Below are 110753 nucleotides of genomic sequence, written 5' to 3' on the forward strand. Positions count from 1 at the left end.
CGCTGCCGGGCGGCCTCTGCCGTGCCTGCACGGGCGCCGGCCCCACCGCGCACGATCTCCTGCCTCCCGCGCGCGTCCACGACCACGTGGACCAGCTGAGGGCGGCCCTGCGGTCGTAAGAAGCGCGTCTCCCTGACCCGGTGGTCTTCGCTCTGGAGACCGAGAAGCTCAAGGAGTTCGCCGACTGAGTGGGCGATAGGGTCGCACACATGTCCCGTCGTATCCCGCTGCCTCCGCCTCCGCCGCCTGCCGAGATACGGGCCTGGCCCGACCGCGAGTCGCTGCTCGCGGACCGGGCGAAAGCGATGACGGAGCTGCACCGGCGGAGCATCGACCCGAAGCGGCTGGTGCTGTTGTGGCTGACGGCGGCGGGGTTCGCGGTCGGTTGGGTCTTCTTCGAGACGTTGCTGCGGGTGGTCGCCGAGGATCCGGACCTGTTCAGCGTCCTGTTCGGCGCGATCGCCGGTCTCCTCGGTGTCGGGTGCATGATCCCGACCGGTCTCGTGGTCGGCTTCGGAATCGCCCGCGATGCGGAGATCCGCCAACGGCTCTGGCAGTGGACCGCGTTGGAGTGGGACCCGGTCAGGGACACTCGGTTCGGCTCACCCGTGCTGAGCCTGGTGTGGTTCATTCCGTCGTTCCTGTTGTGCGCGTCCGGCCTGTGGCTCTCCTTCGCCGTGCCCGCCGGCGCGAAGCCGGGCGAGGACACTCCGAACGATGTCGCGCTGCTGATGGGGCTCGGCTTCATCATGTGGCTGACCGGCCTGATCGGCGCCGCCAAAGCGGTGAGCCACTACCGCTGGGCGGTCCGGCTGGTGGCCGCAGGCTCGGCCGTCGGGACGCGTCAGCAGTACGCGACGCCCCAGGGCGGCGCGCACCGCTGACGGACCTACGCCATGTCGCGGGCGTCGGCGGCGGACGGCTGTGACCGTCTCAGTCGACGTCCTGGCCGTCGACGAGCCAGGCCGTGCCCGTGGCGGGGTGCTAGCAGCAGCCGCCATGGAGAGGCCGGACACTTCTCTGGGATCAACCGTGATGGTGGCTCCTCATGTGGGCGTGGCAGAGATCGGCAATGACCTTCAGCGTGGCCGGTGTCACGCTCTTGTCGAACGACAGGAACGCCTCCTTGAAGTGCTCGGACCGGGCACAGAGTTGGAGGGCCGTGACGGCTTGTGTGAGCAGGGGGACGACCTCCTCGTCGCAGAACGGGTGCTCGCCGTCGATGCGGGCCTGGAAGGCGGCCTCGAACGAGTCGTACTCACCGTCGTAGGCCCAGGTGTCCAGGCTCCGCAGCAGCGGGAACCGCGCCTCGGCCTCCCATCTGGCCAACGGCACCTCCGCGTGGTCCGGGGGCTGTTCGCGGTCCGCGACCCGCAGCAGCATCGCAAGCTCGGTCATGAAGACGGGCACGGTCTTGGGCGCCGCGGCGGCGGTCCACGCCTGGCGGGCGTACAGAGGGCAGGCGGCGAATCCCGAGTCGGTGAAGGTGGCCGCCATGTGGTCGAGCTGGGACGCGAGGGGCTGCATCGGCGCACGCCAGTGGGCGTCCCAGTACTCGGTGCGCAGGACGCGCCTCAGCCGCAGGACCTGCCACTCGATCGGGTCGGTGTCATGGGCGGCGAGACCGACCAGATGGAAGAGAGGACCGCTGGTGAAAATGCCTTCGGGATGCAGTGCCACGGTCGTCCCTCAGACCGGGTCGAACGACCAGAAGAGGCCGAGCTCCGTGTCGGAAACGACGATGAGACCGTAGTCGGCCGTGTACTGCGTCAGGGAGGACCAGCTGAAGGAGCGACCGGCGGCGTCCGTGGCCGTGTTCCTCTCGACGCGGTCCAGGTTGGTGTAACACTCGAACGGCTCCTGGTAGCGGACCAGCAGCGTGCGCGCGTCCTCGAAGAGGCGTTCCTGCTCTTCGGGAAAGCCCGGCGCGTTGCGCAACTGGCACCAGTCGTCCGTCAGCGCGACGAGCAGCGGTGCTGCTGTCCCGGGCTCGAACTGGTGCAGCGAGCTGTTCAGCGACTCCACCGTGGGATGGTCGAACGGGAAAGCCCGTCCGTGCCTTGCCCTCTCTTCGGCGTTGTCCCTGTCCCGGTCGAGCACGGCCCAGCCGCGTGGATCGGTGACGTCCCGGTTCATGACGGCCAGGGCGTCGAGGCGCCAGTCGGCGTGTGCTCTGGGACCGGTGGCCACGAGGGAGTACTTGTCGTCGAACAGCCTGAGTGCTGCTGCCTCCCAGGCGGCACGCGTCACGCCCGTCGTCACCGCTGACGGAGCCGTAGGGCCTGGTCGGCGAGCCGGGTCAGGTCAGGTCCGGACGTGTCGAGGTCCGCGTTGTCCGCCATCATCTCCCCTTCGCGCAGCTTTCGGAATGCTGACAACAGCCCCTGACAGCCGGGGCGTTGCGAGGGAGAGCGTGACCTCGGCTACGCCGGGTGCCCCACCAGCATCGTCGGGGCTCCCGCCACCCTCGTCAGGAACACCGTCGCCGCGTTCGGCCCGTGCGGCTTCACCTTGCGGCGCAGTTCCTCAGGCTCCACCGCGGAGCCGCGCTTCTTGACCGTCAGGTGCCCGACCTCGCGCTCCCGCAGCAGGGCCTTCAGCTTCTTCAGGTTGAAGTGGAGTTGGTCCGTGATCTCATATGCGTTCGCATAGGGCGTCGGGCGCAGCTCGTCCGAGGTGATGTACGCGATCGTCTCGTCGATCAGCCCGCCGTCCAGCGTCTCGGCGATCTCGGCGACCAGGTGGGCGCGGATGGCTGCGCCGTCCGGCTCGTACAGATAGCGGCCCACCTCGCGGACCCCGGGATTCGGCAGGTTCCGGCCGGTCAGCGCGTGCGGGCCCGGCAGGAGTGTCGCCCGTACCGTGCCCGGGGCCGTACCGAACCAGAGCACCGCCTCCTTCACGTCGCCGCCGTCCGAGATCCACTCCGCCTCCGCCTGGTCCGGGACGATCTCGTGCGGGATGCCGGGGGCGATCTTGAGGGCGGCGTGCGGGCGGGTGCGGGCGGCACCGATCGCCCAGGACAGGGACGGGGAGTACGCCTCCGGGTCGAAGATCCGGCCCCGGCCGCCGCGCCGGGCCGGGTCCACGAACACGGCGTCGTACGCGGCCGTGTCGATCTCCGTGACATCGGCGCAGCGGACGTCGATCAGGTCCGCGAGGCCCAGCTCCTCGGCGTTCGCGCGGGCTACGGCGGCGGTCAGCGGGTCCCGGTCGACGGCGAGGACCGAGATGCCCGCGCGGGCGAGGGCGAGCGCGTCACCGCCGATGCCGCTGCACAGGTCCGCGACGCTGCGCACTCCGAGGGCGGCGAAGCGTCCGGCGCGGTAGTCGGCGACCGAGCGTCGGGTGGACTGCTCGACGCCGTTCGGGGTGAAGAACATGCGGCGGGCGTCCTCGGCGCCGAATTTGGCCACAGCGCGCTGCCGCAGCCGGGCCTGCCCGAGCGCCGCCGAGACCAGGTCGGCCGGGTGCTCGCGGCGCAGCCGGGTGGCGACGGCCAGCTCCTGGGCGGGGTCGTAGGAGTCCAGGCCGGCCAGCAGCGCCCGGCCCTCCTCGGTGCGGAGGGCGGCGAAGGCGGCCAGATCGGCGGCGGGCGGATCAAGGTCGTTCACCGGGCCATTGTGGGCCAGGCGGGGGATGGTGCGCCCGTGGTGGCGGTGTCGGCCGGGTGCGCGGGCGTTGCGCTGACAGGATGCGACGCCATGCAGCTAGTACGACAAAAGGTAAAAGTAAAAGCATTTCGGGGTCGCGCGGTTCTGGCCGCGCTGCTTGTCGCCGCCGTCGGCTCCGGCTGTGCGGCAGAGGGCACAGGGAAGCAGGCGGATGCCGGTGCCTCGCGGCCCGCTGCGCCCGCTGCCGGGCAGCAGGACGGACAGCGAGCGGAGAAGGGGCCCCGGGAGGGGGCGCGGAAGGAGGCTGAGAAGGAGTCCCGGGAGGGGGCTGAGAAGGGTGCCCGGAAGGAGGCTGGGAAGGGTGCCCGGAAGGAGGCCCGGGAGGATGTCGCACGGCCGGGTGAACCCGGTGCGGCCGGGGCGCTCGCCTCGTACGTGCAGAAGGTCAAGCGCCGGCAGAAGGCCCGTGCCGCAGCCGCCAGGAAGTGGGGGCTGGAGCGCGCCCCGCTCGCCGCGCCCGCGCCGCCCGACGTCAAGCCCAAGATCACCACCCGCAAGGGATTCGAGGTCGACGGTGGCATGGAAGGCCTGCCGCCCGTCTTCACCACCGTCCCCACCGAGGACAAGGTCGTCTTCCTGACGATCGACGACGGTGCCGAGAAGGACCCCGAGCTGATCAAGATGATGACCGAACTGCAGATTCCGTACAGCGCCTTCCTCAGCGACTACGTGATCCAGGGCGACTACGGCTACTTCAAGAAGATGCAGGACACCGGGGTCTCCCTGCACAACCACACGCTCACCCACCCTTATCTGCCCGGGCTCTCCTACAAGAAGCAGCAGCGGGAGATCTGCGGCCAGCAGGACAAGCTCGAGGAGCGGTACGGCACGCTGCCCCGGCTGTTCCGTCCGCCGTACGGCAATTACAACGAGAACACCTTGCGTGCCGCCAAGTCCTGCGGGATCAAGGCCGTGCCGCTGTGGGCGGCGGAGGCCTTCCCCGATCACATGGAATGGCGTGAGTGGGACCGGGACCTGCACCCCGGCGACATCATCCTCACGCACTTCCGGGGCAAGGCGGAGTGGAAGGCGGCCATGCCCGACCTGATCCGGCGGGTCATGAAGACGGTGACCGCGAGGGGCTACGCAGTGGCGAAGCTCGAGGACTACGTCTGAGCCGGGGGCACCGGCCGGCTGCGCCATGCGGGGGTGGTCGGTGGCGGCTCAGGGAGACCCGGCCGCGTCCGGAACCGGGGCGCCTGCTGCGGCGTTGTCCGCATCGAGACCCGATCGACGCGGGCGACCACATTGGCACTCCGCTTGACCGAGTGCTAACCGCGGTCATAGTCTCGGCTCTGGCACTCCCCACCGGAGAGTGCCAACACAGCGACGGGCAGGTCCGGCACCCGCGACGACGGATCGACCTGGTCGCCACCTCAGACAGTCAAACCCCGTGAGATCTCCGAAGGGGGAGGTCGGATCGTGACGACCACCAGCTCCAAGGTTGCCATCAAGCCGCTCGAGGACCGCATTGTGGTCCAGCCGCTCGACGCCGAGCAGACCACGGCCTCTGGCCTGGTCATTCCGGACACGGCCAAGGAGAAGCCCCAGGAGGGCGTCGTCCTGGCCGTGGGCCCGGGCCGTTTCGAGAACGGCGAGCGCCTGCCGCTCGACGTCAAGACCGGCGACATCGTGCTGTACAGCAAGTACGGCGGCACCGAAGTGAAGTACAGCGGCGAGGAGTACCTCGTCCTCTCGGCCCGCGACGTGCTCGCGATCGTCGAGAAGTAAGCGAGGGTCTGGGGGCATCCAGCCCCCAGAAGGCTCCGCACCCAGATCGGCTTTGAGCTGCGCCCCTGGTCACCCCGCTGATTGCCGGGCGGCGAGGGGCGCAGTTCTTTGAGAGGACTTGAGAAGCTCCCATGGCGAAGATCCTGAAATTCGACGAGGACGCCCGTCGCGCCCTCGAGCGCGGCGTCAACAAGCTTGCCGACACGGTCAAGGTGACGATCGGCCCCCGCGGCCGCAACGTCGTCATCGACAAGAAGTTCGGCGCTCCCACCATCACCAACGACGGTGTCACGATCGCCCGTGAGGTCGAGGTCGAGGACCCGTACGAGAACCTCGGCGCCCAGCTGGTGAAGGAGGTGGCGACCAAGACCAACGACATCGCGGGTGACGGTACGACCACCGCCACCGTGCTGGCCCAGGCCCTGGTCCGCGAGGGTCTGCGCAACGTCGCCGCCGGCGCCTCCCCGGCCGCCCTGAAGAAGGGCATCGACGCCGCGGTCAAGGCCGTCTCCGACGAGCTGATCGCCACCGCGCGTCCGATCGAGGAGAAGTCCGACATCGCCGCCGTCGCCGCGCTGTCCGCCCAGGACCAGCAGGTCGGCGAGCTCATCGCCGAGGCGATGGACAAGGTCGGCAAGGACGGTGTCATCACCGTCGAGGAGTCCAACACCTTCGGGCTGGAGCTGGACTTCACCGAGGGCATGGCCTTCGACAAGGGCTACCTGTCCCCGTACATGGTGACCGACCAGGAGCGTATGGAGGCCGTCCTCGACGACCCGTACATCCTGATCAACCAGGGCAAGATCTCCTCGATCCAGGACCTGCTGCCGCTGCTGGAGAAGGTCATCCAGGCCGGCAGCTCCAAGCCGCTGCTGATCATCGCCGAGGACGTCGAGGGCGAGGCGCTCTCCACCCTGGTCGTCAACAAGATCCGCGGCACCTTCAACGCGGTGGCCGTCAAGGCCCCCGGCTTCGGTGACCGCCGCAAGGCGATGCTCGGTGACATGGCCACCCTCACCGGTGCCACGGTCATTGCGGAGGAGGTCGGCCTCAAGCTCGACCAGGCCGGTCTGGACGTGCTGGGCACCGCCCGCCGCGTGACGATCACCAAGGACGACACCACCATCGTCGACGGTGGCGGCAAGTCCGAGGACGTCACGGGCCGCATCAACCAGATCAAGGCCGAGATCGAGTCCACCGACTCCGACTGGGACCGCGAGAAGCTCCAGGAGCGCCTCGCGAAGCTGGCCGGCGGCGTGTGCGTGATCAAGGTCGGCGCCGCCACCGAGGTGGAGCTGAAGGAGAAGAAGCACCGTCTGGAGGACGCCATCTCCGCGACCCGCGCCGCGGTCGAGGAGGGCATCGTCTCCGGTGGTGGCTCCGCGCTCGTCCACGCCGTGAAGGTGCTCGAGGGCAACCTCGGCAAGACCGGCGACGAGGCCACCGGTGTCGCGGTCGTCCGCCGCGCCGCCGTCGAGCCGCTGCGCTGGATCGCCGAGAACGCCGGTCTCGAGGGCTACGTCATCACCGCGAAGGTGGCGGAGCTGGAGGCCGGTCAGGGCTTCAACGCCGCGACCGGTGAGTACGGCGACCTGGTCAAGGCCGGCGTCATCGACCCGGTCAAGGTCACGCGCTCCGCGCTGGAGAACGCCGCGTCGATCGCCTCCCTGCTGCTCACGACCGAGACCCTGGTCGTCGAGAAGCCGGCCGAGGAGGAGGCCGACCACGGCCACGGCCACGGTCACAGCCACTGATGCCGTAGGGCTCGCGTGAAGGCCCCTGTTCCCGCTGTGTGCGGGAGCAGGGGCCTTCGCCGTACGGACGACACCGCAGTGCCGCAGTGAAGCGCGGTCGCCGTCCGGACAGCAGCGAGTCGTGCGGGGTGGTCAGAACGCGCCGAGCTGCCGCATCAGGTGCAGGGCGTCGTAGTGCCACCAGCCTTCCTTGATCATCGCGTCCTCGAAGCGGAAGACCGTGGTGCCGGTCATCGTGCACTGCTTGCCGGTGGGGGCGATGCCCTGGAAGTCACCCTTGTGCGTGCCGTGCCAGGTCCACAGGGTCACCACGTCGTCGCCTTCGGTCACCTGGCGGTCGAGGTCGAAGTGGAAATCGAAGGCGTCGCGCCAGCCCTTGATGTCCTGCTTGATGCTCTGCCTGCCGATCCCGGGCTCGTCCTTGCTGATGTCGTGGTCCCGGTAGTCGGCGGCGAACACCTCGTCCACCCCGTCCAGGTTGCCGCCGACGATGATCTCGTGGAAGCAGCGGCGGGCGGTTGCCGCGTTCATCTGCTCGTCCCGGACCACATCGAGGTCGGTGAAGGACGGCATGCCGTCGCACAGAGCCACCATCTCCTGGAAGGTCTTCTCGGTCTCCGGGAGGTGGGAGTTCTTCATCGCTTTCTCGTACGAGTCGAACTCGACTATCTCGACGTAGTGGGACGCGTCGGAGCGGTCCCTGCCGGTGAGGGTGTGGCTGGCGGTCCGCTTGCCCTGGGTCGCCTCGGCCCACCTGTCCATGAGCGTGTTCATGTCTTCGGGCTTTGTGGTCCTGTATTCAACTAGCTGTACGAACTTCATGGCGCCTCCCCGCATTCGATGGGATACGTCCATTTTAGTGATGTTCGCCCCTCCTGCCGGGTCAGGCCGAGTAGCCCAGCGCGGCCGGCTGGACCGGGTCGGCGAACGGCAGGCCGGCCGCGAACCGCTCCACCTCGTCCAGGGCCTGATCGGCCAGTCGGTGCAGCTCGCCGCCCAGTGAGCCGGCGATGTGCGGGGTGAGCAGCACATTCGGCAGGCTGTACAACGGCGAGCCGGGCGGCGGCAGTTCGGGATCGGTCACATCCAGCACGGCATCCAGCCGGCCCGCGATCAGCTCGCTGAGCAGCGCGTCCTCGTCGACCAGGGAGCCGCGCGCGGTGTTGATCAGGGTTGCCCCGTCCCGCATCAGCCCCAACTGCCAGGCGCCGATCATATGGCGGGTGGCCGGCAGCTCAGGGGCATGCACGGTGACGATGTCCGCGCGGGCGCAGAGCTCGTCCAGCTCGGTGCGCAGGACGCCGAGCGCGGTGGCCTCGGTGGCGTCGACATACGGGTCGTACAGCAGAACCTGCAGATCGAACGGGCGCAGCAGCTCGATCACGCGCCGCCCGACACGCGAGGCGCCGACGACCCCGACCGTGCGTCCGTAGTTGCCGGCGTCCTCGAACTCCGGGTGCCAGTCGTACCGGGCCTGCAGCTGCCCGTACCGCTGGGCCGAGTGCAGGACCCGCTTCCCGGCGAGCAGGATGGCGGCCAGCGTGTACTCCGCGACGGGCAGCGAGTTGGCCGCAGCCGCCGACGCGACGGCGATGCCCCGCTTCCAACAGGCTTCGGTCACATGGTGCTTGACGCTTCCCGCTGCGTGGACGACCGCGCGCAGTCGGGGGGCTTCGGCCAGCACCTCGGTGGTCAGGGCGGGTGCGCCCCAACAGGTCAGCAGCACCTCGGCGTCGGCGAGGGCGTCGGCCAGGGGCGGCTCGGGAGCGGTCAGGTCGTGGGCGATCCGACGCGGGTCGGTGCGGGTGAGTGCGGTGAGACGGTCGAGGTGTCGGTCGGTGAACAGCCGTTCGGCGATGCCCGGGCCCATCGCCAGCAGCAGGGCGGGGCGGTCAGCGGTTGTGTGGTCCATGACGCGGGCTCCTCTTCTGCGAGTGATGCCGGTCGTTGCTTCGCCCGGCCCCAGGGCCGGACTCATCGGGGCCGGGGCCGTCCGCGCCGTACAAGGCGCGCATCGCAGCCGCGGCAGCAGTGACAGATGGCAGCGCGCCTCGTCCGTGGCGGATGGCCCCTTCGCCGGGCCGCTCGTGGAGCGGCCGGCCGCGGACCTACTGCGGACCGTACTTGCGTCCCGCCCGGGAGCTGACCCCGCCGAGCAGCCCGCGCGGCGCCAGCTTCACCACGCCCATCAGCGCCTTGTACCGCGCGTCCGGGATCGAGAGCGTCTTTCCCCGGGCCAGGTCGGACAGTGCCGTCGCCACCAGCTTGTCGGCGTCCAGCCACATCCAGCCGGGGATGTTGTCCGTCCCCATCCCGGCCCGCTCATGGAACTCCGTCCGCACGAACCCCGGGCACAGCGCCATCAGCCGCACCCCCGAACCCGCCAGATCCCGTGCCGCTCCCTGGGTGAACTGCACCACCCACGACTTGGACGCGCCGTAGGTGCCGCGCGGCACGAACGCCGCCACCGACGCCACATTGACCACACCGCCCCGCCCGCGCTCCCGCATCGCCTCCGCCGCCGCCGCGGTCAGCCGCAGCACGGCCTCGCAGTGCACCTTGAGCATCGTCAGCTCATCGGTCATGGAGACCTCGAGGAAGCGTCCCTTGTTGCCGAACCCGGCGTTGTTGACCAGCAGATCGATCGGGTCCTTCCGGTCGGCCAGACGCCGGGCGACCGCCTCGATCCCGCCCTCCTCGGACAGGTCCGCGGTCAGCACCTCCGCCTCGATGCCGTGCTTGTCGTGCAGCTCGGTGGCCTGCTCCTGCAGCCGCTTGGTGTCACGAGCCACCAGCACCAGGTTCCGTCCCTCGACGGCGAGCCGCCGTGCGAACGCAGCGCCGATGCCCGCGGTCGCTCCCGTAATCAGTGCAGTCGTCATAGGCGGCACGTTAGTGCCCCACGTGTGAGTGCGGCGTACGCACCGTGCCCGCCTTCTGGCCCTTCTCGACGACCACGAACTGGCCCATCATCCCTATGTCCTCGTGGTACAGCAGGTGACAGTGGTACATGTACGGGGTGTCCGGATCGGCCGGCCCGGTGAACCGCATAGCGAGCTTCACGGTCTGACTGCCCGGCACGAACACCGTGTCCTTGGCCCCGCGCAGTTCCGGCGGCGGCTGCTTGCCGTCCACCTCCAGCACCCGGAACTGCACGTCGTGGACATGGAAGTTGTGTGGGACGCCGTCGTCGTTGCGCACCGTCCAGGTCTCGGCCGTGCCGCGGACGACGGTCTCGTCTATCCGGTCCATGGCCATCGGCCGACCGTTTATCCCCGACATCAACAGACCGAAGGACCGCTCGCGCACCGAGTCCGAGCCGTCCGGCACCTCAGGCTCGCCGAGCCTGGCGGGGATGCCGGGGGAGGGCCGCAAGGTGTCCTTGGCACGCAACTCCAGCACGTCGAACGTGTCGTCCGCGCCGCTGAACCGGCTCTGCCAGAAGTCCCCGTAGTTCGTCTGCGGGTAGCTGCGCAGTACGGTCCGCTCGCCCGGCTTCATCCGTACCACCGTCTCGGCACGCTCGCCCGGCGACAGCTGGATCCGGTCGAGGGCGACCGCCTTCTCCAGGAGTCCGCCGTCAGTGCCGACCAGTGAGAACTTCCTGTTGTCGGCGAATCCGAAGTCATAGGTTCGGGCGGTCGAGGCATTGAGCAGCCTCAGCCGCACCAGCTCGTCGCCGACCTCCTTGTACGGGTCGAGGGTGCCGTTGACCATGGTCCGGTCGCCGAGGAAGCCGACGTTGCGCATCAGCTTGTGGCCGCTGTCGAACTTCGCGCCGTCGAAACGAACGTCCTGCACGATGACCGGCAGATCGTCCACCCCGTACCGCTTCGGCAGCGCGAGCCGTGCCGACTGCGCGTCGTCGAGCAGGAACATCCCGGCCAGTCCGCGCTGCACATGCCGCTCTGTCCTGCCGTGCGGATGCGGGTGGTACCAGAGGCTGGCGGCCGGCTGGTCCACGGTCCAGTGCGGGCTCCAGGTCGCGCCGGGCGCGATCATCTGGTGCGGGCCGCCGTCCATCTTCGCGGGCAGATGCATACCGTGCCAGTGCACGGTGGACTCCTCGCCCAGCTTGTTCCTGATCCTCACCTGGACCTTCTCGCCCCGCTCCGCGCGCAGCGTCGGCCCGAGGAAGGCCCCGTTGAATCCCCAGGTGGGCGTCTTCAGTCCCGGCCTGAACTCCTTCTGACCGGCCTGCATCGTCAGGTCGAAGACCCGGGTGCCATCTCTCTTCACCGTGGACTTCGCGAGCGGCGGTATGGCGAGCTCACGGCTGAAACCGGCGCCGACGTTGGACACCTTGGCGTCCGAGAACAGCCAGAGTGAACCGCCGCCGAGCGCCAGGCCAACGATCACGACAAGGGTCGTGAGAGTGATGAGGACGCGCTTGAAGCGAGACATGCTTCCAGCGTCCCGGCCGGCACTCGCGGGCACATCGGGGACCGCCCCCAGCCGCCCCCCAGTCAACTTCCGGGGCGTCTAGGGGATTTCCCCTATATGACGGAGTCGGGCACCGCGCCGTGCTTGGCCACGTACGCGCGCGCGTCCCGCAGAAGCCCGGTGTGGAGCGCCTCTCCGGCCGCCAGCACCTTCGGCAGCAGTGAACGTTCCACCGTCTCGGAGCGGAAGGCCATCACGACGGTCACGTCGTGCCCGGGCCGGTGCACGATCTCGACCGGGTCGCCGGCGCGGATCTCGCCGGGCTCGATCACCCGCAGATATGCGCCGGGTGCGCAGTCCTGCGTGAAGCGCTTGACCCAGCCCTTCTCGCCCAGCCGGCTCGCGAACGTCCGGCAGGGGATGCGGCCGCTCGTCACCTCGAGCACCAGCTCGTCGCCGATCCGCCAGCGCTCCCCGATCCGCGCGCCGCTCACGTCCACCCCGCTGGTGGTGAGGTTCTCGCCGAACGAGCCGTTGGGCAGCGGCCGGCCGAGCTCCTTCTCCCACCGGTCGAGATCCTCGCGCGCAAAGGCGTACACCGCCTGGTCGGTGCCGCCGTGATGGCGCAGGTCGCTGACCGCGTCCCCGGCCAGACCGCTCCCGCCCTGACCCTTGGGGCCCGGATCCGTGACGCGGACGGCTCCGTCGACCGGACGCTTGTCGATGCCGGTCGCGCCGTTGTCGGCGTAGTCGACGGTCCTGAGCTGCCCCACGTTCACGGTCAGAAGCTTCATGCCGGTCACGGTAATGGGTGTTCCCTCAAACAGGCCACTCGAGAATGCCGCCTTTCTCCAAGGCTCCCTTATGCTCGACGGGTGATCGAAGCCCGTCATCTCCGCGTCCTGCGTGCTGTCGCCGCCACCGGTTCCTTCTCCGCGGCCGCTCGGGAACTGGGCTGCACACAACCTGCGGTCAGCCAGCAGATGAAGGCGCTCGAGACCTCCGCCGGCACTCCGCTGCTGATCCGCACGGGCCGTGAGATGCGCCTGACCCAGGCCGGCGAGGCGCTGGTACGCCATGCGGCGGGCATCCTCGCCGGGCTCACCGCGGCCGAGGAGGAGATCGCCGCCATCGCCGGTCTGCGGGCGGGAAGAGTCCGGTTGGTCTCGTTCCCCAGCGGCAGCTCGACGCTGGTGCCCACGGCACTCGCGGCGCTGCGCGCCGCCCACCCCGGCACCCGGGTCTCACTCGTCGACGCCGAACCGCCCCGCTCGGTCGAGATGCTGCGCGACGGCGACTGCGATGTGGCGCTCGCATTCCGGTACGGCGAAGCGGCCGGCGCGGACGCGGAGTGGGCCGACCTGGTCGTCCGTCCTCTGCTCACCGACCGGCTCGTCGGCCTGGTCCCCGAGGGGCACCGGCTCGCCGAGGCGGACACTGTCGCCATCGGCGATCTCGCGGACGAGCCGTGGATTGCGGGCTGCCCGCGCTGCCGCCGCCAGCTCGTCGACGTCTGCGAGGAGGCGGGCTTCACCCCCCGGATCGACTTCGCCACCGACGACTACCCGGCGGTGGTCGGCCTGGTCGGCGCGGGCCTGGGCGTCGCGGTGCTGCCCGAGCTCGCCATCGAGTCCGTACGCCCCAGGGGTGCCCGCACGGTCACCGTCGAACCGGCGGTCGCCCGCGAGATCGTCGCCCTCACGCTTGCGGATCTGGCCCAGGTTCCTGCGGTCGCCGCGACCCTCGACGAGCTGACCCGCGCCGCCGCCCGCTGACGGACCCGCCGTGCGGCGCCCCGTCGTGACCGTTCACCGCCCGAACATGCCGCACCGACCCCCAGGTGCGCCGGGAGTCGGTGCAGGAACGTTTCTTCGGTAAGGGGCGAGGGTGCGGGTGTCAGCCGTGCGGAGCACCTCCTGCGCTCGTGGCCGGGATCAGCCGATGGCGTGCGCGCCCCATGAGCTCCTCGCGCTCGTCCTCCGTCAGGCCGCCCCAGACGCCGTACGGCTCGCGCACCGCCAGCGCATGCGCCGCACACTCCGCCCGGACCGGGCACCTCATGCAGACCTCTTTCGCCGAGTTCTCACGCGCGCTTCGCGCTGCGCCCCGCTCACCCTCCGGGTGGAAGAAGAGCGAGCTGTCGACCCCGCGGCATGCCGCGAGGAGCTGCCAGTCCCACAGATCGGCGTTGGGTCCGGGAAGGCGAGAGAAATCTGCCATAGCGCATGTCCCCTTGAAACCGTGCTGAGTGGATACAGGACAGGTCGGACCGGACGGGCTCCCGGCCCCATGCCTGCCGGATCGGGCACCCGCGCCGTGCCAACGACCGTACATCTACTATGTAAGTAGATGTAAATATGACTCATTGCGAATCTAGTCATAGACACTGCAAAAAGGGAAGGAAAGCCGCTGAATGGGGCATAGCCTCTGGGTGGAGGGTGGATGATCTGCGGCACCTCGCCCCGTGCGCGCCCCTCGCGTTGTGTGCCGAAGGCGCCCGCCCGACCCGTAACTCTTTCGAGTGACCGTCGTTGAGAGTGCGGAGGCGGTTGAAACAACAAGCTCTAGGGCACATGTCCGAGAGCGTTCAACCGCACAGGTGACGAAACGTACCCAGCCTGGAGGCACAAGGTGACGCGCATCAGCTGCGGAGGGCGGCCATGACATCCGTCCTCGTCTGCGACGACTCCCCGCTTGCCCGAGAGGCGCTCCGCCGGGCGGTTGCGACCGTGCCCGGTGTCGAGCGCGTGACGACCGCGGCCAACGGCGAGGAAGTCCTCCGCCGCTGGGGCGCCGATCGTTCGGATCTGATTCTGATGGACGTACGCATGCCCGGACTGGGCGGCGTCGAGACCGTCCGCCGGCTGCTTTCCGCCGACCCCGGCGCCCGGATCATCATGCTCACCGTCGCCGAGGACCTCGACGGTGTCGCGCTCGCGGTGGCCGCCGGAGCCCGCGGATATCTGCACAAGGACGCCTCGCGCGCCGAGCTGCGCGCGACGGTCACCCAGGCGCTGGCCGATCCCACCTGGCGGCTCGCCCCGCGGCGGCTGCGCTCGGCCGAGATGGGCGCTGCGCCCACGCTCACCGCGCGTGAGATCCAGGTGCTCGAGGGCATGAGCCACGGCCGGTCGAACGCCGAGATCGGACGTGAGCTCTTCCTGTCCGAGGACACGGTCAAGACGCACGCCAGGCGCCTGTTCAAGAAGCTCGGTGCCTCGGACCGGGCGCATGCGGTGGCGCTCGGATTCCGCTGGGGCCTGGTCCGCTAGGTCCCGGAGGAGTGGGCTGCCCTTGGGGTACGGCAAACCCCGCCCGTTCGTATGCGGGCGGGGTGACGCATGCTCGAGGGCATCCGTTTCCCGCGCGATGCCGCATGCTTGAGATGTGGAGTTCCTCGGGGACGTGTCGGTCGAGCGGGAGGGGAGGGCGCACGAGATGACTTCTGGCGTGCCAACTCATAACGCTTCGGTGCACAAGTACGGACGCAGTGCGACGGACCAGCCGCCGCCAAGGCACCATGGACCGATGCGTGACGACGAGGCGGCGACCGCCCAGGGGGCCATCGGTGCGCTGGTGCACCGTGCCGTCGACGGCGACGAGCAGGCCACGCACGACCTGCTCGCGCATGTGCACCCGCTCGCGCTGCGTTTCTGCCGCTCGCGTCTCAACCGGCTGCCCGGCGACGCGCGCCACTTCGTGGAGGACCTCGCACAGGAGGTCTGCGTCGCGGTGCTGATGGCGCTCCCGCGCTACAAGGACACCGGGCGGCCGTTCGAGGCGTTCGTCTTCGCCATCGCCTCCCACAAGGTCGCCGATCTGCAGCGTGCCGCCATGCGGCATCCGGGCTCGACGGCCGTGCCGTCCGACGAGATGCCCGAGCGGCCGGACGACTCGCTCGGCCCCGAGGAGCGCGCGCTGCTCAGCGACGACGCGGAGTGGGCCAAGAAGCTCCTCGCCAATCTGCCGGAAAATCAGCGGGAGCTGCTGGTGCTGCGGGTCGCGGTGGGCCTGACCGCCGAGGAGACCGGCCAGATGCTGGGGATGTCGCCGGGCGCTGTCCGGGTGGCGCAGCACCGCGCGCTCAGCAGACTGCGGGCGCTCGCCGAGCAGTGAACCGCAGGTCGGTCGCGTCCGTTAGAAATATCGTCCGTAGAAATATCCAAAGCTGCTTGCTGATCTTGATCGTGGAATGAGACGGCTGCTGAGCCCGTTAGCATGGACATCCGCACCGATCAAGGCCATTGGGGAAGGTGTCATGACCAACGTCGACGGAGTGCCCGAGAAATTCGCGACACTCGGGCTGACCTACGACGATGTGCTGCTGCTGCCGGGTGCCTCTGACATGGCGCCCGACCAGATCGACACCTCCTCGTACATCTCGAAGAACGTGCGGGTGAACATCCCGCTGCTGTCCGCCGCCATGGACAAGGTGACCGAGGCGCGTATGGCCATCTCCATGGCCCGCCAGGGCGGCGCCGGTGTGCTGCACCGCAATCTCTCGATCGCCGACCAGGCCAACCAGGTCGACCTGGTCAAGCGCTCCGAGTCCGGCATGGTCACCGACCCGATCACGGTGAACCCGGACGCGACGCTTGCCGACGCCGACCGGCTGTGCGCCAAGTTCCGTATCAGCGGTGTGCCGGTCACGGACGGCGCGGGCAAGCTGCTGGGCATCGTCACCAACCGTGACATGGCCTTCGAGTCGGACCGCGGCCGACAGGTGCGCGAGGTCATGACCCCGATGCCGCTGGTCACCGGCAAGGTCGGGATCTCCGGTGTGGACGCCATGGAGCTGCTGCGCCGGCACAAGATCGAGAAGCTTCCGCTGGTCGATGACGCGGGCATCCTCAAGGGCCTGATCACGGTCAAGGACTTCGTGAAGGCCGAGCAGTACCCGAACGCCGCCAAGGACAAGGAAGGCCGGCTGCTCGTCGGCGCCGCCGTCGGTGTCGCGGGAGACGCGTACGAGCGCGCCCAGGCACTGGTCGAGGCGGGCGTCGACTTCATCGTCGTCGACACCGCACACGGCCACTCCAAGCTGGTCGGCGACATGGTCGCCAAGATCAAGTCGAACTCGGCCGTCGACGTCATCGGCGGCAACATCGCCACCCGCGACGGCGCCCAGGCGCTCATCGACTCCGGCGTCGACGGCATCAAGGTCGGCGTGGGCCCGGGCTCCATCTGCACCACCCGCGTGGTCGCCGGTATCGGCGTCCCGCAGGTCACCGCGATCTACGAGGCCGCGCTCGCGGCCAAGGCGGCCGGCGTACCGGTGATCGGTGACGGCGGGCTGCAGTACTCCGGCGACATCGCGAAGGCGCTGGTCGCGGGCGCGGACACGGTCATGCTGGGCTCGCTTCTCGCAGGCTGCGAGGAGTCCCCCGGCGAGCTGATGTTCATCAACGGCAAGCAGTTCAAGTCGTACCGCGGCATGGGCTCGCTGGGCGCCATGCAGTCCCGTGGCGACCAGCGCTCGTTCTCGAAGGACCGGTACTTCCAGGAGGGTGTCGCCTCCGACGAGAAGCTGGTGCCCGAGGGCATCGAGGGCCAGGTGCCCTACCGCGGCCCGCTCTCCGCCGTCGTCCACCAGCTGGTGGGCGGTCTGCGCCAGTCGATGTTCTACGTCGGCGGGCGCACGGTGCCGGAGCTGCAGGACCGCGGCCGGTTCGTCCGGATCACCTCGGCGGGACTCAAGGAGAGCCACCCGCACGACATCCAGATGACCGTCGAGGCACCGAACTACAGCAAGCTGTAGCGCACACGTCCGCAGGGGCGGTTCCGGCTCACCGGGACCGCCCCTGACGTGTGTGTCGGGGATACTGGTAGGCGCAGACGTAGAGGGAAAGGCCACACAACGTGACTGAGATCGAGATCGGGCGCGGCAAGCGCGGCCGCCGGGCGTACGCGTTCGATGACATCGCCGTCGTACCGAGCCGGCGCACGCGGGACCCGAAGGAGGTCTCGATCGCCTGGCAGATCGACGCCTACCGCTTCGAGCTGCCGTTCCTGGCGGCCCCGATGGACTCCGTGGTCTCCCCGCAGACCGCGATCCGCATCGGTGAGCTCGGCGGTCTGGGCGTACTGAACCTCGAGGGACTGTGGACCCGTTACGAGGACCCGCAGCCGCTGCTCGACGAGATCGCCGACCTGCCGACGGAGACCGCCACCCGTCGTCTGCAGGAGATCTACGCCGCCCCGATCAAGGAGGAGCTGATCGGGCAGCGTCTGAAGGAGGTGCGCGACTCCGGTGTCGTCACGGCCGCCGCGCTCTCGCCGCAGCGCACCGCGCAGTTCTCGAAGACCGTCGTCGACGCGGGCGTGGACCTCTTCGTCATCCGCGGCACGACCGTCTCCGCCGAGCACGTCTCCGGTGCCGCCGAACCGCTGAACCTCAAGCAGTTCATCTACGAACTCGACGTCCCGGTCATCGTCGGCGGCTGCGCCACCTACACCGCCGCCCTGCACCTGATGCGCACCGGCGCGGCGGGCGTCCTGGTCGGCTTCGGCGGCGGCGCCGCGCACACCACGCGTAACGTGCTGGGCATCCAGGTGCCGATGGCGACCGCCGTCGCCGATGTGGCCGCGGCCCGCCGCGACTACATGGACGAGTCCGGCGGCCGGTACGTCCACGTCATCGCGGACGGCGGCGTGGGCTGGTCCGGCGACCTGCCGAAGGCGGTCGCGTGCGGCGCCGACGCGGTGATGATCGGATCCCCGCTGGCGCGCGCGACGGACGCGCCCGGCAAGGGGCACCACTGGGGCATGGAGGCCGTGCACGAGGACGTGCCGCGCGGCAAGCTCGTGGACCTGGGCATCGTCGGCACCACGGAGGAGATCCTGACCGGGCCCTCGCACAGCCCTGACGGGTCGATGAACTTCTTCGGGGCGCTGCGCCGGGCGATGGCGACGACGGGTTACAGCGAACTCAAGGAGTTCCAGCGTGTCGAGGTGACGGTGGCGGACTCGCAGCACAAGCGCTGACCGCTCTTCGTACGTACGCGTGGGGCCCGGCACCTTCAAGGTGCCGGGCCCCACGCGTTGTGGTGCGTCGATCAGGCGTCGGCCTTCTTGGCACCGGCGAACGCGGTGATCGCGGCGATGCCGAGGAAGACATAGGTCATGCCGTCGGCCGCCTTCTTCCAGACCTCCGTCAGCAGGCTGAACTCGTCGAAGAACACCTCGGTGAAGGAGGCACCGGTGCCATCGGCGAAGATCATCGCGATGGCGACCAGCTGACCCAGGTACACCGCACCGATGGCGAGCACCGCGCTGACGACGGGCAGTACCGGGTTGCGGCCGCCGGCCTTGGCGGCGGCGAAGCCGATGAGGAAGCCGACGCCGACGGCGGCGTAGCCGATTTCCTTCTCGATGGCTCCGCCGATGGCGCCGTACGCACCGGCGGCGACCAGCGCGGCGACGAACGCGACGAGCAGGCCCAGGCCGACGTTGTTGCGGACGGGCGCCGGCGGCGGGGCCGGGGCGAACTGGTCGCCTCCGGCGAACGGGTTGCCGGACGGCGGCGGAACGGGCTGGCTCATGTCGGATGTCCCCCAGGGATCAAGGCACGTCGTACGACTGTGCGACGCGGCGGACGGACATTAGCAGCCCGCAGCGACAATGGGGCACTTGGTTATCCGGTTGTGCCTTTGGCCGGCGCGCCGTAGCGCGTTGCTGCGCCTGATACGGCGTCGGCTCGGCCGCGAGCGCTCATAGGCGGTGCGCCGCGCCGATCGGGGTGGCGCCGCGGGTGTCCAGCAGCAACTGGGCCTTGACGGCGAGTCCTTGGAGGTCGTACGTGCGGTGGTGCTGGAGCAGGACCGTCAGGTCGGCTCCGGCTGCCGCCTCGTAGAGCGAGTCCGCCCGGGGGACCGGAAGTTCACCCACGCGCCAGTGGGGGACGTAGGGGTCGTGGTAGCTGACTGCGGCGCCGAGATTCATCAGACGGCGGGCGATCTCGTAGGCGGGGGAGGCCTCCAGGTCGGCGAGGTCCGGCTTGTACGTGATGCCGAGGAGCAGCACGCGGGCCCCACGCGCCGACTTGCCGTGCTCGTTGAGGAGGGTGGCGCAGCGCTGGATCACGTACTGCGGCATCCGGGTGTTGATCTCCCGGGCGAGACCGACCATGCGCAGGGGGCGGCCGGGGGCTCCGCCGGTGTGCGGGAGGAAACCGGGGTCGAGGGGGACGTCGTGGCCGCCGACGCCCGGGCCCGGGCGGAAGGCCTGGAAGCCGAACGGCTTGGTCTCGGCGCAGCGGATGACGTCCCACAGGTCCACACCGAGGTCGTGGCAGAGCACCGCCATCTCGTTGACCAGGGCGATGTTGACGTGCCGGAAGTTCGTTTCGAGGACCTTGACGGTCTCCGCCTCGCGCGGGCCACGGGCGCGGACCACCTTGTCGGTGAGGCGGCCGTAGAAGGCGGCGGCCGATTCTGTGCAGGCCGGAGTGAGACCGCCGATCACCTTGGGGGTGTTGGCGTAGCCGTGGGAACGCCTGCCGGGGTCCACCCGACTGGGGGAATACGCCAGATGGAAGTCGCGGCCGGCGCGCAGGCCCGACCCCTGCTCGAGCAGCGGGCGGAGGAAGCCCTCCGTCGTGCCCGGCTGGACGGCCGATTCGAGCAGGACGGTGGTGTGCGGGCGCAGTCGCGCCGCGAGGGTGTGGGCGGCGTCGGCGACCGCGCTGAGGTCCAGGGTCCCGTCGGCGGACAGGGGGGTGGGCGCGCAGATGACAGCCGTGCGTACGCGGCCGAGCTCGGCCGGATCGGTGGCGGTCCGGAATCCGGCGGACAGCATCCGGCGGACGTCGGCAGGGGTGACGCCGCCCGCCGGGTCGGCAAGCCGGTGTGGATCGAGGTCGTAGCCGACGGTTTCGATGCCGGCGCCGACGGCTGCCTGGGCGAGAGGCAGACCGAGGTGGCCGAGTCCGACGACGGCGAGATCTGCGGGCATGGAAGTGGCCGTCCTTCCCTTAACCGGAGGGGGCAGTGAGCGCAAGCCCTGTGGGCAGAACGAGCAAGCGCAATGTCAGACTAGGCGTAAATATGACCGATATGCCGGATTGTGTGCTCGTGGTCGGCCGAGTGTTATCCACAGGCGGTGGCTGAAGTTGCGGAGTGCGGACAGAATCGATGGTGTGAGCCCGACCACAGCAGGGACCACACGGGGGCGACGGGAGGCAGCAGTGAGGACAGCGACACTGGGACCCGCGCAGCGCGTCGAGGCGCTCGCCGGGATGGCCGAGCGTGAACTGGACGTGCTGGTCGTGGGCGCGGGCGTCGTCGGCGCCGGGACTGCGCTGGACGCCGCGACACGCGGGCTGTCGACCGGGCTCGTCGAGGCGCGCGACTGGGCGTCCGGCACGTCGAGCAGGTCGAGCAAGCTGATCCACGGCGGGCTGCGCTATCTGGAGATGCTCGATTTCGCGCTGGTCCGGGAGGCACTGAAGGAGCGCGGTCTGCTGCTGGAGCGGCTCGCCCCGCATCTGGTGAAGCCGGTCCCCTTCCTCTACCCCCTCCAGCACAAGGGCTGGGAGCGGCTGTACGCCGGATCGGGTGTCGCGCTGTACGACGCGATGTCGGTGTCCTCGGGCCATGGGCGAGGACTGCCGGTCCACCGCCACCTCTCACGGAAGGCCGCGCTGCGGGTCGCGCCCGCGCTGAAGAAGGACTCCCTGGTGGGAGCGTTGCAGTACTACGACGCACAGATGGACGACGCCCGCTATGTGGCCACCCTGGTGCGCACCGCCGCGAGCTACGGGGCCCAAGTCGCCAGCCGGGCCAGGGTGATCGGCTTTCTGCGGGAGGGCGAGCGGGTCGTCGGGGCCCGGGTGCAGGACGTCGAGGCCGGCGGGGAGTACGAGATCCGGGCCCACCAGATCGTCAACGCCACGGGCGTGTGGACGGACGACACGCAAGCGCTGATCGGGGAACGGGGCCAGTTCCATGTGCGGGCCTCCAAGGGCATTCACCTGGTGGTACCCAAGGACCGGATCCACTCCGCGACCGGGCTGATCCTGCGCACCGAGAAGTCCGTGCTGTTCGTCATCCCGTGGGGGCGGCACTGGATCGTGGGCACGACGGACACGGACTGGGATCTGGACAAGGCGCATCCGGCAGCGTCCAGCGCCGACATCGACTATCTGCTGGAGCACGTCAATTCGGTGCTGGCCGTGCCGCTCACCAGGGACGATGTGGAGGGTGTGTACGCGGGACTGCGGCCGCTGCTCGCCGGCGAGTCGGACGCGACCAGCCAATTGTCGCGGGAGCACACGGTGGCACACCCGGTGCCGGGGCTCGTGGTGGTCGCGGGCGGCAAGTACACGACGTACCGGGTGATGGCGAAGGACGCGGTGGACGCGGCCGTCCACGCGCTCGACCAGCGGGTGGCCGGGTGTGTCACCGAGGACATCCCGCTGCTCGGCGCCGAGGGCTACCGCGCCCTGTGGAACGCGCGGGCGAGGACAGCCGCGCGGACGGGGCTTCATGTGGTGCGGGTGGAGCATCTGTTGAACCGCTACGGCTCCCTCAGCGAGGAGCTGCTCGCGCTGATAGCCGAGGATCCGAGTCTGGGTGAGCCGCTGGGGGGCGCGGACGACTATCTGCGTGCCGAGATCGTCTACGCGGCCTCGCACGAAGGCGCCCGGCACCTGGACGACGTCCTGACCAGGCGCACCAGGATCTCGATCGAGACGTTCGACCGGGGGACGAGGTGCGCGCGCGAGTGCGCGGAGCTGATGGCACCGGTGCTGGGGTGGGACAAGGAGCAAGTCGAGAAGGAAGTGCAGCACTACGAGAAGAGGGTGGAGGCCGAGCGGGAGTCGCAGCGCCAGCCGGACGACCTGACCGCGGACGCGGCACGCCTGGGAGCGCCGGACATCATCCCCATCTGAGAGCGGGGGTGCCCCTGCCCGGCCCGGGTTCCGTCGACCCTGACCCTGATACGACGGAATTCAGCCACATGGCAAGGGAGTTGGGGACCGGACCGGTGCGGGGTGGCCCCTCCTGCGACCAGCGCAGGGGTGCATCGGACGTGGTCGTCACCCGGCCGCCGCCGGGCGAGTCCCGGCAGACGGCGGACCCGGGATCAATACCGGTCCCGGAGTAAGGGACAATGGGGGCTCTGCCAGGGCGGGTTACCGCATCGCGCGGGAAGCGGCGGGCGCGGGCGAAGATCAGGGATCGCAGAGGGGACGCATGTCGGAGGCTGAGCAGTCGCGGGAGCCCCAGCGGGACACGGCCGAGGAGCCGCGCGAGTCCCGGGAGTCCCAGGAGGTTGCGGGGGTGGAGCCCGTCGGGGCGTCCGGCACGACCTCCGGCGAGCCCTCGGGGGACATGTCCCAGGAACGATCCGCCGAGCCGGAACAGGTCGCCGACACGGAATCCGCGGGCGCGGACGACGCGGCCGCCGAGCGTGGTGACGCGGTGGCGGACCGGGGCGCATCGGCCGACCCCGGGTCTGCGGATGCCGGGGCCGCGGATGTCGCACCGGACTCGGCAGGCACGTCCGGCTCCCGGGACGCAGGCGCGAAGGACTCGCCGGGCGGGCAGGAATTGGCCGGTTCGGACTCACCTGCGCAGGCCGGGCAGGCGTCGCCCGAGGCGGGAGCTCACGGTGCGGCGGACGTGGCCCCGAAGGCGGCGGGTGCGGATCGTGCTGCTGTGGCCGACAGTGTGACGGGTGCTGGCTCCGGGGCTGCCCGTGCTGATGGAGCGTCCGCAGGGCGGGGTGTGGCGCCGGCGGGTGCCGGCTCTGAGAGGGAAGCGGGCAGCAGCCCGGTGGCCAAGGCCGATGCCGACGCTCCAGCGGTCAAGGCCGGTGCTGATGGAGCGTCCGCAGGGCGGGGCAGCGCGTCGGGCGGGGGCGTGAAGGGTGCCAGGTCCAGCGGTTCCGCGGCGTCGGCCGAGGGCGTGAAGAACACTCAGAACGCAGCTGCCAAGAGCGCGGGCTCCGCCGCAGCCACCGGAAGTGCCGACCGAAGCGCCCAGGGCGCGGGCTCCGCCGGCGGGCGGTTGCTCGCCGGACGGTACCGGCTGGGCGGGGTCCTCGGGCGCGGCGGTATGGGGACCGTCTGGCGGGCCGTGGACGAGACCCTCGGACGGACCGTCGCGGTCAAGGAGCTGCGGTTCCCCAACAGCATCGACGAGGACGAGAAGCGCCGTCTGATCACGCGTACCCTCCGCGAGGCCAAGGCGATCGCCCGGATCCGCAACAACAGCGCGGTGACGGTGTTCGACGTCGTAGACGAGGACGACCGCCCCTGGATCGTGATGGAGCTTGTCGAGGGCAAGTCCCTCGCCGAAGCCATCCGCGAGGACGGCACCCTCACCCCGCGCCGCGCCGCCGAGGTCGGTCTCGCCATCCTCGACGTGCTCCGATCCGCGCACCGCGAGGGCATCCTGCACCGCGACGTGAAGCCGTCCAACGTCCTGATCGCCGAGGACGGCCGGGTCGTGCTGACCGACTTCGGCATCGCCCAGGTCGAGGGCGACCCGTCGATCACCTCCACCGGCATGCTCGTCGGCGCCCCCTCGTACATCTCGCCCGAGCGCGCCCGCGGTCACAAGCCCGGCCCCGCCGCCGACCTGTGGTCGCTGGGCGGACTGCTGTACGCGAGCGTCGAGGGCTGCCCGCCGTACGACAAGGGATCGGCCATCGCGACGCTGACCGCCGTGATGACCGAGCCGCTCGACCCGCCGAAGAACGCGGGCCCCCTGGAGGAGGTCATCTACGGCCTGCTGGCCAAGGACCCCGACCAGCGACTCGACGACGCGGGCGCACGGGCGCTGCTGACCATGGTGCTGCACACCCCCGAGGCGCCGGAGCGGTCGGCCGACCCGGAGCCCGACGCCACCCGGGTCACGCCCCTGCCCCCGCTGCTCGCGACACCGGCGGCGGCATCCGACGCCAAGCCCAAGGACCCGGCTGCGGACCGGCTGCGGGGTGCGCTGCGTTCCGTGCGCAACGCCGCAGCGGCGGCCAAGGCGGAAGCCGCGCCGAAGCCGAAGCGTTCTCCGGAACGGCCCGCCCCGCGGCCCGTTCCGGAGCGGGCACCGCTCACCGATGTGGTGCCGCGCCGCACCCTGGTGATCATCGCGGTCGTGGCCGCACTCGCCGTTCTGTCCACCGTCCTCGTCCTCTCCCTCGGCGGGGGCGACGACAAGACCGGCCAGGGCAAGCCCAAGGGCGACAAGACCACTTCGGCCGGCGCCAGTGCGGGCGGGGAGGGCAAGGACTCGGGTTCCGGCACCACCAAGGGCCAGGACCAGACCAAGGACGACGGCAAGGACAGCGGAAAGGGCGACGAGGGGGCCGACACGTCCGGCAACGCGAGCGGCGGGCAGCCGTCCGGCGACGGCCAGGGCGACGAGCCGAAGGACGGGGACGCACTGCCGGACGGATATGTGATGGTCTCCAACGACCGGTTCCACTTCACGATGGCCATGCCCAAGGACTTCAAGCTCGTCGGCATCGCGGGCCAGAACTCCGGCGGCAAGTTCAGTGCCGGCGGCGGATACCCGCGCGTCCAGGTCGACTACAACGCCAGCCCCAGGGACGATGCGGCCGCCGCCTGGGCGGCAGCGGTCGCCGGTGTGAGTGCGACCAGCAGCGGCTACAAGCACCTCGGTATCAACACGGTCGACTACAACGGCTATCCGACCGTCGCCGACTGGCAGTTCGAGCGCAACGAGAACGGCGAGCGCGTCAGGATCCTCAACCGCGGATTCAAGGTCGACGCCAAGCGCGGCTACTCGATCATGGTCACCTGCAAGGCGAGCGAGTGGCGCAGTACCGAGTGCGAGACACTGCGCAAGACGGCGTTCGCCACGTTCAGCCCCAAGGATTGACCAAGGGGACGTATTGTGAGAGGTCGCGGACGGTACGCAGCGACAAGGGGCCGTTGAGCGACCGGAATTGACGGCTACGTGCGGTCTCCGGACGGACCGGGGGACAGCGCGCACGTGGGGAGGCGCCGTGGACGACTACGCGGGAAGGGTGCTCGCCGACCGCTACCGCCTTCCGCTGCCGCCTTCGGACGCGTTCGAACTGGTCGAGACCCCGGCCTTCGACACCTACAGCGGTCAGGAAGTCCTGGTACGGCAGGTGCCGTTACCGGAAGTCGTGGACGCCGAAGTGGTCGACATGGACGGCCTGGCCGGGACGGCCGTGGCACGGCAGGCCCAGGGGCGCAGCACACGCAGGCCGGCGGACCCGGCGGTGCGCCGGGCCGTGGAGGCTGCGCAGGCCGCCGCCCAGATCCCCGATCATCCGCGCCTCGACCAGGTCTTCGACGTCTTCGCCGAGGACGGTTCGCTCTGGATCGTGAGCGAGCGCGTCGCCGCCCGGCCGCTTGCCGCCCTCCTCGCCGAGAAGCCGCTGAACCCCTACCGGGCGGCGGAGGTCGCCTCCGACGTCCTCACCGCGCTGCGGGCGCTGCATGCGCACGGCTGGACGCACCGGAACATCACCGTCCGCACGGTGCTCGTCTGTGACGACGGGCGTGTGGTGCTGACCGGGCTGGCCTCGGGCGCCGCCGAGGAGGCGCTGTGCGGGTACGCCCCCGCACCGGCGCCCGACGCGGACGCGGACGGCTTCGGCGAGCCGGGGCCAGGGGCAGACCCGGCCGACGGCGACCCCGCGCACGACGACGACCCCGAGTACGGCATTGACCCCGCGTACGACGATGACTCCGAGCCCGACAACGACCACGACCCCGGCCCCCGACGCGACGACGACGGGTACGGCGGACCGGTGCGCCCTGTGCTGCCCGGTCAGACGGCCCCGGACTCACGGGGCGGAGTGCCGGATGTCCGCGCCGCGCGGGCGGGCGCGATCGCCGCGTACCGCGCGGGCGCGCGGGCAGGGGCACGCGTCACCGAGGACCAGCGCCGGGGCGGCACCCCCGGCGGGGCAGCGGACGGTCCCGTCCAGAACGGCCTCGACCCGGACTGGTGGGCCAGACGCCCCGACGAGGTGCGCCCTGAGCGGTTCCGTTACGAGGACGGAGACGAGGAGGGCGTCGTCTACGGCCCTGTCCACGACGGCGACGACGACTACGACGACTACGACGGGTACGACCCCGGTCCCGGCCACGCCAGGCTGGCCGGCACATGGCACGACTCCCCGTTCCCGGGCCGCGAGGGCCCTCGTGCCGTACCGGCGGGCGGCGGGGGTCCGTACGGGGGAGCTCGGCCGGCGCTGCCCGGCGCGCGGTACGGGGACGATCCCTACGGCGTGCGGCAGGCGGCCGTCGAGAGCGGACGCCAACCCGCGCGCGACGGCTACGAAGCCGCGCGCCGGTCCGCCCGGGACGGCGGCCAGGGTGGTCAGGGCGGCACTGAACCGCCGTACGGTGGCGGCCGCCGGGCCGACCGGAGCTCAGGCCCCGGCGGTGGGCCGAGACCCGCACTCGAGCGGCCTGGCGCTACACAGCCCGGCGGTACTCCGTACGGCGGCGTCCGTCCCGCCCTGCCCGATGCCGGCCGGCAGGCGCCTCGCGGAAGCGGCGGCCCGTACGGCGGCGCCCGCCCGGCGCTGCCCGGCGCCCGTGCCGGCGAGGGCCCTGGCCCCCGCGGCGCCGCGGCCGGAAACTGGGACCGGGGCAGCAGTGGCCGGGACGCCCCGCGCGCCGACGACGATCGCCTGCCCGCCGCTGCCCGCACCGGTGCCCCGTCGGGACGCTGGGACGAGATCGTCGCGCCGGGCGAGCCCACCGTCTACCGCGGCCCCGCCACTCCACTCGCCGCCGAACGCGCCCGCCAGGCCCGCATCGCGGTCGTCGGCGCCGTCACCGAGCGCTGGGCGCCCGAACAGGCGGGAGCGGTCCACGAGAACTGGCAGCTGGCCGCCCCCGTCGGCCCCGCCACCGACCTGTGGGCGCTCGGCGCGCTGCTCTTCCGGGCAGTTCAGGGCCATGCCCCGTACCCCGAGGAGAGCGCGGCCGAACTGGTCCAGCTCGTGTGCTCCGAGCCGCCCGCCTTCGCGGAAGAGTGCGGTCCCCTGCGGCCGGTCGTCGAATCGCTGCTGCGACAGGACCCCACGGAGCGCCCGGACTTCGAGGAACTGCGCGGCTGGCTGCGCTCGCTCGTGCGGTCCGCGCCCGAGCCCGAGGCAGGCATGGACGTCGTGCCCCTGCCGGCGGGCGCCGTCGGCGGCAGCAGGCTGCCTGTCGTACGCCGCAGGGGTGAACTTGTCCGCAGGCGCCGTCCCCCAGCGCCGCAGGTGCTCCACGGCCGTCACCGTCACCAGCGCTCCAAGGAACGTGCGGGACGGGGGCCGCGCTCGCTCGGCCGTACGCTCCTGCTGTTGATCCTGCTGGTGCTGGTGGCGGCGATCGCCTATGCCGTGCTGTTCATGCCCAAGGCCGGGTCGCAGGGGAACAAGAGCGGTGCGCAGCCGTCCCCCACGAGCCCGGGCCCGGGCCGCACGACCCAGGGGAGCCCGCAGCCGGCGCCCAGTGCGCCCGCGACCGCCACTCCCGGATCGCAGCAGCCCCAGACCTCGGCCCCGGCCGGCGACCTGCCCGACGGCTATGTGCTGCGCAAGGACGCCGAGGGTTTCCAGGTGGCGGTCGACAGGACCTGGCAGCGGCGGCCCATCAACGACGTCGGCCAAGTCCGCTACAACGGCGGCGACTTCACCTTGATCGTCGTACCCGGACGGGACTCCGTGGAGGAGGGCGGCGACGACCCGCTCGTCTACCAGCGTGACAAAGAACGGGAGTTGCAGCCGTTCCGGGACTCGTCCTGGGCCGGGGCGACCGGGCTGCGACGTATCGATGTGGGTCAACAGTCCATGGCAGAAGGTCAGTTCACCTGGCAGGACAGCAATGGCCGCAACGTTTATGTACGCAACCTCGCCCTGATCGTCGGGGACGCCTATCACGTGATCCAGGTGATCGGCCCCGAGGAGCAGCGCGACAAAGTGACCGAGATCTACGAGCAGGCCACGGCCACGTACCGCGTCACGCGCTGAGGCCCAGGACCCGGTCCGCGGCGTCAGCTCGGGCTTCTGCTCCGGCGTCAACTCGGGCGCAGGTCACGCAGCGTGGCCGTCCGGGAGCGGTGCACGCATTACGGACAGGTCACTTGAGCGCCCTAGGGTTCGCGTTCGTACATCCCCTCCGTAACCTGGGAACCCAAGGAATGGGCGGGGGACGTGGAAGACACATACAGCACGGGCGCGGGTCTGCTGCTTGCCGGGCGGTACCGGCTGAGCGAGACCATCGGCAGCGGCGGCATGGGCAAGGTCTGGCGCGCGCACGACGAAGTGCTACACAGAGTGGTCGCCGTCAAAGAGTTGACGGCCGGACGGTATGTCTCCGAGGCGGACCGGATCGTTCTGCATGCCCGCACGCAGAAGGAGGCCCGGGCCGCGGCCCGGATCAGCCACCCGTGTGTCGTCACCGTTCATGACGTGCTCGAACACGACGACCGGCCCTGGATCGTCATGCAGTACGTCGACGGTCCTTCGCTCGCCGGCCTCGCCAAGACGTCAGGGCACATCCACGAGACGGACGCGGCCCGGATCGGCCGGTACATCCTGCGGGCGCTGACCGCCGCACACGCCGCCGGGGTGCTGCACCGCGACATCAAGCCCGCCAACGTGCTGATCAACGGCGACGGCCGCGCGCTGATCACGGACTTCGGGATCGCGGCGATCGAGGGCGACTCGACGATCACCAGGACCGGCGAGATCGTCGGGTCGATCGACTACCTCGCGCCGGAGCGGGTGCGCGGCCACGATCCCGGGCCCGCGTCCGACCTGTGGTCGCTGGGCGCGACGTTGTTCGCGGCGGTGCAGGGCGAGTCGCCCTTCCGCCGTTCGTCGCCGCTTGCCACGATGCAGGCCGTGGTGGACGACGAGCCGCCGTACCCGGAGCGGGCGGGGCGGCTCGCACCCGTGATCCTCGCGCTGCTGCAGAAGGATCCGGCGGCCCGGCCCTCGGCGGCGGAGGCCGAGCGGATGCTGTCCGAGGCCATGGCGGACGGAACGTCCGTCACGACCTCCACGGCCGCGCCGACCCGGCGGACGACCGAGCGGATGACGCAGCCGGGCTGGACGCACAACGCCCCGGAACACACGGCAGGGTCAGGGGCGCGTTCAGGTGCCGTGGCCGGCCCGGGTTCCGTATCGGGCTCGGGTTCCTCCGGCCCGGGTTCCGGACCTGGCTCCGGCTCCGCGGCCGGAAGGGGGCCGTCCGGTTCGCCGGCACCCGCGCCCGCGGTCACGCTCGTCCCCGCACCCCCTCAGCGGCGGCGCGGCGCCCGGCTGCGCACGGTCGCTCTCGTCGCCGTGCTCGCCGCGGTGGTCGGCGGCGGCGCAGGCCTGCTGGCCATGGAGTACGGGGGCCGCAACGGTTCAGGTGTACGCACCGAGTCGCACCCGCAGTCGACCCGGAAACCGAGCTCGAAGCCCGCCAACTCCTCGGCCGTACCAGAGGGCTGGCAGCGCGTCGACGACCCGGAGGGATTCAGCCTCTGGGTCCCCGAGGGCTGGACGCGTCAGTCGGACGGCAATCAGATCGACTACACGCCCGACAACGGCAAGCACCGCATCCGGATCAGCATCGACCCGGCACCCGACTTCGAGAATCCGTACATGCACATGCTGGACATCCAGAAGGGCCTCGAGAAACGGCTGCCGAAGTACAAGCGCCTGCAGTTGCACGCCAACACCTTCCGTGACCAGACGCAGTCCGCGCTCTGGGAGTTCACCTGGACCGAGACCAAGGAACACCCGGGCAAGCGACGCGCCATCGACCAGATGTACAACGAGGACGACGGCACCGAGTACGCCCTCTACATGTCCGGTCCCGCCTCGGACTGGGCCACGACGCGGCAGCAGTTCGACATCATGCTGCGCGGCTGGCGGCCGCCGGCCTGACCGGGCGGTGGCAGTGCCGTCCGGGCGGACTGTCACGGGTGTGCATCCGGTGTCCGGCGCCGGTGGTGTCGGTCCCGGGCTTTGCTTGAGGATATGAGCATGACCAACGATGGGGGACGGGTGAACGAGCCGACCAGCTACGGGCTTCAGCCGCCGAAGGCACCTGACGCACTCGGCGCTCCCGATGTGCCCCAGGCGCCCGGGCTGCCCGAGCAGCAGCGGCCTACGGCGTACCGGCCCACCGAGGAGTCCGGGCTGCCCGCCGGACTGTCCGCCTCCGCCCCCCGTACCCCCGCGGTGGGCGATGCGGCCGGCGATGCGCTCGCGCCCGGCGACCCGTCCGTCGGGCGCCTGATCGGCGGCCGCTACCAACTTCTCGAGCGCCTTGGCCACGGCGGCATGGGCACGGTCTGGCGGGCCCGGGACCAGGTTGTCGACCGGGATGTCGCGGTCAAGGAGCCCCGCCTACCGGACCACTTGAGCGAACGCGAACGCGAGCGTGTCCATCTGCGGATGCAGCGCGAGGCGCGCGCCGCGGCCCGGATCGACCATCCGGCCGTCGTCACCATGCACGACGTGGTCATCGAGGACGCCAAGCCGTGGATCGTGATGGAGCTGGTGAACGGCCAGTCGCTCGCCGACCGGCTGCGGGACGGCACCCTCGATGTGCGCGAGGCGGCCCGGATCGGGCTCGCCGTGCTCGGGGCGCTGTCTGCGGCGCACGAGGCGGGCGTACTGCACCGCGATGTGAAGCCGGACAACGTCCTGCTGGGGCGCGGCGACCGGGTCGTGCTCACCGACTTCGGCATCGCACAGGTGGAGGGCGAACAGGGGCTGACCGAGACAGGGGCATTCGTCGGTTCGCCGGAATTCATCGCGCCCGAGCGCGTGCTGGGCCGGCACCCGGGGCCCGAGTCCGACCTGTGGTCACTGGGGGTCGTGCTGTACGCGGCGGTCGAGGGCATGTCCCCGTACCGCCGTTCCAACACGCCCGCCACGCTTCAGGCAGTGCTCTCCGCCGAACCGCAGATGCCGGCCCGAGGCTCCGGCGCCTTCGGCACGCTGGTCATGCAGTTGCTGCGCAAGGACCCGGCGATGCGGCCCGACGCCACCGAGATCCGGCAGACCCTGGAGTCGGTGTCTCAGCCACCCGCGGCCGCGCTCGATGCGACGAAGCTCTTCGGGGGCAGCGGCGCCGGGACGACCGGCTCCGGGGCAGGGGGTGGCAGCCGGTGGGTGCCGCCGGTGCTGCACGGCAACCGCGCGGCGCAGTACGGGCTCGGCGGCGGTCTGCTGGCAGCGGCCGTCGCACTCGTCCTGACCTTCGCCGCCCCCTTCGGCGGCGACGAGATCCCGGCGGGCTGGGAGATCCGTCCCGAACGCGAGGTGGTCGCGGCGAGCATCGCCGTGCCCTCCGACTACGAACGGGTCGAGGGCGACGAGGGCACCAGCGTCACGTACGGAGACCCCAGTGGTGTCTTCCAGGTCTACATCGAGCGCGTCGAGACCGCGGCGGTGGAGGACGAACTCGCGCCGGACGCGGCGGTCTGGGCCGACTACTACGAGAAGGGCGGCAAGAACGGCACCGACATCAAGGACCAGGACGTGACGTCCACGTCGGCCACCCAGCAGGGCGCTCGTGCCTTCGACACGCGCGTCGACTACGTGCCGTACAGCGACTCGAGCGACGACCCTGTCCGGCTGCGCCGGCAGGAGCGCGTCGTCGTCACAGGCAAGGGGGCCGGGCAGGTCTACTGGCTGCTGCGTGTGTCCGGCCCGGCAGAAGGCTGGGCGGCCCCGGAGGGCGATCTGCTTTTCGATCGCGTTGTGGCACATTTGAAGATCCAGGGCTTGTAAAAGCCCCTGATCAGGCATTATCTGCCAGTGATCACTGGCGCGATGGTGTGGGGGTGGTGAAAAGCTGTTACCGGTGGGTACCCAAAGCTTCGATTGCGGCATACTCTCGCCCCCATGACGGACTCGAAGGCCCCCGCCGCCGCCCTCGGCACCAATCCGACGGCCGCCTCTCCGACCGGTGTGCGCACCGCCGCCGACGTGGTCACCCCAGAGGTGGTCGCCCAGCTGACCCGTGATGTGGTCGGCTCCGGCCGTACCGCGAACCACACGCCGTTCACCGGCGAGAAGCTGGCGGACCTGCCGGAGTCGACCCCCGAGGACGTGGCCACCGCCTTCGAGCGCGCCCGGGCCGCCCAGCCCCTCTGGGCCGCCACACCGCCCCGCGCCCGTGCGGCCGTGCTGCTGCGCTTCCACGACCTGGTCCTCGAGCGCCAGGCCGAGGTCCTCGACCTGATCCAGCTGGAGACCGGCAAGGCCCGGCTGCACGCGCACGAAGAGGTGCTGGCCGTCGCCGTCGCGGCCCGCCACTACGGCCGCAAGGCCCCCGCGTACCTGAAGCCCAAGCGGCACACCGGCGTCGTCCCCGTCCTGACCAGGACCACCGAACTGCGCCAGCCGCGCGGGGTCGTGGGCCAGATCGCCCCCTGGAACTACCCGCTCGAGCTCTCCGTCGGCGACGCGCTGCCCGCCTTCGTCTCCGGCAACGCCGTCGTGATGAAGCCCGACACCGAGACCGCGCTCACCGCCCTGTGGGCCCGCGACCTGCTGATCGAGGCGGGCCTGCCCGCCGGCGTCTTCCAGGTCGTCATAGGGGAGGGCCCGGTCGTCGGCCCCGAGGTCGTCAAGCACGCCGACTACGTCTCCTTCACCGGCTCCACCCGCACCGGCCGCGAGGTCGCCCAGGGCGCGGCGGCCCGTCTGATCGGCGTATCGCTCGAACTCGGCGGCAAGAACGCGATGCTGGTGCTGCACGACGCCGATGTCGAGAAGGCCGCCGCAGGAGCCGTCCGCGCCTGCTTCTCCTCCGCCGGCCAGCTGTGCATCTCCATCGAGCGGCTGTACGTCCACGAGTCCATCGCCGACGACTTCGTCGAGCGTTTCGCGGCGCGTACGAAGGCGATGCGGCTCGGCAACTCCCTCGCCTACGGGGCCGACATGGGCTCCCTCGTCGGCGAGCGCCAGCTGGAGACGGTCACCCGCCACGTCGAGGAGGCCGTCGCCAAGGGCGCGACCCTCGTAGCGGGCGGCACGGCGCGCCCCGACATCGGCCCGTACTTCTTCGAGCCCACCATCCTCGACGGTGTCGAGGCGCCGATGGCCGTGTGCAACGAGGAGACGTTCGGCCCGGTCGTGTCCATCTACCGCTTCACGGACGAGGACAAGGTCGTCGAGCAGGCCAACGCCACCCCCTACGGCCTCAATTCGAGCGTGTGGACCAAGGACGGCAAGCGTGGCCACGCGGTCGCCGCCAAGCTGCGCACGGGCACCGTCAACATCAACGAGGGGTACGCACCCGCGTACGGCAGCGTCCAGTCGCCGATGGGCGGCATGAAGGACTCCGGCCTCAGCCGTCGCCACGGCTCCGAGGGCATCCTCAAGTACACCGAGGCGCAGACCGTGGCCCAGCAGCGGCTGCTGCCCCTGGCCCCGTCGTTCGGGATGGACGACGAGAAGTACGCGGCGTTCATGAGCGTCAGTCTCAAGGCGATGAAGGCCCTGCGCCTGCGTTAGCACCACCCCGCACCCGCACGTTTTCAACGAGGAGAGCCATGTCCGAGGTCCCCCCTGCCCAAAATCAGGAAGACTCCGACGATTCTGCGTACGACTACGACGTCATCGTCGTCGGCTCGGGCTTCGGCGGCTCGGTCTCGGCGCTGCGGCTGACGGAGAAGGGCTACCGCGTCGGCGTCCTGGAAGCCGGCCGCCGATTCACCCGCGAGACGCTGCCCAAGAACTCCTGGGACCTGCGCAACTATCTGTGGGCCCCGGCCCTCGGTCTCTTCGGCATCCAGCGCATCCATCTTCTCGGCAATGTGATGGTGCTGGCGGGAGCGGGCGTGGGCGGCGGCTCGCTCAACTACGCCAACACGCTGTACGTGCCGCCTGCGCCGTTCTTCAACGACCCGCAGTGGAAGGACATCACGGACTGGCACGAGGAGCTGACGCCGTACTACGACCAGGCGCGGCGCATGCTCGGGGTGCGGCTCAACCCGACGATGACCCCGTCGGACGTGCATCTCAAGGCGACCGCCGAGGCGATGGGCGTCGGCGACACGTTCCACATGGCGCCGGTCGGCGTGTTCTTCGGCGACGGCGACGATGCCGACGGCACGGCGAAGGCGAGGCCGGGCCAGGAGATCGCCGACCCGTACTTCGGCGGCGTGGGCCCCTCGCGCAAGGCGTGCACCGAGTGCGGCGAGTGCATGACGGGCTGCCGCCACGGCGCGAAGAACACCCTCAACGAGAACTACCTCTACCTCGCGGAGCAGGCGGGTGCGGTCATCCACCCGATGACGTCCGTCGTCTCCGTCACCGAGGACGCGCAGGGCGGCTTCGCCGTCCGGACGCTGCCCAGCGACAACAAGCGCAAGGGCAAGGGCCGTACGTTCACGGCCCGCCGGGTGGTCGTCGCCGCCGGTACCTACGGCACCCAGACCCTGCTGCACCGGATGAAGGACGGCGGGCTGCTGCCGCGGATCTCCGGTCGGCTCGGCGAACTGACCCGCACCAACTCCGAGGCGATCGTCGGCGCACAGACCGACAACCGCCGCTACCGCAAGCGGCACGGCGCGGACAAGGTCGACTTCACGCGCGGCGTCGCGATCACGTCCTCCATCCACCCGGACGCCAACACCCACATCGAGCCGGTCCGTTACGGCAAGGGCTCCAACGCGATGGGCGGCATGACCGTCCTGCAGGTGCCGTTCAGCGCGAAGCACCGGGTGGCGGGCTGGGCCGGGAACATGGTCCGGCATCCCTGGCTCGCCCTCCGCGCCCTGTCCAACCGCCGCTGGTCCGAGCGGACCATCATCGGCCTCGTCATGCAGTCGCTCGACAACTCGCTGACGACGTACCGCAAGCCCAAGGGGCTCGGGAAGGGGCTGCTCACCGCCCGCCAGGGCCACGGCGCCCCGAACCCCAAGCAGATCCCGGCGGCCACGCGGTCGGCCTCGCTCCTCGCCGAGGAGATCAACGGCTTCGCGGGCTCCAACATCGGCGAACTGATGGGCACCCCGCTCACCGCGCACTTCCTGGGCGGCTGCCCGATCGGCGCCACTGAGGACACGGGCGTGATCGACCCGTACCACCGGCTCTACGGCCACCCGGGCATCTCGGTCGTGGACGGCTCGGCGGTCTCGGCGAACCTGGGCGTGAACCCGTCCCTGACGATCACGGCCCAGGCGGAGCGGGCGATGTCGCTGTGGCCGAACAAGGGTGAGGACGACCTGCGTCCGGCGCAGGGCGAGGCGTACGAACGCCTGTCCCCGGTCACCCCGAAGTCCCCGGCGGTCCCGGCGGAGGCGTTCGGCGCGCTGAAGCTGCCGTTCCTGGGCATCCCGGCGGTCCCGCCCAAGAAGTGACCCCGCCGCCCTGCCTGTAGACACACGAAGGCCGCTGCACCCCCCTCCGAGTGCAGCGGCCTTCGTGTGGCCTCAGGGGCCGGGTATGGCGTGTGGTGCGGTGTTACGCGGCAGCGTTGCCCTTGCGGCGCTTCATGGCGAAGACGACACCGGCACCGGCGAGGATGGTGATACCGCCGATGGCGCCGATGACGGGGAGCTGCGAGTCCGAACCGGTCTCGGCGAGGTTGCCCTGCGGGTTGATCTCGGTGTTGCCCTCGGGCTTGACCGGCGTCTTGCCACCCTCCTGCGGCTCGGCGTCGTCCACGTCACCGGGCTCGGAGCCGGCGGCGAGGATGTCGAACTCGTAGAACGCCTCGTCGTCCGAGTAGACGCAGTTGCCCTTGTCATCGGCGTACACACCGATGCTGATGGCGTAGCCGAAGCCGGCCGGGGCCTTCTCGTCCACGCTCAGACGCAGGTCGATGGAGAAGGACTCCTTGGCCTTGACGTCCGTGTAGCCGAGGTAGCCGGCACCCTCGTCGTTCTCGTTCAGCGAGATGTCGTTCCACTCGCCCGACTCGGGGTCCTTGTACTGCAGGGTGAGGTAGCCGGAGGTGTCCTCCGTGATGTCCTCGTCGATGGAGGCGGCGAAGACGCCGAGGTCGACGCGCTTGTAGCTGTTCTCACCCTTGTTGCTGACGCTCAGCTTGAAGTTGTGGAACCCGCTGCCGGCGACGATCTTCGAAGGCAGGCCCTTGAGAGCGGTCTGCAGGTTCTCGTCGAACTGCGGCTCCTTCTCGTCGTCGCAGACGTCCTCGATCGACGAGGGCTCGGCGGACGGCGACGGCGAGGTGGTCGCGGTGTCGGAGGGCGACGGCGACGTGGTGGCGGTGTCGGAGGGCGACGGCGACGTGGTCGTGGTCGCGGTGTCCGACGGCGCGGGCGAGGCCGTGGCGATGTCGGACGGCGCGGGGGAGGTCGTGGCGGTGTCCGACGGCGCCGGGTCGGCGGTCGCCGTCGCCGACTCCGAGGTGGCCGGGCTCGGGTCCGCGTACGCAGCCGGCGCCGCCAGGAAGGTGGCGGGAGCGATGACGGCGGTCGCGGCAGCGACAGCCATGGCGCGGCGAAGCTTCATTAAGACCTCAGCGAAGTCCGGGTACCGCGGGAGGCGGTACGGAGTCTGGTTGGGCCCCTCCGCTCCGTAATGCACGCACACGGGTGAGGCCGTTGTTACGCATGGATGACCTGTGACCCGTGTGAATGGTTGTCCCCGCACTGACAAAAAGCTTATGTGGCGTACGTCACTGGTCCGGGGTGCCCGGGGCTGTACCCGATCCGTGATCCATTCACAGGCAACCCGCGGCTCCGCCCCGTCGTCGAATGATCACAGGGGGATTCACCCACCGCATGGGGGCTCTACGCCCGGACAGGGCCTACGCGCATGAGACGTCCGACTTCACCAGCGAGGATCTGCACATGGACGCCGGCGGTGGCACTGGTCCTCGCCGCGACGGCGTGCTCCGCCCCGGCCGAGCCTTCGGCCGACCGCGCCACATCGCCGCCCACGGCACCGTCCCGGAGCGCGTCGCCGTCTCCGACGTCGTCACCGAGCCCGGCTTCCACCCCGACCGAGCGTCCTGCTCCGGAACCGGCCGCGAAGGCCACGACGCAACCGGCTCCGCCGCCGACGTCTGCTCCGCGCCCCGCACCAGGCCGACGCGCGTGCGGCCCACTTCCGTCCCCCAGAACCCGAACCGGGGTACCGCCCCGCCGCCGCCGCTGCCCGCACCGACACCGGAGTGGAGCGATGCCGGCTGGAAGCCGGGCGATCCGGTCGAGGAGATTCCCCGGTGACGGACAGATGGCCCGGGCGAAGTCCCGACGCGCGCCGACGCGATCTGGACCAGGTCAGCGTGGTGCCCGCCGTGTGAGGGCATGCGCAAGCGCCCCGCGGAATCCTTTCCGTGGGGCGTTCGGTGATCGGCATCGACGTCAGGGCAGGTGCGAAGAAGGGGACTTGCCCGCTTGTGCGTCGTGTTGCGCGGACCGCGGCGTACGCAGTCGTTCGGACCGGATGCGGCCGGCCCCGGGCGTCCCCGGGAGCCGACCGCCCTTGGGGTGACCGGGCTGCTGTCCCCTGCCGTCCGGTCACGCGCGCTGGGGCGAGGTCCCACGACGTACCTGCGGTACGTCACACGCTCCAGCGGAGCCACGCGTGGTTTCCTTCGAGGGCCCGCCCCTGGCTGGCACGGACACTGGCATCAACGAAGCGGCGCTCGGCGCAGTCACGCGCCGTACGGGTGAGAGCGGGCCCGTACACACGTGCGCGTGGACGGCGGGAGTCAGATGCGGCCCCGGCACAGCTCCAGCATCGTCATCGCCAGCGACGTACCCGGCTTTCCGAGCGCGTCCCTGTAGTGGCCGAGCACCTCCATCTCGCGCGCCAGGTTCACCCGGCGGCCGCCGGAGGAGAGCCGGGCGTCCTGGATCACCGCGGAGACGGCCATCCGCTCCTGGATCAGGCCGATGATCCGGTCGTCGAGCGCGTCGATGCGCTCGCGGGCGCCGGTGATCACTGTCGCGGCCTCGTCGGTGCGCGCGCCGGTCTTCTCGGTCGTGGTCTGCTCGGTGACGGTCATCTCGTGGGGCTCCTCGTTCTCGGGGCCCCCGGAGTGGCACGGCCCGGAGAATGCAGAACGCCCCGGGCCTTGTCGGCCCGGGGCGCCTGGGAAGTCGCTTGTCAGTGGCTCAAGCAGCACGACCATGGCAGCCGGACGGGCCGGTGCCATAGGTAAAGACGAAGGTCAGCTGCGTGTGCATGCGGACAGTATGGACCTGATGCCCGGCGGCGGCCAAAGCCGCGTTCGGATGGTGAGACGAAGAGCGACCCCCGCGCGCCGGTAGAATCGACAGATAAAGACCCCCTCCCAACGCCGGAAGGCCGCCGTAGTGTCCTCAGCGTCCCCCGCTGCCGCGCCCGCATCCAACCCGGACGTAGTCCTCGTTGTCGACTTCGGCGCGCAGTATGCCCAGCTCATCGCCCGCCGCGTCCGTGAGGCCCGGGTCTACAGCGAGATCGTCCCGTCCACCATGCCGGTGGCCGAGATGCTGGCCAAGAAGCCCGCGGCGATCATCCTCTCCGGCGGCCCCTCCTCCGTGTACGCGGAGGGCGCCCCGCGCCTGGACCGCGAGATCTTCGAGGCCGGCGTCCCCGTCTTCGGCATGTGCTACGGCTTCCAGCTGATGGCGACGACCCTCGGCGGCCAGGTCGACAACACCGGTGCGCGCGAGTACGGCCGTACGCCGCTGCACGTCACCAAGCCCGGCTCGACCCTCTTCGAGGGCACCCCGGCCGAGCAGTCGGTGTGGATGTCGCACGGCGACGCCTGTTCCGCCGCCCCCGAAGGCTTCACCGTCACCGCGTCCACGAACGTCGTGCCGGTCGCCGCGTTCGAGAACGACGAGAAGAAGCTCTACGGCGTGCAGCACCACCCCGAGGTGATGCACTCCACCTACGGCCAGCAGGTGCTGGAGCACTTCCTGTACCGGGGTGCCGGCATCGAGCCGAACTGGACCACCGGCAATGTCATCGAGGAGCAGATCGCGGCCATCCGCGAGCAGGTCGGCACCAAGCGCGCCATCTGCGGTCTGTCCGGCGGCGTGGACTCGGCGGTCGCAGCGGCTCTGGTCCAGAAGGCCATCGGCTCCCAGCTGACCTGCGTGTACGTCGACCACGGTCTGATGCGTAAGGGCGAGACCGAGCAGGTCGAGAAGGACTTCGTGGCGGCCACGGGCGTGCAGCTCAAGGTGGTCGAGGCCGAGGAGCGCTTCCTCGCGGCGCTCGCCGGGGTCTCCGACCCCGAGGAGAAGCGGAAGATCATCGGCCGGGAGTTCATCCGCGTCTTCGAGCAGGCGCAGGCCGAGATCGTGGCCGAGGCCGAGCACGGCGAGGACGTCGCGTTCCTGGTGCAGGGCACGCTCTACCCGGACGTCGTCGAGTCCGGCGGCGGTACCGGCACCGCCAACATCAAGTCGCACCACAACGTGGGCGGACTCCCCGAGGACCTCGAGTTCGAGCTCGTCGAGCCGCTGCGCAAGCTGTTCAAGGACGAGGTCCGCATGGTCGGCCAGGAGCTCGGCCTGCCGGACGAGATCGTCCAGCGTCAGCCGTTCCCCGGCCCGGGCCTGGGCATCCGGATCGTCGGCGAGGTCACCAAGGAGCGCCTGGACCTGCTGCGCGAGGCCGACGCGATCGCCCGTGAGGAGCTCACCGCGGCCGGGCTCGACCGCGACATCTGGCAGTGCCCCGTCGTGCTGCTCGCCGATGTGCGCAGCGTCGGTGTCCAGGGCGACGGCCGCACCTACGGCCACCCGATCGTGCTGCGCCCCGTCTCGTCCGAGGACGCCATGACGGCGGACTGGACGCGTATGCCGTACGAGGTGCTGGGGAAGATCTCGACCCGGATCACCAACGAGGTCGCGGACGTCAACCGCGTGGTGATGGACGTGACGAGCAAGCCGCCGGGCACCATCGAGTGGGAGTGACCCTCCCGAAGGTCAACGACGACGCCGTCGCTCATTCGTTTGAGCGACGGCGTCGTCGTTCACGGTGGGTAGTCGATCGACCTGACGGAGATCGGCCACTTGTAGTGCGACGGGCCCGCCCTACGGCTGTTCCAGCGTGAAGTCGTCGAAGTGGAAACCGGGCGCGACGATGCAGCTCACCAGTGTCGGCTCGTCGCCCGCCGGGTCCGCGGCCTGCCAGGTGCCGGCCGGGACCAGCAGCTGGGGCTGTTCGCCGGACTCCACGGACGGGCCGAGGGCCAGGGTGGTGGCCTCGGACGGCTTGTCGCCGGTGCCGCCCAGATGCAGTTGGAGCGGGCCGCCGCGGTGCCAGAGCCACAGCTCGTCGGAGCGGACCCGGTGCCAGCGCGAGCTCTCGCCCGGGTGCAGCAGGAAGTAGATGCCGGTGGCGTACGCGCGCTGTCCGGGATAGCCGGGCGGGGTGGTCGAGCCCGCCGTCTGCCAGGTCTGCTTGTACCAGCCGCCTTCGATGTGCTTCTCGAGGCCGAGGAGAGCGACAAGTGGGGATGTCGGTGCGGTCATGTGCACATTCTCGCGGCGGACGGGGCAAGGCGCGCGGTGCATATGGCCAGTTCGCGCCCCCGGAGGTACCTTCCGCGCCATGACGGACACGCAGGCGCAGGTGCCGGAGCCCATACCCGTGGAGCGGCTGGGTTTCGCCATGCCGCCCGTGTTCGAGTCGGTGGTCGAGGAGCGGGCGTACCGCAAGGAGCGGCTGGCCGGGGCATTGCGGCTGCTCGGGCGGTTCGGGTACGAGGACGGGGTCTCGGGGCACATCACCGCTCGGGATCCCGAGTACACCGACTGCTGCTGGGTGAACCCTTTCGGAGTGCCGTTCGCCCATGTCACCGCCGGTGATCTGGTTCTCGCCAATGAGCAGGGACAGGTCGTGATGGGGCGGCACCGTGTCAATCAGGCCGCGTTCGGCGTGCATGCCCAGGTGCACCGGGCCCGGCCCGATGTCGTCGCCGTCGTGCACACCCACTCGGTCCACGGGCGGGCGCTCGCCGCGCTGGGCGAGCTGATCGAGCCGATCACACAGGAGGCATGCGCCTTCTACGAGGACCACGCGCTCGTCGACTCGTACACCGGGGTGGCCGTGGACGAGGACGAGGGCCGGCGGATCGCCGAAGCGCTCGGAGCGTACAAGGCCGTCATCCTGCGCAACCACGGGCTGCTGACGGTCGGCGACTCGGTCGACGCGGCCGCCTGGTGGTTCATCTCCATGGAGCGCTGCGCGCGGATACAGCTCGCGGCGCGAGCGGCCGGAAAGCCGCTGCTGATCGGGCACCGGGACGCGGTCGCCACGCGCGATCAACTGGGCACGGATCTCGTCGCGTGGATCAGTCATCAGCCCCTGTGGCGTCAGATCAGCCGCGCCGAGCCGGATCTGCGACAGTAGCGCCTGCCCGTCGCGTCAATCCGGTAATGATGCATTTCACCCGTTCCGGCCTCGGCCATCGGGGTGGCGGCGGCTTGCGTACGGCACAATTCCCAGACATCACGCAGCGGTTCACGGCGTGCGTCGGCGAATCGGGAAGGTGGCGTTCGGGTCGTGGCGGTGCAGGAAGCAGAACAGTGCGGCACATGTTCGCACCAAGCACGCGAAGGGCACCGGCGCGCGGTGGCCGAGTTCATCGCCCGGCGAGACCAGCTGGCCGCCGGTCAGGGGCTCCCCGCAGCCGTCGCCCACTCGCCCGGCGCCTCGCGCCAGTGGGTGTCGGACGAGCTGACCGAGTCGGCCCGCACGGTCGCCGACCGGGGCCGGGCAGCGGCCACGGCGTGGCTGCACCGGGTCCGTCAGGGTTCCGTCGTCACCGTCTGGGCGGCCCTCACCGCCCTCGCGCTGGCCCAGTTGGTGACCGCCATGGGCGCGGGCTGGAACGACGCCCGCACCTCGGGGCTGCTCGCCGCGCTCCTGGTCGGCGCCCTGCTGACCGCGGCTGCCTGGCTGCACCGGGAACGCGGGGGGCTGCTCGCGCCGCTGATCGGTGACGACAACCGCCTGTCGACCTCGCGCGCCGTGGCCGCGGCCTGGGTCCTGGTCGCCGGCTACGCGGTCCTGTTCCTCTCCCTTCAGCAGGCCTGGGCCTCCTCGCCCGCCGAACGCGGCCGGCTCGGCGCGGGCCTCGCCCTCTTCCATGGCGCGGGCCTGCTCTGCGTCCTGGCGCTGGTGTGTGCGATCGCCGTGGTGGTGCGCCGGGTCGTCGCCCGGCGCGTTGCCGGCCTGCGGCTGCAGAAGCTGCGAGCGGACCGGCCGCGGCCGGCCGATCTGCTCTGCGACGACGCCGGGCGCGGCAACTTCGCCGACGCGCAGTATCTGCTGGTCAGTACGGTCACCGTGGTGTTCGCGCTGATACGCCTGGCCCGGCGGCCCGAGCAGCTGCCCGAGCTGCCGTGGGGGCTCGTGCTGCTGGTCGCGGTCTCGGCGGCGACGTACCTCGCCGGGAAGTACGCGGAGGGCGGCCGGCCCGTCGTGCTGTCGGTGGTACGGGCCCGCGAGGCAGGTGACCTGGACGGCCCCATCCGTACCGGTGACGACATCGAGATCCGTGGCGCCGGCTTCGTCCCGCCGGGCGCCGGCACACCCGACCTGCTGGCCCGGATGGTCGTACGCATCGGAACCGTCCATGTCCATGTCCCGCTGATCCCCGTGACCGGCGGTTTCGCCAACCCGACGGACAACGCGCTCACCGTGCCGATCCCGGTGGAGGTCGAACCGGGGCAGGTCGACGTCCAGGTGGTGACGGCCGCAGGGGTGGAGAGCAACCGCTGCCTGATCGACGTGACGGACTGAGCCAGTCGCCACACCTGTCACTCGCGTGTCACAGTGTGTGCCGCATGGCTGGTGAGCGGTGCCGCTTCGGCGTACGTATGGTCATTGACGGGTCTACCGAAGGCGGGACCAGTGATGACATACACGTACGGGACGACAGCGACCTACGGAACGATCGACGCCGAGCGGGGCGGCATCAGAGCGACGGCGAGCCGGTACGCCCTGCTGCCGCTGCGCCTCTTCCTCGGCGTGACCTTCATCTATGCGGGCATTGACAAGCTCACCGACAGCCAGTTCCTGGCGGCGACGGGCACCGGATCGATCGGCGAGCTGATGCGCGGTGTGCGTGACACCTCCGCCGTGCCCGCCCTGGTCGACATGGCGCTCCGGAACCCCGAAGGCTTCGGCTACGCCATCGCCCTCGGCGAACTGGCTGTCGGCATCGGCACACTGGTCGGGCTGTTGGCCCGCCTTGCGGCGCTCGGCGGGGCGCTGATCTCGCTGAGCCTGTGGCTGACGGTGAGCTGGCAGACCGAGCCGTACTACTACGGGAACGACCTGGCCTATCTGATGGCGTGGCTGCCGCTGGTGCTGGCGGGTGCCTCCATGTTCTCCCTCGACGCGCTCATCGCGGCCCGGCGGCGTCGGACGCCGTAGTGGATCCAGGCCACCACGCCGGCCACGAACAGTCCGCCGAAGACGACGGGGAACGCCACGTACCAAGGCGTGTACCAGGCGCCTGCGGCATCCCCGCCGTACAGCACGGCGGCGGTCAGGACGCACAGCCCGGCCAGCAGCCTGCCCGGGCGGAACTCGTGCCGCAGCCGGCGCCGCTGCTCGCGCCGGGCTCGGCGGTACGCCTCGTGGTGCGGCCCGTGCCCGGAGTGCTGCCAGGCCGCCTGCCAGGGGTCGTGCCCGGCTCCGTGTCCGGCCTCGTGCCAGGACTCATGACGCGGCACGGGTCACCTCCACCTGTCCGATGCCCACTTCCAGATCCAGCTCCAGCGTGCCCGCCGGCTTCGCGCCTTCGGGTGCGGGCATCGTGGTGTGCCGGTCCTGGCCGGGGGAGACGTCGATGTCGTCCGCCGCGTCCGACGGCAGACGGATGTCGCCGAGACCCACCTCGGCGCGCACCGTCACCGCGGCGTCCTTCGGCACCACGACCCTGAGCTGCCCGAGCCCGACCTGCGCCTGTGTCGCAACCGTCTCGCCCTCGGGCACAGTGAGGGAGGACAGGTCGAGCGTCCCCTGTCCGGTGCCCAGTTCGTAGCGCGGCTGGACGGCGGTCGCCGACGCCGGCCTCCAGTTCCGTTCCCCCCACTGCGTGCTGATGTCCTTGGGAATGGCCGCGGCGCCCGCCAGCAGCCCCGCCGTCATCAGCGCCAGCAGGACGGTGCCGAAGCCCGTACGCCCCAGCAGCGAACTGACCAGCAGCCCGAGCCCGAACACGGCGAGCGCGCACACCAGCCCGATCTGGAGGCTGGTGCCCAGCGGCTGCCCGTCCCAGCTCAGCCCGGTGCCGAGCCCGCCCGCGAGAAGCGCCAGCAGAAAGACCGTGCCGCCGATGCCGCGCGGTCCACGCGGCTGCGAAATGGCGTGGGCGGCCGCCTCGTCACGGTGCGAACGCGCCAGCGCGGCCTCCTCCACGGCGCCCTCGGGCCCCCACAGATACCCGGTCGGTATCAACCCGGTCGTGCCGTCCTTGACGATCGGGTCCCGCCACCACGACGGACTGTCGGGCGCGGGCGGTGCCTTCGTCTCGGGCGGGGCCTCGGCGACCGTGTGCGCCGTCGCCGGGTCCAGCAGTGCTCCGTCAGGCGTGGCGAGCCGGCGGCGCTTGGACCAGACGGCAGCGCCCAGGACCGCGAGCGACAGCAGCGCGGCGAAAGCGAGCATCCCCTCGTTGCTCACCATGGTCAGGAAGCCGCCGCAGCCGATCAGGGCGAGCAGTACGGCGGTGAGGGACGCGCCGTCGACCCGGCCGGACAGCAGCCGCCGGAACGCGTTCTCCTCCTCGTCCTCGAACGGGATCAGCAGCCAGGCGAAACCGTAGAAGATCAGGCCGACGCCACCGGTCACCGACAGCACCCCGATGACGATCCGGAATATCACCGGGTCTATGTCGCAGTACCGCCCGAGCCCGCCGCAGACACCGGCCACCACCTTGTGACGGGGCGAGCGGCGCAGCTGAAGCACCTCGGTCGGCACGGCGGCGCCCGGCCCGGTGGCCGGCGGCGGTGGCTGCCCGCCGGCGTGCGGTTCCCCGGGCGGGGTGGTCGGCGAAGTCATACGTCCATGGTGACGGGCCGGATGGCGTGACGGCACCCGGCTCGACCCTGGCCGATCCCTGATATCGGCCCCGGCAGTCAGGGGCGGTCTCGGGGGTGGTTTTAGGGGACGACCCTGATACCGCGGCCCGTCCTTGCATGTGACGATCGGGGCATGCCAGTCGCCACGCCCCGACCCGCCGGCCCTTCCCGCGCCTCCGCGCCGGAGGAGCAGCCGCTGCGCAAGCTGTACCGCAGCGCGGACGGCCGGATGCTCGGTGGCGTCGCCCGCGGTCTGGCAGGGCATCTGGGACTGCCTGTCGTCTGGGTGCGCCTGATATTCCTCGGCCTGTTCATGGCCGACGGCCTCGGCGCCCTGCTGTACGCGGTGTTCTGGATCGTCGTGCCGCTCGGCGTGGGCGGCCGCGCCGCCGAATCGCGCTCGGTCTTCGAGACCATGCCCGACGGCCGCCGCAGACTCCGCAAGCCCGACAAGGGACAGATGTTCGCCCTGGTCCTGCTGCTGATCGGCGCGGTGATCTTCGCGGGCAACGTAGACACCGGCGGCAGCGCCAACCGCTATCTGGGGCCGACCCTGCTCATCGGTGCCGGTGTGGTGCTGGTGTGGCGGCAGGCGGACAACGCACGCCGCGCGCGCTGGACGGCGGTCGGCCGCCGGCGGCGGCTGCTTCAACTGGTCAGGGCGCTCGCAGGTGTCGCCCTGGTCGGCATGGGCCTCACGGTCTTCATGGTGGTGCGCGGCTCCGCGGCCCAGCTGGGCAACGTACTGACCGCGTCGATCGCCGTGATCGCCGGTGTCGCCCTGCTTGCCGGACCCTGGCTGGTGCGGATGACCCAGGACCTCTCCGAGGAGCGGACCATGCGCATCCGGGCCCAGGAGCGTGCCGAGGTCGCCGCCCATGTCCATGACTCCGTCCTGCACACCCTCACCCTGATCCAGCGGAACGCGGACGACGCGGGCGAGGTGCGCCGCCTCGCCCGCGCCCAGGAGCGCGAGCTGCGCAACTGGCTGTACAACCCCGAGGGCACCGGCAAGGACGAGGACGAGGAGCCCGACACCCTCGCCGACGCGGTCAAGAAGGCCGCCGCCGAGGTCGAGGACAAGCACGGCGTGCCACTGGAGGTCGTGGTCGTCGGCGACTGCCCGCTCGACGACAAACTGGGGGCACAGATGCAGGCCGCACGCGAGGCGATGGTGAATGCCGCCAAGTACGGTGGCGAGGGAGGCGCGGTACAGGTCTACGCGGAGGTCGAGGGTCGTACGGTGTTCGTGTCCGTCCGGGACAGGGGGCCGGGATTTGACCTGGATGCGGTGCCCGAGGACCGTATGGGCGTCAGAGAATCGATCATCGGCCGGATGCAGCGCAACGGCGGGACGGCGCGGCTGCGTTCCGTGCCGGGCGGGGGCACGGAAGTGGAGCTCGAGATGGAGAGGGCGGACCAATGACCGAGGCTGCTGAAGCCGGGGCCGGCGAGGGCGTCGAGCGTCGCGTGCGGGTCGTGCTCGTCGACGATCACCGGATGTTCCGCACGGGGGTGCAGGCCGAGATCGGCAGGACCGAGACCACCGGCGTCGAGGTCGTCGGCGAGGCCGCCGACGTGGACCAGGCGGTCACTGTGATCACCGCGACCCGTCCCGAAGTCGTCCTGCTGGACGTGCATCTGCCGGGCGGTGGCGGGGTGGAGGTGCTGCGCCGCTGCGCCTCGCTGATGGCGGCGGCAGAGGACCCGGTGCGCTTCCTCGCGCTGTCCGTGTCGGACGCCGCCGAGGATGTCATCGGGGTGATCCGGGGCGGGGCCCGGGGCTATGTCACCAAGACCATCACCGGCACGGACCTCGTCGACTCGATCTTCCGGGTGCAGGAGGGGGACGCGGTCTTCTCCCCGCGGCTCGCGGGCTTCGTGCTCGACGCGTTCGCCTCCACGGACGCGCCGCCGGTGGACGAGGACCTGGACCGGCTGACCCAGCGAGAGCGCGAGGTGCTGCGGCTGATCGCGCGGGGCTATGCGTACAAGGAGATCGCGAAGCAGCTGTTCATCTCGGTCAAGACGGTCGAGTCGCATGTCTCCGCGGTGCTGCGCAAACTCCAGCTGTCGAACAGGCATGAGCTGACGCGATGGGCGACTGCCCGACGGCTGGTGTGATCGTCGGCAGCCGTCGGGCGGCCGGCCGATGAGCCGGCCGCGCTGCGCCGGGTCCCGGTCGTCCGGGATGCCCGGACCCACGCAGCGGATGTCAGGAGACCCGCGTGGCGCCCGCGAAGGGCATCTCGTCGATCGGCGCGACACGGACCGGTGCCCCGGGGCGCGGGGCGTGGATCATCTGGCCGCCGCCGATGTACAGGCCGACATGTGAGATCCCCGAGTAGAAGAACACCAGGTCACCCGGGGCAAGTTGAGAGCGTGCGACGCGCCGGCCGGCGTTGATCTGGGTGTACGTGGTGCGGGGCAGCGACACCCCGGCCGAGCGCCACGCGGCCTGGACGAGTCCGGAGCAGTCGAAGGCGTTGGGGCCGGTCGCGCCCCAGACATAGGGCTTGCCGAGGGCTCCGTAGGCGAACGCGATGGCCTGCGCGGCACGGCTGTTGGGGGCCTGGAGGCCTGCCCGGGGCGCCGCCGAGCGGTCCGCACGGGTGGCAGCGCTGCCGGGCCCCGCAACCGGTCCGCCGGACTCGTAGGCGGCGCGCTGCTCCTCGGTGAGTTCGGCCAGCAGCCGCTCGGCGGCCGCGAGCTTGGCCCGGACGGTCGACTTGTGCTCGGCCAGCTCGCGCCGGCGGGCCTCGAGCTGGTCCATCCGCTCGCCCGCCTGCGCCCTGAGCCGGGCAAGCTCCATCAGCTCCCGCTGGACGCCGCCGACAGCGGTCGCCTGCCGATCCCCTGTCCGCTCGGCCAGCGCCGCCCGTTCCAGGTAGTCGTCGGGGTCCGAGGTGAGCGCGAGCTGCAGCCCGGGATCGAGGCTGCCCGAGCGGTACTGGGCGGTCGCGAAGGAACCGAGGGCGTTGCGGGAGGCGTTGAGCCGCTCGGTCCTGCGGGCGGCCTCGTCGCGCAGCCTGCCGAGCGACCTGCGGGCGCTCGCGGTCTCCTCCCGGGCCCCGTTGTACTTCTCGGTGGCCACCTCGGCCTCCTGGTAGAGCCTGTCGACCCGGGCCTTGATCTGTGCGGGGGTGAGCCGGGGTTCGGCGTGCCCGGTCCCTTCGAAGGCGGTGGCCGTCGCGGCGCCGGCGAGCGCGAGAGTGGCGGCCGTACGAGCGGCCTGGCCGCCGAACGGTTGCTGCCTGGGTTTCCGGTGCGCTGCCACGGGGGCGTCCACGTCCTTCCGTTCCCTGCGGGTCCGGCGGCGCGCCGCACAGGGGAAGCGGCCCGCCGCCGGACATCTCGGCGGTGGCGGCCGAACCGTCCGGCTGCTCAACGGCGTTGGGGAGTCGGCCACCTGACGAAGGACGCTAAGCCCGGCGGTCACGGGACAGCGGACCAAGGACCGAAAGTGAACGAAGGTGGACAGCTCGGACCGCTTTCTGTATGCGGGTTCCTCGCCCGGGCCCACATTCCCGCGCCGGCCTGACCGATGCTCCGAATGAGGCTCCCCTTACAGGAGGGCAGTGGTAGGGGCAGGGCTAGGCTCCGCCTCATGGACGTACTCATCAATGTCTTCGTCGCCCTGCACATCATCGGCATCGCCTCCTTGCTGGGCGGCTTCCTGACCCAGATGAAGGCGATGGGCGCGGGCACGGCGCGCTTCACCCCGGCGATGCTGCACGGTGCCCTGACGATGCTGATCACGGGCGTGGCGCTGGTGGGCCTGAACCAGGCGGACGACCAGCCGGTGAACAACCTCAAGATCGGCATCAAGCTCGCGGTCCTGGTGGTGATCCTGGCACTGGTCTACGTCAAGCGCGACGAGGAGAAGGTCGACAAGGCGGTGTTCGGCGCGGTCGGCGGCCTGACCGTGGCGAACATCTTCATCGCGACCCTGTGGACGTGAGACGTCCCCGAGGACAGCGCAGCGCCCGGGCGGCTCGGCCGCCCGGGCGCTGTTTTGCGCTTCGCCCCGGTCAGGCCGGGCGGACGCTGCCGTAGATCGGCATGTAGTAGATGGACTCCTCGCGGACGTTCGCGCCCGGCTTGGGGGCGTGGATCATCTTGCCGCCGCCGATGTAGATGCCGACGTGGCTGATGTCGTCGTAGAAGAAGACCAGGTCTCCGGGGACCAGGTCGCTCGTCGCGACCCGCTGGCCGACCTTCACCTGGTCCCAGGTGGTACGCGGCAGCTCGACGCCGGCGGCCTTCCACGCCGCCTGGGTCAGGCCGGAGCAGTCGTAGGAGCTGGGGCCGGTCGCGCCCCAGACGTACGGCTTGCCGATCTGGGCGCGGGCGAAGGCGAGCACCTTGTCGGCCTTGGCGGCATAGCCGCTGTCGGGCGATGTGCCCGTGCCGGTGCCGGTGCCGGTACCCGTCCCCGGGCTCGTGTCGTTCTGCTGCTCCTGCTGCCGGCGCTCGGCCTCCGCCTGGGCTCGGGCCTCCGCCTCCGCCTTGGCCTTCGCCTCGGCCTTGCGGCGCGCCTCCTCCTCCTTCTGGCGCTCGATCTCCGCGAGCCGGGCCTTCTCCTGCGCCGTCAGCTTCGACAGCAGTTCGCGCGCCTCGGCGAGCTTGGTCTGCACGGTCCGCTTGCTCTCGCGCAGCGCCTGCTGCGACTCGGTGAGGGACTCGAGGCTCTTCGTCGCCTCGGACCGCTGCTCGGCGGCGGCTGCCCGCTCGGTCTCGTACTCGCTGATCGTCTCGCGCTGCTGGTCCGTCATCCGGTCCATCAGCTGACTCTGGTCGAAGTACGCCTGGGGACTGTCGGCGAACAGCAGGGCGGCGGTCGGGGTGACCGCGCCCGTGCGGTACTGCGCCGCGGCGTAGTTGCCCAGCGCCCGGCGGGACTCGTTCAGCTTCTCGGTGCGCTGGGCGGCCTCGTCGAGAAGCTTGCCGACCTCGCGGCGCTTCCCCTCCGTGGCCTCCTTGGCCTTGTTGTACCTCTGCGTCTCCGTGCCGGCCTGCCGGTACAGGTCGTCGACCTTCTTCTGCACCTCCTCGATGGAGGGCTTCGGCTCGGCGGGCGCGGCGCCTGCGCTCTGCGAGGACAGCAGGGTGACACCGGCGAGGGCGGCCGTGGTGAACCCGACGGCGGTCGAGGGTTTCGCCGTACGGCTGCGGGGCTTGCGATGCGACGCCAAGGCCGACATCTCCTTCTTCCGTGGACCGCCTACCGGGTTAGCTGTCGGGTTCGGGCGAACGGAAGATGCCCTACGGACCAGTTCGAGACGGGTCCGATTCACCCCAGTTGTGCATAGTGGGTCCCCGGTTCCGAACTTCCTTGCGGAAGGCCAGGATTCGGCGCAGACCGCCCGATGTGACGTGGGTCGCCAGGGGGGTACGGGCCGTCTGGACGAGCACGCTAGCCAACTCGTGCGGCTGCTGGGAAGGTTGATGTTCGATTTGTCCGATACATTTTCGTGACCTTGCCTCAGGCATGGGTGAGGGGTACCGGGGGTAACCGGGACTCCGTCATGTCCGGAGCCGGTCCTGGCCTACAGGTCAGCGCGCTGCGCGCGGGTGCGGACATCGGGCCGGGACCCGGTTCCGAGCCCGCCGCCGTACCACTTCCCGCTCCCGGGAGTGCGGGGTTTCGGGCGGCGTCCACGTCTGTCGGTGGGGCGGCCTAGACTCGTAGAGCGATGAGCAGCCTCTTTGACGACAGCTTCCTGGCAGACCTCCAGCCCCACGCGGAGGAGCACCCGCCGCCCCCAGAGGAGTCGGCTCCGGAGCAGGTTCCGGACGATCTCTTCGAGGGCGCTTTCGACGTGCCCCCGGCCAGGGACGGGTACTACCGCGACGGAGCTCCGCGCCCCGTCCTGGACCCGGCAGCCCTCCTCGAAGGGCTGAACGAACAGCAGCGCGCCGCCGTCGCGCACACCGGGTCGCCGCTGCTCATCGTCGCCGGAGCAGGATCCGGCAAGACCCGGGTGCTCACCCACCGGATCGCCCACCTGCTCGCGACCCGCCATGTGCACCCCGGCCAGATACTGGCGATCACCTTCACCAACAAGGCCGCCGGTGAGATGAAGGAGCGTGTCGAGCAGCTCGTCGGGCCGCGGGCGAACGCGATGTGGGTCTCCACGTTCCACAGCGCATGCGTCCGTATCCTGCGCCGCGAGTCCAAGAAGCTGGGTTTCACCTCGTCGTTCTCGATCTACGACGCGGCCGATTCGAAGCGGCTGATGGCCCTCGTCTGCCGGGACCTGGACCTCGACCCGAAGAAGTTTCCGCCGAAGTCCTTCAGCGCCCAGATCTCGAACCTGAAGAACGAGCTGATCGACGAGGAGACCTTCGCGGACCGCGCGGCTGGGGGTACCTCCCAGGCCGGAGGCTCTGGGGGAGGTTTCGAGAAGACGCTGGCCGAGGCGTACCGCATGTACCAGTCGCGGTTGCGCGAGGCCAACGCCCTCGACTTCGACGACATCATCATGACCACCGTCCACCTGCTGCAGGCGTTCCCGGACGTGGCCGAGCACTACCGGCGACGGTTCCGGCACGTCCTGGTGGACGAGTACCAGGACACCAACCACGCTCAGTACACACTCGTGCGCGAGCTGGTGGGCACGGGATACGAGGACCTGGGGCCTGCCGAGCTGTGCGTCGTCGGTGACGCCGACCAGTCGATCTACGCCTTCCGTGGGGCCACCATCCGCAACATCCTCCAGTTCGAGGAGGACTACCCGGAGGCGACGACGATCCTGCTGGAGCAGAACTACCGCTCCACCCAGACGATCCTCTCGGCCGCCAACGCGGTCATCGAGCGCAACGAGAGCCGCCGTCCGAAGAATCTGTGGACCAACGCCGGGGCCGGTGCGCAGATCACCGGCTATGTCGCGGACACCGAGCACGACGAGGCCCAGTTCGTCGCCGACGAGATCGACCGGCTGACCGACAACGCGGAGGCGAAGGCCGGCGACGTCGCCGTCTTCTACCGGACGAACGCCCAGTCCCGTGTCTTCGAGGAGATCTTCATCCGCGTCGGACTGCCGTACAAGGTCGTCGGCGGAGTGCGCTTCTACGAGCGCAAGGAGGTCAGGGACGTACTCGCGTATCTGCGCGTCCTGGCCAACCCGGAGGACAACGTCCCGCTGCGCCGCATCCTCAACGTGCCCAAGCGCGGCATCGGCGAGCGCGCCGAGGCGATGATCGACGCGCTGGCGCTGCGCGAGAAGATCACCTTCCCGCAGGCCCTGCGCCGCGTGGACGAGGCGTACGGCATGGCGGCCCGTTCCGCCAACGCCGTCAAACGGTTCAACGTGCTGATGGAGGAACTGCGTACGGTCGTCGAGTCCGGCGCAGGACCCGCCACCGTCCTCGAGGCCGTCCTGGAGCGCACCGGCTATCTCGCCGAGCTGCAGGCCTCGACGGACCCCCAGGACGAGACCCGTATCGAGAACCTCCAGGAACTGGCCGCCGTGGCTCTCGAGTTCGAGCAGGCGCGCGGCGAGGAGGAGGGCACCGGCACCCTCGCCGAGTTCCTGGAGCAGGTGGCACTCGTCGCCGACTCCGACCAGATCCCGGACGAGGACGAGGAAGGCACGGGGGTCATCACGCTGATGACGCTGCACACCGCCAAGGGCCTCGAGTTCCCCGTCGTGTTCCTCACCGGCATGGAGGACGGCGTCTTCCCGCACATGCGGGCGCTGGGCCAGACCAAGGAGCTGGAGGAGGAGCGCCGGCTGGCGTACGTCGGCATCACGCGTGCCCGCGAGCGCCTGTACCTGACGCGCTCGACGATGCGGAGCGCCTGGGGCCAGCCCTCGTACAACCCGCCGTCACGCTTCCTCGAGGAGATCCCCGGCCGGCACCTGGACTGGAAGCGCACAGGGCCGATGGCCGCACCCGCCGGGCCCACGTCGGGCATCGCGTCGTCGCTCTCGTCCGCTCGCTCGCGCGGGGGTGCCTCCGGTTTCGCCACGCGGCGTACGACCGACAAGCCGGTGATCTCGCTGTCGGTGGGCGACCGCGTCACGCACGACCAGTTCGGTCTGGGGACCGTCGTGGCGGTGATGGGGTCGGGTGCGGACGCACAGGCGACGATCGACTTCGGGGACACCAAGCCGAAGCGGCTCCTGCTGCGGTACGCGCCGGTCGAGAAGCTCTGAACTCTGAGAGGCCGGGGCTGTCCTCCGCGGCAGCCCCGCCGGGTTTCGGGGACGGCTCGCCGGGACGGGTTTTTGCAGGCCCGGGTTCTATTACGTCGGGTTCAGGCTGTTACGTCGGGTTCAGGCCGTGCGAACGCAGCCACTGCAGCGGGTCTATCGCCGAGCCGCCGCCCGGCCGGACCTCGAAGTGCAGGTGCGGGCCGGTGGAGTTGCCCGAATTGCCCGAATAGGCGATCACGTCACCGGCCTTGACCGTGCCGGAGCGGATCTTGGTGGTGCTGAGGTGGCAGTACCAGGTCTCGGTGCCGTCGGCGGCGGTCACGATCGCCATGTTGCCGTAGGCGCTGTTCCACTGGGTGCGCACGGTGCCGTCGGTGGCGGCCATGACCTCGGTGCCGTACTGGACGGGGAAGTCGATACCCGTGTGCACGGACATCCAGTTGACGCCGGACTGGCCGTAGTACGCGCTGAGGCCGTCCTGCTTGACCGGAACGACGAACTTGGGGCGCAGGGCCTCTCGTCGTGCCGCCTCATCAGCGCGCTTCTTCTTCTCCGCCGCCTGGCGCGCCTTGAGATCGAGTCGTTCCTGGGTGCGCGAGGCACGGTCACCGAAGTCGCGGGCATCGGCGCTGAGCGCGGCGAGCTGCGTGTCCATCTTGCTGTTGGCGGCGATCTGCTTGACGGACGACGGGTCGGCGGCCGCCAGGTTGGCGGTGCTGTCGTCCTTGGTGTCGCCGCCGATGTCGCTGACCGACGCGGCGGCGATCCCGGCGACGCCCATCACGCAGGCGGAAGGCACGGCGACGGTCAGCAGGGCGGAGCGCTTGGCGGGCGTACGGCGCCGGCCACGGCTGCCGCCGGAGCGGCGGACCGGGCGGGGCGTGACGGACGCCGAGGGAACGCCGGCGGCCATGGTCCGGGTGAGGGCGTCGTGTTCGTCCTCGACGTCGAGCTCGTCCTCCGGCTCGGCGGCGGACTCTTCTGCGGTCTCGGCAGCGGCTTCGTACGCGTACTCATGGTCGTAGTCGTAGTCGTACGAGGCTGCCGGGTCGGTGTCCGCTTCCTGGTCCGTGTCGCCCTGGGGGTCGGCGTCCGTTCGGAAGTCGGTGTCCGTGAAGTCGCTGCTTTCGAACTCCGTGGCCTGGAGCTCCGTGCCCTGGAACTCGGCCGCGGTGTCGTAACCCGCCTCGTAACCGCTGTCGTAGCCGGTCTCCTGGCCTGCCGTCTCGTACCCGGCGCCGTTCGTCTCGTACCCGGCGGCCTCGAAGCCGGTCGTGTCATAGCCCGCGGCCGGGACGAACTCGTGCTCCGGCGTGAACTGTTGGGGTACAAACGCGTCCGTCGTGCCGGTGGCCCCGGCGGAGTTCCAGGCGGTGGCGTCGTAGGCGCCGGTGTCGTAGCCCGGTGCGGCCCAGTGGCCGGTCGCGTCATGGGCGAAGGTGGCCGCGGCCGTCTCGTACTGGCCGGTGTGCGCGCCCTGGTTCCAGGCGCCGGCGTCCCACTGGCCGGTGGTGTCGTACTGCTGGTCGTACTGCGGCTGTTGGGCCTGCTGCGGCGACGCGTAGGCGTCGTAACCCGTGGACTGGTGCGATCCGGTGTCCCACTGGGTCGAGTCGTACTGGCTGCTGTGGCCCGCCTCGTAACTGCCCGGAAGGGCGCCGAAGAGCGGGTCGGAGTCGAAGCTGCCGGCGGCGTAGCCGTTGTATCCGGCGTGGGCGTGCTGGTCGTTCACCAACTTCTCTCTCGCCTCGGCAGCAGGACCAGTGTCCGGAACCACCGCATGGCGGGGCTCCAGGGGAAAGCAGTGGCGCGACTGTACCCGGCGGTACGCGACGGCGACAATCTTCAGCGGGAACCAGGCAAGCAGGAAACGGGCATTCGGCCGCCTTTCGGCGGGGTGTGGGCAGAGCTTTGGCCCTACGTTCGAGAAATGTTCGATGTCTCGACGCCCGCTCAGGGGGGTGGATCAGGCGACGGAGACTGCGCCCGAGTCGCCCGTGGCCGACTCCTCGGCATCGAGGGTCTGGCGGATACGGGCCGCGACGGCAGGGTGGACCGGCAGCGCGAGATGCCCGATTCCGCTGACCCGCACGTTCTCCACGATCAGATCCGGGTGGTCGATGCAGGCCGTCTCGATCGGGGCCATGATCTGGTCGAGATCGCTCCAGAAGCACACGAAGCGCGTCCGGCAGCCCGGAGCGGGACTGCGCAGCTCCTCGATCACCGGGGAATCGGGCCGCATCTGCCGCACGACCGGGTGCGCGCCGGCGAGGGGCGCCACGGTGGTGCCGGAGTGCGGGGTACCGAGAGTGACGAGCGTGCGGACGCGCTGGTCGCCGCCGAGGCGCTGGACGTAGTACCGCGCGATGAGGCCGCCGAGGCTGTGCCCGACGATGTCGACCTCATGGTGCCCCGTGCGGATGCAGATCTCTTCTATGTGGCGGCCGAGCAGCTCGGCCGCCGTGCGGACGTCGCGGGTGAGGGGGGAGTAATTGAGGCACTCGACGTGGCGTCGGCCGGGGCCGACGAGGGAGCGGCGCAGCAGGACGAAGACGGAGCGGTTGTCGATGAAGCCGTGGAGGAGGACGACCGGGACCGCCGTGGCCGTGCCCAGAACCCGTGCGGCGTCGGGCCCGGGATCCGCCGCGAGCCGGCCCTTCCGGCGCACGGGGCGCTCGGGCGTGAGCCCGGAGGGGTAGAGGAGCAGATGCGCGGCAAGAATGGCCAGCTCAAGGGCGGTGGCACGCAGCAGTGCGGCCGAGACGCGAAGGTTGAAGCACGGAACGTTGAAAGGCAGAACCTTCATGGCCGACCTCCTGAACGGCACGCGGGAGACGGCTCCGTCCCCCGTGTGCCCTCATGGGGTGCTTGCGAGGTCGACGGCGGTGCCGTACCACCGTGCCGTGCGGCTGTCGGCACGGTGGTACGGCGACCTGGAGTGGACCTGTGGCGGCTCCCCTTTGCGCCGTGCCTGCGGGCGTGTGGGACGCCTGGTGCTGATACGGCGCGCTATGAAAATGTCCCAGGTGTGATTTCCCCCTCGCCGACCACCGCGAAACGGCCGGTTGCGGGATGCTGGACTTCTGGCGATAACGTTCGTTCACTCTCCGCGTCTGCCCGTGGCGGCGCAGTCGGTGTGTGGGTATGGAGGCAGTGATGGGTGTGACCGGTCCGATCCGCGTGGTGGTGGCCAAGCCGGGTCTTGACGGCCACGATCGCGGCGCCAAGGTGATCGCGCGTGCGCTGCGTGACGCCGGTATGGAAGTCATCTACACGGGGCTTCACCAGACCCCCGAGCAGATCGTGGACACCGCGATCCAGGAGGACGCCGACGCGATCGGCCTCTCGATCCTCTCCGGAGCGCACAACACGCTGTTCGCCAAGGTCATCGAGCTCCTCAAGGAGCGCGACGCCCAGGACATCAAGGTCTTCGGCGGCGGCATCATCCCCGAGGCGGACATCGCGCCGCTGAAGGAGATCGGCGTGGCGGAGATCTTCACGCCGGGGGCCACGACGGTGTCGATCGTTGACTGGGTCAACGCGAACGTGCGCGAAGCCGCTGACGCGTAGCCCTCGAGGGCGCGACAGCGGGGTGGCCCAACCCGGCCTGCCCGGTCCGTGTGCAGGGCGCCCCCGGGGCGCGCTTCTCCCGGGCTCGGACCGGTCCGTTTGCGTCCGTCCTTGGGGCTGCGCCCCGGGCTGGGCTGGTCCGTCCGGGTGACCTGGGCCGCTCCGGGGGCCCGGAGATTCCTCAGACGGCCCCGTTCAGCTCCGCGTGCATCGTCGCGCGGAGCGTCAGCGTCGAGACCAGGCGCTGGAATGCCTCCGACCAGTAGCCTCCGGCACCGGGCGAGGCGTCCTCCTGCTCGTCCGGGGTGGCCGTCAGGACTTCCAGGCGGCGGGCCTCGGCCGGGTCCAGGCACCGTTCGGCCAGGCCCATCACCCCGCTGAAGCTCCACGGATAGCTGCCCGCGTCGCGCGCGATGTCGAGCGCGTCGACCACCGAGCGGCCCAGCGGCTCTGCCCACGGCACCGCGCAGACGCCGAGGAGCTGGAACGCTTCCGACAACCCGTGGGCCGCGATGAACCGCGCGACCCAGTCCGCCCGCTCGTCCGCCGGCAGTGTCGCGAGCAGCTTGGACCGTTCGGCCAGTGACGTCGTGCCGGGACCGGTCGCAGGCGGGGTCGCGGGTGGGCCGAGCAGGGCGCGGGACCAGGCCGCGTCACCCTGCCGCACCGCCGCCCGGCACCACGCGGCATGCAGCTCGTCGCCCCAGTCGTCGGCCACCGGCAGTGCGACGATCTGCTCCGCCGTGCGCCCCCCGAGCCGGCCGGGCCAGACGGACAGCGGGGCGGACTCCACCAACTGGCCCAGCCACCAAGACCGTTCGCCCCGGCCCGAAGGCGGTGTCGCCACCACGCCGTCACGCTGCATGTCCGCGTCGCATTCGTGCGGGGCCTCCACCGTGATCACCGCGCCCGCGTCGTCCCCGCGGTCCAGGGAGACACAGGACGCCGCCCGCGCCGCCATCCGCCCGGCGAACGCCGAGCCCGGCAGGGCGGAGAGCAGCTCGGCCGCCGTCGACCGGACGTTTCGGCTGCGGTCGGACAGGGCCTGTTCCAGGAAGGTCTCGTCCGCGTCGGACAGCCCCGTGCGGAGCGAGTCGAGGAACATCAGCCGGTCCTCCGCCCGCTCCGTGGCCCAGGTCGAGCCGAGCAGCGACAGCGCGCTGTCCGCGTCATGGGTCCGCAGGGCGGCCAGCAGGGCGACCCGCTCGGCGAACAGTCCCTCCTCCCACAGCCGTCCCACTGCCTCCGCATCGTCCCGGTCGGGCAGTGCGGAGCCGGCCGATCCGCCGCGCAGGGCGAACTTCCACTCCGGGTTGAGCCGGGCGAGCCACAGCCCGCGCGCCCCGGCGAAGGCGAGGGCCTGCGGCCGCAGATCGGTACGTGCCCGGGCCGCGTCGAGCAGCGCCGGCAGGACGGAAGGCGGCGCCTGGAAGCCGCGTTCGTTGGCGGCGGCCAGCCACTGGGGGAGCAGCTCGGTCAGATCCGGAGCTGTACCCCGGCGGCCGCCGCCCGACGGCGCGGACCGGTCGGCGAGCAGCTGGGCGAGCCGCCGCCGGGCCGGCGCGGGCACTGCAGGGCGACTGTCGTGCGGTGCGGGCTCCGGCCGGGCGGCGGCAGCCGCGGGCTGCAGACCCGCCCGTCGCCGTACGGTGTGCAGCGCGGCGGCGTCGAGCAGGCCGACCGGAGCGTCCTTGCCCGGGGGCGTCAGGGCAGCCGGCGGGGTGCGGCGGTCGGTGCCGAGAAGCGCCGCGGTGACGAGCTCCTCCCACGGTGATGCGCCGGTGGTGCCGGTCATGATGCCTCCTTCACTGGTCATGAGCCTTGTCGTCAGATGAGCGGGACCGTCTCCGAGCCGTCCTCCGGCCAGGCCGTGAGCGGCGCGAAGCCCTGGTGACCGAACTCGCCGAAGACCGTGACCGGACGGCCGCCGGAGAGCGCCACGAGCTTCCACAGCCCGGGACGGGTGAGGGCCGAAGCCGCGAGGGGGAGCGCGGACTTCCCGTCCGCGTCCGCCAGTTGCCACCCGTCGCCGTCCGGCACAGGTACGACGCCGTGCAGCGTCACCGGCCAGGAGTCCAGCCAGGGGTCGTCCCGCAGGGCCTGCCCGTACGCCTCGACGGCCGACACTGCCGGCCCGCCCGGCGGGGGCGCACCGAGGGGCGCCGGTCCGCCGAACTGCGTGCCCAGGTCCGCCCGCAGCTGCCCCGCGCCCCCGTACGGCACGACCTCCGCGTCGATCGTCAGTCCCACCGGCAGCGCCTGTTGCGGTGAGCGGCCCGCTGCCCCGAAGGACAGCAGCAGCACGGTGCGGCCGGTCTCCCGCCCGTACAGCCAGATGCGGCGGGTGGTGAGCTTGCCGTCCGACGTGTCGTACTGGGCCAGGATCAGCCAGTCGTCACGGACGGGCGGTCCGGCGGCCGGCGCGGTGAGTCCCACCCGGGTCCGCACCGTCGCAGCCAGCGCCTCGGGCAGCCGCCGGCGGCCCAGCCAGGCCGAGTCCAGCAGATGGATCAGCGCGCACTCCTCCAGCAGGCGCACCGGCCAGCCCGGCCCGGAGCCGGGTATCGCGCCCAACTCGCGGACCCGGCCCGCCAGCCTGGGCGCCTGCGCGTCGACCATGCGTGCCGCGGTCTCCTCCCAGACCCCGTATCCGGACTGCTCGGCCGCGGCAAGTCCCCCGCGCAGCAGATCGGACAGCCGCTGCTCCAACTCGGTGGCGCCTGCCGTGATCCGGTCCGCCCGCTGCTCGGCGCGGCGTCGGGCGGCGTCGGGATCCGCGCTCCTGGCGGGCGTCCCCGTCCCCGCGTCGTTCTGCTGCCTGGCCTGCTCGCGCTTTCTGCGTCCTGCCAGCCACTCCTCGGCCCAGTCCGGGACGTCGGAGTCCCGCACGGTGCGCACGGCCTGCGCGTCCGCCGCCCACAGCAGCAGCAGTCCCAGCGCGTGCTTGCACGGGAACTTGCGGCTCGGGCAACTGCATTTGTACGCGGGGCCCTTGGTGTCCACCACCGTCTGATAGGGCCTGCTGCCGCTGCCCTTGCACAGGCCCCACACGGCACCCGAGCCGGTGGTGCCCGCGCCGGACCACGGCCCGGCCGTGCCGAGTTTGTTTCCCGCTTTGCGTGATGCGTCGTCAGGAGCCAGTGCCAGCACCTGTTCCGACGTCCAGCGCACCCCTTGCTCCGTGGGGTGCGGGGGCTCTCCCCCGAGTGATCGCAGCATGGGAACGACGCTAAGGCCCTGCACTGACAACGCCTTCGACCTGCTGGGATGTGATCGCCGAGGCCGATTGTCAGTGGCGTGGTGCACCGTGGATCACACATCGGGTCGAACGATCTGGAGGGGGATCCATGACCGTGTCCGAAATCGGCGCAGCGACCGGAACCGAAGTCCTGCGACCGCACGCCGAGGACGCTTTCGCCGACGAGCTGAAGGCGCTCGCCGCGGTCGACGACCGCCCGCGTCCGGTGAACTGGCGGATGTCGCCGTGGGCGGTCGCCACCTACCTGCTCGGCGGCACGCTGTCCGACGGGACGGTGATCACACCCAAGTACGTGGGGCCGCGCCGGATCGTCGAGGTCGCCGTCACCACGCTCGCCACCGACCGGGCGCTGCTGCTGCTCGGCGTGCCCGGCACTGCGAAGACATGGGTGTCCGAGCATCTCGCCGCCGCCGTCAGCGGCGACTCGACCCTGCTGGTGCAGGGCACGGCGGGCACGCCCGAGGAGGCGATCCGCTACGGCTGGAACTATGCGCAGTTGCTGGCGCACGGACCCAGCCGTGACGCGCTCGTGCCGAGTCCGGTCATGCGCGCCATGTCCGAAGGCATGACCGCGCGCGTCGAGGAGCTCACACGCGTCCCCGCCGACGTGCAGGACTCGCTGATCACGATCCTGTCCGAGAAGACGCTGCCCGTGCCGGAGTTGGGGCAGGAGGTGCAGGCGGTCCGCGGGTTCAATCTCATCGCCACGGCCAACGACCGCGACCGCGGGGTCAACGACCTGTCCAGCGCACTGCGCCGCCGGTTCAACACGGTCGTGCTGCCGCTGCCCGCGACCCCGGACGCCGAGGTCGACATCGTGTCGCGTCGCGTCGACCAGATAGGACGCTCGCTCGATCTGCCTGCCGCGCCGGAGGGACTGGAGGAGATCCGCCGGGTGGTCACGGTCTTCCGGGAGTTGAGGGACGGCGTGTCCACCGACGGCCGCACCAAGATCAAGTCTCCTTCCGGGACGCTGTCGACGGCCGAGGCCATCTCCGTCGTCACCAACGGGCTGGCGCTGGCCGCGCACTTCGGCGACGGAGTGCTGCGCCCGGGTGACGTGGCGGCCGGCATCCTCGGCGCCGTCGTGCGGGACCCGGCGGCCGACCGCGTCATCTGGCAGGAGTACCTGGAGACGGTGGTGCGCGAGCGGGACGGCTGGAAGGACTTCTACCGGGCCTGCCGCGAGGTGAGCGTATGACCGGGCCGCTGCTGCTCGGCGTCCGCCACCACGGGCCGGGCTCCGCGCGGGCGGTACGGGCCGCGCTGGACGCGGCGTCGCCCGCGGCCGTGCTGGTCGAGGGGCCGCCCGAGGGGGACGGGCTGCTCGCGCTGGCGGCCGACGAGCAGATGCGCCCGCCGGTCGCGCTGCTCGCGCATGCCGTGGACGATCCGGGCCGGGCGGCGTTCTGGCCGCTGGCGGAGTTCTCGCCGGAATGGGTCGCGATCCGCTGGGCGCTGGCGCACGAGGTTCCCGTTCGGTTCATCGACCTGCCCGCCGCGCACTCGCTCGCGCTCGCCGCGCACGAGGAAGCCCGGGGCGCGGCCCCGTCCGACCGGCCGGAGGGGGCGGAGGGGCCTGACGGGACATCGGCCGGGCAGCCCGGTGCCGACCCCGGGAGCGTGGGTCCGGGCGCGCCCACGCCGGACGAGGCGGGCAGCGACGGGCTGCACATCGACCCGATCGCCGTGCTCGCCGGGGCCGCGGGGTACGACGACCCGGAGCGCTGGTGGGAGGACGTCGTCGAGCATCGGGGCACCGGGTCCCGGACCGCGGCCGCAGCCGGGGCGGCGGTGACGTCTCTCCCGGCAGCCGGGAGAGAGACCCCGGCAGATGTCACGGATCCCTTCGCACCGTTCGCCGCGCTCGGCGAGGCGATGACGGCACTGCGGGAGGGGTACGGCCACGGCGGTCGCGACCGGGATCTCGTTCGGGAGGCCCATATGCGCCTCCAACTAAGGGCAGCCCGCAAGGAGTTCGGAGACGGTGTGGCAGTCGTCTGCGGCGCCTGGCATGTGCCCGCACTCGAGGAGAGGACCACCGTCGCGGCCGACCGCGCACTCCTCAAAGGGCTGCCGAAAGTCAAGACGGAGATGACCTGGGTGCCCTGGACGCACCGCCGGCTCGCCCGGCTCGGCTCACCCTCCGGGCGAGGCTACGGCGCGGGCATCGACTCGCCCGGCTGGTACGGACACCTGTTCGGCGCGCCCGACCGGCCCGTCGAGCGGTGGATGACCAAGGTCGCGGGCCTGCTGCGCGACGAGGACCGGATGGTGTCGTCCGCCCATGTCATCGAGGCGGTCCGGCTCGCCGAGACCCTCGCCGTCATGCGAGGGCGGCCGCTCGCCGGACTGGGCGAGACCATCGACGCCGTACGGGCCGTCATGTGCGACGGCTCCGATGTGCCGCTCGATCTCGTCCGCGACCGGCTCGTCATCGGTGATGTGCTCGGTGAAGTGCCGGACACCGCGCCCGCCGTACCCCTTCAGCGCGATCTGACCCGGCAGCAGCGCAGTCTGCGGCTCAAGCCCGAGGCCCTGGAGCGCGAGCTGGACCTGGATCTGCGCAAGGAGTCCGACGCGGCCAAGAGCCGGCTGCTGCACCGGCTGCGTCTGCTCGGCGTGGGCTGGGGGGAGCCCGTCGCGGGACGGGGAAGCACGGGCACGTTCCGGGAGAGCTGGCGGCTGCGCTGGGAGCCCGAGCTGTCCGTCCAGATCGCCGAGGCCGGAGTCTGGGGCACCACCGTGCTCTCCGCCGCCACGGCGAAGGCCGAGTCGCTGGCCGTCACGGCCACCGCGCTCGGCGAGGTCACCGCACTCGCCGAGCACTGCCTGCTGGCCGGCCTGCCCGACGCGCTGCCCGTGGTGATGAAGGCGCTGGCCGACCGCGCCGCGCTGGACGCCGACGTGAGCCATCTCGCTCAGGCCCTGCCCGCCCTTGCCCGCTCCTTGCGGTACGGCGATGTGCGCGCCACCGACACCGCTGCCCTCGGCGAGGTCGCCGCCGGGATCGCCGAGCGGATCTGTGTCGGACTTCCGCCCGCCTGCACCGCGCTCGACGCGGACGGCGCGGCGGAGATGCGCGGCCACATCGACGGCGTTCACCACGCGATCGGACTGCTGCCCGGGACCGGCGAGCTGGGCGAGCGCTGGAGCTCGGTGCTGCGCAGGCTCGCCGACCGCGACACCGTCCCCGGCGTGATACGCGGCCGCGCGGCACGGTTGCTGCTGGACGACGGGCGGCTCGAGGAGGACGAGGCCGCACGGCTGATGGCCCTCGCGCTCTCGCCGGGCACGGAGCCCGCCGATGCGGCGGCATGGATCGAGGGGTTCGTCGGGGGCGCCTCGGGGGGCGGTCTGCTCCTGGTCCACGACGAACGGCTCCTCGGGCTGGTCGATGCCTGGCTCGCAGCCGTGCCCACGAACGCCTTCACCGATGTACTGCCGCTGCTGCGCCGCACGTTCTCCGGCTACGAACCGGGCGTGCGCCGCACTCTCGGGGAGCTCGTCGCACGTGGACCCGCGGCGACGGCCGGTCCGGCGCAGGACCGGTCCGCGATGCCCGGCTTCGGGCCCGGCCTGGACGAGGCGCGGGCGGACGCGATGCTGCCCGTGCTGCATCTGCTGCTCGGCATCCACGAGTCGGCAGCAGGCGTACGAGCCGGAAGCGAGACGGCCGGGCACGAGCAGGAAGGCGACCACCTGTCCGGCGACGACCAGGCAGGCAAGCCCCTTGCTGCCAAGGACCACACCGGCACGGACCTCACAGGCGAGGACCCGGCCGGCGACGACCTCGACCGACCGACCCATGACAACGACCCGGCGGGGGTGGCCCGATGACACCGACCGAGCACGACGAGCGGCTGCGGCGCTGGCGGCTCGTGCTGGGCGGCGAGTCCGGAGCCGACGGCACGGGCTGCGCCCTGGCCGGCCCGGACGCGGCGATGGACGACGCCCTGACCTCCCTCTACGGGACCCGACCCGGCGCCGCGGACCGTGGCGGCAGCCGCTCCGCAGGCCTCGGGGCGTCCGCGCCCTCCGTCGCGCGCTGGCTCGGCGACATCCGGACGTACTTCCCCAGCTCCGTCGTCCAGGTCATGCAGCGCGACGCGATCGACCGGCTCGGTCTGTCCACCCTCCTGCTGGAGCCGGAGATGCTGGAGGCCGTCGAGGCGGACGTCCATCTCGTCGGCACACTGCTCTCGCTCAACAAGGCGATGCCCGAGACGACCAAGGAGACGGCCAGGGCCGTGGTCCGCAAGGTCGTCGAGGAGCTGGAGAAGAAGCTGGCCACCCGCACCCGGTCCACGCTGACGGGCGCGCTCGACCGCTCGGCGAAGATCAATCGCCCGCGCCACCGGGACATCGACTGGGACCGGACGATCCGGGCCAACCTGAAGAACTATCTGCCGGAGCACCGCACCGTCGTGCCCGAGCGGCTCATCGGATACGGACGCGCCTCCCGGTCCGTCAAGAAGGACGTGGTGCTCTGCATCGACCAGTCCGGATCGATGGCCGCATCCGTCGTCTACGCCTCGGTGTTCGGCGCGGTCCTCGCCTCGATGCGCTCCATCGCCACCCGCCTCGTCGTCTTCGACACGGCCGTCGTCGACCTCACCGACCAGCTCGACGATCCGGTCGACGTGCTGTTCGGCACCCAGCTGGGCGGCGGTACCGACATCAACAGGGCGCTCGCATACTGCCAGTCGCAGATCACCCGCCCCGCCGACACCGTCGTCGTCCTCATCAGTGACCTCTACGAAGGCGGTATCCGGGACGAGATGCTCAAGCGGGTCGCGGCGATGAAGGCCTCGGGTGTGCAGTTCGTCGCACTGCTGGCGCTCTCCGACGAAGGAACGCCCGCGTACGACCGTGAGCACGCGGCGGCCCTCGCGGCGCTCGGCGCCCCGGCGTTCGCCTGTACGCCCGATCTCTTCCCGGATGTCATGGCGGCCGCCATCGAGAAGCGGCCCCTGCCCATACCGGACATGGTGACCCATCAGTAACGCAGGACTTGCGTGCCCCCCGGAGGCTCGTGCGAGCATCGTGCCCGATCCCCGCGGAAGGCCGGCGTCCGCCGGCCGGGGCCGTCCGGGAAGGCATCCTCCACCATGACCGTCGCAGCTGCTCGTCCAGCAGCCGTCCTGTGCGCACTGCGCCGGGCGGTCGCCGGGTCACGCGCGCTGCACGTGATGCTCTTCCTCGGTGGGCTGCTGACGATCGGTTTCCTCTTCGCCGGTCAGGCGGAGGCTGCTGAGTCCCCTGCACCGCACGTCCGGGCGCAGGCCGCAGCGGCCGCTGCGGAGGCCGAGACGTGGGCAGCGGGAGCCGGTGCGGGTATCGCGGACTCCGCTCCGGTACGCGAACTGCGCGAGACGGCCTCGGACCCCGTCACCTCGCTGAGCGAGGTGGCCCGCCCGGTCACGGCTGCCGCACGCGACATCACCGCGCCCCTGGGCGAGGTGCTGCCTGGGCCGCAACCGCCCGGCGGCGATGTCCCGGGCCTCCCCGTCGACCCGCCTACCGCGGGCGCCGACACGACGGACCCGGGTGACGGCCCGGCACCGGCGACGGACACCGTCGCCGGTTCGGCCGCTCCGTCGCGCGCCGACGCCGACGCCGCCTCCGACGACAGCAGGGCGGCGGCCCACAGCGCTGCCGTGGCCGCCACGTACGTTCTCGATGCCCCCACCGCTGCCGGTCACCACGACGGCGCGGCGCGGGGACCGCAGGGTGAGGTCCGTCCGGACCCCACGCACGCACCTGAGCCGTTCGCTCCCTGCAGCTCCCGGCAGGGCACCGTTCCGCACTCCGGCGAGTCCCACACCTTCCGTATGGGAGACCACCAGGCGGCCACGTTGTCGTACGGGTCGCCGGGTGTGTTCGCCGGCGACCCCCGCTGGGTGGCCGCCGAGCCGCCGACCCGCGACAGGCCGCGCGACATTCTCGAATTCCCCGGCTAGGGCAGCCCTTTCCCCGCCTTGACCTGCCACGCGGGGGTGGGACAGGTCTGCCCGCCACACCGGATATCTCCGGACAGCCGAGACAATTCGAAGGATCTGACGCAAGCATGCACAAGAACATCCGCCGTTCCATAGCCGTCGCCGCCACCGCCACCGGTATGTGGGCCCTCGGGACCGCCGCGGCCAGCGCCGACGAGCTGCCCGTCTCCGTGCCGCTCGCCACGCCCGACCAGGCCGCCGACGTGATCGACGACGTCACGGCCGGTGCCGAGGACGTCAGCACGCAGGTCGCGGACACCGCGGCCGGGGTGCGGGGCCAGATTCCCGACGACCCGCGCCTGGAGGACATCCAGCTCCCGTCCGTCGCCGACGCGCAGCTCCCGTCCGCCGCGGACGTCCAGGTCCCGGTCGTCGAGGACGCGCAGCAGGACGCCCGCGAGGAGATCGACTACCTCTTCGGGCCGCTCTCCGCGTTCGCGCCGGAGCTGCAGCAGGCCCCGGGCTCGGCCGGCGCCGAGGCCCAGCGCCTCGTCGCCGCCTCGGGCCCGATCGCCGACGAGACCGGCCAGGCCGTTCTGCCGCCCGTCGTGGCCACCGCCGTCTCCGGTGTCGTGCCGGTCGCCGGCCAGGCGGTCGGTGACGTCGGTGTCCTCGCGCAGGACGTCGTCTCCGAGGTGACCCCCTTCGCCGGTGGTGTGGTCTCGGAGGTGCAGCCGTTCGCCGGTGGTGTGGTCTCCGAGGTGCAGCCGTTCGCCGGCGGGGTCGTCGGTGCGGTGCACCCGTTGGTCGAGACCGTCGTCGATCACGTCCAGCCGGTCACGTACGGCGTCGGCACCAGCGCCACCGGTCTCGTCCAGGGTGTGAGCGCCGATGTGCAGCCCTTCGCGGGCGGTGTCGTCTCCGACGTGCAGCCGTTCGCCCAGGGGGTCACCGGGGGCGCCACGGGTGACGCCGCCCCGCTCACCGGCAACGCCGTCACGGGCGTGCAGGGCGTGGTCTCCGATGTGACCCCCAGCTACATGCCCTACGGCATCTGAGCACGTACAGTCAGCATCTGAGCAGTCTCCGGGTGACGCCCTCCAGGCGCTGACCGGTCACTGACCAGGCATTACTCCGGCACGGTCGACCGTGCCGGAGGTGTGAGAGGCGGCCTTCGAACCCCAGGAGGCCGCCCCTCCTCGCACCTGATCAGGTCGCGATCTGTGACTGTAATCACCGCTCAGGTGTGACCTGTGATTTAGGGACCCGTGTGCTGCGGGGATAACCTGCCAGGCGGACATGCCGCGCCCACGGACACCGTGTGTGCCTCCCTTGTGACAGTGCCGTCACGTTGCCCTCAGCGGCACGCCCACGCAGACAACGAACCGCGATCAGTAGAAAAGGGACGGACGCGCGTGGACCTGTTCGAGTACCAGGCGAGGGACCTCTTCGCCAAGCACGGTGTACCGGTGCTGGCCGGTGAAGTCATCGACACGCCTGAGGCGGCGCGCGAGGCGACCGAGCGTCTGGGCGGCCGTTCGGTCGTCAAGGCCCAGGTCAAGGTCGGCGGCCGTGGCAAGGCCGGCGGCGTGAAGCTGGCCGCCACTCCGGACGAGGCTGTCGCTCGTGCGGCGGACATCCTCGGCATGGACATCAAGGGCCACACGGTCCACAAGGTGATGATCGCGGAGACCGCTCCGGAGATCGCCGAGGAGTACTACGTCTCGTACCTCCTCGACCGCACCAACCGCACCTTCCTCGCCATGGCGTCCGTCCAGGGCGGCGTGGAGATCGAGGTCGTCGCGGAGGAGAACCCCGAGGCCCTCGCGAAGGTCCCGGTCAACGCCAACGAGGGCGTCACCAAGGAGAAGGCCGCCGAGATCGTCGCCCAGGCGAAGTTCCCGGCCGAGGTCGCCGACCAGGTCGCCGACATCCTCGTCACCCTGTGGAAGACCTTCATCGAGGAGGACGCGCTCCTCGTCGAGGTCAACCCGCTGGCCAAGGTCGCCGACGGCCGCGTCATCGCGCTCGACGGCAAGGTGTCCCTCGACGAGAACGCCGACTTCCGTCAGCCCGGGCACGCGGCTCTCGAGGACAAGGCCGCGGCCAACCCGCTCGAGGCCGCCGCCAAGGCCAAGAACCTCAACTACGTCAAGCTCGACGGCGAGGTCGGCATCATCGGCAACGGTGCGGGTCTGGTCATGTCGACCCTCGACGTCGTCGCCTACGCTGGTGAGAACCACGGTGGCGTCAAGCCGGCCAACTTCCTCGACATCGGTGGCGGCGCCTCCGCACAGGTGATGGCGAACGGCCTGGAGATCATCCTCGGCGACCCGGACGTCAAGTCCGTCTTCGTCAACGTCTTCGGTGGCATCACCGCATGCGACGAGGTCGCCAACGGCATCGTCCAGGCTCTGGCCCTGCTCGCCGACAAGGGCGAAGAGGTCACCAAGCCGCTGGTCGTCCGCCTCGACGGCAACAACGCGGAGCTGGGTCGCAGGATCCTCTCCGACGCCAACCACCCGCTCGTGCAGCGCGTGGACACCATGGACGGCGCGGCCGACAAGGCCGCCGAGCTCGCCGCTGCTGCGAAGTAAGGGAAGAGGGACTGTAGAACCATGGCTATCTTCCTCAACAAGGACAGCAAGGTCATCGTCCAGGGCATGACCGGCGCCACCGGCATGAAGCACACCAAGCTCATGCTGGCCGACGGCACCAACATCGTCGGCGGCGTGAACCCGCGCAAGGCCGGAACGTCCGTCGACTTCGACGGCACCGAGGTACCGGTCTTCGGCTCCGTCGCCGAGGCGATGGAGAAGACGGGCGCCAACGTCTCCGTCCTCTTCGTGCCGCCGGCCTTCGCCAAGGCCGCCGTCGTCGAGGCGATCGACGCCGAGATCCCGCTGGCGGTCGTGATCACCGAGGGCATCGCGGTCCACGACTCCGCCGCCTTCTGGGCGTACGCGACGTCCAAGGGCAACAAGACCCGGATCATCGGCCCGAACTGCCCCGGCCTGATCACCCCCGGTCAGTCCAACGCCGGCATCATCCCGGGCGACATCACCAAGCCCGGCCGCATCGGTCTCGTGTCCAAGTCCGGCACGCTGACCTACCAGATGATGTACGAGCTCCGTGACATCGGCTTCTCCTCCGCCGTCGGCATCGGTGGCGACCCGGTCATCGGCACCACGCACATCGACGCCCTGGCGGCCTTCGAGGCCGACCCGGACACCGACCTGATCGTCATGATCGGTGAGATCGGCGGCGACGCCGAGGAGCGTGCGGCCGACTTCATCAAGGCCAATGTCACCAAGCCGGTCGTCGGCTACGTCGCGGGCTTCACCGCGCCCGAGGGCAAGACCATGGGCCACGCCGGCGCCATCGTCTCCGGCTCCTCCGGCACCGCCCAGGCGAAGAAGGAGGCCCTTGAGGCCGCCGGTGTCAAGGTCGGCAAGACGCCGACCGAGACGGCCAAGTTGGCGCGCGCCGTTCTCGGCAGCTGACCCTGCCTCGGCGGCCGGGCTTCCGGGCTGCTTCTGCACGGCACTGCGGGTGGGCCCGCCCCCGGACGACCGGGGGCGGGCCCACCCGTTTGTGCGCAGCGGCGGTCAGCGGAGCTGGGGGACCAGCCGGTGGGGGCCCTTCGCCGGCTCGGCGTTCAGTCTGTCGCGCAGCGTCCTGTCCTTCTGGCTGAGCAGTTGCGGGCCGGGATGCGGCGCGGGCACGCCCTCGACCCACTGACCCGGCGGGACGGGCCGCTCGTAGTGCCGGGGAGCGGTGACCAGCGTGATCGCCGTCGCGGCCACGATCAGTGAGGTCGCCGCGACCGCGACCCGCGTCCACACCTCTGCCCGTCGCTCGCAGGTCGCCCGTACCGTGTCGGCGGGCGTCATGCGCGGCACGGGTACCGCAGCGGCCAGCGCCCTGAGCTGCTGCTGGAGCAGTTCGGGGTCGCCGAGTTCGGGCAGCCGCCCGGCGACGGCGTCCCGCGCGTGCAGCAGTCGGTTCGCGGCGGCCGGGGTGCTCGCCTCGGTCTCGGCCGCGGTCTCCGGCAGGTCCAGGCCCAGCCCGTCGTAGAGCAGCAGTGTGCGACGGTACGGCGGGGGCAGCTCCTGCAGCGCGTCGAGCAGCGCCGGCCGGTTCCCGGTCTCCTGCGGGCTGTCCGGATGCCGGTGGGCACGGCGCATACGGTGCCAGGGAGACATGGCGTACTCGTAGGCGACGGCCCGGACCCAGCCCACCGGGTCCCGGTCGACGGCGACTTCGGGCCAGCGCTGCCACGCAAGGTGGAAGGCGCGCTCGACCGACTCGCGGGAGAGCTCGGTGCGGCCGGTGAGCAGGTAGGTCTGGCGTACGAGGGCGGGTGCCGCGTGCGCGTACAGGGCGTCGAAGGCCTCGCCCGGGGTCGACGCCGGGGGAAGCGAGGGCAGGGGCGCCGGTGGACGGCGCGGCGCGGGCTGAGGCTTGGGGGGCAGGACACGCGGGCGTGCGGGCGAGCGCTGCCCGGGCCGGATGTCCGGCGGGGGAGCGGGATCGGGCGATGCCGCGGACAGTTCCTCCTCGATGGCGGCGAGGAGCTTCGCGTACAACTCACGTCTGCGGCCCTGCGGGCTGGTGCGGCCGGTCTCCCAGGATTTGATCGTCGTGCGTGTCACGCCGATCGCGGCCGCGACCTGCTCCTCTTTCAGGCCCTTCGCCTCGCGCAGGCGCCGCCGCTCCTTCGGGGGCGGCAGGGGGACCGGGGAGTCGGTGGTGCTCCGTGTCATGAAGGGCTCCCCGCGGCGCTGCACTCGGCAAAAAAGTACATAAACGTATATTGAGCGACACAACGGGTGATCGCTTGTTACGCGGCTCCAGCGCGTGTCGTTGGCAGCATGGCTGCGTGACCCAACTGACCGATCGAAGCCCGTCGATCACGCCGGCCCCGGTCGTCGTCCAGGGAGGCCGGCCGGCCTTCGCCCTGGCGGCGGCCCTCGTACGCGGTGCGACCGCGGCCGGTCTGGGGCTCGGCGCGATCGCCGTTCTCGTCATGGCGATGTGGATCAGCTCGCCGTTCCCCGACCGCGGGCCGGGCAGCGCGCTGCATGTCGTCGCAGGGCTGTGGCTGCTGGCGCACGGTACCGAACTCGTCCGCTCGGACACGCTGTCCGGCACTCCGGCACCGATGGGGCTCGTACCGCTGCTGCTGGTCGCGCTGCCCGCACTGCTCGCGCGCCGGGCCGCGCGCGATGTGCTGGAGCCCGACGGGGGGCGGCCGAGCCCTTCGCCGACGGGCGCGGTGTGTGCCGTGACCGTGGGGTACGTGCTGGCGGCCGCGCCGGTGGCGCTCTACGCGGCCGGCGGCGCGATCGGGCCGGATCCGTCCAGTGCCGCATTCCATGTGCCGCTGGTGGCCGGAGTGGCGGCGGCGTGCGGTGCATGGACGGCGTACGACAGGCCGCTCGGGCCGCTCCCGGACCGACGGCCGGAGCGGCTGCGGCGCCTGCTCGCCCGACCCGATGTGGCCGCCACCCTGCGGTCCGCCGCGGCGGGAGCGCTGGCGCTGCTGGTCGGCGGCGCACTGCTGGTCGCCGCGTCCCTGATGTGGCACGCGCAGGCGGCACAGGACTCGTTCCAGCAGCTCGCGGGGGACTGGCCGGGCCGTCTCGCGCTGTTGCTGCTCGCCCTCGCGCTGGTGCCGAACGCGGCGGCCTGGGGCGCGGCGTACGGCCTCGGCCCCGGCTTCGCCCTCGGCACGGGAGCGACCGTGACACCGCTCGCCCTTACCGGGACACCCGCGCTGCCGGCCTTCCCGCTGCTCGCCGCGGTCCCGGCCGCGGGACCCGGGACACCGCTGCACTGGGCGGCGGTGGCGGTACCGGTGGCCGCGGGCGCCACGGTCGCGCTGTTCACGCTGCGGACCGCGGCGCCACGGCTGGGGCCGCCCGAGACGGCCTGGGGCCTGCGGAACACCGCGCTGAGCGTGCTGCTCGCAGCGGTGGGGTGCGCGGTGCTGACGGCAGTCGTGACGGCCGCCGCGGGCGGCCCGCTCGGCGCGGGCCGGCTGGCGGCGTTCGGCCCGGTGTGGTGGCAGACGGGCCTGGCATCGCTGGCCTGGACGGCAGGTATCGGCGTACCGACGGCGCTGGGCGTGCGGGCGTGGCGGCTGCGCACCCGTACGAAGGACGCGGGCGAGTCGGAGACGCTGCCGACTGCCTCGGCGCCCGGCGCGACGGTCGAGGGTACGGACGAGGACATCATCGACTCGTACGACGTGCTGCCGGCGTTCCCGTGGACCTCGGGCTTCCCCTCGAGCCCGGACACGTCCCACCGGCCGCCGTCCGGCTCGGGTTCGGCGAACGAGGGTGGGGCGCAGCTTGCGGAATCGGACACGCCCGAGGGCGCGGGCGGCCCACGGCCAGGCGCGGAGCCGTCCCGCTCGGAGAAGGCGGACGAGGGCGGCGCCCGGCTCGCGGCCTCGGACACCTCAGGGGCGGCGGATCCGCTCCCCTCCGGGCCGGGTACCGCCTCCGACGAGGCTGCGGATGTGCCTCGGCGGCCTGTGGCCGAGCCGGGGGCCCAGGCGCCCGGGGGTGCCGACGAGGGCGGGCCGGACGCGTAGTCGGCCGGTGGCCCCGCCCGTTCGGCTCCGGCGGGGTCGAAGGGGCCCTCAGGGCCTGGGTTGTGTCTCTCCGGCCGACGCGGCTGCGGATGTGCCTCGGTGGCCTGTGGCCGAGCCGGGGCCCAGGCGCCCGGTGTGCGGCAGCCGGTGCCGAGCGGTCGTGGGGCACCCGGGGCCGGCGTTGTGTCTCTCCGGGCCGGTGGCCTCCTACGCGCCTGCGGCTGCGTGCCCCGGTTCCGGCGCGGGGCGCCGGCGGCCGCTCACCAGGGGCCCGGCGTCGTGTCCCTCCGGTGCCCGGCCGCGCTGAGCAGTGCTACTCCTTGACGCCGATCACGCCGCGCAGCGGCTTCGGGAGCTGGTCGTTGCATGCCAGCTGGCCCGTCTTCGTCAGGGCGTCGTCCACGCACGTGTAGAAGTCGCGGTAGACCAGCTGTGCCGTGAACGACGCCGCCACGATCATCAGCGCGATGCCCGCCATCACCAGGCCGCTCACCGCCGCCGTGACCTGCGATCTGTTCGGCGAGGCCGGGGCTCCGGGAGCCGGTGCAGGTGACGTCACCGCATCCGCCGCCCGCCGCTGCGGCTTCGCACGCAGCGAGCTGATGCTCCAGTACACCGCCAGCGAGCCCAGCAGCAGCGCGATCTCCGGGAAGTCGAAGAGCGCGAAGAAGAACGCCCACATGCCCGACAGCAGCGCATAGCGCGCCCTGCGCTGGGCCGGGTCCGTCGGGTCCCAGCGCATGCCGGGACCGGGCCCGCCGCTCTCGGGGTCGCGTCGGCCGTCCTGCTGGCCGCCGGGGCGGCCACCGAAGCCCCCGCCCGACGAGCGGCCCGGCTGGCGGCTGCTCCACCGGCCGCCCCGGCCCGACCGGTCACCGTCGGAGGACGACGAGTCGGGGGAGTCGGACGTCGAGGGCTCGTCGTTCGCGGGGCGCCGCGGCTGCCAGGGCTGGTCGGGCCTGCCCTCCGGCGGCGGCGCGAAGGGGTTGTTGTCGTCCGTGGACTGGCGCTCCCGCGGCAACAGGAGGTCCGTACGGCGGCGGCGGTCCAGCATCTGGTGAACGTCTTCCCCTCGTCATGCCCGTCGTCCGGCCCGTCCGGTGCGGGCCTGCCCACAGACGCTACCTCCCGGCCACGCCCCCGTCCCGTGGGGGCCGACCTGTGTGCCGGTATCGTTGCTGACGGTCGTCTCGTTCGTAGAGTTCCCCGTATCCGGGGGCACGAGTCGTTTGTACGACCACACAAAGTCGCAGTGCAACACGGAAAGAGTCCCCTGTGGCCGCCCGTCCCGCCCGCCTCGTCGTCCTGGTCTCCGGGTCCGGTACGAACCTGCAAGCCCTCCTCGACGCCATCGCTGTCGGCAAGGACGCGTACGGCGCCGAGATCGTCGCCGTCGGCGCCGACCGGTCCGCCATCGCGGGTCTGGAGCGTGCCGAGCGGGCCGGCCTTCCCACGTTCGTGTGCAGCGTGAAGGACTACGCCACCCGCGAGGAATGGGACGCGGCCCTCGCCGAGGCCACCGCCGCGTACGAGCCGGACCTCGTCGTCTCGGCCGGCTTCATGAAGATCGTGGGCAAGGAGTTCCTCGCCCGGTTCGGCGGGCGGTTCGTCAACACGCATCCCGCCCTGCTGCCCAGCTTTCCCGGTGCCCACGGAGTGCGCGACGCGCTCGCGTACGGCGCGAAGGTCACCGGATGCACCGTCCACTTCGTCGACGACGGCGTCGACACCGGCCCGATCATCGCGCAGGGCGTGGTCGAGGTGCGGGAGACGGACGATGAAGCCGCTCTCCATGAGCGCATCAAGGAAGTCGAGCGACAGCTGCTCGTCGACGTCGTGGGGCGCCTGGCCCGTAACGGCTACAGCATTGAGGGACGAAAGGTTCATGTCGGTGAACACGGACACCGTTAAGCCCATCCGCCGCGCGCTGGTCAGCGTCTACGACAAGACGGGGCTGGAGGAGCTGGCCCGCGGGCTGCACGAGGCGGGCGTCGAGCTCGTGTCGACCGGCTCGACCGCCACGAAGATCGCCGCCGCGGGGGTTCCGGTCACCAAGGTCGAGGAGCTGACCGGCTTCCCCGAGTGCCTGGACGGCCGGGTCAAGACGCTGCACCCGCGCGTGCACGCCGGCATCCTCGCCGACCTGCGGCTCGAGGACCACCAGCGGCAGCTCGCCGAGCTGGGCGTGGAGCCGTTCCAGCTCGTCGTGGTGAACCTGTACCCGTTCAAGGAGACCGTCGCCTCCGGCGCCTCCCCCGACGAGTGCGTCGAGCAGATCGACATCGGCGGCCCGTCCATGGTCCGCGCAGCCGCCAAGAACCACCCTTCGGTCGCGGTCGTCACCAGCCCCGCCCGCTACGGCGACGTGCTCGCCGCGGCCAAGGCCGGCGGCTTCGACCTCGCCGCCCGCAAGCGTCTGGCGGCCGAGGCCTTCCAGCACACCGCCGCGTACGACGTCGCGGTCGCCTCCTGGTTCGCGTCCTCCTACGCCCCGGCCGACGAGTCGGGCTTCCCCGACTTCCTGGGCGCCACCTGGCAGCGCGAGAACGTGCTGCGCTACGGCGAGAACCCGCACCAGCCCGCGGCGCTCTACACCTCCACGGCATCCGGCTCCGCAGCGGGCGGCGGCCTCGCGCAGGCCGAGCAGCTGCACGGCAAGGAGATGTCCTACAACAACTACACGGACACCGACGCCGCGCGCCGGGCCGCGTACGACCACACCGAGCCGTGTGTCGCGATCATCAAGCACGCCAACCCGTGCGGCATCGCGATCGGCGCGGACGTCGCCGAGGCGCACCGCAAGGCGCACGCCTGCGACCCGCTGTCCGCGTTCGGCGGTGTGATCGCCGTCAACCGCCCGGTCTCCAAGGAGATGGCGGAGCAGGTCGCCGAGATCTTCACCGAGGTGATCGTCGCGCCCGGCTACGAGGACGGCGCGGTCGAGATCCTCGCCCGCAAGAAGAACATCCGCGTGCTGCGCGCGGAGGGCGCCCCCGCTGCCGAGGTCGAGCTCAAGCCGATCGACGGCGGCGCGCTGCTCCAGGTCACCGACCGCCTCCAGGCGGACGGCGACGACCCGGCCAACTGGACGCTGGCCACCGGCGCAGCACTGAACGCGGCCGAGCTGGCCGAGCTGTCCTTCGCCTGGAGGGCCTGTCGCGCGGTGAAGTCGAACGCGATCCTGATCGCCAAGGACGGCGCCTCGGTCGGCGTCGGCATGGGTCAGGTCAACCGTGTCGACTCCGCGAAGCTCGCGGTCGAGCGTGCGGGCGAGGAGCGGGCCCGGGGCTCGTACGCCGCGTCCGACGCGTTCTTCCCCTTCCCGGACGGCCTGGAGATCCTGACCGCGGCGGGCGTCAAGGCCGTGGTGCAGCCGGGCGGTTCGGTCCGCGACGAGCAGGTCGTCGAGGCCGCGCAGAAGGCGGGCGTGACGATGTACTTCACGGGTACGCGGCACTTCTTCCACTGATGAACGACGCGTGACGCGTGCGGCCCGCTGGTCAGGAACCGGCGGGCCGCACGCGTTCGGTGCGGGATCAGGTGAGCCAGCTGCCCGCCCCGCAGGCGGAGGCCGTCACCCACTTGTGTGAGCCGATACGGTCGTTCACGACGCCGCCGCCGTTGGTGAAGTAGTTGTCGGTCAGGTTGTCCGCGTACAGCTCGTACGGGGAGAGGCACACGTACCCGAACTGATGCAGGTGCTGTGCCGTCAGGTAGAAGGCGACGACGTCCAGGCCGCCGGTGTAGCCGCTGTTCATGACGGATGACGCCTCGTTGTAGTCGCTGCCCTGGAACGCCCCGGCGCCGTCGCTCCAGTCGGCGTCGTCGCCCGCGTCCACGCCGAGGAGGTAGCCCCGGCAGTCGTTGTGCTGCCAGGCCCGGACGTTCCCGTCACGGCCGGGCCACGCCTGGTCGCAGCCCTCGGCCTGGGCGGCCGCCTGGGCGGACGTGGCAGGGGCGATGGCGCCGAGTGCCGCCAGACCGAGAACCGCGACAGCTGTGCCCAACTTACGCATGATTCACTCCCGTTTGTCTGCCTCGTCGGAGGCGTTCTGATCCACGGCAGGTGGCCGTGGAGATTCGTGGGGAGGGTCAGGCCCGGGGCCCGACGATCCCGATGGCGCGGGTGAGCGCCTTCTGCTGCAGCCGGGCGTGCGTGTCGAGGGCCTTGCCGTATCGGCCGCGCAGCTCGTTCACGTAGTGGGTCTCGCGTTCCGTGCCGATGGACCGAAGTCGGGTTTCGCCGGCGCAGGTGGCGTCGGCGACCGCGAGCTTCCGCTCGGTTTCGAACGCCTCGGCAGGACCGGTCTCCAGTGCCTGACGCAGAGCCGCCTGGCGGGCCGCGCCGGGATCCTTGTAGGGGTGACCGGCCCGCTCCATGCACCGGGCCCAGGCGGCCAGAGCCGCGGAGAACGTCTTGTCGGCCATCAGCCGGGGGACGTAGACCGGCTGGAGGCTCCCGGCCGTCTTCTCGGCGCGGAACCATGTCTCCGGGTCCCCGTACAACTGCCTCTCGGCCTCGGCGACGCAGCCGCCCACCCGCTTGCGGACGGTCCCGCCGCCGGGAAGCTCGGCCGAGATCACCGGTGCGTGCACCCCCTCGTCCAGAGCCTCGTCGTACGCCTTCCGCCGCTCCCCGGGCAGGCTTTGCCGGTAAGCCGCATTGGGGTTCGCCCGCCGTGCGCGCTCCTGCTCGGCCCGGATCCGGCTGCCGTAGCCGTGCTTGCGGGCCCAGGCCACGTCGTCCGACACATAGCCCTGTGTCCGGCTCTCCTCCAGGCTCAGCCGCTCGGCCTCCCAGTACCTGAAGCCCTTCCGGGACATGCATTCCTTGATCAGCCGCTGCTGGGCGTCGGAGATCCTCCACTGCTCGGCGTCGCTGAGCGGCGCGAGCCCGGCGCCGGCCGCGCGCGGCTCGGCGTCCTGTGTGCTGCCGCAGCCGGTCATGGTGACCGCCACCGCCGTCGCGGTGACCAGAGCAGCGATGGTGCGTCGCACGAGCGTCCCCCTCGGTCGTGTGCCGTCCCCCGTGGCGGCTACATGACCACCATCACGGGAGGCGGCCCTCAGCGGTACCTCGTACCTCTGAGGGCCGCCCCGGCGCGGCCGTCCCAGGTCACCCGGTCAGCATTCGCCCCGCCAGGTGACCGAGGCGACCGTTCTGCCGCCGGCGGGGAAGTTCCCGCGCCCCTCCCCTTGGCCGAAGTGCAGGCACTGCCCGCCGCCTTCACCGAAGCCGACCTGGACGTGGTCGTAACCGGGCTGCTCCGTCCCGTTGTTGAAGTACGACCTGCGCAGCCCACAGCCGATGGCGGGCTCGTCGCGGTCCGTGCGGCAGACCGTGCCCGTCCCGTCCGGACCGGAGTAGAAGCAGACGAACCCGGACGGGCAGTCCTGCCAGCCATCGGGTGGTGTGCCGCCCCCGGCGCAGTTGTTGCTCGTCACGCTCGGCCACTCCCGGGCCGCGCCGGAGTACTCGGTCCCGTCGAACCGGACCGGCACCCGGTGGGTCTCGTCGGTGAAGTCGCCGCCGGCCGCCGAATACCGCTGCTCGTAGTGCAGATGCGACCAGGTGGAGTTGCCCGTCGTGCCGATGCGGCCGATCTGTGTGGAGGCGGTGACGGCGTCCCCCTTCCTGACGTAGGCGTCGGGCGCGTCCTTGAGGTGGTAGTACGCCGTGAACCAGCCGTTGCCGTGGTTGATCTGGATGGTGTTTCCGGAGCCTGCGTGGCTGTACGTGGCGGACACCGTGCCGGTCGCGGAGGACAGCACGGGCTTCGCGTCCGAGCCGGTGTTGCCCTCCACCACCAGGTCCAGAGCGGGGTTGTGGCCCCAGGTGTTCAGCTGCCACTTCGTCCCGCACGGGAACGGCATCTGGAACAGCGGCCGTTCGGCGGCCTGAGCCGTGGTGCCGGCTGCCGCGTCGGCGGAGGCGGCAGAGTGGACCGTTGCCCCCAGCGTCAGCGCCGTCGCACAGGCGACCACGACCGCTCGCACACGCCGCCCGAGGCGCTCGGATCGTTTCACATACCGCAGCATCGATTCCCTTTCCGGGGTGCCGAGGCCGGGCTCCGCGCCCGGCCGATGTCGGTTTGCCCCACGATGCCTAAGGGGTGGCGTCGACGGTTACTCGCACCTGCGAGGGTGCCGGCGCATCGCAGCTCTCGACCCATCGGTGCGACTTCGGGCTCACTGCCCCGGTGAGGTTCGTCTTCATCCGGATCGTGATGCAACCCAGGCGTTCCTTCCAGCCGGTCCGCGCGAAGTACACGACATCGACGAGGTGCGCGCCCATGTCGTTGTCGTGCCCGTTGTTGAAGACGGACTTCGGTTGCTCGGCACGTGTCCACGCGCAGCCGAGCGTGCCTGTCAGCCAGTCGTCGTCACCGTCCACCCAGCTGCACATCTCGCCCTTTCCGTCACTCTCGGCGAAGAAGCACACAGTGCCGGCGGCACACCGGTCGTACGCCTCGGGCCCGCCGGCGCCGGCGAGCTGGTCGACACCGAAGCCGAGGGCCGTCAGCGCAGCCACCGCCGCCGTGGCGGCGGCGAGTGGACGGCGCAGCAACTGCGGTGTGCGGCGCCGGCGCAGTGAGGTGCGCAGCCGCGGTCTTCGGGCCGCTGCTGTGCCCGCTGCCGCCGCCTCGACCCGGCGCAGCAGTGACGTCGCGTCGTGCGCCGCGCGTTCGGCGTGCGTACGAGTCAGGCAGTCGGCAACGATGTCATGCCATGGACCTGGGAGTTCGGGCGACAGGCGCAGCTCGTCCGCGCCACGGGCATAGCGAACTGCCGCATCCCGGCGAGCGGTCGGCGTGCCGCCGGGAAGGGGCATCGTGCCCGTGAGTACGACATGGGCCAGCACCCCGAAGGCCCAGATGTCCGCGGTCGGACGGATTCGCATACCGCGCTCGCCGATCTCGGACCAGAGCAGCTCGGGAGGGGTGTAGTCGGGCGTCGAGAAGGCGGGGCAGTAGGCGTGGGTGCCCTCCAGTTCCGCCGCCATGTTGAAGTCGCCGAGCCGGGCCGTGCCGTCGGGCATCAGCAGGACGTTCGCGGGCTTGAGGTCGCCGTGGATCCAGCCCGCCCCGTGCAGTTGGGCCAGTCCCTCGCACACCTGTACGAGCAGTGGCGGCCCCCACTGCGGTCCGGGGCCGTCGGCCAGCAGCGCGTCGAGCGACCCTTCCGCCTCCTCCAGTACGAGGACGGTGGCGCCGTCCAGTTCCGGCCGCATGGGGTCGTCCACCGTCAGCGTCTCGTACATCCGGATCAGCCGCGGGGAGCGCAGTCTGCGCAGCAGGGCGACCTCGCGCTCGGCCAGCTCCTCCAGGTGGCGCAGCTGGCGCGGGGTGCGCGTTCCGGTCGGCAGGAACTTCAGCGCGGCGCGTTCCACCAGCCCGGGTGCCGCGGCAGTGCGCCGGGCGGCGTACACGCTCCCGAAGGCACCGGCCCCCAGGGGCTCGCCCACGGTCCAGAGGCCGACCCGGTAGCCCTTCGGGACCGGGACCGAGTACGGGCTCTGCGTCGGCCTGGTCATCGCGCCTCACCGCTCCCGGCGCCGAGGGCGAGCAGATCGGACTCGCGTACGAGGTCGAACCGGAGCGCCAGGGAGACGAGCGACTCCTTCTTGCCGTTCAGACGCGGTCCGGGATCGGCCGTGTCAGGACCGGGCTTGAGGCGCAGCTTCACTGCCAGGTAGTCGATGTTCCACTGCACGGCGGCACGATTGGCCCCCGGCCACAGGGGCCGCAGCCGTTCGGCGGTCTGCTCGACGGTGGGCAGCGGAGCATGCGGCGCGCCGCGCAGCCGGGGCTCGCACAACGCCGTCAGCACCAGGAAATAGCGCTTGGAGCGGTCGAGCGCAAAGGCGGTCGCGGTCGGCTCGCCGCCCGGTGAGGGCCGGGTCTCGTCGGCGTATTCGTGGCGTGGCGCCCAGACGTCGAAGCCGAGCAGTTCCCCGCCCGCCGGCAGGACGACCCGGCTGAACTCGAACGGAATGGGTGCGCCGAGCCGGCCTGGTGCGATCTTGATGTGCTCCCCGGCGCCTTCGGGATTCTCCACGACGTAGGTCCGGTCGCTGCTGAGATTGCTGAGCGTCCAGTGCGTCCCGGAGGCGCTCAGGGTGCCCGCCCGTCGCGACACCCCGTGGTGCGGCAGCGTGAGATGGCGGCTCCCGCCGGGTGGTGCGATACGGCCGAAGGGGAGAGTTTCCCCCGGTGCCAGGCGTAACTGGTCGGTGGAGTCCGCTGCGTGCGCGGGCACCACGATGATGCTGTACATCGTGCGATTCCTTCCCCGAGGTCTTTCGGGATCAGCGTAGGAACCGCTGCTGAACGTCCGCAGAACAATCGCGTTTAACGGCCGAAGGCCGTGACACCCGCCGGAGCGGCGGGTGTCACGGCCTTCGTGCGGAGCCGGAAGCGGTCAGGCGCGCTGGCGCTGGAACCAGGCGGCGCCGTCGGACTTGGCGACGAACACCACGATCAGGATCGCGAGCACCAGGTGCACCAGGCTCAGCGGGAACCACGGGTACAGGCTGAAGACGATCATCAGCGAGGCGAAGACGATGATGCCGATACGGGCACCGTTGCCGCCCTTGCCGCACTGGATCGCGGCCCAGATCGAGCCGACGAGGAAGATCACGGCGAGCGCGATCAGCGCGTACAGCACGCCGGACGAGAACTTGGTGATGGCGTCGAAGCCCTCTTCGCCCTTGAGTGTCGGGTCGTCCTTGATCTTCTCGACGGCGGCGACGCCGAGTCCGAGGAGGGCCAGACCGATGACCTGCAGGCCGCTGATGACCCAGAGCATCACGCGGGCCGCCTTGACGCCGCCCGGCATCTCGGTCGGGCCGACCGGGTACCCGCCGCCGTACGGCGGGGCCTGGGGGTAGCCGTAACCGGGCTGCTGGCCCTGCTGCTGGCCGTAAGGGTTGTTCGGGTCGCCGAAGCTCATGGCGGGATTCCTCCGTTGGAAATGCGGGGACGACGCGGTCCGAGCGGAGGAAGTGCACGACACTCTTGCGTTTTGCCCCCCGGCACTGCCCGCGGCACTGCGCGGATCATCGTCGTATTGTTGTCGCTTTTTTGTCCAGTCGGTATCCGAAGGTGTTGTGCAAGTGCAACCTCGGCGCTACGCCGGTGGACAGGATTGGAACCGGGACGGGTCCATCCGCGAGGATGGGAGCATGACTGCCCAGATTCTCGACGGCAAGGCCACCGCAGCCGCGATCAAGTCCGATCTGACCGCCCGCGTGGCGGCCCTCAAGGAGCGGGGTGTCACCCCAGGCCTCGGCACCCTTCTCGTCGGTGACGACCCGGGAAGCCGGTGGTACGTCGCGGGCAAGCACCGTGACTGCGCCGAGGTCGGCATCGCCTCGATCCAGCGCGAGCTGCCCGCGACCGCCACGCAGGAGGAGATCGAGGCGGTCGTACGGGAGCTCAACGACGACCCCGAGTGCACCGGGTACATCGTCCAACTCCCGCTTCCCAAGGGCATCGACGCAAACCGTGTACTCGAGCTCATGGACCCGGCGAAGGACGCCGACGGCCTGCACCCGATGAGCCTCGGCCGGCTGGTGCTCGGCATCGCCGGGCCGCTGCCCTGTACCCCGTACGGCATCATCCAGCTCCTGCGCCACCACGGCGTGGAGATCAACGGCGCGAACGTGGTGGTCGTCGGCCGCGGCGTGACCATCGGGCGGCCGATGCCGCTGGTGCTGACCCGCAAGTCCGAGAACGCGACCGTGACCCAGTGCCACACGGGTACGCGCGATCTGTCCGCGCACCTGAGGCAGGCCGACATCGTCGTCGCCGCGGCCGGGGTGCCGCACCTGATCAAGCCCGAGGACATCAAGCCGGGCGCGGCCGTGCTCGACGTCGGCGTCAGCCGGGACGAGAACGGCAAGATCGTCGGCGATGTCCACCCGGGTGTCACCGAGGTGGCCGGCTGGGTCGCCCCCAACCCGGGCGGTGTCGGTCCGATGACCCGTGCCCAGCTGCTGGTGAACGTCGTCGAGGCGGCCGAGCGAGCCGTGTCCTCCGCCACCACGGGCTGACCGGGAGAGGCTGAACGATGGGCGTGCGCACGAACGGCGGGGCAGGACCTGAGGCAGCCGGGGCGGCCGAACCGGAGGCGACCGGTGCCGCCGAGGCCGCCGCGGGTCGTGAGCCGGAGGCCGTGGCACCGGAAGGTCCTGCGGCCTCGACGGGGTCCGAGGGCAGCGAGGCCGGGACCGGGCCGGAGGCCGCGTCCGGCGACGGTGCCCCCGCTCCGGGCCCGGACGCCCCCGGCTCCGCCAAGAAGGGGTCACGGCGCCCGCCCGCGGTGACCCGCGACACCGCGCGGCCCGAGGGCGGCGGCAGGGCCGCCCCCGGCGACGCGCCCGCGCCCGCGCGGCAGTGGCCGCTGCTCACCGTGCTCGTGCTGACCGGGCTCGGCCTGCTGATCGTCGGCGTGGACGCCTTCGCGGACGCCTTCCGGGTGGGCACGATCCTGATCGGCGTGGCCTTGATCACCGGAGCCGTACTGCGCCGCGTGCTGCCCTCGGTCGGCATGCTCGCGGTGCGTTCCCGCTTCACGGACATGATCACGTACGGCCTGCTGGGCACGGTGATCGTGCTTCTCGCCCTGGTGACCCAGCCCGCGCCGTGGCTGGACGTGCCGTTCCTCGAGGACGTCGTCCACTTCACCGTGCGGTAGGGCCTGATCCGAACCACAGACCCTGGCCGCGCCTGAACGGGCTGGTTGGCCCTCCGGCGACTCGACCGTGAGTATCTTGATGGCGAGATACGGCGAAATATCCCGATGAGTCCGAGATTGCCGGCATCGCCGACCCAGCCGTGGCGCGAGCGCGAGAGGGATGTTCCACTCATGGCCAAGATCAAGGTAGCCAACCCCGTCGTCGAGCTCGACGGCGACGAGATGACCCGCATCATCTGGCAGTTCATCAAGGACAAGTTGATCCTGCCGTACCTCGACGTCGAGCTGAAGTACTTCGATCTGGGCATCGAGCACAGGGATGCCACCAGCGACCAGGTGACCGTCGACGCCGCCAAAGCCATCAAGCAGTACGGCGTCGGCGTCAAATGCGCCACGATCACGCCGGACGAGGCGCGGGTCGAGGAGTTCAAGCTCAAGGCGATGTACCGCTCGCCCAACGGCACGATCCGCAACATCCTCGGTGGCGTGATCTTCCGCGAGCCGATCATCATGGACAACGTGCCGCGGCTCGTGCCCGGCTGGACCAGGCCGATCGTCGTCGGCCGTCACGCCTTCGGCGACCAGTACCGTGCCACCGACCTCAAGATCCCCGGCCCGGGCACCCTGACCATGACCTTCACCCCGAAGGACGGATCCGAGCCGATCGAGGTCGAGGTCCACGAGTTTCCCGGCTCCGGTGTCGCGCTCGGCATGTACAACCACGACGCGTCGATCCGGGACTTCGCGCGGGCCTCGTTCCGCTACGGCCTGGCCCGTGAGTTCCCCGTCTATCTCTCGACCAAGAACACGATCCTGAAAAAGTACGACGGGCGCTTCAAGGAACTCTTCCAGGAGGTCTACGACGCCGAGTTCAAGGCGGAGTTCGACAGGGCCGGTCTGACCTACGAGCATCGCCTGATCGACGACATGGTGGCGGCGGCGCTCAAGTGGGAGGGCGGCTACGTCTGGGCCTGCAAGAACTACGACGGCGACGTCCAGTCGGACGTCGTCGCGCAGGGCTTCGGCTCGCTCGGCCTGATGACCTCGGTCCTGATGTCCCCCGACGGCAGGACGGTGGAGGCCGAGGCCGCGCACGGCACGGTCACCCGCCACTACCGGCAGCACCAGCAGGGCAGGGTGACCTCGACCAACCCGATCGCCTCGATCTTCGCCTGGACCCGGGGCCTCGCCCACCGCGGCAAGCTGGACGGAACCCCGGAGGTGACCCGTTTCGCCGAGACGCTGGAGCAGGTCTGCGTGGAGACCGTCGAGGCGGGCCGGATGACCAAGGACCTGGCGGTGCTGATCTCCAAGGACCAGCCGTGGCTGACCACGGAGCAGTTCCTGGAGGTGCTCGACGCCAACCTGCGGAAGAGGATGGCCAGGGACTTGGCCTCCGCCTTCGCCTGACCGCTGGGTAGGCCCCGACGGCGGCGCCCATCCTCTCCCCCGAGTCAGGACGGGCGCCGTCGTGATTCAAGGGTCATGGACGCGCCAAGCCCGTTCAAGGTCCGACTGTGGCCTGTGGCACGGAAGTGACCGTTCCGCCACGGTGTGATCGTTGGGCAACGGATGCGAGACTGGTCCCGCATCCGGGACGCGTGCGAGCACCGGGGGGTATATAAAGCACCATCGGGGGACAAGGGGGAAGCGCGAAATGCCTCGTTGGAAGGAATTGCCTGCGGGACTGGATCCGGAGGTCCGCGAGTTCACAGGTCAGTTGCGCGGGGTCGTCGACCGCAGCGGACTGAGCATCGCCGCGATCTCCGACCGCACCGGCTACAGCAAGACGTCCTGGGAGCGGTATCTCAACGGACGGCTGCTCGCGCCCAAGCGCGCGATCGTCGCGCTCGCCGAGGTCACCGGCATCGACACCGGCCACATCACCACCATGTGGGAGCTCGCGGAGCGCGCCTGGAGCCGCTCCGAGATGCGCCACGACATGACGATGGAAGCGATACGGATATCCCAGGCGCGCGCCGCTCTCGGCGAGTTCGGGCCCGGCGCCGAGGGCGCTGCGGCGTCCGGTTCCCGCGCCTCCCGCTCCGGTGCGGCCGGTGAGCGCGGCGGCCGGGCGGCGTTCGTGCCGCCGCAGGGCGGGGCTCCCGGACATCAGGCCACGCCGACCGCCTCCGGCGGCCGGGGCGCGGCCTCCGCCCGCCGGGGCGGCAAGGGGCCGGGAAAGAGCAAGGGCTTCATGTTCGCGGCCGCCCTCGTCGGCGCGCTGCTGGTCGTTGCCGGGGCCGTGTACGTGGCCGATCTCGGCGGAGACGGGGACGAGCCCGGCCGGCAGGCCGTCGAGTCCCCGACGCCCACCCCCGTCACCAGCGGCCCGGAGCTGCCGGCCGGGGTGAAGTGCAGCGGCGCGGACTGTGCGGGCGAGGATCCGGAACTGATGGGCTGCGGCGGCGAGTTGGCGAAGACCGTCGCCACCACGACGGTCGGCAAGGCCGTCGTCGAGGTTCGTTACAGCAAGACGTGCGGGGCGGCCTGGGCCCGTATCACCAAGGCGGCCGTCGGCGACACGGTCCAGATCACCGTGGCAGGCAAGGGTGAGCAGAACGGGCTGGTGAACGCGGACCTGGACGCGTACACGCCGATGGCGGCAGCACCCGACCCGGCCGACGCCAAGGCATGCGCCACGCTCAAGGCGGGCACGACCGGCTGTACGACGGGGCAGTGACGCGGGCAGGCGCGCCTGAGGGTGGCGCCTGCCGCCGGCGCCTGTGGGTGAGCCGCGCCACAAGGGGGCGGGGATTGCCGGGTGCCCGGGTCGGATAGCCTGACGGCTGGAATTCTCTTCACGTCAAGATTCACACACGTGGACGAGACGTCCCGCACGAGGGGCAGTGTTGCCCACCGCCAGCTGTCTTACGGAGATCGCCATGACCCGCACTCCCGTCAACGTCACCGTGACCGGCGCGGCCGGCCAGATCGGCTACGCGCTGCTCTTCCGCATCGCCTCCGGCCACCTGCTCGGCGCGGATGTGCCGGTCAAGCTGCGCCTGCTCGAGATCCCGCAGGGCCTCAAGGCCGCCGAGGGCACCGCCATGGAGCTCGAGGACTGCGCCTTCCCGCTGCTGCGGGGCATCGACATCACCGACGACCCGAACGTCGGCTTCGCCGGCGCCAACGTGGCGCTCCTGGTCGGTGCCCGCCCCCGTACCAAGGGCATGGAGCGTGGCGACCTGCTCTCCGCGAACGGTGGCATCTTCAAGCCGCAGGGCAAGGCCATCAACGACAACGCCGCGGACGACATCAAGGTGCTCGTCGTGGGCAACCCGGCCAACACCAACGCGCTCATCGCGCAGGCCGCGGCCCCGGACGTACCGGCCGAGCGCTTCACCGCGATGACCCGCCTCGACCACAACCGCGCGATCTCGCAGCTGGCCGCCAGGACCGGCGCCGCCGTCTCCGACATCAAGCGCCTGACGATCTGGGGCAACCACTCGGCGACCCAGTACCCGGACATCTTCCACGCGACGGTGGCCGACAAGAACGCCGCCGAGGTCGTGAACGACGAGAAGTGGCTGGCCGAGGAGTTCATCCCGACCGTCGCCAAGCGCGGCGCCGCGATCATCGAGGCCCGTGGTGCGTCCTCGGCCGCCTCGGCCGCGAACGCAGCGATCGACCACGTCCACACCTGGGTCAACGGCACTGCCGACGGCGACTGGACCTCGATGGGTATCCCGTCGGACGGCTCCTACGGCGTCCCTGAGGGCCTGATCTCGTCCTTCCCGGTCACCTGCAAGGACGGCAAGTACGAGATCGTCCAGGGCCTGGACATCAACGAGTTCTCGCGCACGCGCATCGACGCGTCGGTCGCGGAGCTCGAGGAGGAGCGCGCGGCGGTCCGCGAGCTCGGCCTCATCTGAGTCTCCCCGGACAGAGTCCGGAACGCCCCGGCAGCACCCGCTGCCGGGGCGTTCCCGTTCGGGGGACGCCAGGCCATCAGCCGGTGCCTGCTGTTGCGCCGCGGCACCACTTTCCAGCGCACCAAGACCTGGAAGGGCCACCGCACCATGAGCTGGAGGCCTCCAGCAACACGCGGGCGAATTCGCGGGAGCGGGTGGACATCGGCCGGTGGCCCGAGTCGAAGTCCCGCCCGTCAAGGAGACCGGGTGTGGGCGCGCACCGACCAGCCCCAGGCCCAAGCCGTGGATGCCGACCCCACTTCCCGCCGGTTCTCTTGCGGTGGCAGGATGCCTGATCATGGACGAGCGCAAGGGGGATCCCATGAACGATCGAGGCGCCCCTGGCTCGGCAGAAGGCTTCAGCGTCTTCGCTGTCAACGCCGACTGGCCGGAATCACGGCAGGTCACGGGTCACGGCTACAACCGAGCCACCGGCGACATCCATGTGTACCTCTGGTTCGGCTCTCCGTACTTCGACCCCCAGGTCGAGCACGTCACGGTCTTCAGCGCCTCCTCCGGCAATGCAGAGGCCGGCGAGGCCCTGGAGCGGGCTTTCGAGATCTACTACCACCCCGGCGAGGAACCCCCGGCCGGCCTGCCGGCCTCCGAACCCGTCACCATCACCACAGACGGGAAACCCATGACGTTCGAACTCTGGCGCAACAGCAGCAGCCGTTGCTGGGTCGCACGGGGATGCGTCGAGAGCACTGAACTGGTCCTGTCCGGCTCCGAGATCGAACCCAGCGAGCTCAGCCTGGTCCGCGTGAGCGACCTGACCTCGTTCTCGAACCCATTCGCGTCCCTCGGGTAACTGCCCTGCACGGCGGCCCTCGGCCCAGTGTCCGGGAAATCCGCCGATAGCAGGGGCGCGGGCGTAGACGTACCACCTCGGAGAGCAGGGCGGTCAGGCGTTCGATGGCGCAGGATGGGCCGCATGATTCCGATCTCTGCGGATCCTGGCCCGGTTCAACTGGCGACCGACACGGGCCAGAACTCCCTCGTCGCACTGGCGGTCATTCTCTGCGGCATGCTGACGCTGATCGCCCTGTGCGCGTATCTGCTCCCGAGAATCATCCGTCGCGGCAGCTTCAGGGCCCCGACACTCGCCGCGACGCTGCGGGACGCGGCGATCGTGTGCGCGACGCTGGCGCTCGCGGTTCATGTGTACGGCCTGATGTGCTACCTCCGCCTGGAGAACGAGTTCTACACGTGCGGGCCGCTGCGGCGCGCGGCGCCTGCGGACTTCCTGGGGATGGACGAGAGCCTGGTCCCCGTCAGTTCGGTCTGCCGCTGGTCGGACGGGTACACGCACGACTTCGTGCCGGCCTTCGTGAACCCGGCGATCGCCACACTGCTGGCCCTCGCGGTGATCGCGGCCGGTGCCGCCCTCGGACGTGCCGGGGTCGGAAGGGATCTGGCCCGGCGGGGGTGATGCCGATGGAGGTCACCCGGTCGGCAGGCGCGGCCTCCGAGGTAAGCGCAGCGCACATTCTCCAGTTCCGCTTTCACAACCTGCTCCGGGCGCGTCCGCCGGCTCCCGTGAGGTGGTGTCGATCTGCTGCCGGATCCGGACGGACACGACGTCCATCCGTGCGGTGATCTCGCGGCCGGGCTGCGGGCACGCCGGCCCAACCGCTCGTAGTCGCGGATCCGGTCCAGCACGGCGGCGGGCCGCGGTGTGGGCGGGGGATCGGACGGATACGTCCGCACATGCAACGTGGATCGCAGTCGCTACCGCTCCCGCTCCGGCCGGTCGACCGGAGGCGTGACCCAACTCCGTTTCCATTCAACGGACTTCCCCTTCGCGAACCCCGTTACGTAGGGTTGCTGCAAAGCGATCACCACGCATGAGGAGAGCGCATGGCCTGGGACGAGTGGGAGCAGATCAAAGCGGATGTGGCCTCGCGGCCATCCACCGGGACGAGACTCAACCAGCTCGACGGGGGTGGCGGCTCAGGAGGCGGACCGGCGCTGTTCGGCCCGGATCTGGCCTCGACCCCGGCGCAGAAGAAGGCCGCGGCCAACTCCATCGAGAAGCACCTGGAGCCGGGCACCGGCACGGCCGGCAACGTGGCCGAGGAGAGCACCGGTGCGGCGGTCAGGGAGTTCGGCCCCAAGGACGGTCATGGCTGGGACACCGCAAGCGCGTTGAAGAAGGCGCATCAGGCGTGGGAGAAGCAAGTCAAGGTGCTGATGGATCGTCTGGCGTCGGAGAAGTTCGCTCTGCGTCGGACCAACTCCGTACTCGTGAACAACGACGTCGGCATCGCCTCGCAACCGGGCCTCGCGCCCAGGGGCATACAGAACTGACCGCTGATCGACTGCTCATGGGGGACGCGTGCCGACCTACCACGAAGTGATGACGACCGACCTGTCCACCCTCACCTCGGCTGCCGAGAAGTGGGAGGCGATGGCGGGCGAGTTCAAGAAACTCGAGGACCAGTACAAGAAGGACGTCCACGGCATATCCATGGGCCCGTCCTGGACCGGGCTGAGCGCCCAGGCCGCGAGCTTGCGCTTCGATGTGACGCTCAAGGAGTACCAGGCCGCCCAGAAGGAGGCGAAGGCCGTCGCCTCCCTCCTGCGGGACGCGCACACGCAGTTCGTCGAGGCCCGGGGCAAGGTCAGGACCCAGCGGGACGCCGCCGTCAAGGACGGTATGCGGGTCTCCGAGCAGGGTGTCGTCCAGTTCGACACCTCGCGGCTGGAGAGAGGGGAGTACTCCGCCTACGTGCACGACCGCGACTACCAGGAGAGCGCCCGGCAGAAGGCCGCGGAGTGGGCGCAGCGCATCGAGCAGGCGGTGAAGGCCGCCGGTGACTGCGACGACGGCGTCAAGATCGCTCTCGATGCCGTGGTGGTCGACTCCGACCTGATGGACGGCACGGCCGGAGGCTTCAACGCGAGTGCCCAGGGCGACGTCGAGAAGTACGAAGCGCAGCACCTGAAGGACATCGCGACCCGGATCAATTCCGGCGACGCCTCGGAGGCGGACCTTCGAGAGGCCCGGCGGTCGCTCCGTGACAACTCCGGGGACAAGGCGTTCAGCCAGACCCTGCTGAGCGGCCTGGGTGCTTCAGGCACCCTCACGTTCACCAACAAGCTGAGCGACCTTGCCCACTCCGGAGACAAGGGACGCAGGCAGGAGTACCTGGACCTGCAGAAGGGCCTGGCCACCACGCTGGCGACGGCGACCAAGGACCCGAAGTCCGCGTTCTACACGCAGTTCCGCGAGGATCTGAAGAAGGCCGGGGTCAAGCAGTACGACCTCGATGTGACGGGCGGAAAGGTCGACCTCGGCCGGGGGCACGGCCAGGAGGCGCGCGGCTACCAGAGCCTGGTCACCCTCATGCAGCACGGTGACGGCTACTCCGGCCAGTTCCTCAAGGACATGGCCGACGACATCCGCACGGCCGAGGACGGGAAGCGGGGCGGTGACCCGGACATCTGGGACCTGTCCGGCGACTTCAGCGGCAAGGAGGACGGCTGGTTCGCCAACGACCCCCTCGACGGGGTGCTGGGCATCATGGCGGACGACCCCGGGACCGCGACCGAGTATCTCGACCCGGGCCCGGACAACAAGAACGACAACCTCGCGTACCTGCTGGACAGGCGCGACTGGAACGGCGTCGACACCGAGCGGACGTCCGGGAAGGTCGAGGTCGTCGCTCCGGACGCCGCCGACCAGGACAACCGCACCGGTTTCGGCGCCGCGCTCGAGGCGGCCGCGACCGGCCATGTGCCCGGTTCGACGTACGACCTCGGCGGCCATGACATGGCCCAGGCCCGCGTGATGAACGAGAGCATCGGCGTGCTGAACGCCGCGGGCGAGGCGGACAAGCTCCCGGCGAACCTCCGCGCGCCGATGGCGCACATGCTGATGGACTACACGCCGGACACCCACCAGATCCTCGGCATGGACAACAACAAGTACAACGGCGTGGACCGCGTCTGGAACGACGACGGTCAGGCCCGTATGGCCGTCCCCAAGGAAGAGCTGGTGAAGATCATGCGGGGCGTCGCCAACGACCCGGAGGCCTTCGGGCAGGTCTACCGGGCGGAGAAGCAGTACTCGCAGGACCTTTTCGCCGCCATGCCCGACGACGCCAAGAGCCTGGCCACCCAGAACCGGATCATGGAGACCTCGGCGTCGCTCGGCGCGTACGACGGGGTCAGGGCGGATGTCGTCTTCGACAAGCGGTTCGACAACATCCAGTGGGCGAACGACTTCAACCACGCACTCACCGGAAGCTCCGGTGCGGTGCTGAACTTCACGCCCGAGAAGATGGCAGTCCCCGGAGACCTGGCGAACAGGGTCCTCGACTTCTACTCGTACGAGGCGACCAAGGACCGTATCGCCGAGGCCAGCACGGAAGCGACCGCCGAGAACTCCAAGCAGTTCAACGCCGGTCAGCGGGAGGTGGATGCCATGGTCGTCGAGTGGGCCAAGAGCAACGGCCACGAGGAGGACAGCGACTTCACCAGGAACCTCATGGGGCACGGTCAGGTCCACCACGAGAGGGGGCGGGACGGGGCGCTGCGTCATCTGCGCTCCGACTACTGACAGGCGGGACCGACCGGACCGCACAGCCCACGTACTCCCGGAGCGGACTGAAACACCTGTATGCGACTCAAAGAAAACCGCGGCCCTCTGGCGGTCGTCCTCGTCTCCTGTCTCGCGCTGCTCGCCGGCGTCCTCCATTTCACCGGGGTCCTCGGCGAGTGGCGTGACGGGATGTCCCTCGACCGTGCCTGCCGGGGGACCCTGGCACGCTCCGGCCTTGTCGAGGCCCTCGACGGTGACCGTGTGGCGTCCTCCGACCTGGACTCCGACCCGGGATCCGGAGCGCTCACGCGCTGTGCCGTCACCTCGCGGGACAGTCACGACTCGCTGCGGATCGACGTCCGCTGGGGCAGCGACGCCGACGATCAGGCGCTGGCGCTCAGGCGGGCGGACATGACGGGCGTGCTGGGCAGGGCCGCCCCGCTGGGCGGCGACTGGCCGGGGGCCTTCATCCTGGGCGGCGATGTTCCCCAGGTGTCGGTCCTCCTGGCGTGCCGGAACCGCAAGGACGAGAGCCTCCTCGTCAGCAGCCTCCTGAGCGGCAGCGGCGGTGGCTCGGCAGACGGCGGCGCACGGCAAGCGGCCCAGGCCCGCCTCACGACCGCCACGGCGATGAAGGCGGCCGAGGAGTTCGGCTGCGAGGCGTCCGGCGGGAAGGAGACAACGGACGCGCCGGACGATCCGCTCGGTGCCCCGGTTCCGCTGGACCGGGCGAACGGCACCTGCGCAGCCCTCCGGCCGTCGGCCGCCGGGGCCCGGAAGGCCGGAGTCCCCGGGGCCATGGAGTCCGTCGGGCAGAAGAACGCGTCCCTGACCGACTGCTTCCTGGCCACCCCGGGCGGCGAGCCCGGGTACCGCCTGTCGGCCGCCTACGGCCCCCTGGCCAAGGCATTCAGGGCGCTCACCCCTACGCGGCTGAGCGGCGAGGCCGGAGCCGTCGAGGGAACGAACCATGCCTGGGCGACTGCTCGGTGCCCCGGTTCCGCCGAGCGCGCCGTGTTCACGCTCTGGCGGGTCCACGACCCGCAGAAGAACAGCTTCGCGGTGAAGAAGCGTTCGGCGTCCTTCGAGGCGGCCGCGCTGAAGGCGTTCGCCGGGCAGTCGGCCAGGGCGCAGGGGTGCTCGGACCTCCGTCTGCCCTGAGACCGCGCCGCGCCGGATCGTGTGATGTCACGATCCGGCGCGACGTGCCGCGCCGTGGCGTGCCTGCGTCACGCGGACGCGGGCTCCCCCGAGTTGACGCTCACCGAGGCGATGCGGTCGGCGTCGTCGAAGAGGACGTCCACCGTGCCGCCGTTCGGGAGTCCGGCGCTCATCCGGTCCGTGGCCACGCGCCGGGGAAGGTCGTGGTGGCCGAAGTACCCGGCGACGACCTGCCGCGCGGAACCGCCGAGCAGACCGGCGCCGGTGAGCAGGAAGCGCGGCAGCGTGATGGCGTCGGGCTCGGCGCGCGGGACCTGGGGGTCGTCGGGGACCATGTACGCACGGGCTTCGGGACTCGCCTGCACCCCGAGGTAACCGGCGGCTCCGAGCACGCCCATGGCGGCGAACGCGAGGGTTTCGGCGGCACGGCGTGGGTCGTCGTGCTCCGCGAGCTGTATGAGTTCGTGCGTGAACTCGGGCAGTCCGTGGGCCTGTCCGTACTGCCTGACCTTCTCGGCCGCGGCGGCGACGGGCGTGCCCTGGAATCCGGGGTTGGCCCAGGCCCAGAGCCACGACTGCTCGCTGGTGTCGTACGTGCCCAGGAGCGAGATCCGCAGTTCACGCCCCGCCTGCCGGTAGAGGCACTGCCCGAGATCGGCGCTCCACTCGCCCATGGGCATGAACTCGTTGAAGGTCTCCAGCTGCTCGGCGCCCCAGGCGGCGTGCTGCTCCGTGACCCGGAGGAACGGGTCGCTGAAGTACTTGGTCATGTCCCTGACTCTATGAGGTGGATCAGCGGGCGTTGAGCTCGGCCTCCACGGGCGCGGGCGTTGGGCCGTACGCGGTGGACCGTTCCAGCTGCCGGCCCTGGTGACCTCGCGCAGGTGGAGGGCCATGGGACGGCATGTGGTCGTCGGCGACGCCGGACCCGCTGATCGCCAGGAGGGGGGGCGGTCGTGCCGCGGTTGCGGTGTGGCGTACCCGTGATCTTGGCCCTGAAGTGACTCAGGTCACTTTCCGTCAAGCATTGCGCATGGTTCTTGCCGGGTGGGGCAGGCGGCCAGATCGCCGGGGTGGGTGACCGGCAAGGTGCGTAACGGGAACGGAAGGCCAAACACGACGTGTCGGCACAAGAGACCATCCACGTGGGCGGAGAGTGGCGCGCAGCCGCCTCAGGAGCCGTGCGCGAGATCATCGACCCCGCCGATGCGGGCGTTTTCGCTGTCGTCGCGGAGGGTGGGGCCGAGGACACCGACGCGGCTGTCGCCGCTGCACGGGACGCGTTCGACACGGGGGAGTGGCCGCGGACGCCCACGGCCGAGAGGGCCGCGCTGCTCCGCCGTGTGGCCGGACTGCTGGAGCGCGACCGGGAGAGGATCGGCGCGCTGGAGAGCCGCGACGCCGGGAAGACCCTGGAGGAAGGGCGCGTCGACGTCGACTGTGTACGCGACGCCTTCCTCTACTTCGCGGACCTCGTCATGAACGAGAGTGGCGGCCGCGTCGTCGACGCCGGGTCGGACGACATCCACAGCGTGGTCGTCCATGAGCCGGTCGGCGTCTGCGCCCTGATCACGCCGTGGAACTACCCGCTCCTTCAGGCCAGCTGGAAGATCGCCCCGGCACTGGCGGCGGGCAACACCTTCGTGATCAAGCCCAGCGAGCTCACGCCGCTCACCACCGTCGCGCTGATCGACCTGCTGACCGAAGCCGGACTGCCGTTCGGTGTCGCGAACATCGTCACCGGCGCCGGGGACCCGGTCGGAGCCAGGCTCGCCGAGCACCCCGACGTGGACCTGGTGTCCTTCACCGGCGGGCTCGTCAGCGGCACCAAGGTGATGCGCGCCGCCGCGGACACCGTCAAGAAGGTCGCACTCGAACTCGGCGGCAAGAACCCGAACGTCGTCTTCGCCGACGCGTGCTCGACGGACGAGGGCTTCGACACCGCCGTGGACCAGGCGCTGAACGCCGCCTTCATCCACAGCGGCCAGGTCTGTTCCGCCGGCTCCCGGCTCATCGTCGAGGAGCCGCTGCGTGAACGCTTCGTCGCCGAACTCGCGCGCCGCGCCGGGAAGATCCGCATCGGGCGCGGCAGCGACGAGGGCGTGGAGTGCGGGCCCCTCGTGTCGCGGCAGCAGCTCGCCAGGACCGAGGAGTTCGTCGAGTCGGCGCTCAAGGAGGGTGCGGCCTTGCGGGCCGGCGGTGAACGGCCGGACGGCCCCGGCTACTTCTACCGGCCCACCGTCCTCGACCAGTGCCACCGCGGCATGCGCGTCGTCCGCGAGGAGGTCTTCGGCCCCGTTCTCACCGTCGAGACGTTCCGCACGGAGGACGAGGCGATCGCTCTCGCCAACGACACGGAGTACGGGCTCGCCGGGGCCGTGTGGACCGCCGACCCCGGGCGGGCGCGGCGGGTCGCCGGGCGGATGAGGCACGGGACCGTCTGGATCAACGACTTCCACCCCTACCTGCCGCAGGCGGAATGGGGCGGCTTCGGCAAGTCCGGCATCGGCCGTGAGCTGGGCCCGGCCGGGCTCGCGGAATACCGGGAGACCAAGCACATCTACCAGAACCTCGCCCCGCGCCCCGTGCGCTGGTTCGCGGGCTGACCAGGGGAACACGCACCATGACCGAGTACGACTATGTCGTCGTCGGGGGCGGCACCGCCGGATCGGTGATCGCCTCCCGCCTGACCGAGAACCCGGACATCTCCGTCGCCGTCATCGAGGGTGGCCCCAGCGACGTCGGCCGCGACGACGTACTGACCCTGCGCCGCTGGATGGGCCTGCTCGGCGGGGAACTCGACTACGACTACCCGACCACCGAGCAGCCCCGCGGCAACTCCCACATCCGCCACAGCCGGGCCCGCGTCCTCGGCGGCTGCTCGTCGCACAACACCCTGATCGCCTTCAAGCCGCTGCCGTCCGACTGGGACGAGTGGGCGGCGGCCGGTGCGCGGGGCTGGGACGCCGCGGCCATGGACCCGTACTACGGACGGCTGCTCAACAACATCGTCCCCGTCGACGAGGCCGACCGTAACCCGATCGCCCGCGACTTCGTCGACGCGGCGCGGACGGCGCTCGGCGTGCCGCGCGTCGAGGGCTTCAACCAGCAGCCCTTCCACGAGGGCGTCGGTTTCTTCGACCTCGCCTACCACCCGGAGAACAACAAGCGTTCGTCCGCGTCGGTCGCCTACCTGCACCCCTTCCTGGACCGGCCGAACCTGCACATCGCCCTGGAGACCTGGGCGTTCCGGCTGGAGCTGGACGGCACCCGCGCGAAGGGTGTGCACGTACGCACCAAGGACGGCGAGGAGCGGCTCGTACGGGCGCGGCGCGAAGTGCTCGTCTGCGCGGGCGCGGTGGACACCCCGCGACTGCTCCTGCACTCCGGCATCGGACCGAAGCAGGACCTCGAGGCGCTCGGCATCCCGGTCGTCCACGATCTGCCGGGCGTCGGCGAGAACCTGCTCGACCACCCCGAGTCGGTGATCGTCTGGGAGACGCACGGGCCGATCCCGGAGAACTCCGCGATGGACAGTGACGCGGGTCTGTTCGTACGGCGCGACGAGGCGTCCGGCGGACCCGACCTGATGTTCCACTTCTACCAGATCCCGTTCACCGACAACCCGGAGCGGCTCGGCTACGAGCGGCCCGCACACGGGGTGTCCATGACGCCGAACATCCCCAAGCCGCGCAGCCGCGGCCGGCTCTACCTGACCAGTGCGGATCCACAGGTCAAGCCCGCACTGGACTTCAGGTACTTCACCGACGAGGACGACTACGACGGGCGCACGCTGGTCGACGGAATCCGGCTGGCCCGGCAGATCGCGGCCCGGGAACCGCTGGCGAGCTGGCTGAAGCGCGAGGTCTGCCCGGGGCCCGCGATCACCTCGGACGAGGAGATCGGGGAGTACGCGCGCAAGGTCGCGCACACCGTGTACCACCCGGCCGGCACCTGCCGCATGGGGGCCTCCGGAGACGAACTCGCCGTAGTTGCACCGGACTTGAGGATCCGGGGGCTGGACGGGATCCGGATCGCCGACGCGTCCGTCTTCCCGACGATGCCGGCAGTGAACCCGATGATCGGGGTCCTGATGGTCGGGGAGAAGTGCGCGGATCTGCTGAATGAGGGAGAAACCCGATGAAGCCCGTGACCACGTCAGATTCGGTGACGGAGAAGTCCGTGACCGACGCGCCCGAGAGCGACAGCCCCGGGGCGGGCGACACCGCTCCCGCCGCGGCGGACACGCCCGTCTTCCAGGTCCGTGACCTGTGGAAGGTCTTCGGACCCAAGGCCTCCCGCATCCCGCGCGACGCCGAGCTCGGCGCACTCACGCCCGCCGAACTGCGCGACCGCACCGGCTGCACCGCCGCCGTGCGCGATGTCTCCTTCGACGTCCGCAAGGGCGAGGTCTTCGTCGTGATGGGCCTGTCCGGCTCCGGCAAGTCCACGCTCGTGCGCTGCCTCACCCGGCTGATCGAGCCGACCTCCGGATCGATCGCCATCGACGGCGAGGACGTCCTGTCCATGGACACCGCCCGGCTGCGCGAGCTGCGCCGCCACCGCGCCTCCATGGTCTTCCAGCACTTCGGGCTGCTGCCGCACCGCTCGGTGCTCGACAACGTCGCGTACGGACTGGAGATCCAGGGTCTCGGCAAGTCCGCCCGCCGGTCCCGGGCAGCCGATGTCGTGGCCAAGGTGGGCCTGGAGGGTCTGGAGCACCGCCGCCCCGGTCAGCTCTCCGGCGGCCAGCAGCAGCGCGTCGGTCTGGCGCGGGCGCTCGCCGTCGACCCCGAAGTGCTGCTGTTCGACGAGCCGTTCAGCGCGCTCGACCCCCTGATCCGCCGCGACATGCAGGAGGAGGTCATCCGGCTGCACCGCGAGGAGGGCCGCACGATGGTCTTCATCACCCACGATCTGAGCGAGGCGCTCAAGCTCGGTGACCGCATCGCGCTGATGCGCGACGGCCGGATCGTGCAGCTCGGCACACCGGAGGAGATCGTCGGGTCGCCGGCCGACGACTATGTACGGGACTTCGTCCGCGATGTGCCGCGCGAGCAGGTCATGACCGTCCGTACGGCCATGCGGCCGGCGAAGGACGCGACCGAGAGCGAGACGGGCCCGGTGCTCGCCCCCGACGCGACGGTCATCGAGGCGATCGAAGCGGTCGCCCGCACCGGTCAGAGCGTTCGTGTCGTCCAGGACGGCCGCTGTCTGGGCGTCGTCGACCACGCCGGGCTGCTGCGCGTGGTGGCGGGCGTCGGCGACGCCGAGGGGGTGGCGGCGTGACCGCCGCCGTCTCCGCCCCCGCGGCCCGCAAGGTTCCCTCCTTCCGGGATCTCGCGCGACACCGGGTAGGGAGCAAGCTGGTCGTCCTCGGCGCGCTCGCGCTCGTACTCGTACCGCTCGGCATCGGGCTGTGGGGCAGCGGCAGCTGGCCGGCAGCGCTGACCGTCGACGTGTCCGGGCCGCTCGACGACGCCAACGCCTGGGTCGTCGACAACCGCGAGACCCACCCGCTCTTCCTCTACTTCCTGCTGCATCTGTCCAACACCGCGACCGACGCCGTCACAGCCGTCCACAACGCGCTGGACGCCATGGGCTGGACCGGTGTGCTGGCCGCCGGGGTGCTGTTCGCCTGGCGGGCCGCCGGACTGGGGCGCAAGGGGATCAAGGTCGCGGCCACCGCGCTCGGGGCGTTCGCCGTGTGCGGGCTGCTGGGGATGTGGGAAGCCACGTTGCTCACCATCGCGCTGATGATTGTCGCCGTGGTCGCCGCGGCACTGCTCGGCGTGCTCATCGGGCTCCCGGCCGGGCTGTCCGACCGGGTCGACCGTGCCCTGCGGCCCGTACTCGACACCATGCAGGTGCTGCCGGCCTTCGCCTATCTGCTGCCGTTCGTGCTGGTCTTCGGTACCGGTACGCCCGCCGCACTGTTCTGCACCGTCATCTACGCAGCCCCGCCGATGGCCCGCCTCACCGCACTCGGCCTGCGCGGCGCCGACCCCTCCGTGCTGGAGGCGTCCGCGTCGCTCGGCGCGAGCCCGTGGCAGCGGCTGCGGACGGCGCGCCTGCCGCTCGCCCGCAAGCAGATGCTTCTCGGCCTCAACCAGACGATCATGATGGCGCTCTCGATGGTCGTGATCGCCGCCCTCGTCGGCGCCGGCGGCCTCGGCGAAGAGGTCTACTCGGCGCTGTCCACCGTCGACGTCGGCAGGGCGCTCGCCGCCGGTATCCCGATCGTGCTGATCGCCGTCTGGCTGGACCGTACGACCGCGGCGGCCGGTGACCGGATCGGCGAGAGCGCCCCGGGAGGCGGCCCGCTGCACGGCCGTTCGGCGTGGGCGCTGGTCCTCGCCGCGGTCGGGGCCGCGGTCCTGCTCCGGTTCGCCGTGGGCAAGGCGTGGCCGGAGGGCTGGACGTACGACATCTCCACGCCCGTGAACAAGGCGCAGGACTGGATCACCGAGCACTTCTCCTCCGGCATCCCCGTCCTCGGCGGTACCGAGGTCTGGTCCGAGAACTTCACGCTGTGGGTCCTCAACCCGCTCCGGGACGGCCTGACCTGGCTGCCCTGGTGGTCGGTACTGCTGCTCGTCGCCGCGGTCGCGTGGCTGGTGGGCACCTGGGCGACCGCGCTGACCGCCACGGCCTCGATGGCCGCGATCGGTGTGCTCGGCGTGTGGACGAAGTCCCTCGACACCCTCTCCCAGGTGCTCGCGGCGCTGGTCGTCACCCTGGTGCTGGGCGTGCTCGCGGGCGTCCTCTGCGCCCGGGCCGGGCGGCTGGAGCGCTGGCTGCGGCCGGTGCTCGACGCCATGCAGACCATGCCGCAGTTCGTCTATCTCATCCCGGTGGTCGCGCTGTTCGGCGTCACCCGGGCCTCGGCGATCATCGCGGCCGTCGTGTACGCGCTGCCCGCCGTCGTACGCATCACCACGCAGGGGCTGCGCGAGGTGGACCCGGCGGCGATGGAGGCCGCGCGCTCGCTGGGCGCGTCGACCCGGCAGCAGCTCCTCCAGGTCCAGCTGCCGCTGGCCCGTCCGGCCCTGCAACTCGCCGTCAACCAGGGCGTCGTGCTGGTGCTCGCCGTGGTCGTCGTCGGAGGTCTCGTCGGCGGTGGCGCGCTCGGCTACGACGTGGTCAAGGGCCTGTCGCGGGGCGAGATGGGCATCGGCATGACGGCCGGTGTCGCGATCGTCTGCCTCGGACTCGTACTGGACCGGCTCACCCAGCCCGCGGCGGCCCGCCGCACCCGGAGCCACTGACTCATCCCCCTTCACAAGCTTGGAGCATCATGCGAAACCGAACCCGAGTTCTGCGTACCGCCACCGCCGTCGTGGGCGCCCTGGGCGTCCTGTCGCTGAGCGCCTGCGGCGCCGCCGACACCGGCAAGAGCAAGGACGTCGGCGGCGACAAGGTCGTCAGACTGACCGTTCCGTCATGGGTGGGCGCCCAGGCCAACACCGCCGTCGCCGCGTACATCCTGAAGGAGGAGCTGGGCTACACGGTCAAGAGCCAGCAGATGGGCGAGGTTCTCGCCTGGGACGCGCTCTCCAAGGGCGACATCGACGCGATCATGGAGGACTGGGGTCACCCCAAGGAGGAGAAGCAGTACGTCGAGACGAAGAAGACCGTCGTCAAGGCGGGCGATCTCGGGGTCGAGGGCCACATCGGCTGGTTCGTGCCGAAGTACTTCGCGGACGCCCACCCGGACGTCACTGACTGGAAGAACCTCAACAAGTACGCCAAGGACTTCCGGACGGCGGAGAGCGGTGACAAGGGCGAGATCCTGGAGGGGTCGCCGGACTACGTCACCAACGACGACGCGATCATCAAGAACCTCAAGCTGGACCTGAAGACCAACTACTCGGGGTCCGAGGCGGCGCAGATCACGGCGATCAAGAAGTACGCGAAGGAGAAGAAGCCCTTCCTGACGTACTGGTGGACGCCGCAGTGGCTGAACGCGCAGGTCGATCTGGTCGAGGTCAAGCTGCCCGCGTACACCGAGGGCTGTGACGCCGACCCGAAGAAGGTCGCGTGTGCGTACCCGAACACGCCGCTGCAGAAGTATCTGAACGCGGACTTCGCGAAGAACGGCGGCGACGCCGCGGAGTTCCTGAAGAACTTCAAGTGGACCACCGAGCAGCAGAACGAGGTGGCGTTGATGATCGCCGGCGAGAAGATGTCGCCGGAGGCCGCCGCGGAGAAGTGGGTCAAGGAGAACGAGTCGACCTGGAAGGCGTGGCTCCCGAAGAAGTGACGCCACGCATCTCAGGAGTTGCTCAACTCCCTTGAGGAGCCCCGCGGACGAAAAGGATGATCACTGCATGCTGGGCTACGGGAAGAAGCAGGAACTGCCGGTGATCGTGTTGCGCGACGCGGACGGCATCGCCGATGCCGTCCGCGCGGCGCTGGAGAACGCCCCCGAGGACGAGCGCCCCGGCCTGGAACGCGCCTCGGCGATCATCGCCGAGGCCGCCACGGCCTCGGACGACGACCTGAGGGCACGCTGGGTACGCCGGCACCTGACCGCGGCGGGCGTGGACGGCCCGGCCGACTCGGTGGCCGCGATCAAGGCCCTGCGCGCGGCGGAACCGGGCCTCACGCTGGGCTGGGCGGTACGTCTGGCGCTCGCGGCGAAGTCGGCGGAGACGGCCATGTCCGGGGAGCCGCCGCAGCAGGCACGGGGCGCTTAGCGCACAGGGGCGTACCGGGCCGGCTGCTGCCTGGCTGTACCGCGCCGGGCCGCATCCTGCCTGGTCGGATCGGGCCGGGCTGCACCCTGCCCGGCCGGACTGGCCGGGTTGGACCGGGCGCGCCGACGGCGAGCGGCACGGCCGGTGGCGGGCAGTCGGCCCCGTTGCCCTCAGGCCGGTCAGCCCAGGCAGCACATCCCCGGAGGCGTTGACCTCTTGACCGGACGCGGCCGGGCCGGGCCGGGCCCGCGTAGGTCCGGGCTGGACGGGGTGGAGCCGGCGTCAGCCCCTCAGCTCGCGGGCGATCGTCTGCACCGCTGCGTGCGCCCGGCGCTGGAGGCCCGGGCCGAAAGTGATGCGGGTTGCCCCGAGGCGGCCCAGTTCCGCGAGGGGCGGGGCGACGGCAGGCGCACCGACGTTGATCGGGATGCCGGTCCCGGCGCGCAGCAGCGGCAGGTGCTCCGGTGGCACGCCGATCGGGTACACGCAGTCCGCCCCGGCCGCGGCGTACAGCCTGATGCGGGCGAGTGCCTCCGCGGGGTCGGCCACGCCGCGCAGATACGTGTCCACCCGTGCGTTGACGAACAGCGCGTCGCCCGCCTCCGCCCGAACCTGGGCCAGCCGGTCGGCATGCCGCCGCGGATCGCCGAGCACCTTGGTCGCCGGGTCGGAGTCCTCCAGGTTGCAGCCGACCGCGCCCGTCTGAAGGATCCGGGCCACCAGCTCCTTCGGGTTCAGGCCGTAGCCCGCCTCGACATCCGCTGTCACCGGGACATCGACGGCTCGGACGATACGGGCGACAGCCGCGAACATCTCGTCCGCGGGCGTCCGCCCGTCCTCGTACCCCAGCGACGCCGAGACCCCCGCGCTCGGCGTCGCCAGGGCAGGGAAGCCCGCATCGGCGAAGGCGCGGGCGCTCGCGGCGTCCCACGGCCCCGGCAGTACGAGCGGATCCCCGGCGTCCCGCCCGTGGTGCAGGGCGCGGAACATCTGTGCATGTGTCGTCATCTGCGGGCCTCCTCTCACAGCCGCCGTGAACCGGGCGTGTAGTGGCCGGGAACCAGGCGGGCGGTCACACCGAAACGGTTCCAGGCGTTGATCACCGTGATCGCCGAGACGAGATGGGCGAGTTCGGTCTCGTCGAAGTGCGCGGCGGCCTTCGCGTACACCTCGTCCGGGACGAAGCCCTCGGTCAGCACGGTCACCGCTTCCGTCAGCTCGATCGCCGCGAGCTCCTTGTCGGTGTAGAAGTGCCGCGACTCCTCCCAGGCGGAGAGCTGGACGATCCGCTCCACCGACTCGCCGGCCGCGAGTGCGTCCTTGGTGTGCATGTCGAGGCAGAACGCGCAGTGGTTGATCTGCGAGGCGCGGATCTTGACCAGCTCCAGCAGAGCAGGGTCGAGGTGCTGCCGGGCGGCGGAGTCGAGCTGCACCATCGCCTTGTAGACGTCCGGTGCGAGCTTGGCCCAGGCCAGGCGCGGGCCGTGCTCCGGCGCGTGGGCCTCCCGTGGAGGCGCAGCGGTGCCGGAGCCGCCGGTTGCCGTGATGCCGTTCTCGTTCCGCGTCGTCGTCATGGGGACGACCGTACGGGGACGGTGGCGCACCGGTATGGTCCATTTCCATGATGGATTCCCGGGCCACTTTCGGTGCGGACCTGCATGTGGAACTGCGCGGGACGGGACTGCGTACCGGGCTCATGGACGCCCTGCGGGAAGCCGTACGCACCGGGCGGCTGGCTCCCGGCACCCGCCTGCCGTCGTCGCGTTCACTCGCAGCCGACCTGGGGATCGCCCGCAACACGGTCGCCGACGCCTACGCCGAACTGGTCGCCGAGGGCTGGCTCACCGCCCAGCAGGGATCGGGGACCCGGGTCGCCCAGCGCTCCGCACCGCGCAGACCGGCCCCGCCCGCGGGCTCGGCCACGGCCCGTCCGGTACGGGGGCGCCCCACCTACAGCCTGATGGCCGGCACTCCCGACCTCGCGTCCTTCCCGCGCACGGAATGGCTGAAGGCGGCGCGGCGCGCCCTGACCGCGGCACCCCACGAGGCCTTCGGCTATGGCGACCCGCGCGGCCGCATCGAGCTGAGGACGGTGCTCGCCGACTATCTGGCCCGGGCACGCGGCGTGTACGCCGACCCCGGACGCATCGTCATCTGCTCCGGTTTCGCCCACGGCCTCATGCTCATGGGCAAGGTGCTCCGGGGGCGCATGGTGCGGGAGGTGGCCGTCGAGTCGTACGGGCTCGACGTGCACCGGGACCTGCTGACCGATGCGGGCCTGCGTACACCCGCGCTGCCCTTTGACGGGGTCGGCACCGACACGCGGGCGCTGAGCGGGCTCAAGGGGGCGGGCGCGGTGCTGATGACGCCCGCGCACCAGTTCCCGATGGGGGTGCCGCTGCACCCCGACCGGCGCGCCGCGGCCGTCGACTGGGCGCGCGGCAGCGGCGGGCTGATCCTGGAGGACGACTACGACGGGGAGTTCCGGTACGACCGCCGGCCGGTCGGCGCGCTGCAGGGACTGGATCCCGAACGGATCGTCTACCTCGGCACGGCCAGCAAGTCCCTCGCGCCGGGGCTTCGGCTGGCATGGATGGTGCTGCCCCAGCATCTGGTGGGGGAGGTGCTGGACGCGAAGGGCAGCGTCGACTGGGTGTCCAGCGCCCTGGACCAGCTGACGCTCGCCGAGTTCCTCGCCTCCGGCGCATACGACCGGCATGTGCGGAGCATGCGGCTGCGCTACCGCCGCCGCCGGGACCAGTTGGTGCGGCACCTGGCCGAACGAGCCCCGGGCATCCGCGTGAGCGGCATCGCCGCCGGCCTCCACGCGGTGCTCGAACTCCCGCCGGGCACCGAGCAGTCGGTGGTCCGCGCGGCCGCCTGGCAGGGCCTGGCCCTTGAGGGCGTCACCCGCTTCCGGCACCCGGACGCTCCGCCGGGCGACGGTGCACCGGTCGTCCGCGATGCGCTTGTCGTCGGGTATGCGACCCCGCCGGACAGTGCGTGGGCGGGTGCGCTGGACGCGCTCTGCGGGGCATTGGCGCAGGCCAGGGGTCTGCCCTCGGCAGGCTCCGCCGAGTGAGCGCCGTACCCGCCTGCCCGCCGAACACGCCTTCCGCGGCCGGTGCGCACAGACCTTGGGCAACGCGGAGCCGCCCGTGAAGCGGGACGAGGACGACGCCGCAGTCGTGGGTCCTCGTCCCTGGGCGCCTGACCTCCCACCCGCGTCCACCGCGGAGCGGAGCGCATCGATGACGACAACCCTGATCTTCGCGGCGGCGCTGCCGGCGGCGATCACCCGTTGCGTCGGGCCATGCGCGATGCGGTCGGTGCGTCCAGGAAGGGCGTGAAGGCTCCACCGCGGATCCGCCCTTGCGGCACGGCGGTTCACTCTCTTGCCGCAGGCTCACCGGCCTGCTCTCCCTGGGCGGGCAGCTCGCCGAACCTCGCCAGGGCCAGCGCCCCGGCCACGGCCACCACGAAGCCCGTGATCGCCAGCCAGGCCAGCCCCTCGCGGGTGCGGTCGCCCAGCCAGACGACGCCCACCACGGACGGGCCGATCGTTTCGGTGATGACCAGACCGGCGGTGGCGGTCGTCACCGAGCCGCGCTGCAGGGCGGAGGTGAGCAGCAGGAACGCCGCACCGCCGCCGACCAGCAGCGCGTACAGGGCCACGTTGGTCAGCAGCTCGGGCAGCGCGAGCGTGTCGATCAGGCGGACGGAGACCTCGACGACGCCGAAGCCGATGCCCGCGCCGAGCCCCAGGACCAGGGCGCGGGGCCGGTCGGGCAGCTTGCCGGCCACCGCGCCGAGGACCAGCACGCCGAGCGCCGCGCCCAGCATCGACCAGCGCAGCGCCATGGAACCGGCCCGGTCGCCCTCCGGTCCGGCGGCGAGGCCGAGCATGGCCATGCCGACACAGACGACGACGACCGCCGCCCACTCGGTGCGGCTGAGGCGGACATGGAGCAGACGGGAGGAGACCACGGCGGTGACAGCGAGGCTGGCGGCGAGCGCCGCGCCGACCACATAGATGGGCAGGGAGCGCAGGGCGACGATCTGCAGCAGGAAGCCCAGGCCGTCGAGCGCGAGACCTACGAGATAGCGCCACTGCCGCAGCGCGCGCAGCAGCAGCGCCGCGTCCACCCCGGAGCCGGATCCTGGCTCGGCGGCGCGTGCCGCCATCGCCTGCAGTACGGAGGCCGTGCCGAAGCAGACCGCGGAGCCGAGCGCACAGATCATCCCGAAGACCACAAAGCGACCCTAGAGGAGAGGCTTGGCAGACCCGGTTACCGGCGCGTGAGGCGGCCATCTAGTGTGTGGCGCGGCCGAACGGCCGGTTCACAGAGGGTTCTGTGGGGCCTGAGGGACGGGAGGGGCGGCAGATGACGCGACGCAGGCTGAGGTCGGGCACCGTGGTGCTCGGCGGCGTGGGGGTGCTCGCGGCGACGCTCACGTCGTGCGGTTCGGAGCCGGACGAGCGGTGTGTCGATCCGGTGACCTACGAGGTGCTGCCCGACTACGAGTGCGAGGACGACGGTCGCAGCAGCACGGGCCGCTACTACTACGGCGGCCGGGTCAGCGGTGACCGCGTCGAGGGCGGCAGCTTCGACAGGACCGCCGTCGACAGCGGCGGCTTCGGCGGCTCCAGCTCCGGCGGCGGCTGAGCACGGGCCCCCGCACGATGAAACGTCACACCATCGAGCCCCGTCCCGGCTGGCAGCAGACCGTCGAGGAACAGGGCCTCATCTACCCGCTGACCCGCTACCCGGACGGCTCCCTGCGCCCCTACTGGGACGAGAGCGCGTACTACGAATTCTCTCTGCCCGAGGTCGAGGCGCTGGAGGAGGTCGTCGAAGAGCTGCACGCCATGTCGCTGGCCGCGGCCGCGCACATCGTCGAGCAGAGCCGCTTCGCCGACCTGGGGATCACCGACCGCCGGCTGGCCCGGCGGGTCGCCGAGTCCTGGCGGCGGCGCGACGAACTCCCCTCGGTCTACGGGCGGTTCGACCTGCGCTACGACGGCACCGGCCCCGCCAAGATGCTCGAGTACAACGCCGACACCCCCACCTCCCTGGTCGAGGCCGCCAGTCCGCAGTGGTTCTGGATGGAGGAACGTTTCCCTGGCGCCGACCAATGGAACTCCCTCCATGAGCGCCTCGTCGACGCCTGGCGGCGACAGGCCCCCCTGCTGCCGCCCGGACCCCTCCACTTCGTCCACTCCGACGGTGACGAGCTGGGCGAGGACCTGATGACCGTCGCGTATCTGCGCGAGACGGCGCAGCAGGCCGGTATCGCGACCGAGGCGCTCTCCGTGGAACGGATCGGCTGGGACCGGCTCTCCGGGCGCTTCGTCGACGACCGGCTGCGCTTCCTGCGCAGCTGCTTCAAGCTCTACCCCTGGGAATGGCTGACCACCGACCGCTTCGGACCGCACGTCCTCGACACCCTGGACAACGGCGGCGGCACCGGCACCACCTGCTGGATCGAACCCGCCTGGAAGATGCTGCTGTCCAACAAAGCGCTGCTGGCGATCCTGTGGGAGCTCTATCCCGGGCATCCGAATCTGCTGCCCGCCTATCTCGACGGCCCGCGCGAACTCGCTGAGGAACGCGGCTATGTGACGAAGCCGCTGCTGGGCCGCGAGGGCGCGGGCGTCACGGTCCACGAGCCAGGCAGTGCGCCCGTCGTACGGGAAGCGGCCTGCTGTTATCAGGAGTTGGCCCCGCTGCCCGAGTTCGACGGCAACCGGGTGGTGCTCGGCGCGTGGGTCGTCGAGGACGAGGCGGCGGGGCTCGGCATCCGGGAGTCGGCGGGACTGGTCACGGACGAGTACGCCCGCTTCCTGCCCCACGTCATTCTCTAGGCCGCTGTTCCGGGCGGCGGTCCGCGGACGGCTCAGTCGGCCAGCACGGCCCTGAGCTGGTCCAGCCCCCAGTCCAGGTCCTCCTTGCCGATGACCAGCGGCGGGGCGATCCGGATGGTGGAGCCGTGGGTGTCCTTGGCCAGGACACCGCGGTCCATCAGCTTCTCCGAGATCTCCCGGCCGGTGCCCCGGCTCGGCGCGATGTCGACGCCCGCCCACAGCCCGCGGCCGCGCACCGCCTCCACGGCGCCGGTGCCCGTCAGCAGACCCAGCTCATGGTGCAGATGCTCGCCCAGCTCGGTGGCACGCTGCTGGAACTCGCCCGTGCGCAGCATCGCGATCACCTCCAGCGCGACCGCGCACGCCAGCGGATTGCCGCCGAACGTCGAGCCGTGCTCACCGGGCCGGTAGACCCCGAGGACCTCGGCGGACGAGACGACCGCCGACACGGGGACCACACCGCCGCCCAGCGCCTTGCCCAGCACGTACATGTCCGGCACGACACCTTCGTGTTCACAGGCGAACGTCTTCCCGGTCCGGCCCAGCCCCGACTGGATCTCGTCCGCGATGAAGAGCACGTTGCGCTCCTGGGTGATCCTGCGCACGCCAGGCAAATATCCGGCGGGCGGCACCAGGACGCCCGCCTCGCCCTGGATCGGCTCAAGCAGCACGGCCACCGTGTTCGCCGACATGGCCGTCTCGAGCGCGGTCAGGTCGCCGTACGGCACGATCTCGAAGCCGGGCGTGTACGGGCCGAAGTCCGCCCGTGCCTCGTGATCGGTCGAGAAGCTGATGAGCGTGGTCGTACGGCCGTGGAAGTTGTTCCCGGCGACGATGATCTTCGCCTGGCCCTGCGGTACGCCCTTGACCCGGTAGCCCCACTTCCGGGCGGTCTTCACGGCGGTCTCCACCGCCTCCGCCCCGGTGTTCATCGGCAGCACCATCTCCATGCCGCACAGCGCCGCGAGCTGCGTGCAGAAGTCCCCGAACCGGTCGTGATGGAAGGCACGGGAGGTGAGCGTCACCCGGTCCAGCTGCGTCTTGGCGGCATCGATCAGCCGGCGGTTGCCATGGCCGAAGTTGAGCGCCGAGTACCCCGCCAGCATGTCGAGATAGCGGCGCCCTTCGACATCGGTCATCCACGCGCCGTCCGCCGAGGCGACGACGACCGGCAGGGGATGGTAGTTGTGCGCGCTGTGCGCCTCCGCGGAGGCGATGGCAGATGTCGTCGTGGTCGACACGGGTTCTCCGATCGTCGGGACGGCCCATCCGGCGTGGGGGCGGGGTGGTGCCCTGTTTCTATCGTCGCGCGGACTGCGGACAGGGAAACCTCGCGCCCGGCGCGGCCGATAGTGTGAGCCGTGCGCACGGCGACCGGGTACGGGGAAGTGACCTCGAGGAAGCCGTGCGAGGGCAAACACGCGAGGTGTCGACCTCCCGTAGCCCCCGGCGCGGGACGGACCCCCAGGCACCCCGGGACCACGAGCGGCCATCATCGGATCGCCCCGGAGGACACTCATGACCCTTCCCCTGTCGCATCCCGCACTCACCGCGACCGACCCCGAGCTCGCCGCACTCGTCGCCGCCGAGGAGCAGCTCCAGGCCGACACCCTGCGGCTCATTCCCAGCGAGAACTACGCCTCCCGGGCCGTGCTGGAGGCCTCCGGCACGGTGCTGCAGAACAAGTACAGCGAGGGCTACCCGGGCCGCCGCTACTACGAGGGCCAGCAGAACATCGACCAGGTCGAGCGGCTCGCCGTCGCCCGCGCCAAGGCACTCTTCGGGGTCGAGCACGCCAACGTCCAGCCCTACTCCGGCTCCCCGGCCAACCTCGCCGTCTATCTGGCCTTCGCCGAGCCCGGCGAGACCGTGATGGGCATGGCACTGCCCATGGGCGGCCACCTCACCCACGGCTGGGGCGTCTCCGCCACCGGCACGTGGTTCCGCGGTGTCCAGTACGGAGTCCGCCAGGACACCGGCCTCGTCGATTTCGACGAGGTGCGCGAACTGGCTCTCAAGGAGCGACCCAAGGTCATCTTCTGCGGCGGCACCGCGCTGCCCCGGACCATCGACTTCGCGGCCTTCGCGGAGATCGCCCGCGAGTGCGGCGCGGTCCTGGTCGCCGATGTCGCCCATATCGCCGGCCTGATCGCCGGCGGCGCCCACCCCTCGCCCGTGCCGCACGCCGACGTCATCTCCACCACCACCCACAAGACCCTGCGCGGACCGCGCGGCGCGATGCTGATGTCCCGAGAGGAGCACGCCAAGGCCATCGACAAGGCGGTCTTCCCCGGTCTCCAGGGCGGCCCGCACAACCAGACCACCGCCGCGATCGCCGTCGCCCTCCACGAGGCGGCCCAGCCCTCCTTCCGCGACTACGCGCAGTCGGTCGTCGCCAACGCAAGGGCACTCGCCGACGAACTGCTCGCCCGCGGCTTCGACCTCGTCTCCGGCGGCACCGACAACCACCTGATCCTGATGGACCTCACCCCCAAGGAAGTGCCCGGCAAGGTGGCGGCCAAGGCCCTCGACCGGGCGGGGATCGTCGTGAACTACAACACCGTCCCCTACGACCCGAGGAAGCCGTTCGACCCCTCCGGCATCAGGATCGGCACCCCCTCCCTCACCTCCCGCGGCCTCGGCACCGAGCACATGGCCGCTGTCGCGGAGTGGATCGACCGGGGCGTGACGGCCGCAGGCGCAGGGGACGAGGAGACGCTGACCACCGTTCGCGCCGAGGTCGCCGAACTGATGGCCGCCTACCCGGCACCCGGCCTGACCATCTGACCCGGCCCGCCGTGCCCTGTCGGTGACCCGGC

General features: G+C 70.9%; 92 protein-coding genes and 1 riboswitch (1 of these 93 running past the window's edge). Of the genes, 57 read left to right on the forward strand and 35 right to left on the reverse strand.

From position 1 onward, the window contains the following. A protein-coding gene (locus ABZ208_RS08575) for a hypothetical protein (RefSeq protein WP_356908772.1) crosses the window boundary here: on the forward strand, window positions 1-119 show its end. 709 nt of this gene lie to the left of the window's left edge; 119 of the gene's 828 nt are visible here — the last part of the coding sequence; its start codon lies beyond the left edge, outside the window; its stop codon occupies window positions 117-119. A 90-nt stretch (window positions 120-209) separates the two neighbouring features. Beyond that, window positions 210-884 carry a hypothetical protein gene (locus ABZ208_RS08580; RefSeq protein ID WP_356908773.1) on the forward strand — a complete coding sequence of 225 codons (675 nt, stop codon included), beginning with the start codon at window positions 210-212 and terminating at the stop codon, window positions 882-884. Window positions 885-1026: 142 nt separating this feature from the next. On the opposite strand, the gene ABZ208_RS08585 is transcribed toward ABZ208_RS08580, so the two are convergent. The 3 genes from ABZ208_RS08585 to ABZ208_RS08595 all read right to left on the reverse strand — a co-directional run bounded on the left by ABZ208_RS08585 (window position 1027) and on the right by ABZ208_RS08595 (window position 3632). Further along, window positions 1027-1680 carry a hypothetical protein gene (locus ABZ208_RS08585; RefSeq protein WP_356908774.1) on the reverse strand — a complete coding sequence of 218 codons (654 nt, stop codon included), beginning with the start codon at window positions 1678-1680 and terminating at the stop codon, window positions 1027-1029. Between the two features lie 9 nt (window positions 1681-1689). Continuing rightward, window positions 1690-2250: a hypothetical protein gene (locus tag ABZ208_RS08590; RefSeq protein WP_356908775.1), complete on the reverse strand. Its 561-nt coding sequence runs from the start codon at window positions 2248-2250 to the stop codon at window positions 1690-1692. A gap of 173 nt (window positions 2251-2423) precedes the next feature. Then, window positions 2424-3632, reverse strand: a complete 1209-nt coding sequence (locus ABZ208_RS08595; protein WP_356908855.1) for a methyltransferase domain-containing protein — start codon at window positions 3630-3632, stop codon at window positions 2424-2426. Between the two features lie 72 nt (window positions 3633-3704). Here ABZ208_RS08595 and ABZ208_RS08600 point away from each other — a divergent pair, with 72 nt between their 5' ends. The 3 genes from ABZ208_RS08600 (at window position 3705) to groL (ending at window position 7159) form a co-directional block, all read left to right on the forward strand. Beyond that, complete coding sequence (locus ABZ208_RS08600) at window positions 3705-4790, forward strand: polysaccharide deacetylase family protein (protein ID WP_356908776.1); 1086 nt, start codon at window positions 3705-3707, stop codon at window positions 4788-4790. A gap of 306 nt (window positions 4791-5096) precedes the next feature. Continuing rightward, window positions 5097-5405, forward strand: coding sequence for a co-chaperone GroES (gene groES / locus ABZ208_RS08605; protein ID WP_010471835.1), 309 nt, complete (start codon window positions 5097-5099; stop codon window positions 5403-5405). Between the two features lie 131 nt (window positions 5406-5536). Continuing rightward, on the forward strand, window positions 5537-7159 hold the full coding sequence (gene groL, locus ABZ208_RS08610; RefSeq protein ID WP_328397491.1) for a chaperonin GroEL: 1623 nt from the start codon (window positions 5537-5539) through the stop codon (window positions 7157-7159). Window positions 7160-7291: 132 nt separating this feature from the next. Here the strand turns inward: groL and ABZ208_RS08615 are convergent, their stop codons facing one another. The 5 genes from ABZ208_RS08615 to ABZ208_RS08635 all read right to left on the reverse strand — a co-directional run bounded on the left by ABZ208_RS08615 (window position 7292) and on the right by ABZ208_RS08635 (window position 12336). Continuing rightward, window positions 7292-7981, reverse strand: a complete 690-nt coding sequence (locus ABZ208_RS08615) for an ester cyclase (RefSeq protein WP_356908777.1) — start codon at window positions 7979-7981, stop codon at window positions 7292-7294. A gap of 61 nt (window positions 7982-8042) precedes the next feature. Next, window positions 8043-9071 (reverse strand): hydroxyacid dehydrogenase, encoded by a 1029-nt coding sequence (locus ABZ208_RS08620; protein ID WP_356908778.1) that lies wholly within the window; start codon window positions 9069-9071, stop codon window positions 8043-8045. Window positions 9072-9267: 196 nt separating this feature from the next. After that, window positions 9268-10041, reverse strand: a complete 774-nt coding sequence (locus ABZ208_RS08625; protein ID WP_356908779.1) for an SDR family oxidoreductase — start codon at window positions 10039-10041, stop codon at window positions 9268-9270. A 10-nt stretch (window positions 10042-10051) separates the two neighbouring features. Next, window positions 10052-11563: a multicopper oxidase domain-containing protein gene (locus ABZ208_RS08630; RefSeq protein WP_356908780.1), complete on the reverse strand. Its 1512-nt coding sequence runs from the start codon at window positions 11561-11563 to the stop codon at window positions 10052-10054. A gap of 92 nt (window positions 11564-11655) precedes the next feature. Then, entirely contained in the window at window positions 11656-12336 is a 681-nt protein-coding gene (locus ABZ208_RS08635) for an MOSC domain-containing protein (protein WP_356908781.1), read from the reverse strand. Window positions 12337-12417: 81 nt separating this feature from the next. Between ABZ208_RS08635 and ABZ208_RS08640 the strand changes: the two genes are divergently transcribed. Beyond that, window positions 12418-13317 (forward strand): LysR family transcriptional regulator, encoded by a 900-nt coding sequence (locus ABZ208_RS08640; protein WP_356908782.1) that lies wholly within the window; start codon window positions 12418-12420, stop codon window positions 13315-13317. Window positions 13318-13438: 121 nt separating this feature from the next. Here the strand turns inward: ABZ208_RS08640 and ABZ208_RS08645 are convergent, their stop codons facing one another. Continuing rightward, the gene (locus ABZ208_RS08645; protein ID WP_356908783.1) at window positions 13439-13762 is read right to left on the reverse strand and encodes a WhiB family transcriptional regulator; all 324 of its coding nucleotides are present in this window, start codon (window positions 13760-13762) and stop codon (window positions 13439-13441) included. 440 nt (window positions 13763-14202) lie between these two features. Here ABZ208_RS08645 and ABZ208_RS08650 point away from each other — a divergent pair, with 440 nt between their 5' ends. The 4 genes from ABZ208_RS08650 to ABZ208_RS08665 all read left to right on the forward strand — a co-directional run bounded on the left by ABZ208_RS08650 (window position 14203) and on the right by ABZ208_RS08665 (window position 18526). Next, a complete protein-coding gene (locus ABZ208_RS08650; protein ID WP_003948568.1) occupies window positions 14203-14814 on the forward strand; it encodes a response regulator transcription factor in 612 nt (203 codons plus the stop codon). A 256-nt stretch (window positions 14815-15070) separates the two neighbouring features. Next, window positions 15071-15658: a sigma-70 family RNA polymerase sigma factor gene (locus ABZ208_RS08655; RefSeq protein ID WP_328397475.1), complete on the forward strand. Its 588-nt coding sequence runs from the start codon at window positions 15071-15073 to the stop codon at window positions 15656-15658. 142 nt (window positions 15659-15800) lie between these two features. Next, the gene (guaB, locus tag ABZ208_RS08660; RefSeq protein ID WP_356908784.1) at window positions 15801-17300 is read left to right on the forward strand and encodes an IMP dehydrogenase; all 1500 of its coding nucleotides are present in this window, start codon (window positions 15801-15803) and stop codon (window positions 17298-17300) included. Between the two features lie 101 nt (window positions 17301-17401). Beyond that, window positions 17402-18526: a GuaB3 family IMP dehydrogenase-related protein gene (locus ABZ208_RS08665; protein ID WP_356908785.1), complete on the forward strand. Its 1125-nt coding sequence runs from the start codon at window positions 17402-17404 to the stop codon at window positions 18524-18526. A 71-nt stretch (window positions 18527-18597) separates the two neighbouring features. On the opposite strand, the gene ABZ208_RS08670 is transcribed toward ABZ208_RS08665, so the two are convergent. Both ABZ208_RS08670 and ABZ208_RS08675 read right to left on the reverse strand, forming a co-directional pair. Next, window positions 18598-19083, reverse strand: a complete 486-nt coding sequence (locus ABZ208_RS08670) for a hypothetical protein (protein WP_356908786.1) — start codon at window positions 19081-19083, stop codon at window positions 18598-18600. Between the two features lie 169 nt (window positions 19084-19252). After that, window positions 19253-20494, reverse strand: coding sequence for a nucleotide sugar dehydrogenase (locus ABZ208_RS08675; protein WP_356908787.1), 1242 nt, complete (start codon window positions 20492-20494; stop codon window positions 19253-19255). A gap of 232 nt (window positions 20495-20726) precedes the next feature. Here ABZ208_RS08675 and ABZ208_RS08680 point away from each other — a divergent pair, with 232 nt between their 5' ends. The 7 genes from ABZ208_RS08680 to ABZ208_RS08710 all read left to right on the forward strand — a co-directional run bounded on the left by ABZ208_RS08680 (window position 20727) and on the right by ABZ208_RS08710 (window position 35865). Next, a complete protein-coding gene (locus ABZ208_RS08680) occupies window positions 20727-22433 on the forward strand; it encodes a glycerol-3-phosphate dehydrogenase/oxidase (RefSeq protein WP_356908788.1) in 1707 nt (568 codons plus the stop codon). Between the two features lie 304 nt (window positions 22434-22737). Continuing rightward, window positions 22738-25389: a protein kinase gene (locus tag ABZ208_RS08685; protein ID WP_356908789.1), complete on the forward strand. Its 2652-nt coding sequence runs from the start codon at window positions 22738-22740 to the stop codon at window positions 25387-25389. A 127-nt stretch (window positions 25390-25516) separates the two neighbouring features. Continuing rightward, window positions 25517-28516, forward strand: a complete 3000-nt coding sequence (locus tag ABZ208_RS08690) for a protein kinase (RefSeq protein ID WP_356908790.1) — start codon at window positions 25517-25519, stop codon at window positions 28514-28516. A 183-nt stretch (window positions 28517-28699) separates the two neighbouring features. Further along, window positions 28700-30427 (forward strand): protein kinase, encoded by a 1728-nt coding sequence (locus ABZ208_RS08695; RefSeq protein WP_356908791.1) that lies wholly within the window; start codon window positions 28700-28702, stop codon window positions 30425-30427. A gap of 99 nt (window positions 30428-30526) precedes the next feature. After that, window positions 30527-32284 (forward strand): serine/threonine-protein kinase, encoded by a 1758-nt coding sequence (locus tag ABZ208_RS08700; RefSeq protein ID WP_356908792.1) that lies wholly within the window; start codon window positions 30527-30529, stop codon window positions 32282-32284. A 114-nt stretch (window positions 32285-32398) separates the two neighbouring features. Continuing rightward, a complete protein-coding gene (locus ABZ208_RS08705) occupies window positions 32399-34015 on the forward strand; it encodes a succinic semialdehyde dehydrogenase (protein WP_356908793.1) in 1617 nt (538 codons plus the stop codon). A gap of 38 nt (window positions 34016-34053) precedes the next feature. Next, window positions 34054-35865, forward strand: coding sequence for a GMC family oxidoreductase (locus ABZ208_RS08710; RefSeq protein WP_356908794.1), 1812 nt, complete (start codon window positions 34054-34056; stop codon window positions 35863-35865). A 103-nt stretch (window positions 35866-35968) separates the two neighbouring features. Here ABZ208_RS08710 and ABZ208_RS08715 read toward each other — a convergent pair whose 3' ends face one another. Continuing rightward, entirely contained in the window at window positions 35969-36964 is a 996-nt protein-coding gene (locus ABZ208_RS08715; RefSeq protein WP_356908795.1) for an LAETG motif-containing sortase-dependent surface protein, read from the reverse strand. Between the two features lie 290 nt (window positions 36965-37254). Here ABZ208_RS08715 and ABZ208_RS08720 point away from each other — a divergent pair, with 290 nt between their 5' ends. Further along, entirely contained in the window at window positions 37255-37701 is a 447-nt protein-coding gene (locus tag ABZ208_RS08720; protein WP_356908796.1) for a hypothetical protein, read from the forward strand. 488 nt (window positions 37702-38189) lie between these two features. On the opposite strand, the gene ABZ208_RS08725 is transcribed toward ABZ208_RS08720, so the two are convergent. Then, window positions 38190-38486, reverse strand: a complete 297-nt coding sequence (locus ABZ208_RS08725; RefSeq protein ID WP_356908797.1) for a chorismate mutase — start codon at window positions 38484-38486, stop codon at window positions 38190-38192. Between the two features lie 310 nt (window positions 38487-38796). Between ABZ208_RS08725 and guaA the strand changes: the two genes are divergently transcribed. Further along, entirely contained in the window at window positions 38797-40392 is a 1596-nt protein-coding gene (guaA, locus tag ABZ208_RS08730; protein WP_356908798.1) for a glutamine-hydrolyzing GMP synthase, read from the forward strand. Window positions 40393-40512: 120 nt separating this feature from the next. On the opposite strand, the gene ABZ208_RS08735 is transcribed toward guaA, so the two are convergent. Next, window positions 40513-40953 carry a cupin domain-containing protein gene (locus ABZ208_RS08735; RefSeq protein ID WP_356908799.1) on the reverse strand — a complete coding sequence of 147 codons (441 nt, stop codon included), beginning with the start codon at window positions 40951-40953 and terminating at the stop codon, window positions 40513-40515. A 79-nt stretch (window positions 40954-41032) separates the two neighbouring features. Between ABZ208_RS08735 and ABZ208_RS08740 the strand changes: the two genes are divergently transcribed. The 3 genes from ABZ208_RS08740 (at window position 41033) to ABZ208_RS08750 (ending at window position 43864) form a co-directional block, all read left to right on the forward strand. Continuing rightward, window positions 41033-41833, forward strand: a complete 801-nt coding sequence (locus ABZ208_RS08740; RefSeq protein ID WP_356908800.1) for a class II aldolase/adducin family protein — start codon at window positions 41033-41035, stop codon at window positions 41831-41833. Window positions 41834-41986: 153 nt separating this feature from the next. Next, window positions 41987-43228, forward strand: a complete 1242-nt coding sequence (locus ABZ208_RS08745) for a hypothetical protein (protein ID WP_356908801.1) — start codon at window positions 41987-41989, stop codon at window positions 43226-43228. A gap of 114 nt (window positions 43229-43342) precedes the next feature. After that, the gene (locus ABZ208_RS08750; protein ID WP_356908802.1) at window positions 43343-43864 is read left to right on the forward strand and encodes a DoxX family membrane protein; all 522 of its coding nucleotides are present in this window, start codon (window positions 43343-43345) and stop codon (window positions 43862-43864) included. Here ABZ208_RS08750 and ABZ208_RS08755 read toward each other — a convergent pair. Both ABZ208_RS08755 and ABZ208_RS08760 read right to left on the reverse strand, forming a co-directional pair. Beyond that, complete coding sequence (locus ABZ208_RS08755; RefSeq protein ID WP_356908803.1) at window positions 43771-44166, reverse strand: hypothetical protein; 396 nt, start codon at window positions 44164-44166, stop codon at window positions 43771-43773. The two genes, ABZ208_RS08750 and ABZ208_RS08755, sit on opposite strands and share 94 nt — an antisense overlap. Further along, window positions 44153-45496 (reverse strand): PspC domain-containing protein, encoded by a 1344-nt coding sequence (locus ABZ208_RS08760; protein WP_356908804.1) that lies wholly within the window; start codon window positions 45494-45496, stop codon window positions 44153-44155. The genes ABZ208_RS08755 and ABZ208_RS08760 overlap by 14 nt, the downstream gene beginning before the upstream one ends. Window positions 45497-45649: 153 nt before the next feature. Here ABZ208_RS08760 and ABZ208_RS08765 point away from each other — a divergent pair, with 153 nt between their 5' ends. Together ABZ208_RS08765 and ABZ208_RS08770 are read left to right on the forward strand one after the other, a co-directional pair. Continuing rightward, window positions 45650-46942, forward strand: coding sequence for a PspC domain-containing protein (locus ABZ208_RS08765; RefSeq protein ID WP_356908805.1), 1293 nt, complete (start codon window positions 45650-45652; stop codon window positions 46940-46942). Beyond that, the gene (locus ABZ208_RS08770) at window positions 46939-47640 is read left to right on the forward strand and encodes a response regulator transcription factor (RefSeq protein ID WP_356908806.1); all 702 of its coding nucleotides are present in this window, start codon (window positions 46939-46941) and stop codon (window positions 47638-47640) included. The genes ABZ208_RS08765 and ABZ208_RS08770 overlap by 4 nt, the downstream gene beginning before the upstream one ends. A gap of 91 nt (window positions 47641-47731) precedes the next feature. Here ABZ208_RS08770 and ABZ208_RS08775 read toward each other — a convergent pair whose 3' ends face one another. Then, on the reverse strand, window positions 47732-48805 hold the full coding sequence (locus ABZ208_RS08775) for an NlpC/P60 family protein (RefSeq protein ID WP_356908807.1): 1074 nt from the start codon (window positions 48803-48805) through the stop codon (window positions 47732-47734). Window positions 48806-49123: 318 nt separating this feature from the next. On the opposite strand from ABZ208_RS08775, the gene ABZ208_RS08780 reads away from it, so the two are divergent. After that, window positions 49124-49477, forward strand: coding sequence for a hypothetical protein (locus ABZ208_RS08780; protein WP_328397428.1), 354 nt, complete (start codon window positions 49124-49126; stop codon window positions 49475-49477). 70 nt (window positions 49478-49547) lie between these two features. On the opposite strand, the gene ABZ208_RS08785 is transcribed toward ABZ208_RS08780, so the two are convergent. Then, window positions 49548-50720 carry an NlpC/P60 family protein gene (locus ABZ208_RS08785; RefSeq protein WP_356908808.1) on the reverse strand — a complete coding sequence of 391 codons (1173 nt, stop codon included), beginning with the start codon at window positions 50718-50720 and terminating at the stop codon, window positions 49548-49550. Window positions 50721-50722: 2 nt separating this feature from the next. Further along, window positions 50723-50884: riboswitch (cyclic di-AMP (ydaO/yuaA leader) on the reverse strand. 328 nt (window positions 50885-51212) lie between these two features. Between ABZ208_RS08785 and pcrA the strand changes: the two genes are divergently transcribed. Then, window positions 51213-53678 (forward strand): DNA helicase PcrA, encoded by a 2466-nt coding sequence (pcrA, locus tag ABZ208_RS08790; protein ID WP_356908809.1) that lies wholly within the window; start codon window positions 51213-51215, stop codon window positions 53676-53678. 109 nt (window positions 53679-53787) lie between these two features. On the opposite strand, the gene ABZ208_RS08795 is transcribed toward pcrA, so the two are convergent. Together ABZ208_RS08795 and ABZ208_RS08800 are read right to left on the reverse strand one after the other, a co-directional pair. Further along, window positions 53788-55410, reverse strand: coding sequence for a M23 family metallopeptidase (locus ABZ208_RS08795; protein WP_356908810.1), 1623 nt, complete (start codon window positions 55408-55410; stop codon window positions 53788-53790). Window positions 55411-55644: 234 nt separating this feature from the next. Then, window positions 55645-56484: an alpha/beta fold hydrolase gene (locus tag ABZ208_RS08800; protein WP_328397415.1), complete on the reverse strand. Its 840-nt coding sequence runs from the start codon at window positions 56482-56484 to the stop codon at window positions 55645-55647. 350 nt (window positions 56485-56834) lie between these two features. On the opposite strand from ABZ208_RS08800, the gene ABZ208_RS08805 reads away from it, so the two are divergent. Next, on the forward strand, window positions 56835-57248 hold the full coding sequence (locus tag ABZ208_RS08805) for a cobalamin B12-binding domain-containing protein (RefSeq protein ID WP_328397413.1): 414 nt from the start codon (window positions 56835-56837) through the stop codon (window positions 57246-57248). Between the two features lie 181 nt (window positions 57249-57429). Here ABZ208_RS08805 and ABZ208_RS08810 read toward each other — a convergent pair whose 3' ends face one another. Together ABZ208_RS08810 and ABZ208_RS08815 are read right to left on the reverse strand one after the other, a co-directional pair. Next, a complete protein-coding gene (locus ABZ208_RS08810) occupies window positions 57430-59043 on the reverse strand; it encodes a DUF5691 domain-containing protein (protein WP_356908811.1) in 1614 nt (537 codons plus the stop codon). A 32-nt stretch (window positions 59044-59075) separates the two neighbouring features. Then, window positions 59076-60467 (reverse strand): SWIM zinc finger family protein, encoded by a 1392-nt coding sequence (locus ABZ208_RS08815; RefSeq protein WP_356908812.1) that lies wholly within the window; start codon window positions 60465-60467, stop codon window positions 59076-59078. Window positions 60468-60595: 128 nt separating this feature from the next. On the opposite strand from ABZ208_RS08815, the gene ABZ208_RS08820 reads away from it, so the two are divergent. The 7 genes from ABZ208_RS08820 to sucD all read left to right on the forward strand — a co-directional run bounded on the left by ABZ208_RS08820 (window position 60596) and on the right by sucD (window position 69952). After that, the gene (locus tag ABZ208_RS08820) at window positions 60596-61708 is read left to right on the forward strand and encodes an AAA family ATPase (protein WP_356908813.1); all 1113 of its coding nucleotides are present in this window, start codon (window positions 60596-60598) and stop codon (window positions 61706-61708) included. Next, window positions 61705-64347 carry a DUF5682 family protein gene (locus ABZ208_RS08825; RefSeq protein ID WP_356908814.1) on the forward strand — a complete coding sequence of 881 codons (2643 nt, stop codon included), beginning with the start codon at window positions 61705-61707 and terminating at the stop codon, window positions 64345-64347. Before ABZ208_RS08820 ends, ABZ208_RS08825 begins: the two co-directional genes overlap by 4 nt. Continuing rightward, on the forward strand, window positions 64344-65513 hold the full coding sequence (locus tag ABZ208_RS08830; RefSeq protein ID WP_356908815.1) for a VWA domain-containing protein: 1170 nt from the start codon (window positions 64344-64346) through the stop codon (window positions 65511-65513). Before ABZ208_RS08825 ends, ABZ208_RS08830 begins: the two co-directional genes overlap by 4 nt. Window positions 65514-65618: 105 nt before the next feature. Further along, on the forward strand, window positions 65619-66470 hold the full coding sequence (locus tag ABZ208_RS08835; protein ID WP_356908816.1) for a hypothetical protein: 852 nt from the start codon (window positions 65619-65621) through the stop codon (window positions 66468-66470). 107 nt (window positions 66471-66577) lie between these two features. After that, window positions 66578-67507, forward strand: a complete 930-nt coding sequence (locus ABZ208_RS08840) for a hypothetical protein (protein WP_356908817.1) — start codon at window positions 66578-66580, stop codon at window positions 67505-67507. Between the two features lie 357 nt (window positions 67508-67864). After that, entirely contained in the window at window positions 67865-69046 is a 1182-nt protein-coding gene (gene sucC, locus ABZ208_RS08845) for an ADP-forming succinate--CoA ligase subunit beta (RefSeq protein ID WP_356908818.1), read from the forward strand. Window positions 69047-69067: 21 nt separating this feature from the next. Further along, complete coding sequence (gene sucD, locus ABZ208_RS08850) at window positions 69068-69952, forward strand: succinate--CoA ligase subunit alpha (RefSeq protein ID WP_356908819.1); 885 nt, start codon at window positions 69068-69070, stop codon at window positions 69950-69952. 105 nt (window positions 69953-70057) lie between these two features. On the opposite strand, the gene ABZ208_RS08855 is transcribed toward sucD, so the two are convergent. After that, window positions 70058-71215, reverse strand: a complete 1158-nt coding sequence (locus ABZ208_RS08855) for a sigma factor-like helix-turn-helix DNA-binding protein (RefSeq protein WP_356908820.1) — start codon at window positions 71213-71215, stop codon at window positions 70058-70060. A gap of 116 nt (window positions 71216-71331) precedes the next feature. Between ABZ208_RS08855 and ABZ208_RS08860 the strand changes: the two genes are divergently transcribed. Continuing rightward, window positions 71332-73050 (forward strand): DUF6350 family protein, encoded by a 1719-nt coding sequence (locus tag ABZ208_RS08860; protein WP_356908821.1) that lies wholly within the window; start codon window positions 71332-71334, stop codon window positions 73048-73050. Between the two features lie 313 nt (window positions 73051-73363). Here ABZ208_RS08860 and ABZ208_RS08865 read toward each other — a convergent pair whose 3' ends face one another. After that, the gene (locus ABZ208_RS08865; RefSeq protein WP_356908822.1) at window positions 73364-74104 is read right to left on the reverse strand and encodes a hypothetical protein; all 741 of its coding nucleotides are present in this window, start codon (window positions 74102-74104) and stop codon (window positions 73364-73366) included. A gap of 221 nt (window positions 74105-74325) precedes the next feature. On the opposite strand from ABZ208_RS08865, the gene purN reads away from it, so the two are divergent. Further along, window positions 74326-74961: a phosphoribosylglycinamide formyltransferase gene (gene purN, locus ABZ208_RS08870; protein WP_356908823.1), complete on the forward strand. Its 636-nt coding sequence runs from the start codon at window positions 74326-74328 to the stop codon at window positions 74959-74961. Continuing rightward, window positions 74936-76519: a bifunctional phosphoribosylaminoimidazolecarboxamide formyltransferase/IMP cyclohydrolase gene (gene purH / locus ABZ208_RS08875; RefSeq protein WP_356908824.1), complete on the forward strand. Its 1584-nt coding sequence runs from the start codon at window positions 74936-74938 to the stop codon at window positions 76517-76519. Before purN ends, purH begins: the two co-directional genes overlap by 26 nt. A gap of 67 nt (window positions 76520-76586) precedes the next feature. On the opposite strand, the gene ABZ208_RS08880 is transcribed toward purH, so the two are convergent. The 6 genes from ABZ208_RS08880 to ABZ208_RS08905 all read right to left on the reverse strand — a co-directional run bounded on the left by ABZ208_RS08880 (window position 76587) and on the right by ABZ208_RS08905 (window position 82002). Next, window positions 76587-77066 carry a hypothetical protein gene (locus ABZ208_RS08880; protein WP_356908825.1) on the reverse strand — a complete coding sequence of 160 codons (480 nt, stop codon included), beginning with the start codon at window positions 77064-77066 and terminating at the stop codon, window positions 76587-76589. Window positions 77067-77142: 76 nt separating this feature from the next. Then, window positions 77143-78048 (reverse strand): hypothetical protein, encoded by a 906-nt coding sequence (locus ABZ208_RS08885; protein ID WP_356908826.1) that lies wholly within the window; start codon window positions 78046-78048, stop codon window positions 77143-77145. Between the two features lie 126 nt (window positions 78049-78174). Then, complete coding sequence (locus ABZ208_RS08890; protein WP_356908827.1) at window positions 78175-79077, reverse strand: peptidoglycan DD-metalloendopeptidase family protein; 903 nt, start codon at window positions 79075-79077, stop codon at window positions 78175-78177. Between the two features lie 79 nt (window positions 79078-79156). After that, complete coding sequence (locus ABZ208_RS08895; RefSeq protein ID WP_356908828.1) at window positions 79157-80584, reverse strand: protein kinase; 1428 nt, start codon at window positions 80582-80584, stop codon at window positions 79157-79159. Next, window positions 80581-81327, reverse strand: a complete 747-nt coding sequence (locus ABZ208_RS08900; RefSeq protein ID WP_356908829.1) for an FHA domain-containing protein — start codon at window positions 81325-81327, stop codon at window positions 80581-80583. The genes ABZ208_RS08895 and ABZ208_RS08900 overlap by 4 nt, the downstream gene beginning before the upstream one ends. A gap of 144 nt (window positions 81328-81471) precedes the next feature. After that, window positions 81472-82002: a hypothetical protein gene (locus tag ABZ208_RS08905; protein ID WP_356908830.1), complete on the reverse strand. Its 531-nt coding sequence runs from the start codon at window positions 82000-82002 to the stop codon at window positions 81472-81474. 232 nt (window positions 82003-82234) lie between these two features. Here ABZ208_RS08905 and ABZ208_RS08910 point away from each other — a divergent pair, with 232 nt between their 5' ends. The 10 genes from ABZ208_RS08910 (at window position 82235) to ABZ208_RS08955 (ending at window position 93369) form a co-directional block, all read left to right on the forward strand. Further along, complete coding sequence (locus ABZ208_RS08910) at window positions 82235-83104, forward strand: bifunctional methylenetetrahydrofolate dehydrogenase/methenyltetrahydrofolate cyclohydrolase (protein WP_328397370.1); 870 nt, start codon at window positions 82235-82237, stop codon at window positions 83102-83104. Between the two features lie 17 nt (window positions 83105-83121). Then, window positions 83122-83748 (forward strand): DUF3017 domain-containing protein, encoded by a 627-nt coding sequence (locus ABZ208_RS08915; protein WP_356908831.1) that lies wholly within the window; start codon window positions 83122-83124, stop codon window positions 83746-83748. Between the two features lie 171 nt (window positions 83749-83919). Next, the gene (locus ABZ208_RS08920) at window positions 83920-85158 is read left to right on the forward strand and encodes an NADP-dependent isocitrate dehydrogenase (RefSeq protein ID WP_356908832.1); all 1239 of its coding nucleotides are present in this window, start codon (window positions 83920-83922) and stop codon (window positions 85156-85158) included. Window positions 85159-85405: 247 nt separating this feature from the next. Further along, window positions 85406-86431 (forward strand): DUF2690 domain-containing protein, encoded by a 1026-nt coding sequence (locus ABZ208_RS08925; protein ID WP_356908833.1) that lies wholly within the window; start codon window positions 85406-85408, stop codon window positions 86429-86431. Window positions 86432-86633: 202 nt separating this feature from the next. After that, window positions 86634-87623: a malate dehydrogenase gene (locus ABZ208_RS08930; protein WP_356908834.1), complete on the forward strand. Its 990-nt coding sequence runs from the start codon at window positions 86634-86636 to the stop codon at window positions 87621-87623. A 361-nt stretch (window positions 87624-87984) separates the two neighbouring features. Next, window positions 87985-88473 carry a hypothetical protein gene (locus ABZ208_RS08935; RefSeq protein WP_356908835.1) on the forward strand — a complete coding sequence of 163 codons (489 nt, stop codon included), beginning with the start codon at window positions 87985-87987 and terminating at the stop codon, window positions 88471-88473. A gap of 123 nt (window positions 88474-88596) precedes the next feature. Continuing rightward, window positions 88597-89094: a hypothetical protein gene (locus ABZ208_RS08940; protein WP_356908836.1), complete on the forward strand. Its 498-nt coding sequence runs from the start codon at window positions 88597-88599 to the stop codon at window positions 89092-89094. Window positions 89095-89522: 428 nt separating this feature from the next. Next, entirely contained in the window at window positions 89523-89972 is a 450-nt protein-coding gene (locus ABZ208_RS08945) for a hypothetical protein (RefSeq protein ID WP_356908837.1), read from the forward strand. Between the two features lie 49 nt (window positions 89973-90021). Then, window positions 90022-92226, forward strand: a complete 2205-nt coding sequence (locus ABZ208_RS08950) for a hypothetical protein (protein ID WP_356908838.1) — start codon at window positions 90022-90024, stop codon at window positions 92224-92226. A gap of 60 nt (window positions 92227-92286) precedes the next feature. Beyond that, window positions 92287-93369, forward strand: coding sequence for a hypothetical protein (locus ABZ208_RS08955; protein WP_356908839.1), 1083 nt, complete (start codon window positions 92287-92289; stop codon window positions 93367-93369). Window positions 93370-93437: 68 nt separating this feature from the next. On the opposite strand, the gene ABZ208_RS08960 is transcribed toward ABZ208_RS08955, so the two are convergent. Continuing rightward, window positions 93438-94139, reverse strand: coding sequence for a DUF6882 domain-containing protein (locus ABZ208_RS08960; protein ID WP_356908840.1), 702 nt, complete (start codon window positions 94137-94139; stop codon window positions 93438-93440). Window positions 94140-94490: 351 nt separating this feature from the next. On the opposite strand from ABZ208_RS08960, the gene ABZ208_RS08965 reads away from it, so the two are divergent. From ABZ208_RS08965 to ABZ208_RS08990, 6 genes are all read left to right on the forward strand, one after another. After that, on the forward strand, window positions 94491-95975 hold the full coding sequence (locus tag ABZ208_RS08965; protein ID WP_356908841.1) for an aldehyde dehydrogenase family protein: 1485 nt from the start codon (window positions 94491-94493) through the stop codon (window positions 95973-95975). Between the two features lie 17 nt (window positions 95976-95992). Further along, entirely contained in the window at window positions 95993-97513 is a 1521-nt protein-coding gene (locus ABZ208_RS08970; RefSeq protein WP_356908842.1) for a GMC oxidoreductase, read from the forward strand. A 125-nt stretch (window positions 97514-97638) separates the two neighbouring features. Further along, complete coding sequence (locus tag ABZ208_RS08975) at window positions 97639-98658, forward strand: glycine betaine/L-proline ABC transporter ATP-binding protein (protein ID WP_356908856.1); 1020 nt, start codon at window positions 97639-97641, stop codon at window positions 98656-98658. Further along, window positions 98655-100637 carry an ABC transporter permease subunit gene (locus tag ABZ208_RS08980; protein WP_356908843.1) on the forward strand — a complete coding sequence of 661 codons (1983 nt, stop codon included), beginning with the start codon at window positions 98655-98657 and terminating at the stop codon, window positions 100635-100637. The genes ABZ208_RS08975 and ABZ208_RS08980 overlap by 4 nt, the downstream gene beginning before the upstream one ends. Before the next feature lie 29 nt (window positions 100638-100666). Next, the gene (locus ABZ208_RS08985; RefSeq protein ID WP_356908844.1) at window positions 100667-101632 is read left to right on the forward strand and encodes an ABC transporter substrate-binding protein; all 966 of its coding nucleotides are present in this window, start codon (window positions 100667-100669) and stop codon (window positions 101630-101632) included. A 67-nt stretch (window positions 101633-101699) separates the two neighbouring features. Then, window positions 101700-102068: a hypothetical protein gene (locus ABZ208_RS08990; RefSeq protein ID WP_356908845.1), complete on the forward strand. Its 369-nt coding sequence runs from the start codon at window positions 101700-101702 to the stop codon at window positions 102066-102068. Between the two features lie 282 nt (window positions 102069-102350). Here ABZ208_RS08990 and ABZ208_RS08995 read toward each other — a convergent pair whose 3' ends face one another. Beyond that, the gene (locus tag ABZ208_RS08995; protein WP_356908846.1) at window positions 102351-103076 is read right to left on the reverse strand and encodes an isocitrate lyase/phosphoenolpyruvate mutase family protein; all 726 of its coding nucleotides are present in this window, start codon (window positions 103074-103076) and stop codon (window positions 102351-102353) included. A 14-nt stretch (window positions 103077-103090) separates the two neighbouring features. Next, window positions 103091-103642, reverse strand: coding sequence for a carboxymuconolactone decarboxylase family protein (locus ABZ208_RS09000; RefSeq protein WP_356908847.1), 552 nt, complete (start codon window positions 103640-103642; stop codon window positions 103091-103093). Between the two features lie 47 nt (window positions 103643-103689). Between ABZ208_RS09000 and ABZ208_RS09005 the strand changes: the two genes are divergently transcribed. Further along, entirely contained in the window at window positions 103690-105150 is a 1461-nt protein-coding gene (locus ABZ208_RS09005; protein WP_356908848.1) for a PLP-dependent aminotransferase family protein, read from the forward strand. 305 nt (window positions 105151-105455) lie between these two features. On the opposite strand, the gene ABZ208_RS09010 is transcribed toward ABZ208_RS09005, so the two are convergent. After that, window positions 105456-106310 carry a hypothetical protein gene (locus ABZ208_RS09010; protein ID WP_356908857.1) on the reverse strand — a complete coding sequence of 285 codons (855 nt, stop codon included), beginning with the start codon at window positions 106308-106310 and terminating at the stop codon, window positions 105456-105458. A gap of 143 nt (window positions 106311-106453) precedes the next feature. Between ABZ208_RS09010 and ABZ208_RS09015 the strand changes: the two genes are divergently transcribed. After that, on the forward strand, window positions 106454-106735 hold the full coding sequence (locus ABZ208_RS09015; protein ID WP_328397332.1) for a hypothetical protein: 282 nt from the start codon (window positions 106454-106456) through the stop codon (window positions 106733-106735). 17 nt (window positions 106736-106752) lie between these two features. After that, complete coding sequence (locus ABZ208_RS09020; protein ID WP_356908849.1) at window positions 106753-107934, forward strand: glutathionylspermidine synthase family protein; 1182 nt, start codon at window positions 106753-106755, stop codon at window positions 107932-107934. 32 nt (window positions 107935-107966) lie between these two features. Here ABZ208_RS09020 and rocD read toward each other — a convergent pair whose 3' ends face one another. Next, complete coding sequence (gene rocD, locus ABZ208_RS09025; protein ID WP_356908850.1) at window positions 107967-109175, reverse strand: ornithine--oxo-acid transaminase; 1209 nt, start codon at window positions 109173-109175, stop codon at window positions 107967-107969. A 277-nt stretch (window positions 109176-109452) separates the two neighbouring features. On the opposite strand from rocD, the gene glyA reads away from it, so the two are divergent. Next, window positions 109453-110721 carry a serine hydroxymethyltransferase gene (glyA, locus tag ABZ208_RS09030; RefSeq protein WP_356908851.1) on the forward strand — a complete coding sequence of 423 codons (1269 nt, stop codon included), beginning with the start codon at window positions 109453-109455 and terminating at the stop codon, window positions 110719-110721. The last annotated feature ends 32 nt before the right edge of the window (window positions 110722-110753 follow it).

Source organism: Streptomyces sp. NPDC006208, assembly GCF_040613775.1.
GTDB lineage: Bacteria > Actinomycetota > Actinomycetes > Streptomycetales > Streptomycetaceae > Streptomyces.

Excerpts from the sequence above, each read along its gene's own strand:
- ABZ208_RS08580 (WP_356908773.1), top strand. The coding sequence starts at position 210 with ATGTCCCGTCGTATCCCGCTGCCTCCGCCTCCGCCGCCTGCCGAGATA.
- ABZ208_RS08600 (WP_356908776.1), top strand. The coding sequence starts at position 3,705 with ATGCAGCTAGTACGACAAAAGGTAAAAGTAAAAGCATTTCGGGGTCGC.
- groL (WP_328397491.1), top strand. The coding sequence starts at position 5,537 with ATGGCGAAGATCCTGAAATTCGACGAGGACGCCCGTCGCGCCCTCGAG.
- ABZ208_RS08615 (WP_356908777.1), bottom strand. The coding sequence starts at position 7,981 with ATGAAGTTCGTACAGCTAGTTGAATACAGGACCACAAAGCCCGAAGAC.
- ABZ208_RS08620 (WP_356908778.1), bottom strand. The coding sequence starts at position 9,071 with ATGGACCACACAACCGCTGACCGCCCCGCCCTGCTGCTGGCGATGGGC.
- ABZ208_RS08625 (WP_356908779.1), bottom strand. The coding sequence starts at position 10,041 with ATGACGACTGCACTGATTACGGGAGCGACCGCGGGCATCGGCGCTGCG.
- ABZ208_RS08630 (WP_356908780.1), bottom strand. The coding sequence starts at position 11,563 with ATGTCTCGCTTCAAGCGCGTCCTCATCACTCTCACGACCCTTGTCGTG.
- ABZ208_RS08635 (WP_356908781.1), bottom strand. The coding sequence starts at position 12,336 with ATGAAGCTTCTGACCGTGAACGTGGGGCAGCTCAGGACCGTCGACTAC.
- ABZ208_RS08645 (WP_356908783.1), bottom strand. The coding sequence starts at position 13,762 with ATGGCAGATTTCTCTCGCCTTCCCGGACCCAACGCCGATCTGTGGGAC.
- ABZ208_RS08650 (WP_003948568.1), top strand. The coding sequence starts at position 14,203 with ATGACATCCGTCCTCGTCTGCGACGACTCCCCGCTTGCCCGAGAGGCG.
- ABZ208_RS08655 (WP_328397475.1), top strand. The coding sequence starts at position 15,071 with ATGCGTGACGACGAGGCGGCGACCGCCCAGGGGGCCATCGGTGCGCTG.
- guaB (WP_356908784.1), top strand. The coding sequence starts at position 15,801 with ATGACCAACGTCGACGGAGTGCCCGAGAAATTCGCGACACTCGGGCTG.
- ABZ208_RS08670 (WP_356908786.1), bottom strand. The coding sequence starts at position 19,083 with ATGAGCCAGCCCGTTCCGCCGCCGTCCGGCAACCCGTTCGCCGGAGGC.
- ABZ208_RS08675 (WP_356908787.1), bottom strand. The coding sequence starts at position 20,494 with ATGCCCGCAGATCTCGCCGTCGTCGGACTCGGCCACCTCGGTCTGCCT.
- ABZ208_RS08685 (WP_356908789.1), top strand. The coding sequence starts at position 22,738 with ATGTCGGAGGCTGAGCAGTCGCGGGAGCCCCAGCGGGACACGGCCGAG.
- ABZ208_RS08700 (WP_356908792.1), top strand. The coding sequence starts at position 30,527 with ATGACCAACGATGGGGGACGGGTGAACGAGCCGACCAGCTACGGGCTT.
- ABZ208_RS08705 (WP_356908793.1), top strand. The coding sequence starts at position 32,399 with ATGACGGACTCGAAGGCCCCCGCCGCCGCCCTCGGCACCAATCCGACG.
- ABZ208_RS08710 (WP_356908794.1), top strand. The coding sequence starts at position 34,054 with ATGTCCGAGGTCCCCCCTGCCCAAAATCAGGAAGACTCCGACGATTCT.
- ABZ208_RS08715 (WP_356908795.1), bottom strand. The coding sequence starts at position 36,964 with ATGGCTGTCGCTGCCGCGACCGCCGTCATCGCTCCCGCCACCTTCCTG.
- ABZ208_RS08720 (WP_356908796.1), top strand. The coding sequence starts at position 37,255 with ATGGGGGCTCTACGCCCGGACAGGGCCTACGCGCATGAGACGTCCGAC.
- ABZ208_RS08725 (WP_356908797.1), bottom strand. The coding sequence starts at position 38,486 with ATGACCGTCACCGAGCAGACCACGACCGAGAAGACCGGCGCGCGCACC.
- ABZ208_RS08735 (WP_356908799.1), bottom strand. The coding sequence starts at position 40,953 with ATGACCGCACCGACATCCCCACTTGTCGCTCTCCTCGGCCTCGAGAAG.
- ABZ208_RS08740 (WP_356908800.1), top strand. The coding sequence starts at position 41,033 with ATGACGGACACGCAGGCGCAGGTGCCGGAGCCCATACCCGTGGAGCGG.
- ABZ208_RS08750 (WP_356908802.1), top strand. The coding sequence starts at position 43,343 with ATGACATACACGTACGGGACGACAGCGACCTACGGAACGATCGACGCC.
- ABZ208_RS08760 (WP_356908804.1), bottom strand. The coding sequence starts at position 45,496 with ATGACTTCGCCGACCACCCCGCCCGGGGAACCGCACGCCGGCGGGCAG.
- ABZ208_RS08765 (WP_356908805.1), top strand. The coding sequence starts at position 45,650 with ATGCCAGTCGCCACGCCCCGACCCGCCGGCCCTTCCCGCGCCTCCGCG.
- ABZ208_RS08770 (WP_356908806.1), top strand. The coding sequence starts at position 46,939 with ATGACCGAGGCTGCTGAAGCCGGGGCCGGCGAGGGCGTCGAGCGTCGC.
- ABZ208_RS08780 (WP_328397428.1), top strand. The coding sequence starts at position 49,124 with ATGGACGTACTCATCAATGTCTTCGTCGCCCTGCACATCATCGGCATC.
- ABZ208_RS08785 (WP_356908808.1), bottom strand. The coding sequence starts at position 50,720 with ATGTCGGCCTTGGCGTCGCATCGCAAGCCCCGCAGCCGTACGGCGAAA.
- pcrA (WP_356908809.1), top strand. The coding sequence starts at position 51,213 with ATGAGCAGCCTCTTTGACGACAGCTTCCTGGCAGACCTCCAGCCCCAC.
- ABZ208_RS08800 (WP_328397415.1), bottom strand. The coding sequence starts at position 56,484 with ATGAAGGTTCTGCCTTTCAACGTTCCGTGCTTCAACCTTCGCGTCTCG.
- ABZ208_RS08805 (WP_328397413.1), top strand. The coding sequence starts at position 56,835 with ATGGGTGTGACCGGTCCGATCCGCGTGGTGGTGGCCAAGCCGGGTCTT.
- ABZ208_RS08810 (WP_356908811.1), bottom strand. The coding sequence starts at position 59,043 with ATGACCGGCACCACCGGCGCATCACCGTGGGAGGAGCTCGTCACCGCG.
- ABZ208_RS08815 (WP_356908812.1), bottom strand. The coding sequence starts at position 60,467 with ATGCTGCGATCACTCGGGGGAGAGCCCCCGCACCCCACGGAGCAAGGG.
- ABZ208_RS08820 (WP_356908813.1), top strand. The coding sequence starts at position 60,596 with ATGACCGTGTCCGAAATCGGCGCAGCGACCGGAACCGAAGTCCTGCGA.
- ABZ208_RS08825 (WP_356908814.1), top strand. The coding sequence starts at position 61,705 with ATGACCGGGCCGCTGCTGCTCGGCGTCCGCCACCACGGGCCGGGCTCC.
- ABZ208_RS08830 (WP_356908815.1), top strand. The coding sequence starts at position 64,344 with ATGACACCGACCGAGCACGACGAGCGGCTGCGGCGCTGGCGGCTCGTG.
- ABZ208_RS08835 (WP_356908816.1), top strand. The coding sequence starts at position 65,619 with ATGACCGTCGCAGCTGCTCGTCCAGCAGCCGTCCTGTGCGCACTGCGC.
- ABZ208_RS08840 (WP_356908817.1), top strand. The coding sequence starts at position 66,578 with ATGCACAAGAACATCCGCCGTTCCATAGCCGTCGCCGCCACCGCCACC.
- sucD (WP_356908819.1), top strand. The coding sequence starts at position 69,068 with ATGGCTATCTTCCTCAACAAGGACAGCAAGGTCATCGTCCAGGGCATG.
- ABZ208_RS08855 (WP_356908820.1), bottom strand. The coding sequence starts at position 71,215 with ATGACACGGAGCACCACCGACTCCCCGGTCCCCCTGCCGCCCCCGAAG.
- ABZ208_RS08865 (WP_356908822.1), bottom strand. The coding sequence starts at position 74,104 with ATGCTGGACCGCCGCCGCCGTACGGACCTCCTGTTGCCGCGGGAGCGC.
- purH (WP_356908824.1), top strand. The coding sequence starts at position 74,936 with ATGTCGGTGAACACGGACACCGTTAAGCCCATCCGCCGCGCGCTGGTC.
- ABZ208_RS08880 (WP_356908825.1), bottom strand. The coding sequence starts at position 77,066 with ATGCGTAAGTTGGGCACAGCTGTCGCGGTTCTCGGTCTGGCGGCACTC.
- ABZ208_RS08895 (WP_356908828.1), bottom strand. The coding sequence starts at position 80,584 with ATGACCAGGCCGACGCAGAGCCCGTACTCGGTCCCGGTCCCGAAGGGC.
- ABZ208_RS08900 (WP_356908829.1), bottom strand. The coding sequence starts at position 81,327 with ATGTACAGCATCATCGTGGTGCCCGCGCACGCAGCGGACTCCACCGAC.
- ABZ208_RS08905 (WP_356908830.1), bottom strand. The coding sequence starts at position 82,002 with ATGAGCTTCGGCGACCCGAACAACCCTTACGGCCAGCAGCAGGGCCAG.
- ABZ208_RS08910 (WP_328397370.1), top strand. The coding sequence starts at position 82,235 with ATGACTGCCCAGATTCTCGACGGCAAGGCCACCGCAGCCGCGATCAAG.
- ABZ208_RS08915 (WP_356908831.1), top strand. The coding sequence starts at position 83,122 with ATGGGCGTGCGCACGAACGGCGGGGCAGGACCTGAGGCAGCCGGGGCG.
- ABZ208_RS08920 (WP_356908832.1), top strand. The coding sequence starts at position 83,920 with ATGGCCAAGATCAAGGTAGCCAACCCCGTCGTCGAGCTCGACGGCGAC.
- ABZ208_RS08925 (WP_356908833.1), top strand. The coding sequence starts at position 85,406 with ATGCCTCGTTGGAAGGAATTGCCTGCGGGACTGGATCCGGAGGTCCGC.
- ABZ208_RS08930 (WP_356908834.1), top strand. The coding sequence starts at position 86,634 with ATGACCCGCACTCCCGTCAACGTCACCGTGACCGGCGCGGCCGGCCAG.
- ABZ208_RS08935 (WP_356908835.1), top strand. The coding sequence starts at position 87,985 with ATGAACGATCGAGGCGCCCCTGGCTCGGCAGAAGGCTTCAGCGTCTTC.
- ABZ208_RS08940 (WP_356908836.1), top strand. The coding sequence starts at position 88,597 with ATGATTCCGATCTCTGCGGATCCTGGCCCGGTTCAACTGGCGACCGAC.
- ABZ208_RS08945 (WP_356908837.1), top strand. The coding sequence starts at position 89,523 with ATGGCCTGGGACGAGTGGGAGCAGATCAAAGCGGATGTGGCCTCGCGG.
- ABZ208_RS08950 (WP_356908838.1), top strand. The coding sequence starts at position 90,022 with ATGACGACCGACCTGTCCACCCTCACCTCGGCTGCCGAGAAGTGGGAG.
- ABZ208_RS08955 (WP_356908839.1), top strand. The coding sequence starts at position 92,287 with ATGCGACTCAAAGAAAACCGCGGCCCTCTGGCGGTCGTCCTCGTCTCC.
- ABZ208_RS08960 (WP_356908840.1), bottom strand. The coding sequence starts at position 94,139 with ATGACCAAGTACTTCAGCGACCCGTTCCTCCGGGTCACGGAGCAGCAC.
- ABZ208_RS08970 (WP_356908842.1), top strand. The coding sequence starts at position 95,993 with ATGACCGAGTACGACTATGTCGTCGTCGGGGGCGGCACCGCCGGATCG.
- ABZ208_RS08985 (WP_356908844.1), top strand. The coding sequence starts at position 100,667 with ATGCGAAACCGAACCCGAGTTCTGCGTACCGCCACCGCCGTCGTGGGC.
- ABZ208_RS08990 (WP_356908845.1), top strand. The coding sequence starts at position 101,700 with ATGCTGGGCTACGGGAAGAAGCAGGAACTGCCGGTGATCGTGTTGCGC.
- ABZ208_RS08995 (WP_356908846.1), bottom strand. The coding sequence starts at position 103,076 with ATGACGACACATGCACAGATGTTCCGCGCCCTGCACCACGGGCGGGAC.
- ABZ208_RS09000 (WP_356908847.1), bottom strand. The coding sequence starts at position 103,642 with ATGACGACGACGCGGAACGAGAACGGCATCACGGCAACCGGCGGCTCC.
- ABZ208_RS09005 (WP_356908848.1), top strand. The coding sequence starts at position 103,690 with ATGATGGATTCCCGGGCCACTTTCGGTGCGGACCTGCATGTGGAACTG.
- ABZ208_RS09010 (WP_356908857.1), bottom strand. The coding sequence starts at position 106,310 with ATGATCTGTGCGCTCGGCTCCGCGGTCTGCTTCGGCACGGCCTCCGTA.
- ABZ208_RS09015 (WP_328397332.1), top strand. The coding sequence starts at position 106,454 with ATGACGCGACGCAGGCTGAGGTCGGGCACCGTGGTGCTCGGCGGCGTG.
- ABZ208_RS09020 (WP_356908849.1), top strand. The coding sequence starts at position 106,753 with ATGAAACGTCACACCATCGAGCCCCGTCCCGGCTGGCAGCAGACCGTC.
- glyA (WP_356908851.1), top strand. The coding sequence starts at position 109,453 with ATGACCCTTCCCCTGTCGCATCCCGCACTCACCGCGACCGACCCCGAG.